The organism is Acutalibacter muris, assembly GCF_002201475.1.
GTDB lineage: Bacteria > Bacillota > Clostridia > Oscillospirales > Acutalibacteraceae > Acutalibacter > Acutalibacter muris.
The window spans coordinates 1017781-1129900 of sequence record NZ_CP021422.1 but is presented as its reverse complement, the minus strand read 5'-3'; the positions used below and the strand labels follow the sequence as shown (position 1 = coordinate 1129900).

The window sequence follows — 112120 nt, the reverse complement described above, 5'->3', positions numbered from 1 at the left end:
GGAAGCGGGTTAGGGCTTTATATTGTACAGAAAATATTACAGTACCATAATAGTGTTTGTGATGTTTGTAATACGGAAAAGGGCGTTTGTTTTTCCTTTGAGCTTTTATAAAATATAATATTATACTGGATGCGGCGGGATAATTTTATCCTGCCGTATTTGCTATCTACACACAAATCACAAATAAATCCCAAATCTATCACAAAGTCCTCTGCTATACTTCGGATATATTCAAAGAAAGGATGGTATAAAGAAATGAAAAAAAGAATAACAAATGTACTTCCCACATTATTTGCGGTTTGCTGCCTTGCTGGATGCGGCACGGTTATGGCAGAAGTACCGAAAACTTCTGTACCAAATGAAGCGGCTTATGAAAGCTCAGCCCAAGCCGTGGAAACAAATCAGGAGCTTTCAGATGAAGAACGGGCACAGGAAGAAAAGGTTCGGCGTGAGGAAATTGCAGAGCAGTATTCCATTTATAACGAGTTTGGGTTGAGTTACGACAAGGATAAAGACCGATTTCTCTATGATGGAAATATCGTCCGTTATTTTAACGACACTATCAGTGAAGACAGTACAAACGCCTTTGACGGTTCAAATGCTGTCGCATCGTGTCGAACGGCTATGTACTTCATGGCGGCTGCCTCCTGTCAGCCGCCGCACCTGCCAGCGTTACCGCGTCGCTCTCTATGAAGACAAAAAGAACGGCGGCTTTAATCTCTTAAAACCGCCGCATGAAATAAATAGGCATGGGAAATCGGTCTGCCCAGCAGCGGTTTTTTTCTTTTCTGCCGCTGGGCAGATTTCTTTTTATTGATCTCTATTCTAAATCACAAATATCACAAGAATGTCACCGCCTCAACCGACTTCGACAAGATAACAAGCGCAAATGTCACAAAACGGTGACATTTGAAAAACCGGGGAAATTTCCCCGGTTTTTCAAAACATAATATTTTTTTCCGATTTGTTTTGTGTACCCGCTGTGGTGTTATTTTGATTTATTAAATGGCGCAACAAATAGCACCATCATTACGATGATATATATTCCATAAAAAATATAGGTAATCGTGTTGCTCCATGGAAAACTTGCTTGCGGATTGTTCAAAGCAATGCCGATAAATATTACTGCAATCACCAGCATAATGACAGCAATAATTCTTGAATGTTTTTTAGTCATATCATTTTCTCCTTTGTTGATGGATTATCCTGCATAATTGTTTTGTATATCCAGCAGAATACTATGTTACTTTAATCGTTCCATAAGCGGATGCTGAATATCAGCTTTGTATGTCCATCTTGGCACCATAAAGCAGATAAGCAACACCATTCCAGCCACTAACACCAAGGGGATAACTGGATAGGAAAAAACAGCGTAAAAAGCCACCTGGCTAAATATCATAAACAGCACAGTATAGATAGCTGTTCCAACGGTTGCCACAAGGAAAATTGAAACACCCCAATAGTAGCAACCCTCCATAGATAACATCCGCTTGATTTGCCGCTTTGTCATTCCAACACTTTCAAGGATAGCTAATTCATAGCGCCGCGTGTTTACATTGACAACCATTGTATTGACGAAATTCATTACCCCAACCAGCAACAAGATTACGGACAGCCCTGTTCCTAAAACCTTTGCTGTAATAAGATAATCCCGCATTTCTTCTCGCCGTTCATATCGGGATATAACATCAATATTAGAGCGCGATGCGGTGATTAGCTTTAACTCTTGCAGTATACTTTCGTCCTGCTGCCCATCCGTATCAAAGGCAACCCGGAATACTCTATACTGTGGGAAAAGTTCTCGCAATGCCGTTTGGCTGATATACAAATCAGGAGCCGTCCCACGCTCTTGGCTACCACCTGCTCGGAAGCCGTCATTCAGAAAACCATTCGCTACAATAAAGGAATGTTGTCCGTCCTGCGTCTGGATTGTTATTTCCTGTCCCGGTTGAATAAGACCTTCTACCGTTTTGGACAGAAGCACAATATTCCCCTGTTCAAAGGCAGACATATCAACAGGCGAGTTTAAGGTTTTATTGATTTCCTCTAAATATGCGCTGTCAATTCCAAAAATCCCGCTGAAAAAGTTTTGCTGATAATTTTCTAACTTTGCCGGATCAGAAAAATCAATGTCGCTTACTCCGTCTAACGACATAAGGAAGTCATGAAATACGGTATCATCGTATAAAACTTCTGCCGTTACTTGAGGATAAGGCGCATAGGTCAGCCGCAAATTCTCAATGCCGTCAATCTGGCTTATCTCTGAAACCATTTCACTGGAAATTAAATCTTCATTTTCGTGGATACTGTATGTGAGTGCAAAATCGCTTACTCCCCATTGGCTCACGTAATTCTCCGGGCTTAAACCATGTAATAGCCCCGTGACGACCAGGAACAAAGAAAGTCCGAAAAATAGCGACGCAAAAACAAGGGTGGTACTCTTAACATTCCGAAAAACATTGTTCCACGCCATTCTGGATAACTTCATTTTGCCGCAGTTTTTGATGCTGGTCTTTGTGCTGGCTGCTGTATATCGAAGTGCTGCTATTGGTGAAACGCTCCCGGCAATTTTGGCAGGCTTCATGCTTGCAAACATAACTGTTATGAATGTAAATATGGCCGCTCCTATGAAAATAAACGGTGAAAAGGACACTTTTGTTCCCACATCGGAATTTGTCGAATACATCATATTCAGGAAATAAGGAACGACACCAAAAGAAACAATTGCACCGAGTAACAGGCCAGTCGGAATGCCAATACAAGAGATTTTGATTGCCTGCTTATAAATTATTCTCTTGATTTGCCTTTTGGTCGTTCCAATCGTTTTAAGGCGACCATAAAATTGCACATCTTTTACGACAGAGATATAGAGAATATTGTAAATCAGCAGGTAGCCGCTAAAAGATATAAAAACTGCTAAAACTATCACAGCTAAAATAATAGACCCACCATTTGCTTGTCCTAATGGTACAATTTCAAATGTTTGCTTTTCTGTAAAGTCAATCTTGCGCTGCAATCTCTCACAGTTTTTGTCAACATTATCGTTTCCTTGGAAACGGAGCATAGCGGTAACACTATTGTCCAGCGATACGTTTAGACTATCCTTAAAAGCGGCTGAAACATAAACATAGCCACGATTATTTGTGCGTGTTGAAATGTAGTCTGTATAATATCCTGACAGCGAAAAAGTATCGGTAATATAATCGTAGCTATTGCCGATTTGGTACGACAATGCAATTTCCATTCCTATTTGCGGATCAGAAATGCCCATCTGTCCAAGCGCCCATGTAGGCAGCATAACTTCGTTTTTGCTTGACGGGTAATTTCCTACAACACCTGATATAGTAGGCAGACGGTGGGCTTCCCACTCTGTATCATCTATCCATACCATACCTAATCTTGCGCTTTGCAGTTGTTGCGTGTCAATGCTGCCCAAACGTTGCTGTATGCCTACGTCAAGGACAATGCTTGCTCTTTCAATCTCAACCAACTGCTCGTCCGTTACATTTGTAATCCCAACATTTGCGGTAGTACCCATTAAACGAATTTGTTGCATTTGGTAGGTTTCAAAGTAACTAAAGCCGATGCTGAATGTTGTGGCTATCATAAATGAAGTTAAGGCCAAAGCGATGATGGCAAATAAATTTCGTTGCTGCTCGCGATGGAAGCTGCGTCGTGCCAGCTTATTAATGATGGCTCCATTGTTGTTGCCAAATAAAATATCATTCATCGTCTGCGCCCTCCTTATTTGGAAATTCTGCCGTCCTCAATGCGGATAATGCGGTCGGCAAGTTGGGCGACTTCGTTGTTGTGGGTAATCATCACCAGCGTTTGATGGAATTTGTTGCTGGTGACTTTCAAAAGCCCCAGTACATCGCTGCTCGTCCGGCTGTCCAGGTTGCCGGTCGGCTCGTCAGCCAAAACGATGGCGGGCTTGGAAACGAGAGCGCGGGCGATGGCGACACGCTGCTGCTGTCCGCCAGACAGATTGTTGGGCATACTGTTCAGCTTATCCCCCAGGGCCAGCAGGCGCACGACTTCATCCATGAATTTCTGATCTACGGTATCGCCGTCCAGCTCTACGGGCAGGACAATGTTTTCATAGACGTTCAGAACAGGGACGAGGTTGTAATTCTGGAAGATAAAGCCGATGTTGCGCCTGCGGAAAATGGTAAGCTGCTCGTCGTTCAGTTCAGCCAGCGCCTTGCCTTTCACCCTGACGCTACCGGAGGTCGGCACATCCAGACCGCCCATCATGTTCAGCAGAGTGGACTTCCCACTGCCAGATGTTCCGACAATGGCGACAAATTCTCCCTGCTCAACGGAGAGGGTCACGCCGTCCAGCGCCTTTGTGATGTTCGGTTCTGTGCCGTAATATTTTTTGAGATCAGTTGTTTGCAAAATGCTCATGGTAAGCACCATCCTCTCTGTGATGCCGCTATCATAACAGCCAATTGTCACAGAAATGTCACGACCCCTTAAGATTTCAGACTTTTTATCCGCGAGGCAAAAACACAGAAAATGTAGAACCGCTGCCTACTGTTGAAGTCACCTTGATATAGCCGCCCTGCATGGAGATAATCTCACGGGCCAGGTACAGCCCAATGCCGATGCCCTCAATGTCGTGTACTTCTTCCTCCCGATAGAAGCGTTTGAAAATCATCCCCTGTCTGCTCTCCGCTATACCCTTGCCGCTGTCTGCAATGTCAATTTTCACATACAGCTCCCAGCTTTGGACGGACACCCGAATAGTGCCGCCCTCTGGCGTGTACTTCACCGCATTGTCCAAAATATTAAACAGGGCTTCGCTTGTCCATTTCTTATCATGGGCCAGCAGTATATCGGATGGACAATCTACGCTGACATGAATTGTTTTCTTTTCGGCGTTCAGCAGAATACCGCCCAGCGCCGCCGCCAAGGTATCGTAGATCGGCTGCACCTTTCTGTCCAACGAGATCACGCCGGTTTCCAAGCGGGAGGTCTTTATCATGGCCTGCATAAGAAAGTCTAATTTGTCAAGCTGGCCGCTGGATGCCTGTAAAAACTCCTGACGTTTTTCTTCTGTCACAGACTGTTCAAGCAAAGTGGCATTTACCATCTGGAGATTTGCAATCGGTGTTTTTACTTGATGGGAAATGTCGGAGATCAATTCCTGCAAATCGGCCCGCTCTTTTGCTACACTCTCCCGGTTCTCCCGCATAACTTCATATAGGCGGACAAGCCGGTGATTGATTTTATAAAACAGGTTTTCTTCCTCATAGACCTGCGGAGGGGCCGATGCCCCGTCCAGCATACTGTCTATTGTTTCGCACAGCCTGTCCGAAAACAACACTAGCTTCCGGCGCAGAAAGGCCACGAAAAGGACTACACAGATGAACACCAGCAGGATAAACAGCAGGTCCAGCCACACGATAGCCGGATTTCTGGTAAAGAGGAAAGCCGCTGTAATGGTCATAATGGAGAGCAAAGCTAAAATGGCTGCCCCTACCGCACAGGCGCGGTTGATGGAAACATTCACTTCTTTATCCCCCCAATCCACATATAGCCCATGCCATAGACGGTCTTGATATATTGCAGACCGTCTATTTCAATTTTCCCCCGGATGCGGCTGATTGCAACAGTTAGGGCGTGTTCATCTACAAAGTTTTCGTCTGCGTCCCACAGCTTTTCAAGAAGTGCCTGCCGGGTTAGAACGATTTGCGGATTTCTTACCAGCACCTTTAGCAAGCGGTATTCCAACGGCGTAAAGATAACCGGCTCCCCTGCGAGGGTGGCGGTCAATTCCGAGAAATTGACGGATAGTGTACCGTCTGTGTAGCAATCGCCGCCTGTCTGCTTCTCGATGCGGCCCAGCAGGGCCGAAACCTTTTTTCGGAATACGCTGATCGGAAACGGCTTTGTCACATAATCGTCCGCTCCCAACTCAAAGCCTTTCAGCATATCGCTCTCCATGTCGTTTGCCGTCAGGAAAATCACGGCGGTATCTGGACGGCGCTCTTTGATTTCCATACAGAAATCAAACCCGTTTCCATCAGGCAAATTGACATCCAGCACGATCAGATCATAGTCCTGCACTTCACAGAAATTGACCGCCGCTGATTTTGACATAGCAGCGTCCACGGTGTAGCCCGCCGCTGAAAGATTGTAGCAAAGGGTATTGTTCAAAAGGCGGTCATCCTCAACGACTAAAAGCCTCATGGCCTCACTTCCTTTCCCTTATTAGGGTAACATGAAAATGTTACAGAAACCTCACAACAGTTTTCGTACTGCAATACACAGTCTAATTTTACGGAGATACGGCGAATAAATCAACACCCAGAATGTAAACAATAAAGATTAGAACCTGCTCTGTATACTTTGTTTCCAAGTCAAAAAGCAAAGTATACAATATAGATTGGTGATACAATATGGCTAACATTCAGGATTGTCCCGGTTTTGAACCCTTTGGGGAGGATGTCAAGGCGGCGAGGAAAAAGCGGCGGCTGTCCAGGCAAAAGGCCGCTGAAATGGCGGGTATCTCAACGGTCTATCTTATCAACATTGAGAATAACCACATCATACCGGCGCTACCAGTCATAATACAGCTCATTCAAATTTTCAATCTTCCCGCCGCAAAGTATTTCAACCAGCTTACCGCAGGGGAGGAACACGACCAGCGCCAGCGCATCAGCCGCAAGGTGATGATGTGTCCAGAAGAACATCTGCTGGTCATTGAGGGAGCATTAGACGGGGCTATCGAAAGCAAATAGAGGTCGCTTTGCGAGAACGCAGAGCGGCTTCTATTTTTTTGCGCTTTTTCGGAAATTTCCAGCCGTTGGCGCACAGTTTGGGTGTTCCAATTCGCTTTATTAGTACGGAGGACAGAGGAAGCGGAACGGGGGGAGGGGTAACGTAGCAAGCATAGGGAGTGTAGCCACACTCCCGGAAAACGGCCCGCCCCGGCCCCTGCCGGGCCGTGTCCGTTTTCGCTTGTTGGGATAATCCCAAACCCTTATGCAGAACGGAGGTGACGCATGGCGAACAGGAAGCGGAAGATCGTGCTGCGTGTCCCGGTGACGGCGGAGGAACAGGCGTTGATACAGCAGAAAATGGCCCTGCTCCATACGGCCAATTTTTCCGCCTATGCCCGGAAGATGCTGATTGACGGCTATATCGTCAACGTGGACACCAGCGACATCCGGGCGCAGACGGCGGAGATACAGAAGATCGGTGTCAATGTCAATCAGATCGCCCGCAGGGTGAACAGCACCGGCACAGTGTACGCGCAGGACATGGAGGACATCAAGGGGGCACTGGCGGAGATATGGCGGTTACAAAGATACATCCTATCAAGTCAACGCTGAAAAAGGCTCTTGACTACATCGAAAACCCGGAGAAAACCGAGAACAAAATGCTGGTGTCCTCCTTTGGCTGTTCCTATGAAACGGCGGATATAGAGTTTGAAATGCTGCTGGCCCAGGCGATGCAGAAAGGGAACAATCTGGCCCATCACCTGATACAGTCCTTTGCCCCCGGCGAGGCCACGCCGGAGCAGGCCCATGAGATCGGGCGGCGGCTGGCCGACGAGGTTTTGCAGGGGAAATATCCCTATGTGCTGACAACGCACATCGACAAGGGCCATGTCCATAATCACATCATTTTCTGTGCCGTGGACATGGTGAACTGCCGGAAGTACGTTTCCAACAAGCAAAGCTATTCGTTCATCCGGCGCACCAGCGACCGGCTGTGCCGGGAGCAGGGTCTATCCGTGGTGAAGCCGGGCCGGGACAGGGGCCAGTCCTATGCCGAGTGGGATGCCAAGCGGCAGGGCCGGAGCTGGAAAGCAAAGCTGAAAATCGCCATCGACGCCGCTATCCCCCAGGCCAAGGATTTTGACGATTTTCTGCGGCTCATGGAGAGGCAGGGCTATGAGATCAAGCGGGGGAAATTCGTGTCGTTTCGCGCCCCCGGCCAGGAGCGGTTTACCAGGTGCAAGACGCTGGGCGAAGCCTACACCGAGGAAGCAATCACCGAGCGCATCCAGGGCCGGGCCACGCAAGGCGTCCTCGCTCTCCGGCTCATAGTGCCTGCTCACCACCTTGCCATGCTCCGCCACCATCCCATAGATACCGTGATCGTACTGCTCATAGGAACAGCGGGTTTCGGTTCCGTCCTCAAATTTCAGGCTGACTTCCTGAATGGGAAGCGCCTGCTGTCCCAGCTTGGCGGCGTGCTGGCGGTAGTCCAGCTCATACAGATTGCCCATCACCTTGCCGTCCCGCAGGCCGGTGATCTCCACGGCGTAGGCCAAAATGTTGTCCCCCGTAGTAGCGTGGAACGCCCAGGTGTGGCTTGCCTGGCTCTCTTTCAGATAAACGTCACGCTCCCGGAAGCACTCGGTTCCACAGCGGCGGGACAGCCACAGCAGATGGGTATTTTCCTCGGTGGGATGCCGCGCCGCCTCCATGAACATTTCCATGTCATAGCGGAAGTCGCTCTTGTAATGCTCGGTGTTCAGCTCCATCACCGCCCCCAGGGAGGCGATGATGTCCACATCCTCATATTTTCGCAATCGTCACACCTCCAAATCCTGCGATTTATCCTTGGTGGGGGCTTTCGGCTGCTGGCCGTCCTTGGCCGCTTTCAACTGCGCCCGGATGGAGGGCTTTTCCTGCTGTGCTTGCCGGGCCTTGGCCTGCAATTCGCTGGGCTTCTCGCCGGAGAGGGGCCGCAGGAACGAAATGCGGTCAACCACCCAAAAGGTGTTATCGTTCAACTGCCGCTGCCACGCCCCGGCCTTGGGCGACCAACGGAAGCTGTTTTCTTTCAGGATGTTCCGGGTGGCCTCGTCGGGCTTGCCCTCAAAGAAGATTTGCAGGCGGTTGGCCTCCCGGTTGATCTCCACCGTGCCGCCGTCGAACTCCCAGCCCACAAAGACATTTTCCCGCTGGCGGGTCAACTGCTCGATGCGTGCTTTCAGGCGGCGGATTTCAGCGTTGTTATTGGACAACTGCCAAGGTAAAAAGGGGCTACCCCCGCCGCCCTCGGCCATGCCGGACTGAAACGCCTCAATGCTCTTTTGGGAGAGATGGGGACAGCCCTCCAGGGTCTTGTGCTTGCGGTAGTAGGCGTTCACCGCTTTCATCATTTCCTGTTGGGCTTCCAGCTTTTCCAGCTTGGCTTGCAGCTTCTCAATGGCGTTGGGGTCGTCGGCGCTGATGCCGCCCATGCCGATACTGCGGATTTTGTCAAGCAAGCCCTGAATGTGCCGCCATTCCTCCATATTTTTATCATCGGCGGCAAGCTGCTTCTGTTTTTTCTTCACAGGAAAATTGGCAGGCCCGGCGATCATCACGGAGGGGACGCGGGCGGCGATCTCATAGCCCCTGTTCATGTTCTGCGCCAGCAGGCGGGCGTAGGTGTCAAGAAGCTGGTCTATCTTATCGTGAAATTCCGGGTCAACCCGCTTCTTCTGCCGCTGGGCGATCTCCACTGCCTTGTCCACCATGCCGCGGTACTCCGCCGTGGCGCTGCCGGGCTGGTAGTCGTAAAAGCTGTTGGCTTCCTTGGCGCGGCGGGCCGCTCCCTCGTTGATGGTGTAATAATGAACGGGGGCCTGCTCCGTGGCCTCGGCCTGCGGCGGCTGTTCGGCAACCGGCTCCCCGGCTTCCTCCTTGGCCGCGACCTCACCGGGGGACGGGGCATTGTTCAGAACACCGTCGATCATGTTTTCGTTCTGCTCGGTGGACAGCTCGGCGGTACGCAGGGGATTTTCCCGCAAGAACTCCGGCACTTCCCGGAACCCCACATCATCGCAAAAATGGGCCTCCTGCCGGTCGCCGTGGCGAAGCACCACCACATCAGAAACGGAAAGGCTGTGTCCCGTGAAGTCGGCGGGGTGGTCGGTGTTGAATTGGCGGTAGATGCTTTCCAGGGTGTCGGTGTCCCGAAGCGGGGCGGTATATACCAGGTCATAATTCGCCGGGTCAACCGTCCGCCCGGTCGCCAGCAGGCGGTAGTACGGCTCAAAGCGGAAATCCCGTGTTTCCGGCCCGCCCCGTATCTGATAGATGGAAAAGGTGTTGTTCAGCTCCTTGTAGCGGTCGATGGCGTCCATCAGGGCGGCGGCACGTTCCCGGAGGGCGGCGGGGGCCTGTTCATCGTCCCGGATGCCCACGATCACCAGCTCAAAGGACGTGGGGCCAACCGCCTGCATTTCCCGTATCGTCCCGCCAATCTGATCTTCCCGGTTGGCGTAGTCTTTCATAAATTCCGGGTCATAGGCGCACATCAGGTCGTACAGCTCGGCGGAAATGCCCTCCGGCGTCGGCTCCACGGTGGGCGGGGCGGCTTGGGCCTCCCGTTCCGCCAGCGTCCGTTCCGCCCGCTCCCTCACATCGTCATTGAGGGGCAGGGAGTACAAATCGGAGGTAGAGGAAAAGCCCACATTGTTCATTACATAGTCAACCTGATCTTCTTTCAGCGTCCCAGCGGTAAAATAATCCTCCCTTGTGGGGGCATCGCTCACCTTGCCGCTGGCGATGTCGTGGGCCAGCCCCGTTTCCAGGTGGGTACAGATTTTCCCGTCAACGGCCAGGGTCACATAGTACCAGCCCATGTAGCCGCTCATATTGTCCGCGCCGTCGTGCAGCTCCACATACTGACTTTTTGAGGGGTATATTCTGCCAGTATATATTCATTCGGACTGCCCTTATGTCCCTTCCTGTACTTAATGAATCCAAGCTTGACCAGCTTATCCCTCGCCGCAATGGCTACCCTTTCCGTTCTGGTATCAACCATCCACATAAGGCGGTAGTTATCCAGCTGAATAGACTCAGGCCACTTGGCCTCATTAAATAACCCGAGGATTTCGTAATATAGCAGTTTCGCAGTCCCTGACACATAGTTCGTTTTCTGCCAGTTGTAAAAAGTGTTCAGATAGAAAAAGTACTTCCGCCCATTACTTTCCTTTGGCAAAGGCCTCACCTCCCCCTCTCCGCGTCCCCAAGGGGCTCTATGGCGTCCAGATAGTCCACGAACAGCTTTATGTATGTCATTGGCCTGTCACCCTCACTGCAAATCAAAATGGTAGATCCTCCTCTGAATCAAACCCCTCCATCTCCCCCGAAAGCGCCTGCTGCACCCACTGAGACTCCTTCTGAGGGGTCTCCTGCCGCTGTGGCGCGGCATATGTATCGCCTGACCCGCTCTCCCTTTTTGACCCGCAGAAGTGAACATTCTCCGCCACGACCTCCACCGCCATGCGCTTATTGCCCTGCTTGTCCTCATAGCTGCGGGTCTGGATGCGGCCCTGGAGGGCTATCATCTGGCCCTTCTGGAAGTATTTGCACACAAACTCAGCGGTACCTCTCCAGGCCACGATGTCAATAAAGTCCGCCTGGCGCTCGCCGCCCTCCCGGGGGCTGTAGGAGCGGTCTACGGCTATGCGGAAGCTGGTAACGCTTACACCGCTGGGGGTGGTCTTGAGCTCCGGGTCGGCTACCAGGCGGCCCATTAGTGCGACGGTGTTAAGCATTACCGCTCTCCTCCTCTATAACCAGCCGCCCCATCATTTTCCCTCTCCTGTTTCTGACAGTTCATACACAGCACGTGTCCGTAAGTTTTCCGCGAATAGTCCGCAGTCTGCTCCGGGGTACGGGTCCTGCCGTCCCTGCCTCTGACAGGCTGTAACCGTTTGCCGCAGCGGTTACAGATGGGGCCGGGCTTGTCCGGCTCAGATTGCGGGCGCTCTATATATTTGGTAGGGTCGTTCTGCCAATAGACGTCCCCCGCCATGCCCAGGGCCTTGCAGGCCACGGATATGGCGTCGGTAAGGGCCATCTTGTAGCACTCATCGCTGGTGTAAAGTCCGTTACGCTCCTTTGCCACAAACGAGCTGCCGCCGGTGCCAGGTATCGCTTCGCTCCATTTATCCTCGTATTTGACGTAAAGCAAAATATTACAAAAGGCCTTTATACTGCCCTCCGCGCCGGTTTCCAGCCACTGCCGGGTCATCTCATACTTCCACCCTATCCCACAGGGCCCAAAGCGCTCGGTAAGGGCTTTGATACGCCACATAGGCGAAATGTCAGATTTTCCCTTCATGCGCCCTTCCGTAATAGGCGTAAGCGCCTCTTTCGGCGGGGTACGCAGAGCGTTATATATACTCATATTGTCCATGCCTGTCACCTATCCTTCCTCCCATACCAGCCCGCCGCCGTCCATATCCACATCTATGGACAATCTCGGGTTATCAGGATCATACATTTTATAGTGCATTTTTTACGCTCCTTTATAGCGATTTTTGTCATTCAGCCTTGACTTACCACGGTCCCGGTGGTAAAATAAAGCTGAACATATTTCCTGCCGCTTTCCCGGTCCCCGCCGGGGGGCGGTTTCTTCTTTTTTATCCTGGCAGTCGCACCTCTCGCCGGGGTCCAAGTGTCCCCCACAGTGGGGGCAGGTTATATAAAAGCTCATTGTATTGGCCCCTTTCTCCTTTAGTCTATAATCAGTTCTCTGAGTATGGCAACCTGCTTTTTTCTAGTTGCGTCCCTGGCTGCGGCCCTGGCTGCGTCCCTGGCGGCCCAGGCTGCGGCCCTGGCTGCGTCCCTGGCGGCGTCCCAGACTGCGGCCCAGGCGGCGGCACTGGCGGCGGCCCTGGCGGCGGCCCTGGCGGCGGCCCAGGCTGCGTCCCTGGCGGCGTCCCAGGCTGCGTCCCAGGCGGTGTCCCTGGCTGCGGCACTGGCGGCGGCACTGGCGGCGGCCCAGGCTACGTCCCAGGCTGCGGCCCTGGCGGCGGCACTGGCGGCGGCACTGGCGGCGGCCCTGGCGGCGGCACTGGCTGCGGCACTGGCTGCGTCAAGCTCCTCATCACTGATCTCGCCCTTAAGCCATTTCCGCTTTGCTTCTATTGCCGCAACACTCCTTGGGTCAGGGTCCTCCACTAGCTTCAGCGCTTCCTCCGCGCACCGGCAAGCAAACTCATGCAGCTTTTGCTCCTCAATAAGCCCGGCCTTCGTTACTGCCCATATCTTATCCTCCGCGCTTACTTCGTCTTCCGGCAAGTCCAGGATATCCATAGCCGTCCACCGCTTCTTTCGGCTCCCTATCTCCTCCAGCCTCCTTGCTCCTTCAGCCGTCTCCAACCAGCACGGTCTAAAACCCTTGAATTCTTCTAAACTTATACTTTTCATGACTATTTTCAGCTCCTTTTCACCAGTTTTTCGGCAGATTAAATTCGCAGTGTCCCCCACAGTGGGGGCAGGTTATATAAAAGCTCATTGTATTGGCCCCTTTCTCCTTTAGTCTATAATCAGTTCTCTGAGTATGGCAACCTGCTTTTTTCTAGTTGCGTCCCTGGCTGCGTCACTGGCTGCGGCCCTGGCTGCGTCCCTGGCGGCGTCCCTGGCGGCGGCCCAGGCTACGTCCCAGGCTGCGGCCCTGGCTGCGTCCCTGGCGGCGTCCCTGGCGGCGGCCCAGGCTGCGTCAAGCTCCTCATCACTGATCTCGCCCTTAAGCCATTTCCGCTTTGCTTCTATTGCCGCAACACTCCTTGGGTCAGGGTCCTCCACTAGCTTCAGCGCTTCCTCCGCGCACCGGCAAGCAAACTCATGCAGCTTTTGCTCCTCAATAAGCCCGGCCTTCGTTACTGCCCATATCTTATCCTCCGCGCTTACTTCGTCTTCCGGCAAGTCCAGGATATCCATAGCCGTCCACCGCTTCTTTCGGCTCCCTATCTCCTCCAGCCTCCTTGCTCCCGCAGCCGTCTCCAGCCAGCACGGTCTAAAACCCTTGAATTCTTCTAAACTTATACTTTTCATGTTTTACTATCCTTTCAATTAAAACTTGATCACGCCAAAATAATCACATACGGTTGGTGTCATTAGTAATCCTCCTTCGCCGTTATGATATTATCCAGCTCATCATTGCAACATAAGCTTGAACCCCAGACCGTCTGAAACCGTACCCGACGCTTCTCCTTGGCCTTGCGGGCGGCGTAAAGGGCGCAGCATTTTTCTGCAAAATACCAGAGGAAGAAGAAAAGTGTCGCCACACGGAGACCGAGGATAAACAGGTTCAGCATATCCATGGTTATTCCTCCCCCGCCGCTTTTGCCTCTGGCAACTTGTCCAAGATATTGGCCAATGCTGTCGCCACCTCCTGCCGAGGGATAAAGCTCTGCGGCCGGAAATTGCCGTTTGCGTCGCCTAACATCACTTTCGCCGCCTTAACCTTCTCGATATTCCCCTCTGCCCACTTGCTTGCGGGCTTTTGGGCCTGCCGCTTCAGGTATCTCTCCATAAGCTCGGCAAATTTTTCGTCTGTCATTTCGTCGTCCTCCTTCTTATTGCTTGTCAGCGCCGGATAATTTTTATAAGCATAGTTCATATCAAACTCCTTGCCCTCGATAACGCCAGTATGACTGTACTGCCAAATGCCGTAGGGCTTCTTGTACTCGCAGACGTCATACACCTGGGCCACCCACTTGTCATATTTGTCAAGCCTGGGGCTGTCAAGTATGGTGTCCAGCCACACCACCATGGAGTAGATCCCGACATAAAGCCCTGCCGCTTCCATGGCCTTGCAGAAAACCTCGCATATGCTCACAAGGTCCGCACCGGCCTGCAGATCATCCTCCACGTCGTACCATACCCCATAGGCAGGCTTGCGGCCGGCCAGCAGCCGGAGCATATGCTGGGCTTCGCTCCTCGCCATATCAGTGTCCAGGGCGTAAGAGTAGAGGAAAGCGCCCCAGGGAATACCGGCAGCTTCGGCCTTGCGCACGTTCTCAAAGAACTGTTTATCATCTTGGTCGTGGGAATCGCTGCCGAAACCGCAGCGGATAAGTACAAACTGGACCCCCGCGCGCTTCAAAGCGCCGAAGTCAACAGCATTGTTCCATTCGGAGATGTCAACGCCGAATTTTTTTAGAGCCATTTTATCCTTCCTTTCTATTATAAGAGCTTGTCCCTCGCCCCGAAGGGCGTACATCAGTACGGCGGAGGGTCGCCGTGGGGTATGCCGTAGCCTTCTGGCTTTGTCTCATGGTACAACACTGTGCACTTGCGGGGACATCCCCAAAGCTGCGTATGTATGCGCGACAGCGTGTCACTGATCCCGAAACGGTTAATCGCCACAGTTTCCGGGGTTGCCTCGGCGTAACAAACAAGAGTCTTCGGCTCGCCGATGTCTCTACCGCGTTTATCTAACATTTTTATCACCTCGCAAAATGTATATTTCGGTCTGGGATTGTCCTATTACTTACCGCAGACGCAGGAACGAGAGCGCTTTTTCTTTCTCTCTTCGCCGGGCATAATATCGTTATCCGTGCCGACCGACGTAATAAACATGCCGCCGCCATGTATCCGTATGGTCTCCACCTTCGCATTCAGCGGCTTGCCATAGCCGTCCATCACAATGTTCACGATATAGGTATCTGCCGTATTCCTGGTAACGTCTAACATTTTCAGCAGCGTGTTGACCGTCATTTGCTTTTTCCCCCTTGCCTTTTCGTTCGTGTCGTGGTATGCTTTTAGTGAACGTGCTCACTTGCTGCCCGCCTGAGCTGGTGCAAACAGCAATCGCGGGTCATCATATTCGAATAAATCAAGAAGTTTTACAAGAACATCATACGAAGGTTTCCTTTGCCCAGTCTCAATCATTGAAACAGTTGGCTTTTTCACGCCTACCTGCTGAGCAACAAACTCTTGCGTCCACCCTCGCGCGATTCGCTCTTGTTTTATAACTAAATCCATGGAGCCTCCTTTCTCTTGATTTATTCACTCTCAGTGAACGGCTATATTATAGTACACTTATAGTGAACTGTCAAGGGGGATATTTTATGTTTGATTCTAAAATTTTTGGAGAACGCGTCAGAAAGCTGCGAAATGATGAAAAGATATCGCAAACGGCTTTGGGTAATAATCTTGGAATAGGAAAATCTGCTGTCAGTATGATAGAAAGCGGACAGCGCTCAGCTTCCATCGAGGTTGCAACTCAAATCGCAAATTATTTCGATGTTCCACTGGACTACCTTTTGGGCCGCGGTCCATTTGCCTGTTGGGACAAGGTGATGAAGCACCACGACTATATATGCAAACAAATCGTGAAAGAGGAGCCCTTTTGGAATGATTTTCCTGTCCCATTGGACAAGCTGTCCGAAAGGCAATTTATGGCGGTTGTCGGTGCTACATTGGATAACATTGAGTATAAGGAAAAGGACGGCCAGGAGCATTTTACGCTGACTTTCTTTCCGCTGTATGTGTGAGATGGTGTCGGTTTGTCCTATGTCACAATTGTACGAGCCCATAAAAGAATCCCATCATGAGCGCCACGGCCACTAGTCCCACGATGGCGTAGAACCTGCCGCCGTCCATGGGCTCCCATTCCAGCAGGAATGTGGTGCCTGTGTGAAAATTGATTCTCAGCTTCAAGAAAATTCCTCCTTTCGTCTTGCGGCCCGCAGGAGGAAGTGGTATTACCCCCGAACAAGAATATAGGAAATCTGATTATGTTGAAAGAAAGCGGAGACCTTATCAGGAGAATGTTGTAATGTTCGCATGAAGGAAGTAGTTTTATGGCGGATATCGTATATGGTCCGAGGTAAGTCGCCAGAATGGACCGAAAGTTTCAGCGCGTGATTGAGATATTCGTCCGGATTGCTCTCGGGAGCATAGGGCGGCAGAAAGAACAGCTCGATTTTATCCCGATGCTTGTCTAGCCAGGCTGCGGCTTTCTTCCCGTGGTGCACCTTTAAGTTGTCCAAAATCAGGAAAACCTTTTGGTTGGAGGTCCGAATCAACCGGTCCATAAATTGGATCAGGCGCTGCTGGTTCATGGAATCCTCGTACATCATAAAGCGAACGTCCCCCTGCCTGCTCAGGGCGGAAAGCATATTCAGCCTCTCTCTTTTCGTTTCCACCGACAGAACAGGAGGCTGTCCTTTGGGTGCAAACCCGCGCTCACAGTTCGAGCAGTTGTCGATTCCAGTCTCGTCTCCCCAGTAAATCACGGCATTTTCTGCCTTGGCCCGCTGGTCGATGGCCGGATATTCTTCCTCCCGCCACCTTTAGATACGGGAAGGATTCTGTTTCCGGGCACGCTTGACCGGACGCTGGCACGTCAAGCCCCAGCGCCGCATATAATCCGACACACTGCCGTCCGAGATCTTTTTCCGATACCTTTTCCAGACGTATGCACACACTTTCTTCAGCGTCCACAGACTCCCAGGAATGCCGAATTCCTCTGGGCGGCGGGTAACAATCGTTTCCCGTATTTCCGCCTGCTCCTCCGGTGTCAGAAGCAGATGCGTCCCCTTCTGGAATCCGTGTTTCTTCGGTTCCAGCGCTTTGTCTCCCTCTCGCTTATATGCCGTCCATATTTCGCTGGCGCGACTCTGCCGTACTCCGGTTAATTCCTCTATTTCTTTCCCGGTTTTCCCCATCTTTTTGAGGCGTACGACCTGCCGGCGTATCTGCTTGAGTTCTCCACTTTTCAGTTTTCGTAAATCTATGTATTCCATACTCTCTATTTTACCACTTTCTACTGCTTTTTTCTAGGTCGTTTTTCAGGAATAATATAATGTCCTCATGCAAGCTCGTTGAGTATGCAATGGGCTTTGCTAGTTTCCGCTTCCTGCTGGCATCAGGAAGCGGAAACGCTTTATAAAGTGGTAAAAGCTTCCGGGAAAAAGCGTGGGGCCTTACTCGTCCAACAGATCAGGCAGATAGTCAACTGCGTGCCCGGATTAAGGTAGCAGCCTATCACTAACAGGCAGGAAAGCCAGCAACACGCGTGCTGTTAGGGTCTGAAGGTGCAAGGCGTTCTGGTAAAAAAAGTCTAGAGTATGCGTGCTCACAAAGGCCTGTGGGCACGTTTGCTTTTCACCCCGCCCTGTCCTGGGGCCGAACGTCTACGCCCAGCAGGTAGTCGATAGTGCAGTCAAACATATATGCAAGCTTAATAAGCTTGCCACTAGGAATCTCAGTTCTGCCAGTTTGCCAATTTAGCAAAGTTTTACGGCTTACTCCCAAGCGTTCGGCCAGTTCGTCTTTCGTAAGGCCAAGACGAGCTCGTTCGGCTTCTATATTCGGGTAATCCATTTGTGTCGCTCCTTTCTCATACAGCGTTATAAAACGCTTGACAAGGGAAAAACATTTCACTATAATGCTATTGTCCCTTTTTAGGGGCAGAAAGGGGATGATGCCATGCGGAGAAATCGGCAAGGCACTCTTTTTGCCCAGACGTTCCAGACTGTGAAAGCGGCGTCATGCGTAAGGGGCAATAGCTGAACCGAAACTGCTAAAGTGAAACGGCGCGTCATAGAAGCATGTGGCTTTTGCATGTGAAGATTCATCGACACCGGCATATGTACTGGTTCCGCCCAGATCAAAAGGGGTATGCCACTGATGGCCAAACGAGTGTGCTCGGCAAAAACATACGCCATCAGGATGAAAGCCCTGCAACGTGTTCTGGTAACAAAATTCGGAGTAGTCGCATCTGTAAAAAGCCTACAGATGCGATTTGCTTTTCCCTTGTCAAAGCTGCTTGCAAATTGATTTGAGAATCTCAAATCTAAGTACATTATATTCAAGTATTTCAAATTTGTCAATACCTTTCCGAAAAGAAATTTGAGAAATTAGAATTTGCGCTCTTGACAAAAGAAAAAAATTTCGCTACTATAGAGAGGGTCAAGGTAACCGTGCAAAGGGGGGACTATATGGAATTTAACATTAAATTAGCGAGAGAACGTGCTGGTCTTACCCAAAAGGAGTTAGCTCAAAAAATTGGAGTCGCTCCAAGCACTTTAAATGGATATGAAAAAGGTAATCATGACCCCAAATCAGATTTAATTATTAAAATTGCTCTCATATGCGATGTTTCAGCTGATTATCTTCTTGGCCGCACAGATGACCCTACTCCAGAATACATCCGACAAAGTCAAGATACACCCAAGTTGTCTTTACACGAAAGAGACGTGGCACTCGCTTACCGCAAGGCCAATGATGACACGAAGCTAATCGTTGATACTGCGTTAAAGCCATTCTTTCATAAAGAATCTGAAAAGGGGATACGGGAAAAAGCTATTGGATAGAGTATACAAGCAAAGGTATTATCAAACATTTAATTATAGAAGAATATAAAAGGAAATGAGGAATGAAAATGACATGTCCAAGATGTGGCGGGAATGTTCCTTCCGGCGCAAAAAGTTGTGGCACCTGTGGAGCTATATTTACTTACAGACAGCAAGTACCTACTCAGTCCGCTTCGAGAGCCCAACAGCCTGCCGCTGCCGCTAAAACCGTGCAGCAGAAAAGCAAGCCGAAGGGCGCGTTTCGCTGGTGGCAGATTCCTCTTGCCTTGTTTATTTTCTTTTTAGGCTTTGGCTTCGGGCTTTCGGCCAATAGCGGTGCACCCACCACCGACAAAAAAGAGCCTGCTAAAACACAGCCATCCTCTGAATCACCAGAGACAAAAAAAGATGAATCGTCCCAAGTTGAGGAAAACAGCGCAGCCGGTGAACCATCCGAAAGTGATGAATTATATAAAATCACATACCAAACACATGACGTGTACGTAAACAGCATAGGAAACCTGTGTTGTGACGTAATAATTGAAATTGAAAACACAAGTAAGTACAATTTATTTTTAGATAGTCCTTCATATGATTTTGAAGATTCTGAGGGAAAATTGCTTGGAACGTCTAATATATTTTCTCTAGGTTCAGAAGACCCCGATATTATTGCTCCCGGCGAGAAAGGTTATTACTACGCCAATGGCGCACCAGTTGATGGCACCCTTACCGCTGATATGGATTATGTTTTTGTTCCACACCTTAACGTTCGCAAGTCAAAAAACGATATTGTACGATATGAAGTTAGCGACTTGTCTTTAACTGAGGGTGAGTTTGGCAATGGCACTATAACAGGAAGGATTACAAACAATACAGATGAAGATGACAAAATGGTATGGGCAAGCATTATGCTATACAACGCTGATGGGAACCCAATCGGGATTTTCGGGACAAACGTGCATGATGTAAATGCTGGGGCTACCGTGTCATTCAGTGCGAGTGCGCTTCCTGTTATGCATAATGTTAAATATGCCGATATAGCAGATTATAAAGTTATCGCTGCAAAAAAGCAGTATCAGTTTGATTAAGCAATAAAAAGCCCGCTCCCACCCAGGGGCGGGCCTTTCCATACCCAAAAATCCAAAGAGGTGACAAAAATGCGCTATGCTGAATACTTGAGGAAAAGCCGGGCGGATGATCCGAGCGAACCCATAGAGGTCACGCTGGCACGGCACCGGGAAGCTTTGCGGCAGTGTATGGCTAAACATGCCCTTGTCGTTGCGCCGGAGGACGTGTTCGAGGAGGTGGCCTCTGGGGACAGTCTCTATGCGCGGCCGCAAATGCTGAAGCTGCTGGAGGCTGTGGAGCAGGGTGTATATGACGGTGTGCTCTGTATGGATATCCAGCGCCTGGGGCGTGGGTCCATGAGCGACCAGGGGGCTATATTGGACGCTTTCAAACTGTCGGGGACGAAGATTATCACCCCTAACAAGGTGTACGACCTCTCAGATGAAAATGACGAAACCTATACCGAGTTTGAGACCTTCTTGGGGCGGCAGGAGTACAAGATGATAAAGCGCCGCCTGCGCCGGGGGATAAAGGCCACGGTGGAAAGCGGCGGGTATATTGCAAACGCGCCGTATGGGTATGAAAAGACCCGTATCGGCAAGACACCCTCTCTTAAGCCAAACCCCGAGGAGGCCCCCTTTGTTCGCATGATATTTGACCTATACCTCTCAGGTATGGGCTGCCAGCGCATCGCCGACCGCATAAACTCTCTGGGCGCAAAGCCCCGGCGAGACGTACAATTCAGCCGTACCACCATCAGGAATATTTTGCAGAACCCGGTATACACCGGCCATATAGTATGGGACCGCAAGACCCACATCCGCCCCAGCAGGCAGAGCGGCGGCAAGCACATAACTATATATAACCCCCAGGAAAGCTGGACCATAGTCGACGGTCTGCACCAGGGCATAGTACCTCAAGAGACCTTTGAGCAGGTACAGGGAATCTTTGCGAAGCGTCACCGCTCACCAAGCTTTACCGGCGTTATAGAAAACCCTCTGGCCGGCCTTATCGTCTGCGGCAACTGCGGACACAATATGCAGCGTCAGGCGGATAAAAGGGGCGGGCCCATGCTCCTTTGCCAGAAGCGGGGATGTATCGTCTCAAGCAAGCTGCATTTGGTGGAGGAAGCGCTTATCTCCCGGCTTCGGGAGGAGATGAACGAGCTTGTTCAAAACGCTGGCTCTGAAAGTCCCGGAGAGGATAACACCGCCCAGACCCTAAAGGCCATCGAGCGGCAGATAGCCACGGCCAAGGCCCAGGACAGCAGGCTGTACGATTTAGTGGAGCAGGGAGTATACGACACAGATACTTTTCTTCAGCGCCACGCTGCCCTCTCACAACGTATTGCTGACCTGGAGAAGGCCCGGACAGACATACGCCCCAGGGAACAGCTGAACGTGCCAAAAATGGCGGAACGCATACAAGAGGTACTCGATTCCTACTTTGATATGGATTCCCAGCAGCGCAACGAACTGCTTAAAAGCGTGCTGGAGAAGGTCATATACAAAAAGGAACCCGGCGCAAAGCCCGCCGAGTTCCACTTGACGCTGTTTCTTTTGCCCATTTACCTATAGAGCGGTTAATGTTTCTCATAGACCGGTGTGTTTGCAGCAAGATATAGCGTTACAGAGCTGTTTGCCGGGAAATGTTTTCGGTTTGCTGGTAACTGAATAATACCCTCCTCAATTTCAAGCAACAGATATTTTGGGCGCTTGCGGATTCCTGTTGTGATAATTTCTTTGACCATGCCGGTGATACAAAGGGAATTGCGATATACGAGCAGACCGCCGCTGACCAACAGATACGCCCCAAGCGCTGCACAGGGAATTGCCAGGGTGATGTTGCCTGTAATAGCCCACATTATAATAGAAAGCACGAGCGCCGCGCCGCCAACTATCATCCGCAAACCGATTACTCTCCGCAACGGCTCCGGCAGTTTTTTGAATTTCTCCCAGGTCGATTTCACAGCAGCACCAGCCTCTTTTTTCTGAGCAGCGACAACAGGTCAGCCACCACCTCGTCCCGGCAGCCAGTCGACTCCATCTGCTGCTCCAAGAGGTTATCCGCGATGTTGTGGGGGTTGTAGATTTTCTCTACCAGCGCCTGCCGGTTTCTTGCTCGGAGTAGCTTGCGGGTGGGGTGGATGTTCCTGCTCCGTAGGTAGACCAGTTCGGCAACGGTCATGCGAAGCCCTGCCTTCTTCAGCCAGCAGAGGAGTTCCTTTTCCTTGGCACTCAGCCCGATGCCAGGACGCCGGGTGGGACAAAGGACACAACTGGTCAGTGTATAGTAGCGAAAGGCGGCAGTGTTCTCCTGCTGGATTTCAGCAAGCCCGGCTCGGGAGAGGTTGGCCAGAGCCAGCTCCTCGGCCTTGGTCTGAGCGGCCGCGAACTCGTACCGGCCCTTGCGCCAAAGCTCGGCCTGGAGGCCGGAGAGCTGGATGGTCTTGCCGCAATGAGTCACTTTTAAGGGTTTATGCAGGCTGGATTTTGAGCTGCCTTTGGATATGTAAATCATGGTTTTTGCTCCTTTTCAGAGATTTTATCATACTACACGAACAGCGAAAGCGCTTTACAACTTAAATCACATACAAAATTGCAACACAAGCCCCAATCACCACCAGCAGGCACAGTATCAGCGCTGCTACCTTTTTGATGATGCCCTTGTCCAGGCCGTTCCGGTGGTGGCCTTCGTCTATGGGGAGGCGGTCGTCGTAGTAGCCGTCGTAACCGTCCTCAACAGGTGGCTCGGTTTTTTCAGGCCGGGTTTTGGTTTTTACAGGATTTTCTTTCTTCTTTTTCTCTTTGGGGGGCTTCTCCACAGTGCTTTTCGGCAGGGATTTCCCACATTCCGGGCAAAAAGATACGGCGCTGTCCGGGAGGGACGCGCCGCAATAAGGGCAATATTTCATTTTTCAACAGCCTTTCCACAATAATATTTAAAAAGCCGGCCCGGGGTATCGGCCAGCTTTCCACGCTAATATTATAGCAGATTCTCATTTCCGTGTCATCGGCTTGACATAGGCAAAATATAGGCAAACGCAACTTTTTACGCGGAAATCGCTCAGTTTTTCAAATATTTCTTGAGTTCATCGTCAAAATTTTCATGCGTAACAGTCAAAATAGCAATGCCACCCAACGTGGTCACTCTATCAAAGTCCACTCAAAATTTTCCCACAACAGCCTGCTGCCAATGTCCGTCCCCTCCGGCAGAAGAAACATGGCAACCTGATTCTCCACACCGTCATCGCTGGTCATGTAGGCGTAATCACCGTTTATCGAATCGACTGTATAGTAAACTGGCTCCACCATATCCACTCCTTTTGGGGATATTATACCAGATTCAACTGCATTTAGCAACAAAAAAACGGCGAAGCCCAAAGGCCACGCCGTTAATATGCACTTTAGAACATCGCCACCGCCCCATACCCCGGTTCAACAGAGTATACCGGCTCGGGGACGCTCTCTTTCGGTTGTGCCGGAATCCGCTCCAATTTGTGAGGGGGCTCCCTTTTCACTGCCGTCTGCCTGAAATACCAAGCCGCCAGCCACGCCTCATAGTGGGCTTTAGTCGTCAGCATCAGTCCGCTGAAACTTTCGTAGGTCATGCTCACTGAGACATGGTTTTCAGGCTTGTTCCCAAACCGCGGCACGATAAGCCCGGTCTTCTTGGTCTCGCCGGGGCCGCTGCTGGCTACGAACAGAAAATTTCCGTTCTTGCCGCATACCAGCTCAGCTGTGCGGGACAGGCTCATGCCATCGGGCCGGGAGCGGTTGATTTTCGCAAGCTTCTCAGCCGAAGTACCGCCCAGGCATTTGTAAAGCGGTTCCTTGTTGCTCTCTTTCAGGCGCTGGGCCATCATATGCCGTAGCTCGCCGGAGCAAAGCTTGCGGCAGAGCTCCAAAAACTCGTCAATCGCCATATAGATATGCACGGAATTTGTCTGCCGCTGGCCTGCCGGGAGCTTCATGTCGTAGGTTGCAAAACAAAAATGCACCTTACCGAACTCGAAGGAATCGTTCAGGGTCTCCACGAAACAGGCGCGGGCGTCTTTGCGGATGATTTGGTGTTCGTTGCGGTCAGTGTCCATTATATACCTCCATATCTGAATCGGGATAGTCCAGTATAACGACATTCCCGGCAGTTCTTGGCGTGTCATTCACCATCTTTTCCAGCCTTTGCATCACATGTCCCCTGTAAAGGACAGTGCCGCAATCCACGCATTTATAGCATGGGACGCCGCAAATGACAATGAACTGGCCATTCCGGGGTGTAACATTGTTTGTGATGTCCTTTTTTAGCAAGCCTCCACAGTGAGGACATATCATGTTGATACCTCCTGCATTTCTTTCAGCGCTGCTACCAGCTTGATGGTATTCTGCCTGTACTGCTCCACCAGCGGCCTGTCCAGGTCGAAGTCAGAGAATCTATACCAGAGGTACTGCATGATCGCACGTTTCTGCTCCAAGGCCGGGACCTTCCGCATAAGCAGGGCAATCACCGGCGCGGAACCTATGTCGATCCGCATAAACTCTCTATCCTCCGGGGAGAAGTATTTCTTCATCCACCGCCCGGCTTGGACTTGTCCTCCTTTGAAATGGTGGTTCTGCTCCATACTCAGCAGAAATTTGCAGCCCCCATCCGGCGTTGGCTCTGCCACAAAGGGATAGAGCCGACAGGCGGTCGGCTTGGCCTGCTGGATGGTACAGCGGTTGTCCTTGAGGAAGATACAGGCGTCGTCCGGGCCAGTGGTCTTGAGCATATATACCGTGTACCCCGATTTGTCCAGGGGCACCGGCTCGGCATAACGGACAAAGATTTCGTCCAAGCAGGTGACCGACTGCCCACGGCCGCGGAGATATTTTGCCAGACGATATGCGTCCAGCGTGTTCAGACAAGTGCTCCTTTTTATCGTAAACACCTACCAGCCACAGGCCCTCCGGGGCAATGATCTGCCGCATCCAGGCAAAGCCCAGGCCCTTACGGAGCAGATGCTCGCTGAGTTCCATACCAAAACCGTTCACCGTATTTCCTCCCTCGTCCGGGAGAGTGTCCTGCCAGTCCTCGGCAGGGAAGCCGCTGAGCTGCATGATTTGGCAGGCCTCGTGGAGGGGCAAAACAGGTTGGTCCGTGCACCAAAAGCTTTCGTCCTCGTATTTTGCCCAGCATGGGACATGGCGGACGAGATGCTTTTCGACCTCGTTAGTCAGTATTTCCGATACCTCCGGCCAGGGCAGAAGATAGCAACTTTTTTCAAACGCTTTCATGTGATTTGCTCCTTTGTTATTCTATTTGCAGGGGATATTTTTAGGACATACTGTGTGTTCCTGGTCTCGAAGCGAATCTCACTGGGCGAAACACGCCGCAGATTCAAGACCGGGGTAGTCCTTCTCAGGCCGTTACCCTCGTGGATCAGCGCCGGTTCGCCCACAGTGATGGGACGCATCGGGCTGCCGGAGATGATACGGCTGATTTTTGTTGCTGTCATGTTTTCACCACCTCTATATAATAGAAAGCGCGGGACAGTCGCCTGCCCCGCCACTTTCTTCCGGCTCATTTTAGCCAGCCATATCCTCAAATTCCTGCTCCGTTAGGGTGGTAACACCCAGAGCCTGGGCCTTCGCCAGCTTACTGCCGGCCTTCTCGCCCACGATCAGGAAGTCAGTATTTTTGCTTACCGAGGAAGCCGGGTGCGCGCCCAGCTCCAAAAGGCGGGTCTGGATGCCGTCGCGGGTGTAATTCACCAGCTTGCCGGTGGCCACCACGGTTTTGCCTGCAAAGGGGTTGTTTGTGTTGTTCATAGTCGATGTCTCCTTTATGAATGTAATATGGTCGAGCAGAGGACGCCTCAGCTTGGCCTCCTCCGCGTCGTTGTACCATTTGTAGATGTTGTCGCGCATTGTCGTGCCGAAGTTGGATAGCATTGTGAAATCAAATCCATTCTGAATTGCCTCCTCGAACAGTTTCCAAGAACCGCCGCAAGCCTTATCAATTATTCTCCCGGCATGGCGGCCCACCATGGGGATACCCAGACCGGCGATGAACTTCGCCAAAGTGCAGGTGCGGCTCTTGCCGATGGACGCTTGCAGCCGCTCATAGGATTTTACGCCAAAGCCCTCTGTGTTGATGATCTCCTCCTTGTGCCGCTCCAGCTCATACAGGTCGCCAAAGTTGCGTATCCAGCCGTGACCGATGAACTTCTCCAGGGTCGTGGCGGACAGGCCCTCAATGTTCATGCGGGTCTTTTCGCAAAAATGGGCGAACTTCTGTACCAGCTTGGCGGCACAGTGGGGATTGTCGCAGAAAAGCTGGGATGTGCCGCCGGAGGTCTGCTGAATGGACAGCGCTCCTCCGCAGCAGGGACACTTTTCGGGCAGCTTATATGTGCCGCTTTTGGTGAGGTTTTCCGCGATTTGCGGGATAATCATGTTGGCCTTGTAGACCTGGATGGTGTCACCCACGCCGAACCGAAACTGCTCAAAGATATTGTAGTTGTGCAGATAGGCCCGCTAAACACTGTACGGTGTGCAGCGTTGAATATGTCCCTGGCTCTGGCATATCGAAGTATTGTCCTGCTTGTGCCAAGAAGATACAGAGGGAGCGTGGGATTGAGGGAAAACGCAGGAGCAGGGAGAGAAAAAGGCAGGCATGTATTGAACTGTCCGCAAAAAATGACCGACTGAAGCTGGCCGCCGTCGTAGCGGAGCACCAGGGTCAGGCCGTCCAGCTTCCAGGACAGTACCACGTCCCGGCCTCCGGCAAAACGTACCAAATCGTCTACTGATTTGGTCTTATCCGCCGAAAGCATAGGGCGGGTATGGCGCACCTCGGTCAGGCTCTCCAGTATCTCGCCCGGAACCTTCTGGGTGGGGGAGTCGGAGAGGGTAATGCCGTTTTTCTGCTCCAGCTTTTTCAGCAGGTCAACTGCCACATCGTAGTCCCGGTCGGACATGATGGGGCGGTCGTCTCGGAAGTAGGCGATGTCGGCCTCTTTGATGGTGGCGATAAGGCCGCGCATCCGCTCGATTTTGGATTGAATGTCGTCCATGTGGACACTCTCCTTTACAAGTTGATTATGTGATGGGGATTACTCCCCGGATGAAAGTTGGCAGGAGTGAAATCTGAACACTCCAATCTATAGTGAAAAAAGCGCACACGGTTTTACCATGCACGCTTTTGTTGCCCCTCCGGGGAGCACTATTAACTTTTGCGCCGGATTTCCTCGGCTAAAGCGCAAATTGCGCTCTGTAACTCGGATTACTGTGTTTGATTGAAACCCAAACTTGATACTGTATGTCTATTATATCAGAGTTCATTTCAAAATCAACTACAAAAATCCAGCCGGTTTATGTCATGTTGATAAATTCGGCCGGTGATAGAATTTTGGGGGTTTCCAAACCTGATTCCAAAAAAATCCTTATCGCCAGTAAGAAGAACATCAGCCTTTGCCTCAATCGCCGCTCTTAAAATAGGGCGGTCATCCGCATCTCTGACTTGTGATTCTGATATGCTTTCGTCTGTTGGGATGGGTACAAGCTCAAGTGTCAGCAAAGCGGTTGAAAGGAATTTATTGAGGGCCGCCAAGCGTTTAGGGAATTTCTTGTTGAATATCCTTCTCATTTCATCAACATTTTGCTCACAAATTAACCCGCGGTTAGGATAGGTGGCCGCCTTTACGTAAGCCTGGTAGGGAACTCCGTTTGCGCTCAGAGCCGCAGATATGAGGACATTTGTGTCAATTAGAACCCTCATACATCTTCATCCTCATTTCGCAATTCTTTTACAAGCGCCATAACATCCTCGTCTGATATAATGCCAGCCTGCTCTGCTTCGCCTGCCATTTCATTCTGAAGCATCTGCATGGCATATACAGCCGAGTTGACAATACGGACAGCCCCATCTTCCACAATAAAAGAAATGCGGTCTCCGCTTGCCACACCAAGGGCTTCACGAACGCCCTTTGGGATTGCGACCATCCCTTTTGCCATGATTTTTGCATTGTCAACGAAAGTGTTTGATAACATATCTTCCACCTCCCAAAATATAGAAGAAGCATGGGTTTGCTCAAACTATAGCCTCTTGCTGTTTTGGAGCGCATCCACGTCCATCCATCTATTCTTATTTTATCAGATTTTCACTGGGTATGCAATCAATTTTTTGATCTAATCCGGCCTTACATGAATACTATTTGCATCAGCTTGCCATCCTCTCCGCGCTTCTCCACCGCATGGCCGCCCAATAGTTATCACTTCTCAAATATTGAGCAGTGATAACTATACAAACCCTTCCACGAACCCCCGCACTTCCTTCGGCGCGGAACAGTCGCTGAAGCCATAGAGCTGCTTGATCCTCCCTGCATCCATATCGATTTCAGTGGTGAAGAAGGGCTTCTCCGGCTGCCCTGCCCGGCGGATAAAGAACACCATGCTCCGGCCAAGAACGTGCCGGTCATAGTAGCCGGCGTTCCCAACACAGTGGTGCAGACTACGGCCCTCGTTGATAAAGTCGTTCTTGGTTTGGGGGTACACAATGCAATAATCCTTGCTTGCGTACTCCTGTGCCCACTCGTACAGGCCGTTCTCAATAGCGCGGGACAGCAGCAAGTTCTCTTTCTCTGTCTTTTGCGCGGCAAGCTGCTCTGACAAGAGGTCATGCTGGGTCTTCAGGTCGCGGGGCTCCAGAACAGCCTTTTTCTTCAGGTTGCAGCCCATGTTCCTGGCCGTGTCCAAGTAATCGCGGTACAACCCAAGCAAATTCGCATATGATTTCGTGATTTTCTTCTGGCCCTGCAAGTACCTCAAAACCCGTCCCAGGCTGTTGTACTCCATGATGCCTTGCATGGTGGTCAGGCTGGTTATGTCCAAATTCAAAGCACACAACTCACGGAATACCTCGAAGGGCACCCATTTTGGGGATACTGCAAGGAGATTTATCTCGTTTTCGACCGCCTGGGTCTCACGAAGAACCGGGAGATACTGTTTGCTTACGCCGGTCAGCTCCGAAAAGCTGACGGCGCCAGATTTCTTTGGCGACAGGCCCGCCGCCAGACCCGGAAGGCCCAGTTTGAACAGGTACTCCGCCTGTGGGATAATTTGCAGATTCCATAGAAGCCCGGCAAAGTTGATGGGCCGGAGCAAGTCCTTCAAACCAGCCTGCAGGTCAACATGACAGTATCGCTCGCCAAACACCTCCGGCAGATTTTCCGTGTACACATAGGTATCGCTGTAGCACACCGAGCCGTTTTTAAGCCTGCTCCATACGCTCCAGTAGTACGGATAACTTCTCCACCAGTAGGCGTAGGCTTTCTGCCGGCCAGCCTTTTCAACAACGATGTTGAGAAAGAAGTCTGAATAGTCAAACTCCGGCTCCCTCTCGTCAGGAGAGATAATGCGCCGCACATCGCTGTACCGAAGGAACAGCTGCCATCCACCCGGGAGGGAATACAGATTTTTGCTTTCTCTACAATGGGCTTAGCAGCCCATTCTCCCCGGAACCTGACGGGAAAACCGCACTTTGGGCAAACACCCTCGCTGCCCGGTTTCACCGAACGGTCGAGGAGGAACTCCCTGCCACAGTGCATACACCGTCCCCAGCGCTTGCTTTTTTCCAGCTTAGTCAGGTAGACGATAGACTTATGGAACACATGGCTCTCGCAAAACTCGTCCAAGTCGTCGGGGTAGGCGGGGAACATATCCAGATGCTGCTCCATGAGCCGGTATTTTGCATCCCTGGCCTTCTCTTTTTTCTGCTTATGGAAGCGCTCGATAAACTCTCCTACGCACTCCTCCGTCTGATGCAGGACGTTCAGTGAGGAATGCCGAATTCCTCTGGGCGGCGGGTAACAATCGTTTCCCGTATTTCCGCCTGCTCCTCCGGTGTCAGAAGCAGATGCGTCCCCTTCTGGAATCCGTGTTTCTTCGGTTCCAGCGCTTTGTCTCCCTCTCGCTTATATGCCGTCCATATTTCGCTGGCGCGACTCTGCCGCACTCCGGTTAATTCCTCTATTTCTTTCCCGGTTTTCCCCATCTTTTTGAGGCGTACGACCTGCCGGCGTATCTGCTTGAGTTCTCCACTTTTCAGTTTTCGTAAATCTATGTATTCCATACTCTCTATTTTACCACTTTCTACTGCTTTTTTCTAGGTCGTTTTTCAGGAATAATAGTATGCGAATCTGAAAAGCCGGCCTGATTGCTGCAGTCCATGAACAGGCAGCCGGAGCTGTTCCACTCCCCGGTGAACAGGTGGTGAAGATAATAGTCGTTGTCGCTGTGCTGGGCAACTGGGTAGTCGATATTGGTACCGCCGATGGTAAGCCACGCCACGATTTCCGGGTTGACTGCCCGAAGGGACTCGAAGTCCACTTGCGGAGATGGAGGGGAAGTCAGTTCTGACTCAGAGGATTGGGGAGGAGGAAGTTCTGGCGAGCTCGATGTGTCCGGCCGGATTGTGGGGTCAGGCGTAGGAACTCGCACGAACTGCCGCAAATCATCATAGGCGTGGACGCTCACGTTGTCCTCATGGACTGGCACATAAACCTGCCAAGCAGCTACACCAGAAACCGCAAGGAGGATGAGCGCCGCCACAATAAAAATCAGTTTCTTCATGCGCACCCCCTTACAGCTTGTTAGCCTTGTCCTTCATGGCCTGGGCGGTTGGGTTGGTGTAGAGCATGGTTACTTGAATAGAGCTGTGTCCAGCTAAATTACTGACCTCGTGAATTGAGAATCCGCTTTCCAAAGCATGAGAACAGAAAAAATATCTCAAAGTTTTTGGAGAAATATCATTTGAATATTTGTTAAATATCTGGTTGATTCTGGATGGGGTCAGCTTCTCACTTTGCCTGCTGACAAAGAAGTATGGACTGTCGGAGTTACGCTCCTTCAGATATTCACGCATGGCATGAACGATCTTGTCGTTAATGTATACCACCCGCTGCTTGTCGCCCTTGCCGATGACGCGGATTTCCCTGGCAGTCAAATCAACCTGGTCCAGCTTGAGGTCAGCGCACTCACTCCGCCGTATGCCGGAGTAGGCGAACAGGGTCACGATGGCGTAGTCGCGTTTGCTGCCGCTCTCCAAAAGTCGTTGCCGGAACGCCTCCTCATCCTTCTTGGTAACATTGCTGGGGCTGGCGTACTGAAGCTGGATTTTCATGAAATCGTTCTTCAGTATGACGGTGTCCATCTGCTGACAGGATTCTATGAGCCAATCGTTGTAGCTCCGTAGGGAAGACAGGTGGTGGTTGACGGTCTTGGGATTGTAGCCCTTGATGTTGCGCATATAGGAGATGTATTCCAGTACGTTGGCCCGGTAAAGTTGACTTGGCCGCTCGCCAAATGTCTCCTCGCACCGCCGAAAATATTGCGAGATATTTTGGCAGTAAACTGAAACTGTTCCGGGGGATTTCCCCATAGCGTGTAGGTAGAGAGAAAATAATTTTAACATAGTATCGCCTCCAAACTATATCACACAGTTTGGAGGCGATTCTTGCAACCGAAATATTTGCTCAGGCTTACCAATTATATATTTTTTAGGCAGATATCGCCTCTTGAGGAGGAAATATTATTTTGAATAACTCGTTTCGGGCCTGCCTCCCTACAATTTGGTAAAACTCAGAGGGGGATAAGGGGCCATTTGAATGGCTGGGCTAAATAAAAATGATATTGAACAAACCTCACTGTTGCAGAATGTTATCCCTCCGACATTATACACCACACACTACACCTTTACCGCGACGACCGGCAGAGCGGAAAATGGTATAGAAATTGTCTGCAAATGGCGTTTTTTGAGCATCTATCAAATGGAACCGGTCATCCGCTAACCGAATCATGGTCCGGCAGCGGTGCATCAAAGTCGGGCGCATCTCCAAAATAGTAGAAAAAGTAACGCATCTCCTGTTCCGCCATGCGGCCGGCTTTCAGTTGGCGGAAAGTCTCTTTCAGCAGCGGCTCCCTCGGGTAGGGCAGGGAGCGCATCTTGATGCTGCCGTCGGTAATGACCATATAGCGGGCGTCTTTGTCCGGATCATCCAGGCGATGGTATGAAACACTGCCGGGGTTGAGCCACTCCATCCCGTCACCAAGGATATGGACGCACTGGCGGTGGGTGTGGCCGAAAACCATGCGCCGTCGGGGAGCGACCCAATATTCTTTTGGAGTATGCCGTCTCCAATGCTCCTCAAATACATGGCGGCATTCGATCACCTCATAGCTTCCCGGCCGGTACTGGTGCTGCACCAGATAGACCCACCCGTCCGCCTGAAACACGGCGCTTTCAGGGAGAGAATCTATATAGGCTGCCTGTTCGCCGGTCATCCGCTCCAGATTATGGTGGACCCATTTGTACTGCCCCGCGGGTGCATGACGGAAGTCCTCCGTATGAAAAACCCGGACCGCATTGCCATCGTGATTCCCCTTTACCAAAACAGCTCTGGAACAACTTTGGAACCGCTCGATCACTTCGGCGGGGTCGGTGCCATAGTCTATCATATCCCCCGCGAAGCAGAGAAGGTCATATTCCCTCTCCTGCTCCAAAACCGCGTCCAGCGCCCAGATATTGGCGTGGACATCTGACAGTACTATAACTTTCACAGGCACATCTCCAGAATTTTCCGGACGTCCTCCGGTGTTAGCGCTTTGTACCCCTTTAGCACTTCCCCATGGCAGGATTTGCCTGCCATTATATCAAAATTTCTGCTGTCAATCCCAATCTCCGTCAAGGTGGACTGCAATCCCAGCTTATTAAAGAGGAAGTCCTCAGTCAGCTCTATGCTCCTTCGGGCAATATCCATAGTCGGCAGAGACGGGTCGATGCCAAACACGTTCACTCCATACTCCCGGAAGCGGCCCACCGTAGTATCGTCCAGCACATATTTCATCCAGCGGGGAGTGAGGATAGCAAGGCCCAGGCCGTGGGTGATGTCGTAAATGGCTGAGAGCTCATGCTCGATGGGATGACAGGTCCAGCCACAGTTCTGCAGCGCTCCGGCCATCCCGTTTATTGCCCAGGAGCTGGTCCACATGAGATTGGCCCTGGCCTCATAGCTGTCGGGCTGCTCAAGGGCAACAGGGGCATACTTTATCACCGTCTTTATCATGCCCTCCATAAATCGGTCCAGCATATACATACTGCCGCCCTCCGGCACAAAGTATATCTCCAACAGGTGGGACAGGATATCCGCACAGCCACAGGCTGTCTGGTATCTGCCCACAGAATAGGTCTCTGTGGGGTCCAGGAAGGACACCTTGGGCTGCATACAGGGATAACCCCTGCCTATCTTATCTTTGGTCTCAATGTTTGTGATAACGCCGCCGTTGTCCATCTCGGAGCCGGTGGCCGCCAGGGTCAGCACCGTTATAAGGGGCAGGGCCCTTTCGGGAGCGGCGGCGCCCGATGAAAAGTCCCAGGGGTCCCCGTCATAGCAGGCCCCGGCGGCAATATACTTGCTGCAATCCAGCACCGAGCCGCCGCCAACGGCTAAAACCACATCCACCCCCTCCCTCTTGCAGATATCGGCCCCCGCCCGGACGGATGTGACCCGGGGATTGGGGTCTATCCCGGAAAGCTCGAACAGCTCCAGCCCGGCCTCCTTCACCTGGGCCGCCACCCGGGCATACAGGCCGCTCTTTTTTATAGAACCCCCGCCGTAGCAGAGCAGGACCTTTTTCCCATAGGCCGCAAGCTCTTTCCCCAGATTACCCAGCTGGTTGGGGCCGAAATAAACTTTGGTGGGTATGTCATAAATAAATGAGTTCATAATTTGTATTCCTTTCGTGATTTATATTGTAGTTCTTATTTGCATAAATTATGCTCAAAATTATACCAGCGGGCGAAGTGCGGCGTACAGCTGCCGGTAGCGCTCATAAATTTCCATGTACCGCTCGTGCTGCCGCGGGTCCGGGTAGTAGGTCTCTTTTTCTCTCACCATTTGCGCGGCGGCCTCCTGCAGGCTCCCGAAGCAGCCGATAGCCGCCCCGGTTATCATGGCGCTGCCCACCGTACCGGAGTCCGCCGTGTGGAGCGCGGTCATCGGTATATTCAGCACGTCCGCCTTCATCTGCATCCACAGGCTGGACGCCGCCCCGCCCCCGGACGCCTGCAGCTTTTTGAAGCGCACGCCGGTATCGCGTAGATATTCCATGTTCAGGAGCATCTCATAGGCGATGCCCTCCATGCAGCCCCTGTATATCTCCGCCACTGTGGTGGCCGTGGTCATGCCGATTATGGCGCCTTTGGACCCGGTATCCATATATGGCGTAGCCGCTCCGGCGAAGTGGGGCAGCACTAAAAGGCCGGTGGGCTCCGCCGCCTGGCGCTCAAGATAGGCGTGAACAGATAGCCCTTCCCGGGCGGCCAGCTCCTTTTCACCCTTTGCCAGGGTGTCCGCGCACCACTGTATCAGCGCGCCCCCGGTATAGGAAAAGCAGTAGGTCACGTACTTCCCGGGCACCACATACGGGACGACCGCGTAATTGCCCCGGTGCATTGCCTCCAAGGGGGGCATACCGTCATATACCGGGGTCAGGCACTCCACCGTACCCGCACATTCCAGAGCCTTCCCGGAGTCGAACACTCCCGCTCCGACGGCTCCTGCCACCTGGTCCTGGCTGACGCTGACCACCTGTAACCGGGTGGAAAGGCCCGTCCTTTTAGCCGCCTCCGGCAGCAGGGTCCCGGCCGCGGTCCCCGATGGGACCGGCCTTGAGAGCAGCCTCTCATCCACTCCCGCGGCGGAGAGTATTTTCCTGTTCCAGGTAAGGGTGTTGATGTCAAAGGCCATAGTCCTGGTAGCCAGGGAATAGTCTATCTGGGCCGTGCCGGTCAGCCGGAACACCACAAAGTCTTCCATGAGCAGAATGTGCTCGGCCCTTCGGTACACCTCCGGCCAGTGGTCCTTTATCCACATGATTTTTGGCAGGCTGTACATGCCGTGAGGCTTCAGCCCCGTGACGGCCGCTATTTCGGCGCTGCCCAGCTCCTCCTCCAGGGCCCTGCACTCATCAGCGCCCCGGGGGTCGGTGTACAGCATGGCGGTATGCAGCGGGCATCCGGCTTTGTCGGTCAAAACGAAGGTTTCTCCGAAGCTGGTCACCCCGATCCCGGCGATGTCCGGGTGCCGGCGGCCCATCTCCTCCATGACCTCAAAGACGCTGTCAATTATATCCTGTACCTCAACCTCGTGTGCGGTCTTCGTGCGCTTCACCGGGTAGTCACGGTAAGCCTTGCCAAGGCAGCTGCCGTCCGAATCAAAAACCGTCAGCTTACAGCCGGTTGAGCCAATATCCAGTCCCGCGATCTTCATAAGGGCCCCTCTCACTGCATTGCGAAAATGCGCATGGCCTCTTTCACGTTCTCCTTCATCGCCCCACGGGCGGCGGAGGCCATGTCCGAGAAAAACAGGGGCTTTCCCTTCTGCCTCTCTATATGGGCCGAAACTGCCGACCCTCCCGCCTTGTCCATATATGTGAAATAGTTTATCTTCCGCACGCCTGCCCGGATAGCTTTGGCAAAATCCTCACGGGAAACGCCGGAGCCGCCATGCATCACCACCGGGATGCCCCCTGTGGCGGAGCGCACCCTGCTGACCGCCGAAAAGTCCAGCCTTGGCTCTGTAAGATAGATGCCGTGGGTGGTCCCGAAGGAGCAGGCCAGCGCGTCTATGCCGGAGGCGGCCGCAAATTCCCCGGCAAGCTCCGGGTCGGTGTATATCTTGGTCTCATCCTCCCCGGCGGTATCCCCTGAACCGGTCTCCCGCCTGCCCATGGAGCCCAGCTCCGCCTCTACAGATGCCCCGGCCTTTCCGGCCATCTCCACCGCCAGCCGGGTGTTCTTCAGGTTCTCGTCATAGGGCAGCACAGAGCCGTCGTACATGATAGAGGTAAACCCTATATCCAGGGCTTTTTTCAGATAGTCCAGGGTCTCGCCGTGGTCCAGGTGCACGCACACCGGCACCGCCGCCCGCTTCGCCATATAGACCATGGCCGGGCCTATTACCTCCAGGGGCGTCAGATTTTCGTGGCACTGGGCAAACTGGGCTATCACCGGCAGTCCCAGCTCTTCCGCGGCCCCAAGTATAGCCTCCAGGCCCTCAAGATTCGCCGCGTTAAAGGCTCCCACAGCTATTTTCTTTTCCTCTGCAATCTGCAGAATATCCTTCAAGTTAAGCAGCATAGTGACCGTTCCTTCCCGTTTACGGCTTTTTTATCTGGCTGAACATCACCTCAAAAGCCCCGTCTGAGCAAAACAGTATCTTCTCCGCCTCCAGCGGCGTGTATATCAGCGAACTCATGACCCGCTCCCCATCGTTTGCGAACACCTCTACCGTATACTTGTCCATCAGTATTCTCAGCTTTACCCTGCCCTCATGCCCGGTAAGGGGCATAGTCCTCACAGCCAGCAGGTCTCTGGCACTGCCCGAATAGGTGCGGTCGGTGGTGAAGGTATGCTTTGCGCCGTCATATACCAGCGAGGTGTAGAAGCGCCCGTCGGCGGCCACCCGGAGCTCCAGGCTTTTGCACTTCTCCGTGTCCAGCTCGACAGTCATGTCAAAGACCCTGCCGCCCACTCCCGGCAGCTCCTTAAATTCCTCGGAGGCCTCCACCCGGAGTTTTAGCTCATCGGTGCGGTACTTCTCCAACTCCCTCACCGGGTTCTGGCACAGCCGCCCGTCCCGGAGGGTAAGCTCTCTGGGCACGGTCATGGGGCCGGACCACTTGAAATCGTTTGGTGTAAGGTAATTCTCCCAGTTGTTCATCCAGGCTATCAGCACCCGACGGCCGTCCGGGGTTTCGGTGGTCTGTCCGGCATAGAAGTCCATGCCGTAGTCAATGGCCTGGACTGCCTCCCGGGTGAAGGTATGGGAGCCCTTGTCGTAGCTCCCTATAAGGCAGAGACTTCCGTTGCCGTTATGGTGCTCAAGGCCCTCGGCAAGCATCTCCTGGGGGGAGACTATGAGCACCTGCTTCCCGTCCAAGGGGAAGAAATCCGGGCACTCCCACATTTTGCCGTACTCGTTATTGCAGCGGTCCAGTATGCTCACAAAGCGCCAGCTTCTCAGGTCCCGTGAGCTGTATAGGGCTATCTGTCCGCTGCCGTCGGGGCTCCTACTGCCTATGACCGCGTAGAAGCCGTCGTCCTCCCGCCAAAACTTAGGGTCCCGGAAGTCCGAAAGGGAGCTGCCCTCTGGGAGAGTGTCGGCGGTTATCACCGGGTTCTCCGGGAATTTCTCATAGTCCCTGCCGTTGCCCACAGCCATGGACTGGGTCTGGCGTATCTGCAAAGTGCCGTCCGGGAGCTTATCCTCCCGGTTGCTGGTGTACATCAGGTAGTGTTTCCCCTGCCACTCTATGGCACTGCCCGAAAAACAGCCGTCCTTATCGTAGGGCATATCCGGCGCAAGGGCACTGGGCACATACTCCCAGCTTATCAGGTCGCGGCTCTTATAGTGCCCCCAGTGGATGTTTCCCCAGCGGGTACCATATGGGTTGTTCTGGTAGAACAGGTGGTACTCGCCCTTATACACTGAAAAGCCGTTGGGGTCGTTGGCCCAGCCCACGGCGGGACTCATGTGGAACACCGGCCTCTGCTCTGCCGGTATCTCCGATGATTTGACGGCCTCGTATTCCCGGGTCTTTAATAGTTTTTCACTCATATTCTCTTTCCCTCATTTCTATCTGGGAGAATTCCGCCTTCCCAAAGGAAAACAGCCCCAAATTTCTATTTTGATAGTCGTACATACGAAAGCTCATGGCGGCCTCGCTGTTTACATATACCAGCCCTACCGTTCCCTCTGTGACTACTTCCATGTGGTATACGCCGTCCCCGGGCCTTCTCAGGGGCACTTCCAGCTCTATGTCATAGGGGAAGGTCTTGCCGCCCTCCTCGTACATCCTGAGCCATGAACGGAACACCAGCCTGTTCATCTCAGGCTCTACATAGATATAGTAGCCCTCTCTCATCTCCTCGCTGGCCTGAAGTATCACCCCGGCCTGGTGTGCACCGTCGGAACGTATCTTCACGTGGATATAGCAAGTTTCCGGCATCTGTTGCATTAAAAGCATCTGCTGGGAGGAGGCGGTTTTGGCGGTCCAGCACCCACCGCTCTCCTGCCAGCCCTCAGTGACCGGTGAAAAGCTGTTGGGAACACTATGGGTAAACAGCGCCTTTTTACTCTCCGGAAGGGCAAGCCCCAGATCGCCGTCAGGCTGCTGGATTAGCCGATGAACCACCATGCCGCCGCCCCAGTCCCAGGTTCGGTAGTCCCGGCCCTTGAATTTATCCGGCCAGAAGCCGAAGATATTCTCGTCCTTTGTGGGATTCCAGCCGCAAATGTAACGCTCCATGTCATGGCCGGCCGTCTTCGCGGCGTAGAAAGCCCGGGCGTCCAGCCTGTGGTTTTTGGGTATCTGCCACTGGGTCTCACCCACATGGCATTTCACATAGTAGGTGCCGAACAGATTGGTGTAGGAGGAGAACACAAGATAATACCAGTCCCCCATCCTGAAAACATCTGGGCACTCGCACGCGCCGTTAAACCTTTCGGGGAAATACACCGGCTCCCTGTACTCCCAGGTTTTCAGGTCCTTTGACACGCACAGCCCCACGCACCCTGTCTGGCTATGGGGCCTGTTGGCCCGGGCGGCCAGGAACATCCAGTATTCCCCCAGCTCCTCCCTATAGACTATCCTGGGATCGCGCCAATCGGAGCAGTGGTAGATGTCCCCGTCCGGCCCGAAGGTATCAGCCTCCTGGTACTCCCAGTTGTCGAGACTGCCGTCTTTGCTGATATAGTGGGTCACATACTGCTTACCCTCCGGGAAAATGCAGGCAAACAGGTGCCACTGCCCGTTGCGGCAGACTATGTCCCCGGTGCCGCCTCTGACATGGATGGGCGTCTCCGGACCCATATGCACCAAATCCTTGCTCTCCATCCTGTGCCAGCCCGGCACAAAATCCGGGGCGTCCCTGTCCAGCCAGTGCTTGAGATAGAAAAGCTGGTATTTTCCGTCTATATACTTCGGTATGATATCCCCGCACTTGGCGTTCGGTGCGGTATAAAACAGCTTTGGCTTCACTCTGCATCACCCTTCTCCGATATATTTTTCTTATCCTGCTGTCGGGCCAGCCAGTTCTCCCTTTGCAGTGCCCTATACTTCTTCCCGGCATGATCCGTCACATAGAAGCTGTCCGCGCGAAGGACGTTCTCAAGCTCACCTATGAACCGCTCCCGCTCCGCGCTCTCCGGCGGTATATCGTTGACACCCGCTATAAGCGGCGTGCGGATGTACACCGGCTTTTTAAGCTCCGACAGCCGCCTCAGATTCTCAAAGGTACGGCCACAGCCTGCCCCGGTATATTTCAGGGCCAGTTTCTCACTCATAAATTTTATGTCTACCAAAAATAGATCTGTAAGGGCCAGCACGCTCTCTATCACGCTCCACTCTACGTTCAGTGTGGTGTCTATGCACGTGCCTATGTCCTCCCGCCTGCACAGCCTGAAGAGCTCCCTCACAAAGCCCGCCTGCAAGAGCGGCTCACCGCCTGAGCAGGTGACTCCACCCTCAGCGCCGTAGATGCTCCTGTCCCGCAAGAGCCCCCTGAGGACTTCCTCTGTGGTCCTCCTGCTCCCGCACACCCTCAGCGCCTCTGCCGGACAGGCTTCGGCGCACTCCCGCTTCTGCCCACAGTCCCTGCAAATATGCACGTCTATGCCGCCCTCTCCGGCAGCGCCTTTTGTGCAGCGCCCAAGGCAGCCGCCACAGCCAACGCAAAGCTCCGGGTAGTACATCATCTCCTGCCCCGGGTACTGGGACTCCGGGTTATGGCACCAGAGGCAGGACATATGGCAGCCCTTCAGGAACACCGTGGAGCGTATCCCCGGGCCGTCGTGGAGGGAGTACCGCTGTATGTCCATTATCATTGCGCTCTCCATAGTACCTCCTAGCATATCCTCCTGATAATGTGCTCCTGCAGCTCCTCGTCCAGCTCCACAAACCTGGCGTTGAAGCCCCAGACCCGGACTATCAGGTCCTTATAGCGCTCCGGCTCCTGCTGGGCCCGGCGGAGCTCGGAAGCGTCGTACATGGAGATATTCAGCACCGGCACCCCGGCCTCGTCACAGGCCTCAATAAGCCTCGCGACGATCCCTTCCCTGTCCGCTCCCATCACAAAGTCGCTCTTATTTAGGGTGATATGCAAAGGCGAGGAGGCGTAGCCCTCCCGCATGGGCAGTCTTGAGGCCGACTCTATGATGGCGGTGGGCCCCTTCTTGGCCGCTCCGGGAGTGGGCGAGCAGTGCTCGGCTATGGGGTCGCGGAACCTTCTGCCGTCGGGGGTAGCACCGGTGATATTGGCAAAAATCTTGAAGTCGATATTGTAGAGTCCGGGCCATACCCGCTTGCCGCTTTCGGTACGGTAAGCGTCCACCCTGTCGATGAAGAGCCGGGATATCCAGGCCGCAAGCTCATCCACACGCTCCTCGCCACAACCATACTTTGGGGCATGCAGAAGCCTTTGGCGCAAGGGCTCACGGCCCTTAAAGTCCACCGCCATGGCCTCCCGGAGCTCGTTGAGGGTGCAGTACTTTTTCTCGAACACACAGTATTCTATGGCCCTAAGGCTGTCGGCGGCGGTGGTGACCGTGCCGGAGAGGAGCTGGTAGTCGTACACCGAGAAGCCGCCCCCGCGAAGGGGGTCCCGCCCGGTTATCAGGCAGTCCTCGAAGGTGCCCGCCAGGAAGGGCGAGGTCATGGTCACGGTCTCGTCCTCGTGTATCTTCCTGCCGATAGTCTCAAGCTCCCGGTCCAGCTGGAACCAGAGCTGTGCCTTAAAAGCACTCAGGAAGTCGTCAAATATGTCCATGTTCTCTATCTCCCCGGAGCGAAATCCCGTCAAAAGCCCGGTCTCCGGGGTGAACTCCGGCATATCCTTGCTGTTTTTCCTCATGCTCACCGGGTAGATAAATGGGTTCTCCTCGCCGTTGAACATGGTCAGTTCCACAGTCTTTACCATCTCGTGTTGCCAGAAGGCAATATGGCTCCTGCCGTCTATCACCGTCTCGGTACAGCCGTCGTTGGCGTACCGGCAGGCATCCGTATGTGCTATCCCGGCCCTCTCCATGGCGGGCATTATCCAGCGGTCGAAATAGAGGGTAGGCTGGCCCTTGCCCTCTGAGAGCATCCGCACGCAGGTCTTTTTCAATTCCTCCGGCGAGCCCGGGTGCAGACGCACGTTCAGGTGCGGCTCTGCGTCCCCCGTGCGCTCATAGGCCTCCAAAAACACCCAGGTGAGCTCGTTTGTCAGGTCGCGGCCCCCCTCATCCTGGCCAGAGAGCATCAGGTTTCTGAGTGTGTCCCCGGTGCGTATCTCGTTGAGATACCCATAGAACTGCATGACAGCTTCCATGGCCTCCTCCCGATTCCACGCGCCGCGCTCCATATCGCTCTTGCAGAAGGTGTACAGCTTCTGGTCAAGCCTGCCGATGCAACCGCCGCCGAAGGGGCGGCGGAGAAGATACATAAACCAGAAAAGCTGCAGGGCCTGGATAAAGTTCCCGGGCCTGCCCTGGGCCAGCGCCTGGCAGTTGTCCGCTATTTTCTGCAGCCGCCCGGCGTCCTCCGGGCGCTCCTTCTTCATTTCAAGGGCCCTGTCCATATGCTTCAGTATGAACTCCCGCACTCCAATGTACACGCCATGCACCGCCTGCCTGTACACGGCGGTCTCCTCCGTGTCCTCTGCCGTCCTCTTGGCGGTCAGTTCCAGAACTCCCTGGACGCCGTATTTCAGCACCGCGTCACCCATGGGGAAGTGGACGTTGTCCTCACCGAAGGCGTTCTTAAAAAGGTTCTTGCTGAAAACCGGCTTGTGCAGCCCGGCCAAAAGGCCGCTTTGGGGGATGTGTATATCGTAGGACTGGAAAACCTCCTGCTGGGACTGGACGCACTGAAAAATTTCTTGCTCGTTCAAATTATGATCTCTCCCTTCAGGTATTTCCTCTGCTTCCCTATCTCACCGTTATCTCCGCCACTGAGCACCCCGGCAACATAAACCTCACTCTGCCGCCCGCCGTCGCTATATCCTCCAGCACGGCCGGTTCAAGATTCTTGGGATGGTCAAAGTCGTTAAACGCCCCCATATTCCCGGCCAGTATTCGGCCCGCGGCGCTGTTTACCCTCATGCCCGAAGCCTCAAGCTCTATCTCAAGCCGCCTGTCCGCGTCCAGGTTCGCCGCCGTAACGTGTACTGTCCCCTCGCTGTCCATCGAGGCGGATATACTCAGGTCTGCCACGCCTCCGACGTCCTCTGTTTCAGCAAAGCTTCCCAGAAGCCTTGCGTCCTGATGACACTTATACAAATCGAACACGTGATATGTGGGAGTGAGCACCATTTTATCCCCCTCGGTGAGGATAACCGCCTGGAGTACATTTACCATCTGGGCTATATTGGCCATAACCACACGGTCGCAATGGCTGTTAAAGATATTCAGGGTCAGCGCGGCAGCCATGGCGTCCCTCATGGTGTTCTGCTGATAGAGGAACCCCGGGTTAGTCCCCGGCTCCACATCGTACCAGGTCCCCCACTCGTCCACAATGAGCCCCACCTTATGCTCGGGGTCGTACTTATCCATTATTTGGCCGTGCTTTGTCACCAGCTCCTCCATATAGGCCGCGGCCTGCAGGGTGGCGTAGTACGCCTCCCTGGTGAAGCCTGTGGCCGGGCCCTTCTGGTCCCACTTCCCCTTTGGCACGGCGTAGTAGTGCATGGTGATGGCGTCGGCGAAGTCCTTCACCATAGGCATAATCTTCTCCGTCCAATCGTAGTCATCCGTATAAGGGCCGCAGGCTATCCTGTAGAGCTTATTCTCCCCATAGTCCCGGCAGTAGGTCTGGTAGCGCCGGTACTCATGGGCGTAGTACTCAGCCTGCATATTCCCCCCACACCCCCAGCTCTCGTTGCCGACCCCAAAATATTTTATCCGCCAGGGCTCCTTTCGCCCGTTCTCCTCCCTGAGCCTGGCCATTGGGGACTCGCCGCCGAAGGTCATATACTCCACCCATTCGCTCATCTCCTGCACGGTTCCACTTCCAAGGTTACCGTTTATGTACGGCTCACAGCCCACCTGACGGCAAAACTCCAAAAACTCGTGGGTGCCAAAGGAATTATCCTCTATGACCCCGCCCCAGTGGGTATTGACCATGCGCTTACGCCCCGCCTTCGGTCCTATGCCGTCCTTCCAGTGGTACTCATCGGCAAAACAGCCCCCGGGCCATCGGAGCACGGGCAATTTAATGTGCTTGAGCGCCTCCACTACATCCGTGCGCATACCGTTGATGTTCGGGATTGATGACCCCTCCCCGACGTACAGGCCGTTATATATGCATCGGCCCAGATGTTCTGAGAAGTTGCCATAGATGTTCCTGTTAATCCTGCTTCTTTTGTCCAGTGCGTTTACGATTATTTTTCTCAAGGTACTTCCCCCCCTAATAGTTAAATTGGGCAGGCGAACCTGCCGCCTGCCCAATTTCTTCCGGCTTTATTCGTCTTACTTAAGAGCCTCCGCATAGCGGTCATATGCCGACTGCCAAGCGCCCACAACGTCCTGCAGGCCCATGCTGTCCAGATCCTTCAGGTACTGGTCCCACTCGGCCTCAATGCCGCCGTCCCGGAGCCAGTGGGAGGCCCTCTCCTCGGTGAAGGACTTCAGGTCGCTGAGGCGGTCGTTGATAACATCTATCTCCTCCTCGGTGTAGACGACGTTGGGATAGGACTCGGTGCTGTCCACATAGTTGAACCAGAAGTCCCTCAGGTCGTCCAGCCTCTGCTGGGCGCGTGCCTCCATGTAGAAGTACTTGCCGTAGTCCTCAGTGAGCTGGCGGGTGGGTCCAAGGAGCTCGCTCTTGCTCTTGAGCTCGCCCTCGGTCTCGCCCTCCTTGAGCTCGATGGTGTTGTACACACCCTTTTCGTCGGGAGTCTCGTCAAAGAACACGCCGATGGGGCCATAGTTGCACTGCATACTTATCATTGGGTCGTACATCTGGTCAACCCAGTTGAGAAGGGTCTTGGGATCCTTGCAGGCGCTGGTGACCGCAAACTGGTCGCGGGAAACAGTAGAGGTCTGGTTGAGGTTTACGTGATGGGTGCCGTCGGGGCCGTCCAGCACGGGCAGGTAGGCGTAGTCTTCGGCGCGGTCATAGCCCACGACCTCGGGGATCTCCCACCATACGAAGGTGCCAAGGCGGGCGTCCTCGCCGTTGCCCTTTGCGATGTACTGGCTACTGTCCTGGGAGAAGACCTCGATGTCTATGAGCCCCTCCTCGAACCAGCCGTGGAAGTAGGCGAGGGCGTTCTTATACTCCTCAGAGGCCGCCTGATAGTAGACCTTGCCGTCCTTAATGGCCCTGTGGTCTTCGTTATAGTCGGTGCACCCGAAGGGGGCCCAGAGGGTGGTCATATTTGCGCACCATGCGCCGTTGTCCCAGGGGAATATGAAGGACAAGGGGATCTCGTCATTGGGGTCGCCATTGCCGTTTACGTCCTGGTTCTTGAACTCCACCAGCACGTCATGGAGCTCGTCTATGGTCTTGGGCATCTCCTTGTTCACAGCCTTGAGCCACTTGGTGTTGATGCAGGTGAACTGGGGGATGGAGCCTATCTCGTAGGTATTGCCGTCCTTGTACTCAAAGCCCATCTCGCCAAAGTTCGGCAGGGTGTAGATATGCCCGTCGGGCATGGTGCAGGCGGCCAATGCGTCCGGGCGCACCTCCAGCACGGACATGAGGTTGGGCATGGTCTCCTCGTTGATGTAGTCCTCAAGGGGTATAAAGAGGCCCCTGGTGCCGCAGGTCATTATCTCAGCGTCCTTGAGCTGTGCCGCCATAAAGGCGTCGGGCATACTGTCAGAGCCTGCGTTGAGCATCAGGTTCTTCTTCTCGGTCAGGGTGTCGCCGGAAACGCAGTTCCACTCGATGGTGACGCCCTTGGCCTCGTTCATCTGCTGTACGATGGGCTTCTCGCTGTTGTCAGGGGACAGCTCGCTGACCCCCGCGAAGATCTTGAAGCTGGTCTGCTTCTCGCCGTCGTCGGGTGTTGATGCAGTGCTGCTGTCGGCAGCACTGCCCTCGGAGCTCGAGCTCCCGCCTTGGCTGCTTGAGCCTGAGCTGGAGTTGTCGCCCCCTGTGCACGCCGCCAGGCCGGCCACAAGGGCCAGGACCATCGCCAACGCCGCAAGTCTTTTCCAAATGCCTTTCATGATTTTTCCTCCGTTTATAAAATATTTGTTTTAGAAAGCCGTCAGCCTTTTACAGCCCCGACTGTAAAACCTTTTTCAAAATACTTCTGCACGAACGGGTACGCAATGAGCATGGGCACCGAGCCCACAACTATCGACGCGAACTTTATAAGCTCCTTTATCTTGTTGGCCTCGGCATAACCGCCGTCCATGTTGCCCATCATTGAGGTCATGGCCTGACTCTGTATGAGTATCTGCCGTAGGGCCAGCTGAAGGGGATACTTGGCCTTGTCGTTCATGTAGATGAGCGCCTGATACCAGTCGTTCCAGTAGCCCACCATGGTGAATATCACCATGACGGCGATTATAGGCTTTGCAAGGGGCAGGGCTATCTTGAAATATGTTCCAAGGTTGCCGCTGCCGTCTATGGAGGCCGCTTCGTAAATCTCGCCAGGGACGCTGGTCTCAAAGAAGGTGCGGGTGACTATCACGTTGTACACCGAGATGCCGCCGGGCAGGATGAGGGCCCAGACGCTGTCCAGCAGCTGAAGCTTTGACACCACCAGATAGGTGGGGATGAGCCCGCCGTTAAAGTACATGGTAAAGACGAAGAAGAGCATTATCGCCCGCCTGAAGGGTAAGGTCTTCTTTGACATACAGTAGCCGGTGGTGATGGTCATGGCCACTGTCACCACAGTGCCCAGCACTGTATACCAGATGCTGTTAAGGTAGCCCATGGCGATGGCGGGCTCCTTGAAAACCCTGGCATAACCCTCGAAGGTTATGTCCGCCGGGAGCAGGAAGGTATGTCCCGCATAGACCTCGTAGGGGTTCGATATGGAGGCGATAAGCACATAATACAGGGGGTATGCCACCACTATCATTATCACTGCCATAAGGGCATAGTTGAAAATGTCGAAGATCCTGTCGGAGGATAAGCCCCGCTTTTTAGCCGTAGTCTCTTTCATACTGCCGCCTCCTTATATAAAGCTCACATCCGAGAGCCGCTTGCACACCCAATTCACCACAGCAAGAAGCACGATGTTCACTGCCGTATTGAAGAGGTTCACCGCCGTTGAGAAGCTATACATGGCCTTCAAGAGACCCTGCTCGTACACGTAGGTAGAGATTATCTCAGAGGTCTCCTTGTTAAGGGGAGTCTGTAACAGGAAGGCCTTTTCAAAGCCCACGTTCATCAGGCTGCCGAAGGACATGATGAGCTGTATGACTATAATGGGCACCAGCACCGGGATATCTATATGCAGTATCCTCTGCCAGGTGTTCGCCCCGTCTACCTTCGCCGCCTCGTGGAGGGAGACGTCAACGCTTGAGAGGGTAGCGAGATAAATTATGGTGCCCCAGCCCGCGTCCTGCCAGATGCTGGAGGATATGTATATGGTGCGGAAGGCCGAGGAGGAGTCGATGAAGTTCAAATTTGCCGGGGTCCCGAGGAACTGGGCAAGGGTGCTTATTAGTCCACCTGTGGGCGAGAGGAATATCCTCAGCATACCGCAGAGTACCATCACAGAGATAAAATGGGGAGCGTATATCACCGTCTGGGTCACACGCTGGAATTTTTTGTTCTTCAGCTGGTTTATAAAGAGGGACAGCACTATGGGTATTGGGAAAGTCCACAGGATGCTGTAGAGGCTCAGCAGTACGGTGTTTGTGATCATACGGGTGCTGTTATAGTTGCTGAAAAAGCGTTCGAACCATTTGAGCCCCACCCACTCGCTGCCGAAGAAGCCGTCCACGGGGTTGAAGTCCCGGAAGGCTATCTGTACGCCGTAAATGGGCGCGTACTTGAAGACGGCGGTAATGACTATAGGGATGAGCAGCAGCAGATAGTATTCCCAGTGCTTTGCTATCCGCCTGCCCAGGCTGTGCCCCGCCTGGACGGCGGTAGCGGACTTTAGCTTTGACATAATACCCCTCCTAATGGATATCTTGCGCTTCAACAACTTGAAACGTATCACGTTGTTATTGTACACCCTATCAGTCCATATGTCAATAGTTATTTACAAAATAATATGAATTTTTTTGTGTCTTAATTGCATAGTGCCGAATACACCATTGTAGTCGCCACAAAAAATTTGAATCGTTATGAGAAATAAAAAATTTCGTTGCAAAGCAGCGCCGTTTTCTATATAATATAATTTAGAAACATATCCAAGGAGTGAACCACGGAATGGCAAAAAAAAATGCCCCCACCATAAAGGACGTGGCCCGGGCGGCAGGAGTTTCAGTTGGAACAGTCTCAAAGGTGATAAACGGCATCGCGGTGCGCAAGGAGTCCCAAAGGAAGGTGCAGGAGGCCATAGAGGCCCTGCACTATGAGGTGAACACCTACGCCCGGGGGCTGAAGATATCAAAAAGTGGCCTGGTGGCCCTTATCGTCCCCAACACGATGAACCCCTTTTACGCAACTTTTGCAGATCATATCGAGGCCGCGCTGTATGAGCACAGCTTGAAACTGATACTCTGCTGTTCTGACGAGATCCCCGAGAAGGAGCTGGAGTACCTTAACTCCGCCAAGCAGAACAAGGTGGACGGTATAATAGCCCTCACCTACTCAGATATCGGAAGCCATATCACCGACGGCACGCCCATCGTGGTCTTTGACCGCTTCTTCGAAAACAGAAGCATCCCCCGGGTGGGCTCGGACAACTTTACCGGGGCCTGCATGGCAGTTGAGAAACTGTTGGAGCTGGGATGCCGGCACCCGGTGTATATCCGCTTCCACTCTAAATTCCCCGGCGAGGCCGACAAGCGCCGGGATGGCTACCTTTACGCCTGCCAGCGCCATAATCTCGAGCCGGACTACCTCGACATGGTAGACGACGGTACATGGCGTGAGGCATTAGGGGAGTTCTTGGAGAGACACAAGCGCCCGGACGGCTCCCTCACCTTCGACGGGGTCTTCGCCCACACGGACTTCCATGGCTACCACTTCATGAAAATGCTGACGGAAAACGGCTACAGAGTTCCGGAAGACGTGCAGCTGATTGGCTTCGACGGCATCGAACGCTTTGGCACCCCCGGGGATTACGTCATCTCCACCATGTGCCAGCCCGTGCGGCAGTTGGCCCAGAAGTGCGTGGAGATTATTCTCTTGGAGGACAGGAGCACTGTGCCCAGCTTGACGCTATTGCCAGTCACTTACTGCTATGGCGGGACTACACGGGAGCCAGGAAGGTAGACAGGGCGGCTTCATACAGCGCCGCTCTCCACCCTCGCTCTCCTAATAATTGTCTGAAAATTAGACCCGGGAGGAAAATATTATGACGGTTCAAATTACAGCACGATATCTCTATTTGCCCGTAGACAAGAACAGCCCTGTGGTAAAACTGCATTTCTTTTATCATAGAGAGAAATTTCAAGAGATCGATATCAGTCCTGGCGCGGACGCTGTGGATTTCTACAGCGCTATGGACGTGGAGAGATACATAGGCAAAGCCATAGAAATTGCCGGGGACCTCCCGATGGGCGCGCAGGAGAAGATCCACTGCGAAGACAAAAGACCTTCCGCCAAATATGCTTTTCGCCCTCAGATACATTTTACCGCGGAAACCGGCTGGCTCAATGACCCTAACGGCCTTATCTATGCGGACGGCGTGTACCACCTTTACCATCAGTGGAACCCCTTCGGAACAGAATGGGGAAATATGCACTGGGGACACGCGGTAAGCAAAGATATGATAACCTGGGAGCATAGGCCCGTGGCCCTGGAGCCGGACGAATATGGCACGGTCTTCTCTGGGTGCGCATGGCGGGATAGTGATAATACGGCGGGATTTGGAAAGAATGCGCTTCTTTTTTTCTATACAGCTTCAGGGGGATGCAATCAATGGTCGGTCGATGCCGTAAACCCGCACACCCAAAGGCTTGCAGTGTCCCTGGACGGCGGCGGAACGCTGGAAAAGCGCGGCATGATTTTGGGCCATATTAAGGGCGATAATCGGGATCCCAAGGTGTTCTACCACAAGGAGAGCGCCGCCTATATTATGACGCTGTTCCTGGACGGTAACGAGTTTGCTATTTTCCGCTCCCAAGATTTACTCCACTGGACGGAGAGCCAGCGGCTTATTGCGGAAAATATGCAAGAGTGTCCCGATCTGTTCCGGCTGGAGGTGGACAATGTCCCCGGGGAGAAGAAGTGGGTGTTCTGGTCTGCCGATGGATATTACATGGTGGGCGAATTTGACGGCTGCAGGTTCACGCCGGAGACAGAGGTACTGGCGGCTTACAGCACAAGCCTGGGCTACGCGGCTCAGACCTTCGCGGGCATGGAGGGCCGCACGGTGAGCGTGGCCTGGCTCCGCACAAAGAGCGACCGGGGGAATTTCAGAGGAATGATGTCCATTCCCACAGAGTTGTCCCTGGTGAAGCAGGGAAACAGCTGGAAAATGTGTTTCCGCCCGGTAAGGGAGCTTTGGAGGCGCTTTTCGGAAGGCCGGGAGTTTACGGCCGAGAATGGGAAAGTCGCGGTTCCCATGGGAGGCAAGCCGGTAATCGCGGTGATAAGCTGGAAACCGGGTGAGAAGCATATTGTAAAGGTCGGCGCGACGGAAATTGAGGCCGGAGCCTCCGCCCAGCCGCTTACCTTGATAGCAGACCACGGCATTGTGGAATATTTTGGTGACGGCGGCAGGGTATACGGCGCGATAGAGGTCGAGGAAAATATCCTGGACAGGGACATTGCAGTTAATTCCGGCGCAGAAAGTGTCCGTGTCTTTGAAATGCTTGATGCCTAGTTGGAGAAGATCCTTGCATGAGCTTATCATTGCCAGCAACGCGCTGAAAAAGCTGTCGTCGGAGCCGGTGGTATCCTGGATCTCGGTGTTATATGTGTTTCTGTGCAGAGAGAAAGCTGGGGTGTATGCGGCACAGCCCCTGGCCCCAAGGGTCGACACCACCAGCTTAACACCCTGCCCCGGCAGCTCTGCAGCGCCATCGGCCATGTCATCTTTCTCGGAGAGAAGTGTCAGTTCCGCCTCGGAAACTTTCATTATATCAGCCTTTCCCACGAGGCTCCTCATGGCAGCTATACCTTCGGCCCGGGAGCCCCAGAGGGGCGGCCGCCAGTTGGGGTCATAGGCTGTGATCTTCCCGTTTTCCCTTGCATAATCCGCTAAAGCAGGAAACCCGCGCTGACCACTGCTCAAAATATCCGCTATATCATATACCTCCAGTTTTAAGATTTACCAGATTTATCTCATTACCATCTCCTGATCCCCAGGCAACTTAACGGGCACGGGGGCGGGCTCGCTCAAGTACCAGTAGGCGGTGGTGGTATAGTCGTCGTACCGGGGCCCGGTCCAGCCCAGGTTGTCCATCACCATGCGGAAGTCATGCTCAAAATACACCGGGTCCTTCACGTGCCAGCGGTACAAAAGGAACCGCTGTTGCTGGTTATAGAGCTCCGAATCACTGCCAAGAATGGCGTACATGCCCACATAGAGCCCGGAGAAGGTCTGGTACCTGTGCTGGTACACGTCGTTGCCGAAGGCATAGGCCCCGCAAAAATAGTCCTCTGTGCCGGTATAGTTCAGGCTGGGGCGCTTGTCGCCGTCAATATACATCTTGGCCTCCCCCTCCACCCAGCAGGTATTGTGGCCGTTCACCCCACAGGCCAGGGTCATGCCCGCAAAGCTTCCCTTTCCCCTGATGCCGTCGATAACAGTATAGCTCCTGCCCCGCTCCACCGGGTGCTCCTGACGGTATGCCGCGTGGAAATAGCCGCTGCTCTCAGGCACCGCCCCGTGCCAGCCGGAAATCATATAGAAGAGAGTCTGCTTCTCTGCCCCACGGTTCTCCATGGTGATGCGGCAGCGCTTCTTGAAGGGCATCTCCCAGTAGCAGTTATAACCCCTGCCCGGCGCCACCAGCACCATGGCCGAGTTCAGCACCGGGTAGTTCCCGTCCCTGTCGGCGAAATTCTCGTCGTAGGCGCACCCAAAAAATGCTGAAATTGGGGCCTCCACCGAGGGCCGCTCCATATCGTCCCAGTAGATGCGTAGGATAAACGAGTGGCCGATATAGCCCGTGAACCAGATATGGGTTATCATGCCGGGACCCTGGGTGTCACAGAGGGTGGCGGTCTCCCCGGGCTGGATGTCGATGCAGGGGCGAAGCTTCTCACAGTCGCCGCCCCTAGTACCGCCGCCCTTGGCTCCGGTGGGGTTTTCGGCGGAGAAGGCGAAGGTCGTTCGGTCTTGCATGGTGTAGATGGGCATTTTAGACACTCCCTTGCAAAAAAAATTTGACTTGAATCGTTTTAACTATAGTATCACAAATAAATCTGAAAAACAAGAGGGAGACGGTCCTGTTGTTTTTCTCCAGTTCATTCCGCAAACCCCGGGTCAGCCCTGAACCTGTTGACGGTTTTGTCCAGTATCACCTGGCTCTCTGTCCCGGAGTCCATGACTGTATTTTCCACCGCACCGGGTTCCGCCAGCACCGTGGTGACCTCCAGGGACTCTGATTCTTTCGCGCCCAGCAGTGCCCCCACCTGCATGGAAAAGCAGGAATCCCCCGCCGCGCCGGTATCCTCAGGGGCAGTGGCGACAACGTGATTATTGGAGATAAAATTGCCCCTGCCGGAGGCAACGCGGATAATCACCGGCCTCACTCCTTCCGGCTTGAGGTGCTTTGTTTCAATGACTTCTGAAATATGGTTGCCTGTCACGGTATTGTTGTAACCGTTTATGCACACCAGGCCGAACCGATCGTCAAGCCCGTTGTCGTGCATCTGCATGGGGGGGCCAGGGCTCGTGGTCGCGGAGGATATGGTTGGATGAGATCAGGTTTTCCGAGCAGACGCCCCGCATTTCTATCACGCCGGGGTAGAAGGAGTGCAGGCGGTTCCCGGTCACCAGGGAGCGGGTCACGCCGTCAAGGCAGATGCTGCTGGAGCCCCTGGGGAACACATTGTTGGAGGATATCAGCAGCCCGCCGAAATTCTCGGCGTAGATAGAGTACCCCTTGTACCCCGCGCCAATCAGATTGTCTGTGACCTTTGACGCCTGCCCCCAGCCCCGCAATTCGATACAGCTTCCGCACTCCGCAATGAAATTATCATGGATGCTCAGAGCGTCTGCCTGGCAAAGGTCAGCCCGTGCTCCAGATAGACCAGCCCCATGCCGTTGATGCGGAAAGAATCGTGGGGGCTGGCAAAGTATATACCGGTTTTCCCATTCACATAGGTGTTCTCGGGGTTGGGGGCCCCAGTATTTGACTTTGTCTTCCAGCGCGATCTCCTTAGCAACTGTAGCCTCTTTCTTGCCGTCGATGGTGGCGGTGGTCTTCAGCTTGGGCTGGCGGATGACTACAGTCTGGTCGTCATCGTCGATGTCGGCGTGAACGGCAACCTCGATGCCATCATGGTAAAGAGTCTCGAAGGCCACGACTGACTTCCCAGCCAAGCCGCTGGCGTTGAGGGTGAAGGAGAGGTCAACTGTTCCGTCGGCCTTATCGGGTGTGAATTCGGTTTCGGCGGTGACTTCCTTGCTGTCTATCAGCAGCTTTTCTCCAGTTGATTTGTCCATGAGCACGCCTTTGACAATGTAGGTCTTGCCCGGGGTGAGGTTGGAGTAAGCCACGGTGTCTATCAGAGTGATTTCCTCCAGAGGAGGTACCAATTTGTTGCCGTCCACGGTAGCGGTGGTCTTGATTTCGGGCTTGTCAGGCGTGGTGAACTCCACGGTCTGGCCCTCATCGGTGATGTAGGCATGAACGGCCACTTCCTTGCCCTCATGGTACAGCGTTTCAAAGACTACCACGGACTTGCCCGCAAAATCAGAGGCGTCAAAGGTAAAGGGAATGTCAATGGTCCCCTCGGCCTTGCTTGCCCGGAAGGTGGCCTCGGCAGTGATTTCCTTGTCATTCACCATCAGCGGTTTGCCGGTAGCCTTGTCCATAAGCACACCCTTCACGGTGTATTCTTTGCCCGGAATCAGGCCAGAGTATTTCACCGTGTCGATAATGGTAATCTCGCCAACCGGCTCTGCGCTATGCTCCCCATTGGCGGTAGCAGTGGTGCCGATCTTCGGCTCGGTAAACTCTACGGTCTGGCCCTCGTCCTCTATGTCCGCATCGTACTCAAACCGGCCTATCCCATAAGAGCGGGTCTCAGGAAGAAACAGTGCATCGAGAATACGTTCTTTCCAGTTGGGAGCGGTCAAAATGCGCATTTGCCGCACCCCCATCTCGTTCAGCGGCACAAAATGAATATACTGGTATGCTGCGTCCGACCGCATGGTTTTTCGCTGCCCGGCACTTTTCTCTGAGAATGACTGCAAAGCAATTTCCTCAGAGGCCCCTAAAAGGATCGCGGAGTCCACCGTCTGCACCCCGGCGTTCAGGCGGGCAAGCTCCGTCAGATAGTAGACGGTCTTGACCTCGCCCATGCCGTTCCACTTCATTGCCGCCTTACGGGTGTTGTATACCCCGTAACATGAGCCGGGACAGAAAGCCGCACCCACCATCCGGGTGAATGAAGTTTTGTTCAGCTCAACGCTGGAAACCTTTTTCACATCTCGGGAAAGGTACAGGGCGGGCCCGTCGGGAACGGTCTGGAGCCGTTCCTCGTTTTGCAGCTTTGGCAAGACATATGGACGAATCTCCATCCCTGCCCGCATACAGACTGCCGTCGCCTCTGCCACCCGGTGATGGCGGTCCAGGTGTAGGTCATCTCCGGGAAAATGATGGTCCCAGAAAGAGCCCATATAGTACCGGTAAGCATCCGGGTGGACCCAATCCAAGATATGTAATGCCCCCCGGTACAGCCTGACAGTTTTGGCACGCCCGCCGCCTGTAAGTGTAAACAGCCTGCACACCATCTCCTCGCCGGTCTGGGAGTTGCGGATACGCTCGGGAGATGTGAGTTTGACGATAAGGGCCTTATAGACCCGCTCACTCCCCAGCAGGTGGAGGGATTGAAAGGGGAACTCCCCCAGAAAAGACAGCAATGTACCCATTTCCAGCACATGACTGCCGGGCCGGAATTGAATCAAAATATCACCCCATTTTTTGAATGAACCTCCGACATTGTAATCACTCTCTCGGTCGAAATAAGGGCGTGTTTTAGCCCTGAAAATCCGCAAAACAGCCGGATTTGTTCCTGTTGTTGAATTATGTAAAATTCCAGGGCCCATCTGACGCCATTTTTTACATATGTTTTTCGGCCTCTTTTCCCGAATATTCGGACAAGGGCAGGCCTGTTTCCGGCATATTTTCCTCGACATCCAGCCAGGTTGGAAAATCCTCCAGGGGAACCACATACACCTCGGTGCGCTCAGCCTTTGCCGCGGCACTGCAGTAGAAGTGATTGCACACCCCCGGGCCGTCGTCGGGCAGGGTATACAGGGCCACAATGTCGCTGACGATGTTGACTTCAATGTTGTCGTGGTCCCTTCGCTCCCGCTCCGGCCTGTCCTTATTATAGACATGTCGGAATATCAGCGCACACTCGGGATAGCGAATGGGCGGCTTGTCTTGAAAGAACCTCTGCATGGCGGGGTAGAGGCAGCCGCGAATATAATCAGCGGAGCCGCTTGCCTTTTTGGGTAGCAGCAGGGGCATACGCAAACAGAACCACCCCTGCTCCGTGTATCCAACCTCCACCGGAACGGCCTCCCTTATGGCCTTCTCAACATGCACCTTCGCAAGCGGGTTCCCTGTGTACCCCGGCAGCGCCCGGGTCAGAAGCGTCAGCCGCTCAGAGTTATACTCCAGCCGTAAGGCGTGCTCCAAAGCCGCGTCATACCTGCCGTTCTCGGCCATCCAGCGAATATTATCCACCTGCTGGGACATCTGTTTCAGCTTGGAATCGGCCTGCCCAAGCACTTCAAGAAATATGCTCATTATTTACCTCCTGATAAAATTTGACCTCTGGTTCATCTCGCCCCTGGAACTCCACCGTAGCGAACAGGCACGGCGCTCTGGGGAGCCGCAAGCCCTCTGCCATGGAGATGTGGGGCAGGACTATGATGTATTTCAAGTCCTCCTGGGGCTGCAAAAGCCGTAATTGGCTATGCTCGCCCTCGTACAGCACCACAATTTCGTACCCAATATCCTCTTTCAGAAAGAATAATTGTGACGGATATACCGCCGGGTAGTGATCCAGCGGCCCTACCTGGTCAAAGAACCTCAGCAGCACCCATACCGCCAGGATCGTCCGCTGATCTGGCTTGCACATGGGGTCGAGGCCAACATAGTAGCCGCCGGAGATATCTTCTATCTGTCCCCGGCGGCGTAGGTTTTTCAGTATCTTTTCAGCAGTGCCCGGTGGTTTCTTTAACATCCGGGTCACTTGCGACCGGGGCAGGGCTCCATATTGGCTCAGCCATTGTACCACATACTGCTCGTCGGCAAGCAGCATGGGCATCACCTCCTTGTAATATGCGCATTTTCAGGCGAATACTCATTTGCCCTGAAATGCGTTTTTTGTAGTTTTTCTTACGATTTCACCCCCCAAATAGCCTGTTTTAGCATGAAAAAAGGCCATTTTCGAGGCTTTATACGCATTTTCAGTATCAATACATATTTCCTCAAAAATGCGTTTTGCGTATTACTCATTCCCGGAATAATGCGCATTTCGCTGTTTTTCCCTCAATATTGCCTCCAATTCCGCCCGGTCGGTGGTGATCATCTCCTGTTCCTCCCGGGACGCCTTGATGACCACCGGCACCCTATTGTTGTTGGAATGGACCAGCGCTTCACCCCTCTCGAACCGGGTAATAGAGCGGGTCTCGGTCTTGGTGAGCTTCAGCACCTCCTGGACATACCGGGCCTCGTCCGGCTCCAGATTCAGAATGATCTTGTTCTTGGAGTTGTTGATGATAGCCCGTCCATACTTACCATCCTCCAACCCAAAGAAGTCCGAGAGGTCTTGAGTAGCTGAGATAGCCGCGCCGCCGAAGCCTCTTATCGTCTTGAAGATAGTCAGGCAGAAGTCGGCAGCTTGTTTATTGGAGGACGCGCCAACTAACTGCCATATCTCATCAATCATGATGGCTTTCTTCTTGGTGCGGTCAGCCTTCACGTTGTCCCAGACATAGTCCAGGGCAATCATCATGCCCACCGGCAGCAGCTTGCCCTTGAGCTCCGAGAGGTCGAGAACGATGTACTTGTTGCTCAAGTCCACATTGGTCTGCTGGTTAAAGCTCTGAGCAGAGCCGGTCACAAACCGGCTGACAATGATGGCAACCCTCTTGGTCAGGGGATTCTCCAGCAGATTCTTATGCAGGTCGCCCAGAATGGGCATTTTCTTCATCTGGGGCGGGGCGGCACGGGAATCCAAGTACAGCGAATCGTTATCGTGGGTAATACCGAAGTCTGCGTAGGTCTTGATAAGCGCCTCGTCCAGCATCTGCTCCTCCTCGTTGCTCATATCGGGTATGAGCAGAGAGAAGAAAATCATGAGCTGCTGGATCTTCCGGGCCAGCATGGAGTCTTCCTCACCGCTGTCGCCGTCTATTAGCTCCATCTCAGGCGAGACCGTGTGCCGAATCTCCATCACGTTGATACAGTGGGGAGAGCCCGGCGCGATCTTGATGTACTGCCCGCCAATCCTGTTACACGCCCGCCGGAACTCATGGCCCTTGATTGGAGCCAAAATGTAGCACTGGATACCCCGCATCCTCATTCTGAGGGCCAGTAGCTGCAAGGTAAAGGTCTTACCCGCGCCGCTGGTACCCAGGAGGTTCAGGTTGGCATTTTTGTTTTTACGGGTGTCGAACAGGTCAACGATGCACAGCGAGTTGTTGTGCCGGTTTACCCCCAGCAACACGCCGGTGTCGTCGGACATTTCAAAGCTGGTGAACATATAAGTAGAGGCGGCTCCACTGGTCAGGACGTTCCTCTGGGACTTGCGCTCCAGAGAGCTGTCCAGCTTGAGGAACGGCATGACAGAGTTAAGCGCTGCCTCCTGCTGAAATCTACAGTCGCTGACCTGCATATCCATTGACTTAAGCATATCCACCATCTGCTGCTTGCGCCAAACAAGCTCCTCATATGTCCGGGCTGAAACCGTGATAAATGCGGACATATAAAACAAGTCCTCGTTGTTGTTGGCAATTCCTTGCTTGATGAAGTACCCTGCCCGGATGGAGTTTGTCAGTTCCTCATAGTCGGTGCTGGTGTCCTGCATACTCCGTAGTTTGGTGCGGTTCAGGCGTATGCGCTGGGCTACCTTGTCGATGGTACGGCTCCGATTTTCCCGGCGAAGATGCACGTCCACGTCGATGCCCTCACCAGCATTGATCAGCGACGACATCCACCCCGCTCGCACCATACCGGGGTAGCCGTTGCCCCTTATATATAGAAAGGCGTAGTACAGACCGTCCATGACGATATAGTTGAAGTGGGTCAGGTCAATGCCCCGCGGAGCCAGGAAGTGTGCCACATTGATTTTGGGTACCGGGTCAATACCAATCACCTTGCCCCGCGCCGCCATGGTGTCCAGCACCACGCGATTGACCCGGGCACTGAAAGGCTCGTCCACACAGCTCTGCCGGTTGAAGAACATATACAAGATTTCCGCCGCAGCCTCGTCCGGGTCAGCGGGCTGGACAATGGAGTTGCCGCACTGCAAGAAGTATGCCCGGGCGTTCTGCTCGGCGGTCTGCAAGGCGCTATACACCTGCCCCACGTCCTCCGAATCGCCCCGATGAAGCTCCTCATATTGGAAAATCAGGAAGAACCGCCGGGTCAGGGCCTCCCGGCTGCCCACGTCCTTGATGAGCCGGATATAACCTTCCCCAAGGGACTTGCATTGGTCGTTTTCCTCATGCTCCAGTTCTTTCCGAACCATAGCGACGTGCTTATCTGAATCAGCTTTCCGGGTTATACTCTTAAATTGCAGCCGCATGGGAGATATCTTCAGCCAGCTTGCGAAGGTGGAAATGATATTGAATTGCTCCTCGTCCGAGCGGAGCATAAAGTTGATAGGCTCAATCTCCAGTATCTTCAGGTAGCGCCCGTCTGTGGTCTCCACTACGCCGTGCTCGATTTTCCTTACCGGCAGGAACCCCTGCGCGGTGAGCTTTCTTTGCTTTTCTCGTTTTCTTTGGGTCACGGTGGCCAACTCTTTTCATGTGAATTTTTCTTCTGCTCCCAGAGAACTTTATGACGTGCCCCAGGTATTGAAACAGGGAATCGCCGTCAATGCCCATGACCGCAAGCACTCCCAGCGGGAGCAGGGTCACGGTCATGATAACGATTTTTATGGTGCCGGTCACCGGGAGCCACATAAGTTCCGGGTAACCTGCCAAAATGAGCAGAAACCCAGCTTCGATGGCATTTCTCAGCTCCAGCATACCGCCCAGTATCTTGCCGGAATCGGTGTAGTTCGCCGGGATGGCGAACACGTTATTGTAAGGTTTTTCGTCCATTTTCATCGTCCTAATCTGTAAATTTGCGCCGTGGTCTTGAACCGGCCCAGCCGCAGGGCTTCATTGTGGTCGGGGACATAAATATCCACTCTGTGAATATCGTTCTCGATCCCAGACCCGCCCCGGTCTTCCACAGTGTACATCACGCCGTTTATCTTGATCTGCGTGCCAAAGGGGTAGTGGCTGGACATGGCGACCATGGCCGCTGCTGTGACCGCCACGATGGTGCTGATGGTAACGAGCTGGCCGTACACGTCCTTCATGATGGTGGAGAAGCGGGTCCAGATGGTGTCTGCAAACAACGGCTGCATAGATAACAGCATGGCAGACCCGGCTCCTACCAGCGACCAGTAGGCGGTTGCAAGCCGCTGGCCTTTTTTCTTTGGTTTTGTCATTTATTTCCTCCTTGAAAATATTTTGGGGCAGCAAAAAGCCGCTCTGAACTTTCGCTCAGAACGGCTGCTCCATTTTGCTCTTTAGGGCTACCCCCAATTTGGTACGATACAACTATACCACATTTTCATTCGCGTGTCTACGGCATAAGTGGGCCAATTTTGCGCCATTTTTGTGCCATTTCCGATTTTGGCCGGATTTAGCTCAAATCAGTTCCGAAAAATCACGCCTGCTGTACAAGATTCTCCGCACCTGCATCACATTTCCAATCACCACATAGAAAATCGTAAAGTTTCTCACATAAATCCGATAATACGGATTCTGGCGGCTCCGTGCGGACGGAAACGGCTCAAATGCTTCCGGGCAAGTCAAGCGCTCCCGGATTGCGGCCTGTACATCATCTACCAGACGGTATGCGGCTGTGGGGTTATTCAGCCGAATGGAAATATAGTCAACGATCTCGTTCAGATCCTCCTCAAAGAGCGGGAGAAACTCTAAACTATACTGTTTCCCGTCCATGGATACGCTCCCTCACCCGCTCAAAAAGTTCCTTCTCGGAAAGCCTACGGCTGTCTGTTGCGGCAGCCCTGTCGGCCTCGTCCAGCTTCAGTTCCACATCGTCTGTCAAGGCGGCATACTGCTCCAAACTAAGCACTACCATGGAACCGTAGCCGTTTTTCGTCAGATACACCGGCTCACCTTTTTTCACAGTCTGCTCTATCTCGGTGAATTTGTTCCGCAGATCGGACACAGGACGAATATTTATCATAAGACCGCCTCCTTGCTTTTGGCTTTATTTTATCATAATTGCGCCACGCTGTCAATGATTTGCAAGACTCATTCCAGCCCTTCCAGAAACTCCAGCATATCCAGCCACAAGTCAACCTCCGCTGAAGGTACAGACCACAATCGAATGGAAAGAATTGTGATTGCCTGTTGACGAAGCCGGTAGTAGTGCCGAGAGGACATATCCAGCCGGTAGAGCAGTTCCGTGTGGCTAAGCTGCTCTGGCGCTATGTAGGTCAGATAGATAAGCCGGTACAGCTTTTTGCCGTTGTTGGGCTTGTGCTTCAGGACGGTCAGAGCGTCGTTGACCCTGTCCAACAGCAGCCGGGACTTCTTGGCCCCTTCCAGCTGGTTCTCCAGTTTTCTATTGCCCATAGCAAGTTGTAAGTCCATCTGCTCCAGCAACTCGTCCACATCGGAGAATGGCCTGTCCAGTTCCTCGGCGACGGTCTCAGGGAAACACTCCATCACCCAGACCAGCGTGCGGTAGTTCTGCAGGAGCAGAAGGGTGTTGTGGTAGCTGTCCCGGTCTTTCTTCTGCCGGGCAGCGCGAATCTTCTCGTTAGTGACCTTGGGATTAGCCAAAATCCCACGCTGGGTCAAAAGGTTGATAAATGCCTGGGATTTCTCCGCGATTTGGGCTTCTTGCTGCTCGTATGTCATCTTTTCGTTTGGGTTCTGCATAGTCAAAATACTCCTTTGGCGATTTTGAGAGATCAATGGGCGCAGTATGTCCATGACTCCCGTGGTTCTCTATAACTGTAGGATTCTTTGTACAAGAACATTCCTTGCAGTCATAAGTACAGTTCTTCCAACTCTTAGGTGAAGAAATATACGCGCGTATTATAGGGGCTGAAACTGCAACGCGATTCTTTGAGCGAGTGCTCCTGGCAGGGAAATGAAGTTTCCTGCTGAACCAGGCCACCAGCTTACCAAAACGCGACTGCCCCACGTTCCCTTTGTGCGTATTTGCGCCGAGAAAACGTATTTCCTCGAAAATGCGCACGACTTCTTCCTGAGCCGGTAGTGAAACCTCTGTACCCGCGGGGTACAGTTTATTAAAAATGAGACAACCATACGAGCCGGGCAGACGGTACAGAGGAAAGGCATCCCCATGCTTCTTTAGAAATCTCCATACCTTGGTCTTCTCCCAGCCCCAGCGCTGTCCCAGGGTTTCCAATGTGAGATTAGCGCCATATTTGCCGTACTGAATCATGGGCGCTAAAAAGGAGAACCCGTTGCCCGAGTCCTCCCATACTGTGTGACACCATAAATCTAACCAGGCGTCCGTTTCTTCAAATTTGTGGTGCTGCTGTACAAGTCGTTCTGTGATGTTCCGTCGGAGGCAGAGAAAGCCGTAGCCATCGGTGGTGTATACCGCTCCATCTGAGCACTCCTTACCGGAGCACTTCACCACCCAGTCGGTGATTTGATAGGTCAGCTTCTTGGTTTCTTTGTCCAGTTCGTAGGTCAGGTAGCCGAGCTGGGCTAACTTATCCAGTGTCTCCAGGGCCTTGGCGCGGCTCCTGACGCCCAGAATACTCTTGAGGCCCACCACACCACCTGCCCACATACCGGGCTCCACGGCGTTCTCGTAGCCGCAATAGGAGGCCACACCCTTGCGGAACGCCGCGCGGCTGGCGAGGCGCATCCAGGCGCCCATGAGGCCCTTGCCGCTGGGCAGGGCGTTTCTGGGCAGTTTGACCCAGCTATACTTTTCCAGGCATCTCACGCACTCTCTCCCCTCTCCCATATTCAAATTCCCTTGCTCAGCAAAAAGTCAGACATATGGACTATCTTGACCCCCTCAACATTCCCGGCCGCCAGCCCATCCAGCGTGACCACATACTTGGGATAATGGTCTCTGAGCTCAAGCAGATTGCCAACCTCCCTGTCCGAATCCTCCGGCAGGCTACGGCAGACCTGGACATATACCCGCTCGTCCCGGCGCACGGCCACAAAGTCTATCTCCTTGGTCTCACGCTTACCAATGTATACCTCATAGCCCCGGCGGCGCAACTCAAAATAGACGATATTTTCCAGCATGGCCGCGATGGATTTCAGGCTGAATCCCATCCTGCAATACTTGAGAGACGGGTCTGCCAGGTAGAATTTTTCCTGAGTCTTCAGCACCGACTTGCCCTGCAGGTCATATCTTTGGCAGCGGTATATCACGAACGCTTTTTCCAGCCACTCAAGATAGTTGTAGACCGCCTCCACGGAAAGCGAGCGCCCCTCGCCTTTCAGGAACTTCACGATGGCGTTAGCCGAGAAGGTCTTGCCCACGTTTTCCGCCACGAATTTCACTACCCGGTTGAACAGGTCGTAGTTCGTGATATTGTGCCGTTTTGTGATGTCGTTGGTGACGACAGAATGATAAATGCCCTCAACTATCTGATAGGAGGCCCGCTGGTCAAAGCGTCCCAGTGCCACGATGGGAAACCCGCCCAGCCGGATATACTCATTGAGAAGCTCCCTCTGCTCCAGGCCGCTGCCTCTCCGGAAATCCAGATACTCCGCGAAGGATAGTGTGTAAACCGGTATGGAGACATACCGCCCGCTGAGATAAGTAGATATCTCCCCCGCCATCAGCTTTGAGTTGGAGCCGGTCACATAGATATCCGTATTGGCGCTCTCCAAAAGGCTGTTCACCGCCTTTTCCCAGCCGTCTATCTCCTGCACCTCGTCCAGCAGAAGGTAATATCGGGCATTGTCAGTCATGCGCTCCCTGATACCGCGGTACATGTCTTTATCCGTCATGCCCTCGTCCAGGTCCTCGGAGGTATAGCGCATGTTGATGATATGGTCGCCGGGGACGCCGTCCTTTTGCAGCTCCTCCCCCAGCATATCCAAAAGCGTGGACTTGCCGCACCGCCGTATGCCCGCCAATATCTTCACCAGCGGCGCGTCCCGGTACACTCTCAGTGCGTCCATATAGTGTGGTCTGTAGATCATCTGCTCGCCCTCCTTTTGCTATAGTATACCCAAAAACTTATGATTATTCAAGAGTTTTTATCTGAAATCTGTAAAAACTTTTATATTTTATCTAAAGCGAAGCCGCCATCCAACCGGACAGCGGCTATGTAGCTTATTACTTCGTGGGCGGTCCATAATTTTTTAAGATGCTCCGGGTACATCAACCTCGGACGCGGCCTGCATCTTAAACTGCTCCATGGCTTCCTTGGCCTCGGGGACCATTACAGAATTGCTTTTCATGATTCTCGTCTCCTTAAAAAGTGTTTTTTCGCGTTTGCATTAGGTATTGTGACACCCGGGCCGAAGTTTATGATTGTCAATTTTTGCAAGCCGCGCGTCAGTTGTAAATTTTACAATGCCAGTTTGCCGAGTACCTGTTCCTGGCGCCCCAGACCGTGTCCCGGTGGGAGTCCGGTGGCGGAACACCTGATATCGCCCTGCTGCCGAAAATCGCCGCGTTTTTCGGCATAAGCATAGATGAGCTTTTTGGGGCGACCTCCCTGGGGCGCACGGCCCTGGAGATGGAGCTGCTAATGTGCCTTTTGAAGGTGTATGACGGAGAAAAGCTCGCGGCCCTAAAGGAGCGGCTGCTGTCCCTTCTCCCGCAGGCCGGCCTTGACCCATATTTTGAGGAGAAGGCTAGAGAAAAGATAAATTTGGAGTAAGAGATTTTAGAGCTGTCCGGCTTGACTTCGGGCAGCTTTAAAACATTTTTGTGTTCTCCCTTTAAATGTGCCCGAGAATATGCTATAATAAAAATATATTGTGACTTTTAGGGGGAAGCTTATGGACTACCGTCTGGATATCGGTATGTGGAACCAGGTGTTCGCCGTGCCCTGCGCCCTGGTGGACAGGCACCTGAAGCTGGCCGGGAAGGAGCAGCTTCAGGTCCTGCTCTATGCCCTGCGCCACGCGGGGGAGGGCTTCACGCCGGAGGGGCTGGCCGGGGATCTGGGCATGACCGCCGAGGAAGCCCTGGACGGCCTGGAATACTGGTGTGACCGGGGGCTCATGAGCCAGTCGGGAGGTACTCTTCTGCCTGTGCCCCAGGACGGGGAGGTCTCCCAGCCCTCGGCCCTCCAGGAGGAGCCCCCCGAAGAAAAGCCCAGCCTCCCCCCCAAAAAGCGGCTCCTCCGACCCGACGGGGAGCACCTTACCGCAAGGCTCGCCGAGTCGGAAAATATCAGGTATCTTATGCAGGAGGCCGAGGCCACCCTGGGCAAGACCCTCTCCCCGGCTATGAGCGCCCTGCTGCTGACCATTACCGACGACTACGGCCTGCCGGTGGAGGTCACCATAATGCTCCTGCACTACGCCCAGGAGGTGGGCCGCACCGGCACCAGCTACATAGATTCCGTGGCCAGGGACTGGGCCGAGAGCGGAATATTCTCTCTGGAGGCCGCCGAGGAAAAGCTTCGGCAGCTTACAAACGCCCGGCTGGCTTGGGGGAAGGTGTCGGCGGCGGCGGGGCTTACAAAGCGCTCCCCCACCAAGTCCGAGGAGGAGAAGGCCTGCCGCTGGGTCTATGAGTGGGGCTTCTCCCAGGAGATGCTGGAGGCAGCCTATGAGGCCTGCGCGGACCACACAGGGAAGTTCAGCGCCAGTTATATGGATAAGGTGCTGGGCGGCTGGCAGACGCTGGGCATCTTCAACAGGGCCGACCTTGAAAAGCACAAACAGGCAGCCCCGGCTAAGCAGAAGGCCGAGGGCACCGCAGAAAAGAGCTATGACATAGCAGAGCTTATGGAGCTTGCGGACTTCCGTCTGCCAGACAAGCTGTAAATATATTTTGTATCCCCATATGATAGTTAGGAGATTAGTATGAGCTATGACAAGACAATAGCCCAGGCCGCCAGAACTGAGCTGGAGCGCCGCAGGAGCCAGGCCGAGAAGACTGCCCGCCAAAACCTTGAGGGTTTCCTGTCCAACTGCCCCCGAGCCAAAGAGATAAGCCGCGAGCTTGCGAAAAATTCCGCTGGGGCCGCCCGGGCGGTGCTCTCCGGCGGCAATGTGCATGAGGAGCTGGAGCAGCGCAAAAAGCTGGGCCTAGCCCTGCGCGAGGAGTATGAGGAGCTCCTGAAGGCCCACGGCCTTACCCGCCATGACATAGAGCCCCGGTACTCCTGCTCTGAGTGCAGGGACACAGGCTTTGTTGACGGCCGCATGTGCGGCTGTCACCGGGCACTGCGGCGCAGTATAGCCTACAGGCAGCTGAGTGCCGGGCTGCCACTTGAGCAGTGCACCTTCCAAAGCTTTCTCCTCGACTACTATGAGGGCGATCCGGCGGCAAAAAAGCGGATGAAGGAAATCCTTGACACCTGCCGCAAGTACGCCGAAAATCTGCGCCCCCGCTCGTCCAACCTGCTGTTCTGGGGGGGCACCGGCCTTGGCAAGACCCACCTGTCCCTCGCCATTGCCAACGCCGCCATAGAGAAGGGCTTCGGGGTGGTGTACGGCTCGGCCCAAAAGTTCGCGTTGGCCATTGAAAAGGAGCGCTTCTCGCGGGAGGACAGCGTGGGCACCGCCAACAGCCTTAAAGAATGTGACCTGCTGATACTGGATGACCTGGGCGTTGAGTTCTCCTCCCCATACTCCGATGCGGCCATATACGACGTGGTAAATGAACGGCTTATGGCAGAGCGCCCCACCATCATAAGCACGAACCTGGACCCTTCCGGCCTTGAAAAGCGCTATGGCGAACGGTTCGCCTCCCGCATAGTTGGCGGCTATGCTTTGATGCGCTTTAAGGGCAGGGACGTGCGGGTGCAGAAACTTAATCGCTGAATATCCGTGCGCATAAAAAGCCTCGCCGCAGTCACTTGAACTTGACCTGCGGCGGGCTTTATACTGTCAATAGATGCCGCCCACTCGCGGGCAAAAAACATCGCGCACCCACAAACGTGAGTGCGCGTTAAAGTCCAGCGCTGTGCACAAAAGATACGCCGCAGTCCAAAAGGACTGCGGCGTATCCTTGGCGGAGAAGATGGGATTTGAACCCATGCACCGGTTTCCCGACCTACTCCCTTAGCAGGGGAGCCCCTTCACCACTTGGGTACTTCTCCAGGGGTGGTATTATATAAGCAAGCTGGCTTGCGCCTTGCAAAGCTGTCAGGTGGCGGAGAGGAAGAGATTCGAACTCTTGGTCCCTTGCGGGATCACTAGTTTTCAAGACTAGCTCCTTAAACCACTCGGACACCTCTCCAACTCGCTCGAATATAATACCATATTTCAGCGCTCCTGTCAATGCTTTTGCGCAAATTTTTTCCTTTTCCCCGGACTTACCCCTGGCTTTTGTGCCGCCTATAGTAGATAAAGGAGTAGACTATGGGCACGGCTATTCCCGCCGTCACCAGTATAAGCATAAGCCACAGGCTCATAAGCAAGGACGTGGCCAGTATCAGCATGCCGCTTATCACACAGCTCCACCCCGCCACATGGTGGGTGTGATACCAGTTCTCCGGGTCCGCAAGGGTCCAGGAGGTCTTTATGCCCACGGTGTAGTTGTGCCGGAGCTTTGGCATGAGGTTGCCAAGGACTATCTGTATAATGCCGATAAGAGTTATATAGATAAAGCTAATGTTTATCTGCATGTTGAGTGCGTACATATATATGCAGATACTGGCGACAAGGGAAGTCACCGGCAGGAACCACAGCAGTATGCTGACGATTTTACCGCCCACACTCTCGTTTTTGGGGTCGTGGAGTATGACGAACACACAGATAAGCTGGCAGACGAAGAAGAACCCCGGCAGGGCAAACACCGCGAAGGGCTTGCTGCTCCAGTCGTCGGCCACGCCCTGGAAGTTGAAGTGGGTGGGTATCAGCTCCGGCAGCCTGTTCCAGAGAATAAGCCCTATAAGGCAGGGCACCAGCGTCACCAGGGAAGTGACGGTAATTTTCACCCTATTTTGCCTCCACATACTCCGTATCCTCCCCTCTCAGCTCCACGAGCCAAAGCATTACCTCCTCCAGCACCGAGGTGTTCAGCTCGTAGTAGATGAACTTGCCCTCCCGCTGGTCCCGGACAAGCCCCGCCTCCCGGAGCACTGCCAGGTGCCTTGACACCGCCGCACCGGTCACGGGGAAGGCCTCGCCTATCTCCCCGGCGGAGAGCCGTCCTTTTTTCAGCATAGCGAGTATTTCCCGGCGGATAGGGTCCGCCAGGGCCCGCAGGGTGGCCTGCATGTTGCTCATGCTGTACCTCCTTTAACATTTAAGCTATTTGTTAAATATAGTATAACACACCCGCAGTGAGAAGTCAACACCTTTTGTGGGGAAATTTTATGCGGTCAAGGGGCCGGGGTCTTGCCCTAAATGCGCGACCTGTGCGCATAAAGGCTTTATACTACACAAAAAAGCCGGTCCAGGAAACCCGGACCGGCCATACCTCACGCAGTCACTTACTTATTAAGCCCCTCATAAACCGCCACGGCGCAGGCCACGGTCGCGCCCACCATGGGGTTGTTGCCCATGCCCATGAGGCCCATCATCTCAACGTGGGCAGGCACGGAGGAGGAACCGGCGAACTGGGCATCGCCGTGCATACGGCCCATGGAGTCGGTCAGGCCGTAGGAAGCGGGGCCAGCCGCCATGTTGTCCGGGTGCAGGGTGCGGCCGGTGCCGCCGCCGGAGGCCACGGAGAAATACTTCTTGTCATTCTCCAGGGCCCACTTCTTGTAGGTGCCCGCCACCAGGTGCTGGAAGCGGGTGGGGTTGGTGGAGTTGCCGGTGATGGACACGTCAACGCCCTCGTGCTTCATGATGGCCACGCCCTCCAGCACGTCGTTGGCGCCGTAGCACTTCACTGCGGCGCGCTCGCCGTCGGAGAAGGGCCGGGTCTCCTCTATCTTCAGCTCGCCGGTAAAGAAGTCATAGTCGGTCTTTACATAGGTGAAGCCGTTGATGCGGGAGATTATGTAGGCCGCGTCCTTGCCAAGGCCGTTGAGGATAATGCGCAGGGGCTCCTTGCGGGCCCTATTGGCGGTCTTCGCGATGCCGATAGCACCCTCGGCGGCGGCGAAGGACTCGTGGCCCGCCAGGAACGCGAAGCACTTGGTCTCGTCCCGAAGAAGCATGGCGCCCAGGTTGCCGTGGCCCAGGCCCACGTTGCGCTGCTCGGCCACAGAGCCGGGAATGCAGAAGGCCTCAAGGCCGATGCCGATGGCCTCGGCCGCGTCGGCGGCGGTCTTAACGCCCTTCTTTATAGCTACGGCGCAACCCAGGGTATAGGCCCAGCCGGCGTTCTCAAATGCGATGGGCTGCACGCCCTTTACGATATCATAGGGGTCGAAGCCCTTCTCATTACAGAGCTCGCGAGCCTCCTCCAGGCTGCCCAGGCCGTACTCGGCGAGACATTTCTCAATTTTGGGCATCCTTCTCTCTTTGCCTTCAAACATGACTTCGTTAGCCATTTAGTTGTCCTCCTAATTAAGTATTGTCTCCCGATTATTCTTCCCTGGGGTCGATGTATTTGGCGGCGCCGTCGAAGCGGCCATACTGGCCGATATTATTCTTATAGGCCTCGTCGGGGGATACGCCGTGGCGGATATCCTCCAGCATCTTGCCCAGCTTTACAAACTGATAGCCGATAACCTCGTTGTTCTCGTCCAGGGCCATCTTGATGACATAGCCCTCGGCCATCTCCATATAGCGAACGCCCTTGGCGCCGGTGGAGAACATGGTGCCCACCTGGGAGCGCAGGCCCTTGCCCAGGTCTTCAAGCCCCGCGCCGATGGGCAGGCCGTCCTCGGAGAAGGCGGTCTGGCTGCGGCCATAGGCCAGCTGCTTGAAGATCTCGCGCATAGCCACGTTGATGGCGTCGCACACAAGGTCGGTGTTAAGGCACTCTAAAAGGGTCTTGCCGGGAAGTATCTCGGCGGCCATAGCCGCGGAGTGGGTCATGCCGGAGCAGCCCAAGGTCTCCACCAGGGCCTCCTGAACGATGCCGTCCTTCACATTGAGGGTCAGCTTACAGGCGCCCTGCTGGGGGGCGCACCAGCCGATGCCGTGGGACAGGCCGGAGATATCCTTGATCTCATAGGCCTTGACCCATTTGCCCTCCTCGGGGATGGGAGCCGGTCCGTGATGGGGACCCTTTGTCACGGTGCACATATTTTCCACTTCATGGGAATAGTTCATATTGGTACTCCTTTCGGTTTCATAATGTTTCGGGCCGCAGTATTTCCTCTCTGCCGCCCAAAATACCAATCTGTATTAATTATAATCGGAAACGCGGAGATATTCAAGAGTTTCGGCAAAATTTTCCCTTATATTTTGTACCAAGGCCATTTCCTGCCCCTAAAGAAAGCGCCGCAGGGTCTCACGGGCCTCTGGGGAGGCCATCAGGTCACCCTTAATACTGACCCTGCCGAACTTTCGGGCGGCGAGGAAGAGTGCCTCCGGCTCCGTACCCTCAGGCACGTGGTAGCGGAAGGCGGCGGTGAAATTCTCCCGGCCGGTGTTGCTCACCACAATGAATTTCTTTCTGACAGCCAGATATTTCTCCAGCAGCTCGTGGTGCCGCTGGAAATAGCACTGGCCGCGCTCGTTGAAGATAAAGAAGTTTGCCGGGGGATAGTCGCAGTAGTTGGGCACCACAAAGTATGTAATATCGCTGTCGGTTATAGCTTCACAGATAGCAAACTCAGGGTCGCTGAAATGCGGACAGCCCTTCTGCCCACCGAAGCACTCATACTCACAGCGCCCGCAGGGGGTTATCTCAAGGGCGGAGAAGTCGAAGGTCTTTACCTCTCCCCTGCCCTGCCAATATTTTTGTATCTCACCGGCTATGCTCCCGCAGTTCCCGCCGGGGCGGCCGCTGAAGGAGATCGTGCAGATCTTTTTCATGGGAAAAACCTCTCTTTCACGCAAAAGTCCCCGGAGTTTTGCCGGCTCCGGGGTTGCTCCATATTACCCTCTTCCAGCCAGCAGCTTCTCCGCCGCCGCCAGCTTTATGGCCACACACAGAAGCTCCATAGCGTCCCGCAGCTCCTCCTGGGGCGGGAAGGAGGGCGCTATGCGGATATTGCTGTCGTGGGGGTCGTTTCCATACGGATATGTGGCCCCCGCGTCGGTCAGGGTGACCCCGGCCTCTCTGCACAGGCCCACCACCCGCTTGGCGCAGCCCTCCAACACGTCCAGGCACACGAAGTACCCGCCCTTGGGATTGCTCCACCTGGCAATGCCCAGGCCGCCCAACTCCCGCTCCAAGGCGTCCAGCACAATGCGGAACTTGGGGGCCAGTATCTGGCGGTGGCCCTTCATCAGGCTCTTTACACCGTCCGCATCGTGCAGGAACAGCACGTGCCGCAGCTGGTTGAGCTTATCCGACCCGATGGTCTGCACTGTGGTGCGGCCCTTCAGACTTGCTATGGTCTTTGCACTTGAGGCTAAGGCCGCCACCCCAGCGCCGGGGAAGGATATCTTGGAGGTGGACGCGAAGATTATCACCTGATCCTCGGTGCCCTCCTTAACGCATTCGTCGTAGATGTTAAGAAGCTCTGCCGGCTCGTCGGTAAGGTCGTGGACACAGTAGGCGTTGTCCCACATGATACGGAAGTCCGGGGCGGCAGGGTGAAGCCTTGCGAAGCGCCTTACCGTCTCGTCGGAGTAGGTGACGCCGGTGGGGTTTGAATACTTCGGCACGCACCAGCAGCCCTTCACACTGGGGTCCTTGCAGAGCTCCTCTATCATGTCCATGTCCGGGCCCGTGGGCAGCATGGGCACTGGCAGCATCTTTATGCCGAAGTATTCCGTCACGGCGAAGTGCCTGTCATAGCCCGGGGAGGGGCACAAAAACTTCACCTCTCCCTGCCTGCACCAGGGGGTATGCCCCCCGCAGCCGTGGGTAAAGCCCTGGGAGATGGTGTCGAACATCATTTGTAAGCTTGAGTTGTTCCCAAGGATTATCTGGTCCGCCGGAACCCCCAGAAGCTCTGAGAAGATCTCCCGCATCTCAAGTAAGCCGTTCCAAACCCCGTAGTTGCGGCAGTCATCACCGTTGGAGTTTGCGAACTCGCTTCTGGCGTGGAGGGCCTCCAGCACTCCCAGCGCCAGGTCCAGCTGCTCTACGCAGGGAATGCCCCGGGACATATTAAGACTCATGCCCCGGGACTTTATCTCCTCATAATCCCTTAGGGCCTCCTGCTCTATGGCCTCCAGCTCCCCAGCGCTCATTGTCTTCATCTTTCTGGTGCTTACTGCGGTTGCTTTCATTGAAATATCCCCCCATGAATAATTCATTGATATGTGTTTTCATTTTTCGCCTTCAAACTCTATATATTCTAATATGTTCCCCGCAAAAATGCAAGTCAATTTCTGGAATCCTGCATTTTTTATGTTTTGCACCGATTTCTCCTTTTGTGCCCCCATTTTATGTGCAACCTTATCCGCGTTTTTTTCTCGTTTGGTACTGGCATATATCCGCAAAGCATGTTATAATGTCCCCATAAACCATAGAGGCATCTATTATGCGGAAGGACGGCTGATATATGAGCGGTTTTTTTGGCGTCGCGTCAAAAGAGGATTGTGTTTTTGACCTTTTCTTCGGCACGGACTACCACTCCCACCTGGGCACCCGCCGGGCGGGAATGGCGGTGTACGACCGGGGGAAAGGCTTTGACAGGTCCATCCACAACATTGAGAACTCACCCTTTAGGACCAAGTTCGACAGCGAGGTGTCTGAGATGCGCGGGCAGTACGGTATTGGCTGCATATCAGACTATGAGCCCCAGCCCCTGATCGTGCGCTCCCATCACGGCACCTATGCCATCGTCACCGTGGGCAAAATAAACAATACCGGGGAGCTGGTGGATCGGATATTTGCCGGGGGACACTCCCATTTTATGGAAATGAGCGGCGGCGATATCAACCAGACGGAGTTGGTGGCCACCCTCATAAACCAGAAGGAGAACCTCCTCGAAGGCATACGCTATGCCCAGGAGTCCATCGACGGCTCCATGAGCCTGCTGCTTCTGACCCCCCGGGGCATACTGGCCGCCCGGGACAGGCTTGGCAGGACCCCGGTGGCAGTCGGTAAAAAGCCGGAGGCCCGCTGCGTCTCCTTCGAGAGCTTTGCCTATCTCAACCTGGGCTATGCCGGCGAGCGGGAGCTGGGTCCCGGCGAGATAGCCGCCGTCACGCCCGAGGGAGTGGAGACCCTCTCGGCTCCCGGCGGTGATATGAAGATATGCACCTTCCTCTGGGTATATTACGGCTACCCCACCTCCTCTTACGAGGGAGTCAACGTGGAGGAGATGCGCTACAACTGCGGCGCCCTTTTGGCAAAGCGGGACAGTTTCCCCGGGGCACGGCCAGACAACGTGGCCGGCGTGCCCGACTCCGGCACCGCCCACGCCGTGGGCTATGCCAACGCCTCGGGCATACCCTTCTCCCGGCCCCTTATAAAGTATACCCCCACCTGGCCCCGGTCCTTTATGCCCACCCTCCAGAGCCAAAGGGACCTTATCGCGCATATGAAGCTCATCCCCGTCCACGAGCTGATAAAGGGGCGCAGCCTGCTGCTTATCGACGACTCCATTGTCAGAGGCACCCAGCTGAGGGAGACCACGGACTTCCTCTACAAGCACGGCGCCCGGGAGGTCCATGCCCGGCCCGCCTGCCCGCCGCCCATGTTCGGGTGCAAGTACCTGAACTTCTCCCGGTCGGCCTCCCTTGACGACCTTATCTCCCGGCGGGTCATCAAGGAGCTGGAGGGGACAAGCACCCCGGAGAATCTTGACAGCTACTCTGACCCGGATACCGCCGAGTATCAGACCATGGTGGACACCATCTGTAAGAAGATGAACTTCACGTCCCTTCGCTACCACAGGCTGGACGATATGGTGGAGTCCGTGGGCTTGCCCAAGTGCAGGCTCTGCACCTACTGCTGGAACGGCGAGGAGTAAGACAGGACATAAAGAGAGCCGCCTTTAATGGCGGTAGTCCATAAGGAAATATTGCAAAATTTGTGACGAATGCCAGGTAAACGGAAAAAGAATAACTGCTATGCAAAAGGGTTATCCGATTGCATAGCAGTTTTCTTTTGTCTTTCTATTTAGTTTTTGATTTTCAGCGTTCCAACGGAACGCGCAGCCATCACCGCAGGTGATGATCTCAGGGGTTGGGGGACATGTCACCAACAAGCATTTAGCAGAAATTCCGGGGACGGGATTTCTGCTAAATACGCAATCTTACGGAAGATTGCATTGCTTGCGAACTGTATCGTGAATTCCTGTTAACCGCTAATTGTAAAATCTATTGCTATTATTCATTTAAATGTCTATAATAAGAAAATCGAAAAATCTAATCAAAAACTAATCAAGCCTTAGTATAATCAGATTGGAGGTTTCAGATATGGCAAAGACAATACTGATTATTGAAGATGAAATCGCAATACAAAACATCTTAGCCGAGCCACTTAGGGCATGCGGCTATGAAGTTGTAACCGCTTTGGATGGTCTGGAGGGTATCAATGCTTTTCATTCCCACCACATAGACCTTATCCTTTTGGATATTATGCTACCGAAAATCAATGGATATGCTGTTTGCGAAATGATACGACAAGAAGCCCAGACCCCTATTATCCTTTTGACTGCCCTTGACACAGAGGACGACCAGATAAAGGGATTTGATTTGTTGGCAGATGACTATATCACGAAGCCATTTTCGATTAAATTGGTATTAAAGCGTGTGGAAGCATTATTTAGAAGAACGGAAGCAGCGGATATGGATACAGACACCCTTCGATACAAAGAGCTTCAGATAAGTGCAAAGCAAAGACAAGTCATTGTATCAGGTGCGGAGGTCATTCTCACGCAATCCGAGTTTGATATTTTACTGTTGTTCCTTAAAAATCAAGGGCGAGTATTCACAAGGGATGAGCTGCTCAACCTTGTGTGGGGATATGAATTTATCGGCGAGGAAAAAAGTGTCAACTTCCACATTATGAATTTGCGAAAAAAGTTAGGCGTGGATTACATAGAAACTGTCAGAGGGGTGGGATACAAAATTGCGAAAGAAAATCAGTAACTCACTAAGTGCAAAAGTGTTCCTGTGGGTCTTTACCGCATTGACCTTGTGTAGCATTTTGATATACGGCATTGTCCTTATATTCGTGCCACAAAGCTATCAACTCACAGGCAGCAAACAGTTTGAGAACAATGCAGGAGCGTTATTCTCTGCTCTGGAAAACAAAAGCTATGAGGAAGGGACGACGCTGATTACAAATTTCTGCATTGAGAATAACGCCGTGGCGATGTTAGGAAACGAAAAGAACAGCGTTACTTTCGGGGACTTTGAAACCATTGCTGATGACCTGTCAACGGCACAAACCTATACAACCAATGTGACCTTTTCTGAAGATAAGGCAAGCTATACGCTTTCTGTTATTTCTCTTACCAAAACGGCAAGCGAACTGTTCAGTCTGCTGCTCCGCTTTATTCCGTTGGTATTGACGGTCATTCTGCTTCTATCTGCCCTAAGTGCTTTGATTTGCAGCCGAGTGATTGTTGCACCGATTGCAAAAATCAGTCAGATTTCCAAGCGAATGACCGAGCTTGATATGACTTGGAGATGTGATACAGACCGCAAGGACGAAATCGGTGTACTTTCTTCCAGTCTGGATACAATGGCGGCAAGGCTGCAAAGTACAATGGAAGAATTGGAAACGGCAAATCAGCAGCTAACCAAAGATGTTAAGAAATTTCAAAGGTTGGAGGAACAGCACAGGAATTTCTTTGCGGCTGTTTCCCACGAGCTGAAAACACCGTTGACTATTCTGAAAGGTCAGCTTGAGAATATGATATTAGGTTTTGGAGATTACCAGAACCACGACAAATATCTGCCGCAGGCACTAAAATCCGCCGAGGACATTGAATACTTAGTTAAAGAGATACTATCTATTACCAAAATGGAAACAATGAACATCGGCAGCTCTTTGGAAACACTTTCTTTAACTGATATGGTAAGTAAAGTAGTTATAGAGTTGCAGCCTTTGGCGACTGAAAAAGACATTGCTATTTTTCAGAATATCTCCGAAGATATAAGTGTGTCAGTCAACCGCAACCTGTTCGGTAAGGCGTTATCCAACATCATTGGTAACGCCATCCGTCACTCTAAAGCAGATGCTAAGGTTTATGCAGATTGTGACACGGATACGCACATTTTGGTTGTAGAAAATACAGGCGTATTTTTGGATGAGGATAACTTGGAAAATATGTTTACGCCGTTTTACAGGGCGGACAAATCCCGAAGCAAAGCCACAGGCGGAAGCGGTCTGGGATTATACATTGTAAAGACTATCCTTGACCTGCACCAAATGGAATACCAAATCACGAATACCGACAAGGGTGTTGCGTTCTATCTGAAATTAAATTAAAATCATCTTCTAAGGAAGCCGTCAGTTATCTGGCGGTTTCTTTGCGTTTGGAAAAACGAACGAAACGCATATCAAATGCTAACCAAAAACTAATCAACAAAAGATATGATTGTCAGCAGAAAGGAGATGACGCCTAAATGGATTGTAAAAAGCGGGCAGGTCTGTATCTGCTCCGTAAAAAAGGAAAAGCCATAAGTATCTTTCTGCTCATTATGGTCGTGTCGACCTTTCTCATTTCCTGTTTTTCACTCCTTACCGCATCCGAGAAGTTAGCGAGTGACATCCGAGGAGCTTTAGGAGCTGCCTTTTATCTAAGGGCGAGTACAGGCGTTGTATCAGACGAGAATGGCGAAATGACTGTTACGGAAAATCATATCCGTATTACTGACAATGAGATAAAGCGGATACAAAACTGCGGCAATATTGCGTACCACAATCCTATCAATTATGGATATGCCAAAGGCGAACAGCTTACCAAAGGCAATCCCATTGCCTTTATCCACGGAGAGAAACACACCGAGGATAACAATATGGGGGCTGTTACAGCACTTCGCTATTCCGCTTTGGAAACAGATTTTGTAGACGAGGTACTGGCTCTTGCCGCAGGCAGACACATTACTGAAGCAGATACAAACGCCGTTTTGATAAGCTCTGAGGTGGCGGCTGTAAATGGCTTGTCTGTTGGGGATAAGATTGTCCTGTCATCGTCCGAGCTTGGAGAAGCTGACGGCGAGTACATTGATGTGTGGTCTGGGGAAAGAAAAGAGACAGTTGTAACGATTGTCGGAATATACGATATTCTGGAAGCGGATGCGAATGTAACAGCAACCGCTGGCAGACAAGAAAATCGTATTTACGCAAGTATGGACGTTTTGACACAGCTTGCTGCAAGCGAACCGTCTGTTTATACAGGCGAGGTCGGCTTTTATGTGACTGACCCAAAGACGCTTGATGAGATTGTATCTAAGGTGCAGCAGATAGAAGAAATTGATTGGAAAACGCATTTTATCCGCACGAATGATTTTCAGTATTCCAAAATTTCCGATAGTCTTACTTCTTTAGGGGATTTAATAAAAATCCTGTTGGCGTGTGTTTCCATAGTGAGTGCCGCTGTTTTGACCTTGATTTTAACTTTGCGTATCAGAGGTCGCATACCAGAAGCGGGCATCCTTTTAGGAGCAGGTATCCCGAAAGGAGAAATCATAAAACAGTTTCTGTTAGAAGTATTGAGTGTCGCTGCCATCGCATTTCTGTTTTCTTATGCTGCGAGCTTTGGAATAAGTCATAACTTAGGTAATCATCTGTTTGCGGATTTTCAGCCTAATCTTATCAACGCTGCGGCATTACAGAATGGAATGAGTGATGCAGTGAGTATTGACAGCTATCTCACTCTGGGTATTGGAAAAACCCTGCTGATATATGGATGCCAGCTTATCGTAGTTGTGCTTTCCGTACTGCTCTCATCGGCTTCTATCTTGAAGCTGAAACCAAGAGAGATACTGACAAAAATGAGCTAAGGAGGATATGCGTAATGAATTTTGTAAAGAGAGCTTTTCTTTACTGCTTTCGACAGAAAGTAAAGACATCGATTTTGTTTTTGATATTAGCGATTATTTCGACCTTTCTTCTGACAGGTCTGGCAATCCGTGATGCCTCCGAGGGAGCGACTGAGGAGGTGCAGACAGCTATCGGCGGTAAATTATTTTTGGAGATTGACCCTACCAACCAATACGATTCGAGCCAAGACGGATACGGTATGACCTATACCTATAATGGCAATTACATTACCCCAGAGATTTTAGATGCCATTTCAAAGGTGGACGGCGTTGTAGATTATAACTCTGACAATCCGAGAGGATTTTGGGGAGCAGGTGTGGACTTTAAATATTTACCTGCGGCGTTTAATTTGAGCTACACTCCTTATGGAGAGTCGTCTGCTTATACGGCAGCTCTTTCCTCTGAAAAAAGTTCTGATTTTGAAAGCGGAAAATATAGCCTTGTGGAGGGCAGGCACATCACTCCCGAAGATAAGTATGTTGTGATGATTTCAAAAGAGCTTGCGGATTACAATAAGCTGTCTGTGGGCGATATAATGACAATGTACTGTCTTGACTCTGACAGCAATGTGAAGCTTGAAATCATTGGTATTTTTGACGGTACGGAGGGTACTTCTGGGAACGGAGGTTTTTCTGTATCGGATATACCCGCAAACTGCGGCTATGTGGACTACACGACAATGTTTGAAAACTTTGGTCGTAAGATAGATGGTTATACACAGATTGATATTTATGTGGAAGACCCTGTAAGCCTCCAAAATGTCTATGATAAAGTAAAGAACTTGTCAGAGCTTCGTGGGAAATCCTTGAAACTCAGCATTGATACGGAGGAATATGAGGTCGTACAAGCACCGCTTGAAACCTTGCAGAGCTTGGTAAACACTATCCTCGTGATTATCGTGGTTGTAAGCTCTCTTGTGCTGACATTTCTTTTAACTCTTTGGATTAGAGGGCGTAAAAAAGAGATTGGCGTTTACCTGTCTATCGGCAAGAGCAAGACGGGCATTGTCGGACAATTTTTTGTGGAAACGGTGGCTGTAGCGATTGTCGCCTTTGCAACTTCTGTTTTCTTTGGCGGTCTGATTGCAGGAAAAGCAAGTGAATTTCTGGTGTCCAGAGTAACAACCGGTGCAGCAACGCTTAATGTTGAAATTTCAGCGGCATATTTATTGCCTCTATACCTTATCGGTATTGCCATTATTGCCGCCTCGGTGGTACTTGCATCGTGGACGGTGTTCCGTTTGAAGCCGAGAGATATTCTTTCAAAGATGAGCTAAGGAGGTAGAAAGCGATGAATATTATGGAGATAAAAGGAGTTCGCTACTCCTATGATAACAAGCGAAATGTGTTAAAAGGCGTGAGTGCTGAATTGGACGCAGGGAAAATGTACGCCATACTTGGACCGAGTGGGTGCGGAAAGACAACCCTGCTCTCCCTGCTTGGTGGGTTAGACAGTCCCCTTGAGGGTCAAATCCTTTTTGATGGACAAGACATTGAAATCACAGGTCTTGCGGCACATCGTAAAAATAATGTAGCCTTTATCTTTCAGAGCTATAATCTGATTGACTATCTAACACCAAAAGAAAATGTAGCTCTCACTTCTAAACTGCCGCCACAGCCTATTTTAGAGCGTGTCGGACTGACCGAAGAAGAAAGCAAACGAAATGTTTTGAAACTCTCTGGCGGTCAGCAGCAGCGTGTAGCGATTGCCCGTGCATTAGCTTCTGATGCAAAGGTCATCCTTGCCGACGAGCCGACAGGCAACCTTGATGAAGATACTGCGGCAGAAATCACGAAGATTTTGAAAGAATGTGCTCACCAGATGAATAAATGCGTGGTTATCGTTACGCACTCCAATGAGCTTGCAAAGCAGGCAGATGTTATCTTTCGATTGAAGAAAGGTGACTTGCAGGTCGCAGGAAATTAGAGGGTAAGCAACGAAATATTCAGAATGAACAGGAGGGGGGTAACATGGGAAATTAGTTGTATTAGATATATCCGAATCCGGCAGACAGATTGGTGAGAAGTTATTTGCGGTTCTTAATGCTGGAAGAAAAAAAGAACTGACTGAATTTGTCCGGGAATATGAGGGAAACTGTGTTCCACGTTTTCCTTCATACCTTCGTAGCAACAATCCATCATTAACTGAATTTCAGGAGGGCAACCTGTACGTATGCCTGGAGCAAAGGCTTGTACGGGTTCAGGATCAGACTGTCAATCTGACAGCTAAGGAGTTTGATATACTGGCATTGCTGATTCGAAATCCAAAGCGGGTGTTCACCTATGAGATGATTATTGATTTTGTGTGGAATGAGGATTATTCTTACTACTCACGAAAAGCTGTCAACAACCATATCAGCAATATGCGGAAGAAACTGAAAATCTCGCCGGATGTGTCCGATTATATCAAAAGCGTTGCTGGTGTCGGATATAAATTTGAATATTACCCCCGAACAAGAATATAGGAAATCTGATTATGTTGAAAGAAAGCGGAGACCTTATCAGGAGAATGTTGTAATGTTCGCATGAAGGAAGTAGTTTTATGGCGGATATCGTATATGGTCCGAGGTAAGTCGCCAGAATGGACCGAAAGTTTCAGCGCGTGATTGAGATATTCGTCCGGATTGCTCTCGGGAGCATAGGGCGGCAGAAAGAACAGCTCGATTTTATCCCGATGCTTGTCCAGCCAGGCTGCGGCTTTCTTCCCGTGGTGCACCTTTAAGTTGTCCAAAATCAGGAAAACCTTTTGGTTGGAGGTCCGAATCAACCGGTCCATAAATTGGATCAGGCGCTGCTGGTTCATGGAATCCTCGTACATCATAAAGCGAACGTCCCCCTGCCTGCTCAGGGCGGAAAGCATATTCAGCCTCTCTCTTTTCGTTTCCACCGACAGAACAGGAGGCTGTCCTTTGGGTGCAAACCCGCGCTCACAGTTCGAGCAGTTGTCGATTCCAGTCTCGTCTCCCCAGTAAATCACGGCATTTTCTGCCTTGGCCCGCTGGTCGATGGCCGGATATTCTTCCTCCCGCCACCTTTAGATACGGGAAGGATTCTGTTTCCGGGCACGCTTGACCGGACGCTGGCACGTCAAGCCCCAGCGCCGCATATAATCCGACACACTGCCGTCCGAGATCTTTTTCCGATACCTTTTCCAGACGTATGCACACACTTTCTTCAGCGTCCACAGACTCCCAGGAATGCCGAATTCCTCTGGGCGGCGGGTAACAATCGTTTCCCGTATTTCCGCCTGCTCCTCCGGTGTCAGAAGCAGATGCGTCCCCTTCTGGAATCCGTGTTTCTTCGGTTCCAGCGCTTTGTCTCCCTCTCGCTTATATGCCGTCCATATTTCGCTGGCGCGACTCTGCCGCACTCCGGTTAATTCCTCAATTTCTTTCCCGGCTTTTCCCATCTGTTTGAGGCGTACGACCTGACGGCGTACCTGCTTGAGCTCTCCACTTTTCAGTTTTCGTAAATCTATGTATTCCATACTCTCTATTTTACCACTTTCTACTGCTTTTTTCTAGGTCGTTTTTCAGGAATAATACCAGCCAAGTCCATAAAATCCGTTGCAGGAAAACCTGCGGCGGATTTTTTGTAAATAACTAAACACAGACGGCAATTTTTGAGGAGAAAATGAACGGATATATAGAGGGAATTTTGTTCTATAGGGAGTGTTCATATGCTTCAAATGTGAATTTTTTGTGAATTTTTCAAGCTGCCCCCCACAATTTGCCCTAAAAATGTACTGAATAGTAGAGGGATATTTTTTCGTATGGAAGGAGGTGTTACTATCCATAAAAAGATTCCGGTCATGGACTATCGACAGTACCGTCGGATGCGGAAACTGGTGCATGAATGCTGTAACTATGACAACGGTAACTGTATCGCATTGGATAATGGTGAGGAATGTGTATGTGTCCAGAGTATATCCTATTCGCTTCTCTGCAAATGGTTCCGCTCTGCTGTCCTGCCGCTGGACAAGTCCCTGGAAACGGTGCTCTTATTCCGGGATGAGTTAAAACGCTGTTCCGTCTGCGGGCAGCCGTTCCGCCCCGGTTCTAACCGGGCCAAATACTGCAAGTCCTGTGCGACGAAGGTTCACCGCCGGCAGAAAACGGACAGCGACCGGAAAAGGCGGCTGGCATGCGGACAATTAGAGTCGAAAAAGCATTGAATTTACTGCTGTTTTACGCTGCTGTCAATGGGCGTGAGGGATAAATCTCCTGCGCCCCTCATAAACCTGCTTTTAACCGTCCGCAGAAGGATTTTCACCTAAATTGGAAAATCCCATTTAGGTGCGGTTTCTATTCTGCCGGTTTATCGGTTTATTACATATCCTGCCTGTATGGGATTTGCCAATACTGGATTTTCAGAGACTGGAAAACCTGACGTTCCAGACACCCCTGTCCCTCTCTTTCAGACGCTGGATTTCCAGACCTTTCTGGCAGCCCATATTTAGACGGAAATAAAAGAAAAGAAGTTAATAACAAAATAGTCAATATCAATCAAATCAATCTAAGGGGATGGATTGATGGAAGGGAGTGTGCTATGCAAAAACATTTTTTGATACCTTACAAGGAGGACAGCGGCGTACCGCCCTATCTGCCCTTTCCACGTTTTCTGATACCATTGGATTTATCCAATGATGCAAAGGTTCTGTACGCCCTGCTCTTTGACCGGGCAGGCATTTCCAGGGAGAACGGCTACATAGACCCGAACGGCCGGATCCGTCTTTATTTTACGGTGGAAGAAGCAAAGGAAAAACTGCACCGTAGCCGCCAGGTGGTGACAAGGGCTTTTCAGGAACTGGAGCGCAGCGGCCTGATTGTCCGCTGGAAACAAGGGCTTGGCCGTCCGGCGGTCATTACGCTGAATATTTTGCCTGCAAGGAAGGAGGGAGATGCGATTGTGTAAACCTGCAGATATGAACGAACTTCCTAAATATTTGAAGCCGGAAATTGCCGAGCGGGTGGCGGAGCATTTCAAGAACGGCATCTTTGAGTTTGAATTCAGCAGGGAAGAACTAATTGAAATTGAAGGAAACACCGTCTACCATACGATTCCCCATTATGCGGAGGAAGGGGCGGAAAGCGTGCTGGATAAGCTGCGCCGCATCATGGCCGGGAATTTGGAGGAAACAGAATGAAACCTGCTGAAAAAAGAGAAACAACGCGATATAATATAGGCAACCGTTTTGCTGATTTATATGGATTGATAATACTGATAGATAACTATAATGTCCCGGAGGAGGGCCTATGCTTTTTTTAATTGATATATCTCATAGCTATTACAAATGAATATTGCAGACATGGCGGTATCCTCCTATATACCGCCCCTGCTGATTGCCGAGGGTCATCTGGAGGTCTGCTTTTTAGCAAAAAGAAATGGCGGCCTTGATTACTCAAAACCGCCGAAGAAATCAGCTGTGCAGGAAAGCGCACGAAATCCTCTGCCCGTCAGCGGTTTTTTTCTTTTCCCCGCTGTGGAGGCAGATGTTTGAATATGTAAGCTCACTTCATTCCACAAAGAACAGAACCCGCCGGATCAGCTCCGGGATATTTACCGGGGAGGTGATATAGTCGTTCACGCCCTCATGCCGGTATTCATATTCCGTGAAAAGGTCGCTGTTCTCGGTGAGGATAAAGAACGGCAGAAACCGGACAGGGGGATTCTTCATTTGGAACATCCCCACCACAAAGGAATCTCCTTGTACGGCCCGTACCTCGTCCAGAAAATCCATGCCGGAACCGTCCGGTAGGTCGAGGTTACAGCAAATTACCAGCGGCATTTCCTCCTGAATGACAGTTCGTGCTTCCTGCAGAGTGGATGCCGTTTTAGCCGGGTAGCCTCGCCGTTGTAAATATTTTTGCAGACACCATATATAAGGTGTCGCTGTCGTCGGGAATTGTCAATATTCTTGCTTTGTAAAATCCTCTGGTAAAAAATCGCACTGTTCATCTGGTACTCCCAATGATTTTGCATATTGTATCATATCATCCCACCTTTGTTTATCTTTCGCATGAGAGGTATCAATACGTTTTTTATATACCGGAACAATCCCCTTGCAGGACATAACAAAAATCTTTTCTCTAAAAACTACAATTGCATTTTCTGATGTATGAAATGTAATATACCATTCTTTCTTCAAAGCTGTACTCATGTTTTTTTGAAATGCTTTTACTTCATCTTCAATATCTTTTTCAGGTATTGAAATTGTATATATTTTGCATAGACCCAAAAAACGACTTTGACATTTGAGAACAGGAAATTTTTTTATCATCTTTTTGTCTTTCAAGCTCAAATTAATTACTTCTGCATGATAGCTTCTCGTTTTTATGTTCCTCCCAACTCTATTTGTTGCTCTATACAGCTCCTTAATAAATTTAGATTTATAGTATTCGTTCCTATTTCTCAAAAACTACAAAAGCACATTCGTAAGGATGGGCGCAATACAAACTTTCTCGCTTATCAGTTAATATACTTCTCAGTATAAGTTGAAAATCTCCGCCACCTGATAAAATCATGTATTCTGCCGCAAAAAACAGCAGTAACTGATTTGTCATCACCGCAGCCGCTGCACCTCCACCTCCTAAAACCAATGTAGGCATAGCAGTTCCTAACAGATATTGCCACTTTTTCAACGGTTCGAAGCAAGTGCAATATGGAGATAAAGTACTCCTAACGATTCCGAAATCAATCGCATGAAAATGATTTTTTGCAAAAATCCCCCAGGTAATTCCATGTATCAGCTCATGCACGATAATCAGGCATAAAATAAGCAAAGGCAACGCCACAGCATATCCCCAGGAAATACCATCTAAATTAAAACTATTCACATTATTGTAGAGCCAAAATGTTAAAGCCATAAACGGTAACATGACTAAAAGAGCTAAATACTTTGCTTTTTGTGTATTGATAACCACATTTTTCATTTTATATCCTTTTTGTTGCATTTCAGAGCTTATTTTTTCAAAGTCATTTTTACGGTTCAATTCTTTTTCTGTTAATTTTCTTTTATCGTTATCCATAGATAAGTCCTCCAAATTTTATACGCTTATTCCATAGCCCGCATTTGTTCAATCAGGGATTGCTTTTTCTGTCTGCGGATTGTCCATACAGACAAGATTAGCTCCATTCCGAACAATACCAGAATGAATAGACCCATTTCCAAAACCGGGAATTGATAAGGCACTACTTTTCCGTGTAGGGTAGCTATACTTATTTCTCTGCTTGCAACAACAGAGATAGGAAGCCCAACAATCAGGATTGCCAATGTTGCAAAGAACGCATAGCATAGACCCTCGCAGATATTCATTTTGCATAGCTGCTTTTGGGTCAGGCCAATGGAACGCAAAACACTGTTTTCCTGTTTAAAACTATTCACATTATTGTAGAGCCAAAATGTTAAAGCCATATACGGTAACATGACTAAAAGAGCTAAATACTTTGCTTTTTGTGTATTGATAACCACATTTTTCATTTTATATCCTTTTTGTTGCATTTCAGAGCTTATTTTTTCAAACTATAAATGAGCAAATTTCTATATTTGCTCATTTATAGTTTTAAAGTAATTGTAAATACTGTTGGAATGATGTATACTGTTTGCAACGGACACCCCCTTGTTGTTTGAGTATGTTGTTTGTTGGTGCTTCAATGATACATCATTCAGCAGCGGGTGTCTTTATTTTGTGCAATATTTGGTATTTACTCATTTATAGTTATGAAGATTTCTCGCTTTGCTCTATCTGTAATTCACCCTTTTTCAGCCGGAACACCACATCCGCCTGTTTTGCCAGCTCACCTGAGTGGGTAACAACTATCACGCATTTCTTCATCTGATGGGCGCTTTCTTTCAAGATTTCCGTAATATCCCCAGCCGTATCCTCGTCCAGATTGCCGGTAGGCTCGTCCGCCAGAATCACCGGAGCTTCGCTTGCGAGCGCCCTTGCAATGGCTACCCGCTGCTGCTGGCCGCCGGAGAGTTTCAGCACGTTCCGTTTGGATTCCTCCCTCGTCAGCCCCAGCCGCTCCAGAAACGGGAGTGCCGGTTTCTTTGAAGTCAGCCGGACATTCTCCTGCGGGGTCATATAGTCAATCAGGTTGTAGCTCTGAAAGATAAAAGAAACATTCTTTTTCCGATGGCCTGCCAATCCGGCCTGTGCAATGCCTTTCCCTTCAAACAGGATATTCCCGCTTGTGGGGCTGTCCAGACCGCCCAGCAGGGATAGAAGGGTTGTCTTGCCGCACCCGGACGGGCCGAGAATGGCATACATTTTTCCCGCCTCCATCTGCGCATTGATCCCTCTCAGCACCTTCCTCTTTTTGTCATAAGAGTATGTTAGATTTTGCAGTTCCAAAATTCCCATAGAGGCACCTCCTATTCACCTTCGGGCACAAATTCATAGTCAAAATCATAGTCCTTTACTTTATCCGGCACCTCGTAATCTATGATGGGCGAGCCGGATTGCTCCTGCGTTTCGTCTGATTTATTCTCCTTGGGGGTACACCCTGTGAACAGCAATCCCACAAAAAGGAGGACAGAAAACATTTTCCATACTTTTTTCATATCGTTACCGCCTTTCTCAGCTCATTTTCGATAGAATTTCCCGCGGTTTCAGCCGCATGACGGAAATTGAGGATATTCCAGCGGATACCGTTACAATCCCGATCCCCAACAGGAATAGGAGGCCCATTTCCTCAAGCTGTACACGAACCTGTAATTCCGGGGTTTCGATTTCCGGCTCACCGGTATCTGTTCCGGCCTCCCCACGGGTTCCGGCAGATAAGCCGTCTTCCTGCTGCGCCTCCGTTACCGCCTGCCCGGATTGCAATACGTTTCCCATCTGGCCCGCAATGGCGCTGGCGGAGAAATAAGAGAGGGAAAATGCTAATATCGCAATCAGCAAAACCTCGGCAATATACTGCCCTAAGATGGACAGCTTGCTGATCCCAACCGAGAGCAGGACGCCGGTTTCATGGATGCGGGTTCTGGCCCACATGGTTAGAATGAGCGAGAGGATGGCGATGCTTACAATCAGCGCGATCATCAAAATGGTGGATACCAGCTCCGATAACTGTTCCAAAGAGGACGCGGCGTTTTCATAGTCCTCGTTGTCAACCAGAAAAGAAAAGCCTTTCCAGTCCACGCCGCTGATTTCCTTTACTTTAGAAATGATTTCCTCCATGTTCTGCGGGTCGTTCACCGATACCGTCAGCTCGTTAAAGCCCTGTATTGCGGGGCCGTTTTCGTAAGCCACCAAAGTGGCAAGGTCGGTGATGATAAGGTTTTGTATTTTATCGTAGGTTGTCACCTGATCGTTGATGCCTTCGATTTCTTTTGGAGAGAACAGGCCCACAATCTCAATCTCCACGCCTTTGTCCGTCTGGATTTTGTCACCAATTTTCAGGCCGTTTTTCTCAGCCAAATCCTTGCTGATCAGCCCCTTGTTTTTGTCGTCCGGCAGGATATGCCGCCCCTGCGTCAGCGTAAGCTGCCCGGAAGTAAACCGGGTAAGCTCCTCGCTTTTCCATGTGCTTAAAATCTTTGAGGATGCGCGAAATTCTTCCTCAATGGGGATATTGCCGGTAAATAGTTCCAGAGAGGGGAACGCCGCCAGCCCCTCCACGGTGGCGCTGCACTCCTTGATCCCCTCAATTTCCCGGATTTGCTCTACCAGCTCCGGGCTGATCTGCTGGGTGGAATACATCAGGGTTCCGCCCTCCACGCTTTCCACCTTCAAATAGGGGTTGTTTTCCGTGTAGTCAAAGCTAATGAGAAAACTCCCGCCAAGGCTTTGCCGCAGCTCCTGCTGGGCGGCTTTCGAAGCGTTCCCCAGTGCCAGAGCGGTCAATACAAAGGTTGCCATCACCAGCAAGATGACAAAAAGAAGGATACTCTTGCCCCTCTTGCGGACGATATACAGCCACGCTCGATTCATAAAGTTCATAGAATGACCTCCGTTTCATATAGGATAAGTGTTGCAACGCTGACAGCATAGCACCCCAATATGGAACCAGTATGAAACGGATAAAAAAAGCCATCGCTTTATGGGAGATAAAGGGTAAAGCACATTCCCGGCGGGTTTTTGGTCGCCTCAAATTGATAGGGCATCCCAAGGGCCTTTGAAAGCGTATCTACAATATATAATCCCAGCCCATTCCCTCCATCTTTGCGATCTCTGGCAAAGTCTGGGCGGTAGAACGGCTCAAATACATGGGCCAGCTTATCCGGCGGGATGGGCGTACACTCATTTTCTATTTTTATCTGTCGGGCGTTCAATATAACGGTGATCTTGCATCCCGGCTTTGTGTAAGCGACCGCATTGGAGAGCAGGTTAGACAGGATCTTTTCAAGGCTTTTCTTTGACGTGTGGACAGGGCACTTTCCCTGTATGCTGAAAGAAAAGTCGAGTCCCTTTGCCTTCGCAATCAACTGATAGGGCTCGCAGATTGCCGGAAGACGCTCAGACAGGTCAAAGGTTCCCGCGTCCTGTTTCTCCTGTGTAAAATCCAGCCGGGAGGTATCCAAAATTTCTTTAATCATAAAGGATAGCTGCCCGGTAATCTCCTTACATTCCAACAGACAGCGATCCCGGTCTTTGTATTTTCCAATGCCTAAGATCATGTTTTCCAAAATCGCGTTCAGGGCAGTCACCGGCGTTTTCAGCTCATGGGAGGCGGCCCGCAGGAAATCAATTTTCAACCGTTCCGCCTCACGGACGTTTTGCTTTTCTTCCTCCAGATTTTCAATGGTGGAAAGCAGGCTGGCATACAGCTTATTGACGCGGGCGGCCAGCTCGCCAATCTCGTCCTTCGTATGCACCACGCAGGCTGCAGCCTTATCCAGCTTTTCCATCTTTTCCGTTGTAACCGCAATCTGCTTGATCGGCCTCGTCATGGCTCTGGAAAACAACAGGGAACACCCAGCGGAAATGATGGCGCAGCAAAGCAGGGATACCGGCAGTGCTTTTCCGATAGCGGATTTTATCAAAATACCAGTATTCACATCACTCTCAATAATGGCTCCTTCCACAAAACGGTTGGTGCTTACGGTCATTTGCGGCGCAAGCACATAGAGAAAAACATGAGCCATCACGGTGACAAACAGCATTACCAGAAAGGTGTATAAGAAGATTTTAGTAAAGAGCTTTAAATTTCTCATGGGTGTTCCTCATACTTGTAGCCAACGCCTTTTACCGTTACAATCCGGTTAAGACTCAGCTTTTTCCGTAAATTTTTAATGTAGGTATCAATCGTGCGGTCAATGATGGGGTAATCATATCCCCACAACTCGTCCAAGATCTGCGACCGTGTAAGCACCAGACCTTTATGCTCTATCAGCAATTTCAGCAGGTCGATCTCCTTTGGTGTCAGGTCAATAGGGCCGCCCGGCCCGGAAGCAGTATAGCCGCCAAAATCCACCGTAATATCGCCCATCTGAATTTGTTTCAGTTCCGGACTTTTCCCACACCGCCGCAGCAGGGCCGTCACCCGTTTTCCCAGCAAAAGCATGGAAAAGGGCTTTGTGATATAGTCGTCCGCCTGTTCATCAAAGCTGGCCGCCTGAGTAGGCTCATCGTCAAGGGCGGTAAGCATTAAGATAGGAATGTTGCTTGTTTGGCGCAATTCTTTTAATACCTCCAAACCGGTTCGCTTCGGCAGCATAATATCCAGAACCACTAAATCAACCGATTTCTCCCTTGCAATCTGCAAACCCTGTTCACCATCAAGGGCCGACAAGGTAATATGCCCTGCGGATCTCATATATTCACAGATTGCCACGTTGGTGGCAGTATCATCTTCCACAATCAATAAAACAGCCATTTTTACACCTCCTCACATTATTATACCAAAGCAATATGGAAACAGTATGAAATGCTTTGTGTCAGATTGACAGTGTACTGAACTTAATGGGAAAAAGCAAGCCTTTCATAACGGATCAATCCACACAAGGCAGACTGGCTCATGTTGACAGGAAACTGGCCCGCCTTGCTGTAAGTGAAATACTTTCCCTATTTACTATTTCTATTAGATTCAGAACTATAAATGAGTAAATACCAAATATTGCACAAAATAAAGACACCCGCTGCTGAATGATGTATCATTGAAGTACCAACAAACAACATAACTCGATATAATTTTTTCGTCATATATTTTCCCTTTCTTTGTGATTTAACCCTATCAGTAACAAAATTTGATAAGGCTATTGTAAAACCCAAATGTCCGCGAAATGTTATAGCGGACAGATTTTTTCAAAAAAATATCCACCTCTATTATAATTTGATTTGGTTAGTGATACAAGGATAGCGTTTATATCTCACTAAAAAAACAGCATAATCATACCTGTTAGTCGGCATAATAAGGTTATTCCTTTGTGTAAATCGGCACGATAGAATATATTCGAGGTGAATGATTATGCCGATTGATGATTTAACCGCTTTAGGGCAAAAAATGCGGGAAGCCCGAAAAGGAAAAAGCCTGACACAGCAGGAGCTTTCTGATTTGAGCCATGTATCTGTAAAGCAGATTGCCAAGATTGAAAAAGGGCAGATGAATCCGTCCTTTTTGATTTTGAAGGCACTGGCAAAGGTACTGCCGATTTCTCTGGATTACCAGCGACACCTCCATGCCGGACAGCTGAATATCCGCCGGCATCAGGTCCACGCCCTCCGGGTGGCGCAGAATCCCCTCGCCGGGGCGGACCGGCTGATCGGTCAGGATGCGGCCCATTGCGTCAGAGAGGGTAAAGGGCAGCTTATCCGGCTGGGGATTGCCCAGGCTGATGGTCAGGCTCCCCTGCGGGTCCCCGTCAATGAGAAGCACTTTCTTTCCGGCCTGTGCCAGTCCAATCCCTAAGTTGGCACAGGTTGTGGTCTTGCCCACACCTCCCTTTTGGTTGGCGATGGCGATGATTTGCGTGTTCAAGATAATCACCTCGTTTCTTGGTATGAAAAAAGGGAGAATGTGACCGGAATCAACATTCTCCCTTAGAAACGATATGTGATTGTGCAATAATCTGTCTTTTGTGAGGTTAGCTTTTGAGAGCCATCTCGCCGCAAACCCGCATGAATACTGGATTTTTGCCTGTTTGCTTTCCCTTTCCCCAATAACCTGTGTTCAACGATTATTACGCAAAGGACATCAGCAAGAAAATCCGTGCCGTTGTGAAAATACGCGGGGAGGCCGGGGAACATATTGCCAGCAACCCGCCTTATGGATATGTGAAAGACCCACAGAATAAAAAGAAATGGATTGTGGACGAAGAAGCGGCAAAGGTGGTACGGCGTATCTTTGACCTGTGCATTGCGGGGAAAGGCCCCATGCAGATTGCAAAAATCCTGACAGCGAGCAAGGTGCTGACGGTTACGGCTTATAACGCAAAACAAAAGGGATGGGCAATGCCGGATAACCTGTACCAGTGGTGTTCCAAATCTGTCACCACAATATTGGAGAGAACGGAATGCACTGGCTGTACCGTCAACTTCAAGACCTATACCAAATCCTTGAAATTCAAAAAGCGTATGGTGAATCCGAAAGAAAAACAGCGGATATTTGAGGACACACAGCCGGCAATCATTGAACGCGGGCAGCGGGAACGGGTGCAGGAATTACGGACAAACAAACGCCGACCGACAAAGACAGGGAAAACAAGTATTTTTTCCGGCCTTGTCTATTGTGCCGACTGCGGTGCAAAACTCTATTACTGCACCTGCAATACCTACAAAGATGATTCACAGAATCATTTTGTATGTTCCAATTACAAGAGCAACACAGGTTCCTGCCAGATTCATTATATCCGGGAGGTCACGCTTTATAAGAGGGTTCTGGAATGTATTCAGGGAACGCTGTCCTATGTACAGCTGTTCCGGGATGATTTCACTCAGGAAATGCTGGCGCAGGACGAAGCCAGCCGGAAAGCGGAGCTGACGCAGAAGCGAAAAGCCCTCTCCGGGGCACAGAAGCGTATGGAAGATTTGGACAAGATTATCCAAAGACTTTATGAGGATTCCGTTCTGGGTAAGTTGAGTGACCTCCGTTTTCAAAAACTTTCGGCGCAGTATGAAACGGAACAGGCGGAGATTCAGAGACTTGCTTCCTCATTGGAACAAGAAATTGAAAATGAGACGGAACAGATTGCCGATGTGGGGCGCTTTCTCCAGCTTGCAGACCGGTATTCCGACTTGCAGGAACTTGATGCTTCCACCGTAAATGAGCTGATTGACAGGATCGTAATTCACAGCCCGGAGAGAATCGGCGGGAGAAAGCATGTCACCATTGAAATTTATTTTACTTATGTGGGGAAAATCCGTATTCCGCTTTATAAACCGGATATACCTGCAGGTACAGAAAAACCGGCGTAACCTTTCGCTACGCCGGTTTTACCGGAAAATTCATTTACTTCCTTATGGGTGTCCGCCTAATGGCGGCTCTCTTTTATTTCTCTGCCCGTACCAGGAGCATCATCGGCCTGCGCAGTTCGTCCCTCATGCCCGGCTCGGAGAGCATTTCCTCCGGGGGCTTTGCCTCCTCCACAGCGGTTATACGAAACCCGCGGCCTATAAGGCAGTTCAGTATCTGAGTCAGGGTGTGGTGCTGCTTCTTCACCTTGCAGCCCAGGAAATTCGTCACCCGCTCCCCCGGTGTGAAATAGCCGTCCACCGGCCAGTACAGCGGCTCGCCCTTTGGGGAGTATATCCAGTCCTGGCCCACTCCGGCGGTGAACACCGGGTGCTCGATATTGAAGAGAAACACCCCTTTTGGCCGCAGGGTCCTGTACACCTTCTCATACACAGTATCAAGGTCGCCGATATAATGCAGCGCCAGGTTAGACACAGCTAAGTCCCACTCCTCTTGCGGGTACTCATAGTCCTCTATGCCGCAGAGCCGGTACTCTATGCCCTCTCCTCCGCGTTTTCCAGCCTCGTCCAGCATATTCTCGCTAATATCAAGGCCCAGCACCCGGGCCGCGCCCTGCTCCAAGGCATACCGGCAGTGCCAGCCGTAGCCGCAGCCCAGGTCCAGCACGGACCTGCCGCGCATATCCGGGAACAGCCCTTTAAGCTGGCTCCACTCTCCTGCGGCGGAAAGCCCCTGCCTGCTTCTGGGCATTTGGGCGTACTGACCGAAAAACTTGGGGTCGTCGTATTCGTTATACATCAATATATTTCCCTTCTATGTCTTCTCTGTTTTTTTCAGTTATAGCGCCGCCCCTTTGTCAGCCTGGGACGGTTCGCGTTCCACAGGGCCACGTATTCCGCCAAGGCGATGACCCCGCCCAGCAGCGCCCCCAACACGGCGTACAGCACTGGACGGACCAGCACGTCGTTCTTCGCCATTATGATGGCCTGTCCCGCCTCTGACTCCGGCAGGGCCGCCGACAGCCCTCCGGCGGCCTCGGCCTGGGGAGCAAACCCCTTGAGCGCCCCAAAGAACTGGTCCATGGCCCCGGCGATAGCCCCGAAGTCGGTTATCCGCTCCCGAGGAAGCAAGGACGAGGGCAGGTCTATGGAATCCAGCACCAGGGGCACGCATATGAGAAGCGCAAGCCCCAATGCCAGGTTCACTATCAGCGCCCAGCGGTTGCGCCTGGCCTTTCTTGAGAACACGCAGGAGCATATCCACAGCACCAGCACCAGCGTCAGTATCCCCAGCAGCAGCCCGAAGGCCGTGAAGTTGTCCAGAAGCTGGTACATATCGTTAAAGCTGTACACCGTGGCCCCGGCAAGATTTGGCACCCGGCTTTTGGCCCGGCCCTGCATAAAGGGGGCCAGGTCGTCGTCTATATGCAGCTGCACGGCGTTCTGGTTCCACTCCTCAACGCTTACGCCCTTGGGCAGCTCGGCCCCGTCCCAGTTGAGCTCCAGCTCCAGGCCCTCGGGGAACACCGCCAGCCACCGGTCCTCCACCTTGTCTCCGCCCCGGAGGACCTCCAGCAGCTCCCCCTCTCTGAGGGGCTTCGAGCTGTACTGGACAAAGTCGCCCCAGGAGTTGCTGAGCATTATCTTGTCCTCCATCTGAAACCAGCCGCTGACCTCTGCCGCCCGGGTCCCGGCCTCCCAGCCGGTGCCCTCGTATATGCTGTAGACGTGCTGGCCGTTTTCGTCCTCAATAATGCAGTCTGCGGGCAGGGTGGGGTCCTTGTCCCAGCCCACACCACGGTCCGGCTCTACCGCGGTCACCTGGGGTATCATCTCCTGCTCCACCTTCATGGACAAAAAGGTGCAGGCCGCCACCATCCAGAATATCAGCGTGAATATAAGCAGCGCTTTCTTTTTCATTTATTTCACCTCCGCCAATACAATGCCCTCAACCAGCTCCCGGTTGAAGTAGGTAAACAGGAACAGCGGCGGCAGCACCACCATTATGCAGCAGACCAGCTGTAAGGTGGAGTCCGCCGGCGGCACGTATGCCAGGGCCACCGAGATGGGATAGCGCAGGAAGTCCTTTATGTATGCTATGGGCTGCTCCACCATGTTCCAGCCATCCAGGAAAGAGAGCAATGTGACGCACACAAGGCCGCTGGTGTTCATGGGCAGGAGGATTTTTGTCAGCAGACGGAACAGCCCGCAGCCATCCAGCTTTGCCGCGTCGATAATGTCGTCGCTTACAGACTTGAAGCTCTGGGTCAATATAAAGGTGCCCAGGGGGATGAAGATGGACGGCAGTATCAGCGCCGAGTAGGTGTCCAAAAGCCCCAGCTTGTCCAGCATTATATAGTTTGGGGCCAGGGTCACCTGCAGGGGCAGCACCATCAGTATCATCAGCACGAACAGCAGGACATTCTTGCCGGGGAAGTCGCATTTCGCGAAGCCGTACCCCGCCAGCACCGAGACTATCAGCTGCCCCGCCACGATGGCAAGGCATATGAGCAGGCTTTTCCAGAAGCGCAGAAGGTACTGGGAGGTGCCCAAAAACACGTCGTAATAGTACCCGAAGGTGACCCCCTTCGGGGTCAAAAAGCTCAGCGCCAGCACGTACACAAAAGGCGCGATGGAGATAAAGGCGAATATCCACGCGAAGATATTGCCCCCAAGGGAAGTTTTTGTCCTCATGCCCTAAACGCCTCCTTTTTGCGGACGAAGATGTAGAACGCGGCGAATACGATAAGCACCACGATAAGCAGCAGCACCGAAGCTACCGAGAGCTTCGCGTAGTTCAGGTTCTCGAAGCTGTTATTTAAGAAGTGCTGGAGCATGTAGATGTTCTCGTTGGGGTGGGTGCCGCCGATGAGGAAAATCTCCCGGAAACACTTGAAAGCGTTTATCAGCGAGAAGATAATGGCGAAGAAAACCGAGTACCACATTTGAGGGGTGGTGATATAGTAGAACTTCTGCCAGCCGGACGCACCATCCAGGTCGGCGGCTGAGTATTGCTCCTCTGGTATGGTCACAAGCCCCGCCAGCAGCAGTATCACGCTGTAGCCGGTGTTCTTCCAGAGGTACAATAAGAGCACCACCCCGAAGGCCGCCGGCCCGCCAAGCCAGTCCACCATGGGCAGACCGATGGCGTTTGCTATGCCCGGCACCAGGCCGGTCTCGGCAAAGAGCAGCTCCACCAGTATCACCGCACCCACCACCGGCATGATGTAGGGGAACAGGAACACGGACTTTAGAAGCTTGTGCTTGTTGGCGTGCTTCTGCATGAGCAGCGCGATGGCGTAGGCCAGCACCATGATGAGGGGCAGCGCCGCCGCCAAAAAGCGCATGGTGTTGCCGAAGGCAAGGGTGAACATATGGTTCGCGGTCACGTCCTGGTAGTTGTAGGTGCCGATGAAGTACAGCGCGTCCCCGCTGCCGGTGGAGAGGGAATACTGCACCACCAGCACAAAGGGTATGGCGTAGAACAGCAGGCACCCGATCATCAGGGGGGCTATCAGCAGGTAGCCTTGCAAAGCCGTTTTCGAGCGTTTCATCTCTCATCACTCCTATTAAGAATTTTTCTAGCTTTCGGCCAGCATCATCTGAATGGCCCTGTACGCCTCTCTCGCCGCCTTCTCCACGTCCTCCTGAGTGGAGCCCGGCCTTTCGCAGACCAACTTTACAGAGCGCACCATCTCGTTATCCAGCATCTCCCGCAGGGTCCTTGGCCGCTCCCGGGGCAGGACGTAGGAGGAGTGCACATAGGCCGTCACATAGAAGTCAAAGGTCAGCGGGAGTATCTGCTGGCCCTCATCATTGCGGCTCCAGCTGGCCGAAGTCCGTGCACTGGGCGTTCTCTATTTACTTGTCTGAGAGCAGCTCCTTTTTGCTCTCGTCCCCTATGATGAAGGTGGTGGCGGGCTTGCTTCTGCACCCTGGCAGAAGGGCAGTCAGACAAGGACCAGTAATAGGGCAAGCTTTCTTTTCATCATGGGTCCTCCTTAAATAGCATAAAAGTTTTTATTATTATAGCAATACACATAATAGTTGTCAACTTTCCGCCAGTTCCATTTCCATCACCCGATAAGCGTCGGAGATTATCTCCTCCGCAGTCTCGCCCTCCGAGGAATCCCGGCTCTCCTCGCTCTGAAGGTCCGGGCCCGTTCGGGAGCTCTCTCTCCCACCTCTTTGGCAGCCGGGTAGAATTACGACGAGCAGGCACAGCAGTGTGAGCAATAAAGCGAACTTTCTTTTCATGGCGCTTCCCCCCTTTTTTAAATAGTTTCTTATTATTTATGATTCCGCCAGCAGCATCTCAATAAGTGTATACTGCTCATGTACGCTCTTTTCAAGGCCCTTCTGGTCAAAGATCTCGATATCCCACAGCGCCTTGTCCGCAGGGCCGATGAACTTGGCCTCGGTTATCTCAGCCCGGGCGGCGCAGAACTCCTCGAAGTTCCCGGCGCTCATGTACCAGTTCTTGTCCCGAAGGGGGTACTCCTCGCTGCCCAGGTCCATGTGCACCGGCATACCCAGCAGCACCCTCGAGTGGTAAAAGCTGCTGTCCTGCTGCACCTTCGTACTCATCAGGTAGTCTATTATCTTAAAGGCCAGGTCCGGGTAGCGGGCGTTTCGGTTGACGGCGGCGAACTCGTTTATAACGGCGGTCACGCCGCCCCTGGCGTTCTTTGCGGGGATTATGCGGTAGGCGGGGCTGCCCTTGCCCAGGACGAACTTGTCCGAGATAGGCGAGATCAGACCCGGCTCCGGCAGAAACACGCGCATTATCGCACCATTATAGACCTTTTCCTCCTCAAGGTCCTGGTAGTCCCTGAGGTCCCCCGGCACGCGCATACTGTAGTCCCGGATATACCCCAGAAGCTCCTCCTCGGTGAACATGGGCTTGTCCTCTCCGGGCTTGGTTATCCGTCCCACCATGAACGGCGCGCTGTTGTAGGAGGCATAGCGAAGGGCGGGGTTCTCGCTCTGCTTCATCTCAGAGAGGGTCATGGAGCGGTCGAAGTCCTCAAGGCCGTACTTCTCCCTGTCAGCGTAGAGGGCCGAAAAGGTGTAGCTTATGGGGATTATCTGCTGGCCCTCTTTATTGCGGCCAGCCTCCATAATCACCGGCAGAAACTTGTCCCACTCCATATACTCAGCTTTCTCGATGTATTCGTCCAATGGCAGGAACAGCCGGTTCTCCATGGCCCGCTCAGGGAAGGTGAAGAAGGGATCTGTATAGCCGGAGGTGCCGTAGAGCGCCCCGCATATTCCATAGGTGTCCTGCCCGCAGAGGAACAGGTCGGGTCCCTTGCCCGCCATCATCTCGGTCTTAATGCGGGTTATGTCAATACTCCGCTCCTCCCCCTCCCTTGGCAGGGTCTCAACAAGCAGCATGAACTCCTTATTGTACCCGGGCAGGCGCGAAAGGGTGTCCGAAAGCTGGCCGTCCTTCCACCCGGCGTCGTAGTTTGGCAGGTCCGTCACCACCCGCACCACCGGCACGCCGAACTTCTCCTCCATCTGCTCAGCGGTGACCTTTTCTTGGTCGGTCACCGTGGAGCTGTTCTGTACGGCGCTTTGGCAGGCGGGCATAAGCACTGCAAACAGGCACAGAAAAGTCAGCAATAAGGCAATCTTTCTTTTCATGTCACTTCCCCCCAAGAATAGTATTTTACGACTCAGCCAGCATCATCTGCATCTTCATATAGTGCTCGTGCACGATATCCTCAATTTCCCCCTCCTCCGCGGCGTTGACCTCCCTGGTCAGCCGGTCGAACTCCTGCTCCACCGGGGTGTGGAAGACGGCGTCGTTTATCTGCCCCAAAAGGGCTGAAAACTGGCTATAGTTTTCCTCGGTGTTGGTCCACCCGGCGCAGGGCACGCCCATATGCACCGGCTGGCCGTTGAGCTGCTTTAAGAGCTCGCCGTTCTGGCCGTTTGACGTCTGCCAAATTCCATTAGAGAACATATCAAAGAACGCCCCCATACCCGAAGATACAAGCCTGTCCCACTCCAAACGCTCCGATTCCTCTATGTACTGGTCCAGGGGCAGCAGCAGGTGGCTGTCCATGGCCTGCCGGGGGAACTCGAACACTGCCCCGCCCATATTGCCGTTCTCCATTATGGGGTTCTCGCAGAGAAACACCTCCGGGCCCTTACCGGCCAGTATCTCCGTCTTTAGCTGGGTCAGGGCCGCCTCCCGCCGCTGGCCACTGGTCCAGAAATCTGGCAGCGTCTCACTGGCTATCATGAACTCCTCCCCATAGCCGGGGGTGGAGTTCAGCAGGTCGCTGACCGCCGTGGCCGTAAGGTCCGACTGGCACAGGTCCACCAGCACTGTCACCATCGGCAGCTCCTTTACCCCCTCTTTTGTCGCGGCCTTCATGGTAGTGGCGGAGCTCTCCTCTCCACCCCTTTTGCAGCCTGTGAACAGCGCGCACAGCAGGACGACGGCCAGCAGGACAGCAATATGCTTTCTACAGTTTGTGTTTTCCACAGCTTTACCCTCCTAGTTTTTGGCCATAGAATGGCCCTTAAAAACAGTTATATATATTAAGAAGTCATGTTTTTCGATTTTGGTTGCATAAAAAAGCAAAAAAAATAAAAAATTTTTCCCGCCCCAAAAACGCGCAAAAAGGCCCCGCACCCGGCAAGGGGTACGGAGCCTTACTATAATGAGCTGTTACAGCATTGGCAGCGCCACACGCATGGTGAATATACCGTTTTCCGCCTTGAACTCGCAGAGCCCGTGACAGCGCTGAGAGATGGTGTGGATGCTTTGGCAGCCGTAGCCGTGGTTTAGTTTACTGGCAGTGGGCACTCCCTCCCGAAAAGCCACACGGCCTGAATAGGGATTCTTTATCTCTATCAGGAGCTTATCCAGATGCACGCCGCAGTATAGCTCCACCCAGCGCCGCTCCTCCTCCAGGCTCTTGACGGCGTTAAGCGCGTTCTCAAGGCCGTTTGACAGCAGGGCGCAGAGCTCCGTGTCGGATATAGCCAGCTTGCCGGGCAGGGACGTTTCCAGGTTCAGCCGCACGCCCATGCGTCCCGCCTTGCCGGAGAAGGACGAGCACAAGAGGTTCACCAGCTCGTTTTCACAAAAGCGCTTTGGGGTGATGGCCTCAATGTCGTCCTGCACCTGGCGGATATACTCCTGGGCCTGTTCGGGCTTGCCGATGGCCAAAAAGCCGTCGATAACGGCCAAATGGTGGCGCATATCGTGTTGATAGGCGGCGGACTGGGCCTCGGCCTGGTGCAGGGACACCATATCGTTCTCGGCCTGCTTAAGCTGTCCGCCCATCAGGGAGTTCAAAAGCTCCGCCTGGGTGCGCCGCTGGAGCTGCTGGCGGTAGGCGGTGGTATATATCATATAAAACAACCCCGCTACAATAGGAAGCATTTCCGCTACCACATAGCTGTCGAAGTGGAAGAAGTCGGTGTAAATATATGCGGCAAAGGAAAAAATGTAGAAGGTAACCGGCAGACTGCCGAAAAGGAGCAGCGCCTTTCTGGACTCGCCTATGGCCTCCCTGGCAGAGGGAGCAAAATACCTGTACAGAAGCAGGAATATTGGGAATATTATCACAGTGTAAAATATCTCCCCCATAAGCTCCGAGCCCGTGACCGCAATCATGGCCATCTCGCCGCAGCGCGGCAGCTGACAGCAGAGATAGGCGGTACAGACGCTGACCAGCGATATCCCCACCGGCTTTTTAAAGGCGAAAGCCAGCAGCCCGATGGTGGGAAGGTGCACCAAAACAGGATAAAGCTGCTTTGTGGCTTTCAGTCCGAGAGTCAGCCAGGAACCCCCCAACAGCAGCAAAAGCACCGAGCCGGCTACATAAAGCAGCACCCGTTCCCGGCGGGCCTTGCACCCTCCGGCTATGGACGCGCTCAAAAACAAACCGTACACAAAAACCAGCCCATAGTTGACTATATCCAGAACGTCCACAGGGCTCATTTTCCTCCCCCCTTCCGTTCAAAAAGCAAGGCCATATAATCCTTCTGTATCTGCGGATAAAACAGCCTTGACACCGGCAGGCTGTCCCCCTGAAAGGTCCGAAGCCCAGAGGAGCTGAGCTCCTCCACCTGGAACATATTGACAATATACGAGCGGTGCACCCGCATAAACTCCGGGCGGGGCAGCAGTATGGCCTCAAAATTCTTCAGCGCACCGGCCACCTCCCGGATATTGCCGTCGGTCAGATGGAAATAGAGGTGCTTCCCGATTACCTCCACAAAGCTTATCTGGGCGTATGGCACCCGGACAATGGTCGTGCTGGTCTTCAAGGTCAGGGCCTCGGGGTTCTGCTGTTCCCGAAGGTACAGCTGGCCCAGCAGCCCGAAGAGCGCCCTCTGCTCCACGGGCTTTAACAGATAATTCAGCGCCCGCACCCTATAGCTCTCATAGGCAAAGCCCGGAGAGGTGGAGAAAAAGACGATCTCCGCCGCGTCGTCAAAGCGCCGTATCTCCCGGGCTGTCTCAAGCCCGTCCATCCCGGGCATCATCACATCCAGCATATAGACGGTAAAACGCTCCTGGCGGGCGGACTCAAGCAGCTCCACCGTGCTCTGGAAGGCCCGGCGGGAAAGGGTGGCGCCGTGTTCAACCTGCCACATGTCCACCAGGCTGATAATAGAGTTTAAATCTTCCTTATTATCGTCACATACTGCCAGGTACACGCCCGCACTTCCTTTTGCCAATAGTAAAACCATTATGTTTGAGAATCGGTGTCTACCGATTCTCAAACAGGCGGCCCGGCCGCCTGTAATCCAGCTATCATTTTATATTATTTATAGTATACCACAAAAACCGCAGGAGTTTAAAGCCGTCCGCCCTGCATTCCAGGCAGAATATCCTGCATTTCGCGCCCCGGAGGCCAAATAGGGCCGGTCAGCGTGGGTTTTTGCCGGCGCTTCAAAAAGCTCTTGACAAACGTATGAAATCGTGCTAAAATTATTATATAGAAAAAATTAACCAATAAAGATGGGGTGATGTCTAAAACTCATATTGGTAAATATCGTTCGTAAGAAGCGCAAATGTTCGTCATGACTTTTCTCAAAAATGTTGAAGGGAGTTTTTTTAATGAAAAAGTTTATTGCTGTTCTACTATGTGCGCTTTTTGTAGTTGGCCTTACACAAATACCTGTATGTGCGAGTGACGACAGCACGGAGCCCCTCCCCGCCTCCCTTGAACTCCAAGTTGAAAAAACGGAAACGGCTGCTTAACGATAGCTTTGTAATGACCGGAGGACCTGAATCTCGCTGCCGGAAAGACAGGCTGGAATCTTTGGACTATGTATCAAACGACCGGGTATATTCAGAGAGACAGGTCAAGATTCCTGGATTTGGTGGAAACCGATATTGACGTATATAAAGGACAAAGCGGCTCGCCGGTTTACTCATACCGAATGGGCTACGGATATTGTGTTGAAGGCATGATAGTGGCCACGAGCGTGAAAAATGACGGTGAGCCAAGAAATTTTATTATTTTGATGAACAACTTTTTAACCGGCTTCATTAACAATCTGCCATAGAGGAGTCAATATGACAAAAATAAAGAAGCGATGGGCCGCTATAATAGTTGTTGGCACTTTACTCCTACTGTTCTTTGTGATAGCCGTCATATCAGCCTGGGAGGACCGCATTGAGGAACAATTTCCAAAATGGGAGGACGTAAATCCAGCGGCCAGGACCGATGTGGACCCGAATGTTGAACTTCAGTTTACCGGAATAGATTTTGACTACCCGTATCCTAACGGAAACATATATGACGTTGTCCTTATAAAGATGACGTTCAGTTTTCCCGGCGGCGGATATACTCAGGGAGACGATTTCTATGTGGACTATTTTTATGAGGACAGTTGGCATGAGATATATAGCCGTCGCTACGGTATGGCTGTAGCAACTCATCATCATGACGGCACTTGGGGTTTTGAGGTGCCTCCCGGACTTTTCGCAAGGGACGGAAAATACCGTATGTTTCTGGTTGGTCTAGGGTACTGTGACATTGATATTATGGGTATTGAAGACGTCAACTGGGAGGACTATATCTCACAATAATATATAAAAAAGAGGGCGCGTTCCAAAATGGAAGGCGCTCTCTTTTTATATATACCACAAAAACTGCCGGTGCTTCAAAAAGCTCTTGACAAATGTACGAAACCGTACTATAATAGAATTAACGTCCGATATCGTACAAAAGGAGTGATGCTATATGCTTGAAGCCATACACGAACAACTGATACGCTTAGACCTTATCGTCGGCGAGACAGAGGCCGTCTACCATGAGGCCACATTAAAGCTGGGTCTGACAGACAGCGCTATGAATGTGTTATACACCATATGTATGTTCGACGGAGTGTGCCCGCTTAAAAATATTGCCGCCCTTTCCGGCCTTCCCAAGCAGACGGTAAACTCTGCCCTGCGGAAGCTGGAGCGGGAGGCGGTGCTGTATCTTGAGTCTGTGGACGGGCGTAAGAAGCGGGCCTGCCTGACGGAGAAGGGCAGAGAGCTCTGCGACGGCACAGTTATGCTGCTCATGCGTATTGAGGATGAGATCATCGGCTCCTGGCTGCCGGAGGAGCGTGAGCTTTACCTGTCCCTTACCCGCCGGTACCTTGACGCGCTTCGGGAAAAAATCAAGGAGCTTTAGCTTTTATATACGCATTTTTCACACGTTTTTGGGAGGTAATTTATGAAGATCCAACTGTCCGACCGTTTCACATATTCAAAGCTCTTCCGTTTCACCCTGCCCTCTGTTATAATGATGGTGTTTACCTCAATCTACGGCGTGGTGGACGGCTTTTTCGTGTCTAACTTTGTGGGCAAGACCCCCTTTGCCGCCGTAAACTTTATCATGCCCGTACTGATGATACTGGGCACTGTGGGATTTATGTTCGGCGCCGGCGGCAGTGCCCTTATCGCCCGAACCATGGGCGAGGGGGACAGCGAACGGGCACGACGGTTGTTCTCCCTTTTCGTGTATGTGACCGTTGCTTTGGGCGTTGTCCTTGGAGCCTTCGGCTTCATTTTTATCCGCCCCATTGCCGTCTGGCTGGGGGCCAAGGGGGAAATGCTGGAAAACTGCGTGCTGTATGCCCGCATTATACTGCCGGCGCTGCCCGCTTTAATGCTGCAGTACGAGTTCCAGAGCTTTTTCATCACCGCCGAGCGGCCCCAGCTAGGACTTATGGTGACGGTAATAGCGGGGATGGCCAACATGGTGCTGGACGCGCTTTTTACCGCCGTGCTGCCCTTCGGCCTTGCGGGCGCGGCCTCGGCCACGGCTATAAGCCAATCGCTGGGGGGCATAATCCCGCTGTTCTACTTCGGCCGGAGGAACTCCAGCCGCCTGCGCCTTTGCAGGACCGTCCTTGACTGGAAAGCTCTTTTAAAGGCCTGTACCAACGGTTCTTCGGAGCTGATGAGCAATATCTCCATGTCCATCGTCGGTATGCTCTATAACGCCCAGCTCCTCCATTACGCCGGGGAGGACGGTGTGGCGGCCTATGGGGTGCTGATGTACGTCAGCATGATCTTCATGGCGATATTTATCGGCTATTCCACCGGGGTGGCCCCGGTAGTGAGCTTTCACTTCGGCGCGGACGGCAGGGAGGAACTAAGAAGCCTGTACCGCAAGAGTATAGTTATAATACTTTCCGCCTCCGCCGCCATGCTGGGCCTTGCCGAGGCGCTGGCCCGGCCTCTATCAGCTGTATTCGTGGGCTATGACCCGGACCTGTTCCGCATGACCGTGGGGGCCTTTGGCATATATTCCTTCTCCTTCCTGTTCTCCGGCATAGCCATATTCGGCTCGGCCTTCTTCACAGCCCTGAACGACGGCCTCACCTCGGCGCTTATCTCCTTCCTGCGGACCCTGGTGTTCCAGGTGGCGGCGGTGCTGATATTCCCCCTTATCTGGGGCATAGACGGCATATGGCTGTCCATCGTGGCCGCCGAGGTCATGGCGGCGGTGGTGACGCTGGCATTTTTGGGCGGGAAACGGAGGAGGTTTCACTACTGAGTCCCGGTACTATAAAAGGAGCGGGGGGTTACCCCCGCTCCTTCAATTATATCCTATATTTCCTCCGAAGCTCTGTAGAGCCCGGCGTACACGCCGCCCAGCTCCATCAGCTCCTCGTGGGTCCCCTGTTCACAAACCCCGTTTTCGTCCAGCACCACTATGCGCCCGGCATTGCGCACCGTAGAAAGCCTGTGGGCAATGACCAGCGTGGTTCTCTGTCCGGCTATGCGCTCCAGGCTCTGCTGGATAGCTTTCTCGCTGTGGTTATCAAGGGCGCTGGTGGCCTCGTCCAGTATGAGCACCGGCGGATCCTTAAGGAACACCCTGGCTATGGACAGGCGCTGCTGCTGGCCGCCGGACAGCCTTACCCCGTGGGGGCCAATGTCCGCGTCATATCCGCCGGGCAGCTCGCGGATGAACCCGTCGGCCCCGGCAAGCTTTGCGGCCTCTATTATCTCCTTCCGCCCGGCGCCGGGACGGCCGTAGGCTATGTTCTCCGCTATGGTGCCGGTAAAAAGGTACACGTCCTGCTGTACTACTCCAATACTCCTGCGCAGGACTTCAACAGGTATGTCCCGCACGTCTTTGCCGTCCAGGAGCACAGCGCCCTCCCTTGGCTCGTAGAACCTTGGGAGCAGTGCGCAGAGAGTGGTCTTCCCCACCCCCGAAGCGCCTACCAGGGCCACATATTCCCCGGCCCTGACGGTCAGGTTCAGGTCCCGGAAGACCTCCTCCCCCTGGCCGTAGCGGAAACTTACGCCGCGAAACTCCAGGTCTCCTCTTACGCTTGCAGGGGCCTGCGCCTCCGGCTTATCTTTTACGGCAGGCGGCGTGTCCATAAGCTCCCGGTAGCGCCGGAAGCTGGTGCGGCCCTCCTGGAGCAGACGGCTGGTGTTTACAAGGCTCTGTACCGGCCCGGTGAAATACCCGGTATACAAGAGGAACAGCAGCAAGTCGGAGATCGCCATGCTTCCCCGCAGGAGAGCAAGCCCCCCCAAACACCACTACCGCTATTGGTATCGCCGCCGCGAAAACCTCCATGCCGGTATACAGCCGGCTCTCGCTCTGATATCCCGCCCGGCGGTCCTCCAGGAACCGTCGGTTCAGCCTTGAAAATTTCTCCTTCTCGATCCTCTCGCCCGCGAAGGACTGTACCACCCGGATACCCGAAAGAGAATCCTCGGCCTGAGAATTTATGTGGCCCATGCTCTCCCGGGCATTTGTCATGGCTATGTTCATCTTTTTGTTAAAATGTATGGTGAACAGCGTCATAAACGGCAGGAAAGCCAATATGATACAGGCGGTCTGCCAGTGCACCGCAAGCAGTATCAGCGCCGCCCCTGCCAGCTTGACGGAATTTATCAGCAGGTCCTCGGGCACATGGTGAAAAAACTCCGCCAGAGACAGGGTGTCGTTGCTTATGCGGGACATCAGGTCCCCCACCGTATGGCTGTCATAATAGGAAAAAGGCAGCCGCTGGCAGTGGCAGAACATCCGGGCGCGCATATCGCGCTCTATCTTTGCGCCCAGATAGTGCCCCTGATAGTCATAGAAGTATGTGCACAGCGCCTGGACCGCCACCAGCGCCGCCAGCGCCAGCCCAGCCCGGAGCACAAGGGAAAAGTCCCCCGCGTCCAGCAGCGTGTCGGCTATGTAACGCACCCCCAGCGGTACGGCCAGCGCTATGCCGGCCGCCGCCAGGGAGCAGATAAGGTCTGCGGCGAAAAGGCCGCGATAGGGCCTGTAAAAGGAGAGCAGCAGTTTTAAATTTTTCTTGTTCAATGAAGATTCCTCCTGAGTTTGCGGGAGGAAGACTTAGAGCTTTATAACCCTCCCGATGATGAGTACGGTTCCAGCTTTGCAGACTTTCATATCTTACCCTTCCTTTCCAAATTATAATAATCCCTGAGGGTTTCCCGATGATTGTACCATATGCGGGCGCAGGGTGTCAAGGCCGGAAAATCCTGATATTCCCGTTGAAAATTCTTGCAATTTTGACGTTTTTACTGTATAGTAGATACATTAAAAAACTTGCAAAAAGGAGGGCCCAAAGGATAATGAAAGTCTATAAGCAGTTTTTGGCCTCGTATCTGTGCGTTTGTCTTGTGCCGCTGCTGCTCTCCTTTTTCACCATCGGGCAGCTTGAGAGCCGGGTGCAGGCCTCCATAATGGCGGACCAGGAGAGCTCCATGCAGTCCGTGGGCCAGGAGATCGACCAGACCCTGGGTCACGCGGCGAACCTGGTGTCAATATTCTCCGAGGACGCCCTGGCCTCACGCCTTTCCCAAAAGGAGGCCATAACCCCTCAGGAGCTCTTCAGCCTTTGCGACCTCAGCGAGTCCCTTTCCCGGGCCATCGGCCAGAACGCCGCCTTTTTCCGGGGGTTCTGCTACTTTGCCAACAGCGGCTTCCTTGTGACCGACCGGCGCACCTACCACCCGGAGTCGGCGGAGCTGTTCTCCTGGGACTTACAGCTGCCCTGGAGCAGCTTTTATTCCCTTTTGGACAGCAGCAGCACATCAGAGCATATCACCACCGTGTATAAAAACGGCGGCGGCGGATGGATAATGGTGCTTCGCAGCCAGTACGACTCCGGCCGCCGGGAGCTTCTGTCCTGTGTGGGGATAGTCATACAGCTGGACAAGAGCCTCTCCCGCTGGAACTCCGAGGACTTCGAGGCCTTTGTCACCGACGAGGCCTATAAGTTCATCTGCGGCGGCGAGCGGGCTCCCGAGGCCTGCGGGCTCATGGCCCGGAGCGAGGACAGCTCCGGCGAGATGGACCTTGAGGGCCAGCGGTATGTATACTCCCAGTACCAGTCCGGCCTCAGCGGCGTGCGCTATGGCTTTCTCACCCGTCGGGACGCATACTATCAGGAGCTGCGCATAGTCTGGACGGATATAATCCTTGAGATAGCCGTCATACTGGTGGTCAGCGTCCTGCTGGCCGTGCTGTGGAGCAGGCGCACCTACCGGCCCATAAAGAGCCTCCTCCCCTATGTGGGGACCGACGGCCCGAAGCCGGGATACCGCTCCATCTCAGAGCTGGACTCCGCCCTTGTGAGCTTTGCCCAGGAAAAGGAGAGCCTTGCCACTCAGGTGGTTCAGTCGGAGCTCAGCCAGTATTTGCAGGGGCTCTCCGACAGCCCCTCGGCCCTTTCCCAGTTTTTGGAGGAGGGCCAGCCATACCAGCTGCTGGCCTTTGTCCCGGCCGCGGATTCGGACATAACCGAGGTCCTGCTCCAGCGGCTTAGGGAGGGCCTTGACAACATACTTTTGGATAAGAACGGCGGGGTAAGCCTACAGCTCAGGTCCTGTGCGGCGGTACTGGTGCAGAAGGAGCTGAGCTATGACGAAGCCGCCGAGGTACATTTTGCCGCCGAGCGCTCCCTCTCAATTCCCCTTTGCTGCTACATAAGCGGGACCCACACCCGCCTTGAGGACGCGCCTGTGGCCTGGTCGGCAGTCTATAGGACCCTGTGCCACGACAGCTTCTGGGGTCTTCAGCGCAGGCGCGGCGTCTGGCCCGCCAAAGGCCCCTCTGAGGACGGAGGCGCACAGTCCTATAAGAACTTCTTATCACACCAGCGGGCCCTCACCGAGTGCCTCTCCGCCAAAAAGGAGCGGCGCGCCGCCGGGGGCCTCAATAAGATACTGAAGGAAGACCTGTCGGACAGGGACCTGCCCGTGGAGAATATCCGCCGGCGCTATGCCGACGTGGTGGAGCTGCTGCTGCCCTATGTACCCGAGGAGAGGGCTAAGTCCGCCATGGGCCGCTTTAGGCAGTGCCGGGGAGCGGCGGAGCTGGAGCAGGAGCTTCTGTCCCTGTTCGGGGCGGTGTTCTGGGGACCGGGACCCGACCAGGTAAAGCAGGAGCTGACAAAAAATGTCCGGGAGTTCATCCGGGAGAATTTTACAGATCAGTCTTTAAACGCCAGCATGATAGCCGGATATCTCAATATGAACCTCTCCACCCTCAGCCACCAGTATAAGGCCGCCGCCGGCTGTGGGCTTCTGGACGAGCTGCACAAGGTAAGGCTTGAGAACGCCAAGACGCTGCTCTCAGAGGGGGCCAGCGTCCGGGAGGCCGCGGAGCGCTCCGGCTATGCGGACCAGAGGGCGCTTATCCGGGCCTTCAAGCGATATGAAGGCATTACGCCCGGGCAGTATGCCAAGGGCGGGTCTCAATAGCCGGCATTTTTGAAACCTTCCGGTCACGATTATGCATATCAGCTCTTCACTTGGGGCCAAGAGGGCGAGCTTTTAAAGGTCGGGTTTTATGGAGCGGCAGTAAAATGCCGTTCCATTTTTTGCGCAAAAAGAGCTTATATTCCACAAAAAACGGCACACCGGCAAAATTAGTACCAGATTTTGCGTCCCCGCTCATATAAAATTCTGGCGCTTTACACCTTTGAAACAGTTTGTTAATATATATGTAAATATTCCCGCCCGGCATTATTACTGCAAGTTTTTCCCGCTACGCAGTCAGGGCGGCAGGAAAGGAACGATGTTATGAGAAACTCTGCGCCAGCGCTGGAAGCAGCGCCACGCCGGCCGCGAAAATTCACGTGGCTGAACATTAAAAAGGATTTCATAAAGAACTGGCCGCTGTTCATTATGGTCCTGCCCGCCATTGCCTTTTATATCATCTTCCACTACATCCCAATGGGCGGCCTTCTTATGGCTTTCGAGAACTATAAGCCGAAGCTGGGATTCTTCGGGTCCCCCTTTGTGGGCCTTAAGAACTTCGCGGACTTCTTCGGCTCCGCCTACAGCTGGCGGGTCATCCGCAACACCATCGTCCTAAGCCTTTTGCAGATAGGCATAGAGTTTCCCTTGACTATTCTCTTTGCCCTGCTTTTAAACGAGCTTCGCAGCAAGCGCTACCGCAAGACCATACAGACGGTCTCCTATATGCCCTACTTCATCTCCATGGTGGTGGTGGCCGGTATCATTATCGACTTCTGCTCCACCGAGGGGGCCATTACGGCCATAGTGGGGGCCGTTACCGGGAATTATGACAACCTCTTGGGCAGCCCGGACAACTGGCGGACCATCTATGTAGTGTCGGACCTCTGGAAAAATCTAGGCTTTGACTCCATCATATATGTGGCGGCGCTGTCAAGCATAGACCAGACCCTCTATGAGGCCGCCGAGATAGACGGGGCCAACCGCTTCCAGCGGATACTGCGGGTGACTATCCCGGGCATTATCGACACCATCATGATAATGCTGATACTGCGGGTAGGCCAGATGCTCTCCGTGGGCTATGAGAAGACCATACTGCTCTATAACCCCCAGGTGTACGAAACGGCGGACATTCTCTCAAGCTTTGTGTACCGCAAGGGCCTGCAGGAGGCCAACTACGGCTATTCCACCGCTGTGTCCCTTTTTAACTCTGTCATAAACTTCGTGCTGCTGATATTCGCCAACACCTTCAGCAAGAAGTACACTGAATCCGGTCTGTTCTAAGAAAAATCACGAAAGGAGAACTCCCAAATGGCAATGGTAAGAAACAGATCAGTGGGAAGCAGGATATTCAACGGTATAAATGTCGTATTCTTCGCGCTGGTCATCGTCGTGTGCATACTTCCCGTGTGGCACGTCATATGCGCGTCCTTCTCCGACGCTGGCTGGGTCATGAACCAGACGGGCCTTATCTGGAGGATAGAAAAGTTTAACGTAAACGGCTATAAGCTGGTCTTCGCCGACAGCAGGATATGGACCGGCTATCTCAACACCCTTATCTATGTGTTCGGCACCACCGCCCTTGGAATGTTCCTGACGGTCATGGCGGCCTATGCTCTGTCCCGCAAGGACTTCCTCTGGGCCAGCCCCATCATGTTCCTGATATCCTTTACAATGCTGTTTTCCGGCGGCATAGTGCCCCTTTACATCCTGGTGACCCAGAACCTGGGGCTGTTTGACAACCGCCTGGCCCTGATACTGCCAGGCTGCATGAGCGCCTTCTACCTGATACTGGTGCGCACGGCTTTGCAAAACGTGCCCGACAGCCTTGAGGAGTCTGCCATGCTGGACGGCGCGGGAAGATTTACTATACTGTTCCAGATAATGCTGCCCCTTATAAAGGCCACAATGGCCACGGTGATACTCTACTACATAATCGGCAACTGGAATTCATGGTTTTCCGCAATGATATACCTGCGCTCAAAAGACAAGTACCCCTTGCAGCTGGTGCTCAAGGAGATACTTGTCACCACCAGCAACAGCAACACCAATGTGGATATAAGCGTTTTAGGCTCCGGGGACTCCGCCGACGCGATACTCTATAAGCAGCTGGTAAAATACTGCACCATCGTGGTGTCCACCGTGCCCATGTTCATCTTCTACCCCTTCGTTCAAAAATACTTTGAGTCCGGCGTTATGATAGGCGCTATCAAGGGGTAAAGCCCAAAAGCTGCATACAGCGCCAAAGCTTTATAAGAGACGGCGCTTTTGCATACATAAATCTGTTTAGGAGGAAACCAAAATGAAAAGCTTAAAAAAGACTATTGCTGTTCTTCTGTGCCTTGCGATGGTGCTGTCCCTGGCCGCCTGCGGCGGGGAATCCGGCTCCAGCACGGCCGGCAATAGCAGCAGCGAGAGCTCCGAGAGCACCGGCTCCACCGAGGGCGAGAGCAGTTCCGAGGCCGAGGGCGGCGACACCGCCGCCAGCGATTTCCAGCTGCCCATCGTCACAGAGCCCACAGAGCTGGATTATTTCGTGTCCGCCAGCACCAACGCCGCCATAGTCACCACCGACTATAACGACAACGAGTTCTATCAGGAGATGGAGCGCCGCACCGGCGTGCATCTCAACTTCGAGATGGTCTCTTCCGCCGACTATCAGACCAACTTCAACCTGATGATAGCCTCCGGCACACTGCCCGACCTTATCTGCTACGGCGCGTCCTACTACTCCGAGGGCGTTGACGCGGCCATTGACGACGGCTACTTCATGGATCTTACCGACAAGGTGGACGAGTATATGCCCAACTATCAGAAGATCCGTATGTCCGATATCAACTACCAGCTGCTGTCCACCACCGACTCCGGCCGCCTGGGCGCGGTGTATGAGCTGCGCCAGCAGAAGCAGGGTCCCTGGCTGGGCCTGTGGATCCGCCAGGACTGGCTGGACGATTTAAAGCTGGAGACCCCCGAGACCTACGACCAGTGGCATGACGTGTTAAAGGCCTTCAAGGACGAGAAGGGCGCTACCGCTCCCCTCATCCTGAACTTCTCCGGCAGCGACGGCGAGTTCGGCATGATGTCCGCCGGTTTGGGCGTGCTCAACGGCTGGCAGCTGACTCCCGAAGGCAAGGTCACCTACGGCCCCTATAACGAAGCCTGGAAGGAATACGTGACCATCATGCACCAGTGGTATCAGGAGGGCCTTATCGACCCCGACTTCATGTCCACCGACGAGCGCACCGCCGACATGGCCACCGTTGTCACCGGCAAGACCGGCGCTATCCCCGCCGTGTACACCATGCCCGCAGTTTATGAGAGCTCCTCCGAGGACAAGAACATGAACTGGGCCCCCATCAATCCCCCTGTGAAGAACGCGGGCGACGAGCTGCATATCCGCCTTCGTGACTCCTACACCTCCGGCAACACCGCCATCTCCGCCGACTGCGAGAACTGGGAGGTGGCCATGAAGTGGCTGGACTACCTGTTCACCGAGGAGGGCGCTCTGCTTGCCAACTACGGCGTTGAGGGCGACACCTTCACCTTCGAGGGCGACAAGCCCGTCTACACCGAGAAGATCACCAACAATGAGAACGGCTGGACCCTGGCCCAGACCATGGACAGCTATCTGTGCCCCTCCGCCGGCGTTGCCAACTGGTCCGACTGGACCCGTGAGCTGGGCGGCGTGCCCGAGAAGGACCAGACCTGCTACACCGTCTGGACCACCAACGCCAAGGACGACTGGCGTCTGCCCACCGTCACCCTGACTCAGGAGGAGTCCACCGAGCGCGCGGCACTGTATGCCGACATGAGCACCTGCGTCAAGGAGAACACCGCCAAGTTCATCAGCGGCGCTCTGGATATCGAGGAGAACTGGGATTCCTTCATCTCTGAGCTGGAGCAGCACGGCGTGGCCCGGGCCATCGAGATAACCCAGGCCGCCTATGACAGGTATCAGGCCCGTAAGTAAGTTACGATAAAAACTGAGGACCCGCGCCAAAAGCGCGGGTCCTTTTCTTATTCTCTCAGTTCTTTATGAGCCGCACCACGCCGTTTATACCCGAGGGGCATGTGGGCTTTTCCGCCCTGCCCGGTATCATCTGGGGCTGGTCGTCTCTTGCGGCCATCTCCCTCTCAAGAGTGGTGGCAACCTCAATGCGGACTAAGTTCTCCCCCTCCCTTACTTTCGGGGCAATATCATAGATAAAGGGCGGCGCTATCTGTATGCCGAGGCTTTCTCCGTTTATGAACAGCTCCACACCCTCATGCGCGTCCGTTATCTCCAGGACCAGCTGCTCCCCTGCCCGGCTCTCAAAGCCGTTCTCATACCGCACAAAGCCCGAGAACTCCGGCTGCTCCCCGGCCAAGTCGTCCGGCAGGGCCACCTCCTTTTCTCCCTCAAAGCTCGGATAGGCAAGGCTCTGGCAGGTGCTGCGCCTCCAGGCCTTGGCAAAGTGTATCTCCGTGCCCTCTGTGCTGACCCTTGGCGGGGCGCCTGCGGGCGCGTCCACGCTGTCAAGGATAATAAGCGTACTCTTTAAGGGTACAAGCTCGGCCTTTACAGTAAGCCTGTCCCCCGCCCGCTCACATTCCATGGGGCGAATCACGTTCTCCCACGCGTCGTACTCATAGGCGTTCCTGCTGTCAGAAAGGCTCACACTGCCAAAATAGGGCTTATCCCCCTCATTTACCAGCATAAGCGCCGCCGAGCCG

122 protein-coding genes, 2 tRNA genes and 8 pseudogenes (2 of these 132 running past the window's edge) are annotated in these 112120 nt (G+C 52.7%); 35 read left to right on the top strand and 97 right to left on the bottom strand.

The window, feature by feature from the left end:
• On the top strand, nucleotides 1–111 hold the 3' portion of the coding sequence (locus ADH66_RS05735) for a sensor histidine kinase (RefSeq protein WP_066534535.1). Its footprint begins 1113 nt before the window's first position; the window shows 111 of its 1224 coding nt (coding positions 1114–1224); the start codon falls outside the window, past its left edge; its stop codon occupies nucleotides 109–111.
• A gap of 144 nt (nucleotides 112–255) precedes the next feature.
• Nucleotides 256–693 (top strand): hypothetical protein, encoded by a 438-nt coding sequence (locus ADH66_RS19905; protein WP_157130583.1) that lies wholly within the window; start codon nucleotides 256–258, stop codon nucleotides 691–693.
• 295 nt (nucleotides 694–988) lie between these two features.
• Here ADH66_RS19905 and ADH66_RS05725 read toward each other — a convergent pair whose 3' ends face one another.
• From ADH66_RS05725 to ADH66_RS05705, 5 genes are all read right to left on the bottom strand, one after another.
• A complete protein-coding gene (locus tag ADH66_RS05725) occupies nucleotides 989–1177 on the bottom strand; it encodes a hypothetical protein (RefSeq protein WP_066534543.1) in 189 nt (62 codons plus the stop codon).
• Between the two features lie 66 nt (nucleotides 1178–1243).
• A complete protein-coding gene (locus ADH66_RS05720) occupies nucleotides 1244–3730 on the bottom strand; it encodes an ABC transporter permease (protein ID WP_066534545.1) in 2487 nt (828 codons plus the stop codon).
• A gap of 14 nt (nucleotides 3731–3744) precedes the next feature.
• Nucleotides 3745–4410, bottom strand: coding sequence for an ABC transporter ATP-binding protein (locus tag ADH66_RS05715; protein ID WP_066534547.1), 666 nt, complete (start codon nucleotides 4408–4410; stop codon nucleotides 3745–3747).
• Nucleotides 4411–4495: 85 nt separating this feature from the next.
• Entirely contained in the window at nucleotides 4496–5455 is a 960-nt protein-coding gene (locus ADH66_RS05710; RefSeq protein WP_236757233.1) for a sensor histidine kinase, read from the bottom strand.
• Between the two features lie 59 nt (nucleotides 5456–5514).
• A complete protein-coding gene (locus ADH66_RS05705) occupies nucleotides 5515–6198 on the bottom strand; it encodes a response regulator transcription factor (RefSeq protein WP_066534556.1) in 684 nt (227 codons plus the stop codon).
• 209 nt (nucleotides 6199–6407) lie between these two features.
• On the opposite strand from ADH66_RS05705, the gene ADH66_RS05700 reads away from it, so the two are divergent.
• The 3 genes and pseudogenes from ADH66_RS05700 to ADH66_RS05690 form a co-directional block, all read left to right on the top strand.
• The gene (locus ADH66_RS05700) at nucleotides 6408–6749 is read left to right on the top strand and encodes a helix-turn-helix domain-containing protein (RefSeq protein ID WP_066534557.1); all 342 of its coding nucleotides are present in this window, start codon (nucleotides 6408–6410) and stop codon (nucleotides 6747–6749) included.
• Between the two features lie 264 nt (nucleotides 6750–7013).
• Nucleotides 7014–7343 (top strand): plasmid mobilization protein, encoded by a 330-nt coding sequence (locus ADH66_RS05695; protein ID WP_066534560.1) that lies wholly within the window; start codon nucleotides 7014–7016, stop codon nucleotides 7341–7343.
• Nucleotides 7304–8032: pseudogene (locus ADH66_RS05690) on the top strand (relaxase/mobilization nuclease domain-containing protein); the annotation flags it as partial. The gene ADH66_RS05695 and the pseudogene ADH66_RS05690, both read left to right, overlap by 40 nt.
• 522 nt (nucleotides 8033–8554) lie before the next feature.
• Here the strand turns inward: ADH66_RS05690 and ADH66_RS05685 are convergent.
• The 11 genes from ADH66_RS05685 to ADH66_RS05630 all read right to left on the bottom strand — a co-directional run bounded on the left by ADH66_RS05685 (nucleotide 8555) and on the right by ADH66_RS05630 (nucleotide 15737).
• Complete coding sequence (locus ADH66_RS05685) at nucleotides 8555–10636, bottom strand: YodL domain-containing protein (RefSeq protein WP_236757198.1); 2082 nt, start codon at nucleotides 10634–10636, stop codon at nucleotides 8555–8557.
• Nucleotides 10606–10956, bottom strand: coding sequence for a hypothetical protein (locus ADH66_RS05680; protein WP_066534570.1), 351 nt, complete (start codon nucleotides 10954–10956; stop codon nucleotides 10606–10608). The genes ADH66_RS05685 and ADH66_RS05680 overlap by 31 nt, the downstream gene beginning before the upstream one ends.
• Before the next feature lie 103 nt (nucleotides 10957–11059).
• On the bottom strand, nucleotides 11060–11515 hold the full coding sequence (locus ADH66_RS05675) for a single-stranded DNA-binding protein (protein ID WP_066534575.1): 456 nt from the start codon (nucleotides 11513–11515) through the stop codon (nucleotides 11060–11062).
• A complete protein-coding gene (locus ADH66_RS05670) occupies nucleotides 11515–12159 on the bottom strand; it encodes a hypothetical protein (protein WP_066541601.1) in 645 nt (214 codons plus the stop codon). The genes ADH66_RS05675 and ADH66_RS05670 overlap by 1 nt, the downstream gene beginning before the upstream one ends.
• A 320-nt stretch (nucleotides 12160–12479) precedes the next feature.
• Nucleotides 12480–13175: a putative immunity protein gene (locus ADH66_RS19900; protein ID WP_066534579.1), complete on the bottom strand. Its 696-nt coding sequence runs from the start codon at nucleotides 13173–13175 to the stop codon at nucleotides 12480–12482.
• A gap of 108 nt (nucleotides 13176–13283) precedes the next feature.
• Nucleotides 13284–13802, bottom strand: coding sequence for a hypothetical protein (locus tag ADH66_RS19895; protein ID WP_157130584.1), 519 nt, complete (start codon nucleotides 13800–13802; stop codon nucleotides 13284–13286).
• A 62-nt stretch (nucleotides 13803–13864) separates the two neighbouring features.
• Nucleotides 13865–14071 (bottom strand): hypothetical protein, encoded by a 207-nt coding sequence (locus ADH66_RS05650; RefSeq protein ID WP_066534582.1) that lies wholly within the window; start codon nucleotides 14069–14071, stop codon nucleotides 13865–13867.
• 2 nt (nucleotides 14072–14073) lie between these two features.
• The gene (locus ADH66_RS05645) at nucleotides 14074–14919 is read right to left on the bottom strand and encodes a GH25 family lysozyme (RefSeq protein WP_066534584.1); all 846 of its coding nucleotides are present in this window, start codon (nucleotides 14917–14919) and stop codon (nucleotides 14074–14076) included.
• Nucleotides 14920–14972: 53 nt separating this feature from the next.
• Nucleotides 14973–15194 (bottom strand): hypothetical protein, encoded by a 222-nt coding sequence (locus ADH66_RS20585; RefSeq protein WP_088364379.1) that lies wholly within the window; start codon nucleotides 15192–15194, stop codon nucleotides 14973–14975.
• Between the two features lie 45 nt (nucleotides 15195–15239).
• Nucleotides 15240–15470, bottom strand: coding sequence for a hypothetical protein (locus tag ADH66_RS05635; RefSeq protein WP_066534589.1), 231 nt, complete (start codon nucleotides 15468–15470; stop codon nucleotides 15240–15242).
• Between the two features lie 57 nt (nucleotides 15471–15527).
• Complete coding sequence (locus ADH66_RS05630) at nucleotides 15528–15737, bottom strand: helix-turn-helix domain-containing protein (protein ID WP_066534591.1); 210 nt, start codon at nucleotides 15735–15737, stop codon at nucleotides 15528–15530.
• Nucleotides 15738–15823: 86 nt separating this feature from the next.
• On the opposite strand from ADH66_RS05630, the gene ADH66_RS05625 reads away from it, so the two are divergent.
• A complete protein-coding gene (locus ADH66_RS05625; RefSeq protein WP_066534593.1) occupies nucleotides 15824–16249 on the top strand; it encodes a helix-turn-helix domain-containing protein in 426 nt (141 codons plus the stop codon).
• A gap of 22 nt (nucleotides 16250–16271) precedes the next feature.
• Here the strand turns inward: ADH66_RS05625 and ADH66_RS19890 are convergent, their stop codons facing one another.
• From ADH66_RS19890 to ADH66_RS05610, 4 genes and pseudogenes are all read right to left on the bottom strand, one after another.
• Complete coding sequence (locus tag ADH66_RS19890) at nucleotides 16272–16415, bottom strand: hypothetical protein (RefSeq protein WP_157130585.1); 144 nt, start codon at nucleotides 16413–16415, stop codon at nucleotides 16272–16274.
• Nucleotides 16416–16459: 44 nt separating this feature from the next.
• A pseudogene (locus ADH66_RS05620) lies at nucleotides 16460–17029 on the bottom strand (IS630 family transposase); the annotation flags it as partial.
• A gap of 21 nt (nucleotides 17030–17050) precedes the next feature.
• Nucleotides 17051–17503, bottom strand: coding sequence for a winged helix-turn-helix domain-containing protein (locus ADH66_RS05615; protein WP_084384191.1), 453 nt, complete (start codon nucleotides 17501–17503; stop codon nucleotides 17051–17053).
• A 361-nt stretch (nucleotides 17504–17864) separates the two neighbouring features.
• Nucleotides 17865–18083, bottom strand: a complete 219-nt coding sequence (locus tag ADH66_RS05610) for a helix-turn-helix transcriptional regulator (protein WP_066534596.1) — start codon at nucleotides 18081–18083, stop codon at nucleotides 17865–17867.
• Nucleotides 18084–18700: 617 nt separating this feature from the next.
• Here ADH66_RS05610 and ADH66_RS05605 point away from each other — a divergent pair.
• The 3 genes from ADH66_RS05605 to ADH66_RS05595 all read left to right on the top strand — a co-directional run bounded on the left by ADH66_RS05605 (nucleotide 18701) and on the right by ADH66_RS05595 (nucleotide 21699).
• A complete protein-coding gene (locus ADH66_RS05605; RefSeq protein WP_066534599.1) occupies nucleotides 18701–19075 on the top strand; it encodes a helix-turn-helix domain-containing protein in 375 nt (124 codons plus the stop codon).
• A gap of 62 nt (nucleotides 19076–19137) precedes the next feature.
• Complete coding sequence (locus ADH66_RS05600; protein WP_066534603.1) at nucleotides 19138–20142, top strand: FxLYD domain-containing protein; 1005 nt, start codon at nucleotides 19138–19140, stop codon at nucleotides 20140–20142.
• Between the two features lie 69 nt (nucleotides 20143–20211).
• Nucleotides 20212–21699: a recombinase family protein gene (locus ADH66_RS05595; protein ID WP_084384218.1), complete on the top strand. Its 1488-nt coding sequence runs from the start codon at nucleotides 20212–20214 to the stop codon at nucleotides 21697–21699.
• Between the two features lie 5 nt (nucleotides 21700–21704).
• On the opposite strand, the gene ADH66_RS05590 is transcribed toward ADH66_RS05595, so the two are convergent.
• The 16 genes and pseudogenes from ADH66_RS05590 to ADH66_RS05515 all read right to left on the bottom strand — a co-directional run bounded on the left by ADH66_RS05590 (nucleotide 21705) and on the right by ADH66_RS05515 (nucleotide 31570).
• Complete coding sequence (locus ADH66_RS05590; protein WP_066534606.1) at nucleotides 21705–22091, bottom strand: hypothetical protein; 387 nt, start codon at nucleotides 22089–22091, stop codon at nucleotides 21705–21707.
• Nucleotides 22088–22642, bottom strand: a complete 555-nt coding sequence (locus ADH66_RS05585) for a hypothetical protein (protein ID WP_066534609.1) — start codon at nucleotides 22640–22642, stop codon at nucleotides 22088–22090. The genes ADH66_RS05590 and ADH66_RS05585 overlap by 4 nt, the downstream gene beginning before the upstream one ends.
• 61 nt (nucleotides 22643–22703) lie before the next feature.
• Complete coding sequence (locus ADH66_RS05580; RefSeq protein ID WP_066534613.1) at nucleotides 22704–23036, bottom strand: zinc ribbon domain-containing protein; 333 nt, start codon at nucleotides 23034–23036, stop codon at nucleotides 22704–22706.
• A 232-nt stretch (nucleotides 23037–23268) separates the two neighbouring features.
• The gene (locus ADH66_RS19885; protein WP_157130586.1) at nucleotides 23269–23436 is read right to left on the bottom strand and encodes a hypothetical protein; all 168 of its coding nucleotides are present in this window, start codon (nucleotides 23434–23436) and stop codon (nucleotides 23269–23271) included.
• 92 nt (nucleotides 23437–23528) lie between these two features.
• Nucleotides 23529–24215, bottom strand: coding sequence for a hypothetical protein (locus ADH66_RS05575; protein WP_066534616.1), 687 nt, complete (start codon nucleotides 24213–24215; stop codon nucleotides 23529–23531).
• Nucleotides 24216–24333: 118 nt separating this feature from the next.
• Nucleotides 24334–24453 (bottom strand): annotated as a pseudogene (locus ADH66_RS21635) (YgiT-type zinc finger protein); the annotation flags it as partial.
• On the bottom strand, nucleotides 24450–25046 hold the full coding sequence (locus ADH66_RS05565) for a YkgJ family cysteine cluster protein (protein WP_157130587.1): 597 nt from the start codon (nucleotides 25044–25046) through the stop codon (nucleotides 24450–24452). The gene ADH66_RS05565 and the pseudogene ADH66_RS21635, both read right to left, overlap by 4 nt.
• Nucleotides 25047–25388: 342 nt before the next feature.
• On the bottom strand, nucleotides 25389–25613 hold the full coding sequence (locus tag ADH66_RS19880; protein WP_157130588.1) for a hypothetical protein: 225 nt from the start codon (nucleotides 25611–25613) through the stop codon (nucleotides 25389–25391).
• 70 nt (nucleotides 25614–25683) lie between these two features.
• Nucleotides 25684–26586 (bottom strand): BRCT domain-containing protein, encoded by a 903-nt coding sequence (locus ADH66_RS05555; RefSeq protein ID WP_236757197.1) that lies wholly within the window; start codon nucleotides 26584–26586, stop codon nucleotides 25684–25686.
• Complete coding sequence (locus tag ADH66_RS21950) at nucleotides 26550–27173, bottom strand: hypothetical protein (RefSeq protein WP_066534630.1); 624 nt, start codon at nucleotides 27171–27173, stop codon at nucleotides 26550–26552. The genes ADH66_RS05555 and ADH66_RS21950 overlap by 37 nt, the downstream gene beginning before the upstream one ends.
• 275 nt (nucleotides 27174–27448) lie before the next feature.
• Complete coding sequence (locus tag ADH66_RS05545) at nucleotides 27449–27877, bottom strand: putative toxin-antitoxin system toxin component, PIN family (protein ID WP_236757196.1); 429 nt, start codon at nucleotides 27875–27877, stop codon at nucleotides 27449–27451.
• Nucleotides 27874–28149, bottom strand: a complete 276-nt coding sequence (locus ADH66_RS05540; RefSeq protein WP_066534635.1) for an AbrB/MazE/SpoVT family DNA-binding domain-containing protein — start codon at nucleotides 28147–28149, stop codon at nucleotides 27874–27876. The genes ADH66_RS05545 and ADH66_RS05540 overlap by 4 nt, the downstream gene beginning before the upstream one ends.
• A 249-nt stretch (nucleotides 28150–28398) precedes the next feature.
• Nucleotides 28399–29523: a PcfJ domain-containing protein gene (locus tag ADH66_RS05535; RefSeq protein ID WP_066534638.1), complete on the bottom strand. Its 1125-nt coding sequence runs from the start codon at nucleotides 29521–29523 to the stop codon at nucleotides 28399–28401.
• 406 nt (nucleotides 29524–29929) lie between these two features.
• Nucleotides 29930–30229, bottom strand: coding sequence for a COG3415 family protein (locus tag ADH66_RS05525; protein WP_066534644.1), 300 nt, complete (start codon nucleotides 30227–30229; stop codon nucleotides 29930–29932).
• A gap of 20 nt (nucleotides 30230–30249) precedes the next feature.
• Nucleotides 30250–30729 (bottom strand): class B sortase, encoded by a 480-nt coding sequence (locus ADH66_RS05520; RefSeq protein WP_066534647.1) that lies wholly within the window; start codon nucleotides 30727–30729, stop codon nucleotides 30250–30252.
• Nucleotides 30730–30739: 10 nt separating this feature from the next.
• Nucleotides 30740–31570: a tyrosine-type recombinase/integrase gene (locus tag ADH66_RS05515; RefSeq protein ID WP_066534657.1), complete on the bottom strand. Its 831-nt coding sequence runs from the start codon at nucleotides 31568–31570 to the stop codon at nucleotides 30740–30742.
• 193 nt (nucleotides 31571–31763) lie between these two features.
• On the opposite strand from ADH66_RS05515, the gene ADH66_RS05510 reads away from it, so the two are divergent.
• Nucleotides 31764–31946 carry a hypothetical protein gene (locus ADH66_RS05510; protein ID WP_066534659.1) on the top strand — a complete coding sequence of 61 codons (183 nt, stop codon included), beginning with the start codon at nucleotides 31764–31766 and terminating at the stop codon, nucleotides 31944–31946.
• Here ADH66_RS05510 and ADH66_RS05505 read toward each other — a convergent pair.
• From ADH66_RS05505 to ADH66_RS05450, 12 genes are all read right to left on the bottom strand, one after another.
• A complete protein-coding gene (locus ADH66_RS05505; RefSeq protein ID WP_066534661.1) occupies nucleotides 31936–32715 on the bottom strand; it encodes a metallophosphoesterase family protein in 780 nt (259 codons plus the stop codon). The genes ADH66_RS05510 and ADH66_RS05505 overlap by 11 nt on opposite strands.
• The gene (locus ADH66_RS05500) at nucleotides 32712–33881 is read right to left on the bottom strand and encodes an iron-containing alcohol dehydrogenase (protein ID WP_066534664.1); all 1170 of its coding nucleotides are present in this window, start codon (nucleotides 33879–33881) and stop codon (nucleotides 32712–32714) included. The genes ADH66_RS05505 and ADH66_RS05500 overlap by 4 nt, the downstream gene beginning before the upstream one ends.
• Nucleotides 33882–33941: 60 nt before the next feature.
• Nucleotides 33942–35426 carry an FGGY-family carbohydrate kinase gene (locus ADH66_RS05495; RefSeq protein WP_066534667.1) on the bottom strand — a complete coding sequence of 495 codons (1485 nt, stop codon included), beginning with the start codon at nucleotides 35424–35426 and terminating at the stop codon, nucleotides 33942–33944.
• An 11-nt stretch (nucleotides 35427–35437) separates the two neighbouring features.
• Complete coding sequence (locus tag ADH66_RS05490; protein WP_066534672.1) at nucleotides 35438–36295, bottom strand: class II fructose-bisphosphate aldolase; 858 nt, start codon at nucleotides 36293–36295, stop codon at nucleotides 35438–35440.
• 19 nt (nucleotides 36296–36314) lie between these two features.
• Complete coding sequence (locus ADH66_RS05485; protein WP_066534675.1) at nucleotides 36315–37775, bottom strand: glycoside hydrolase family 32 protein; 1461 nt, start codon at nucleotides 37773–37775, stop codon at nucleotides 36315–36317.
• The gene (locus ADH66_RS05480) at nucleotides 37768–39198 is read right to left on the bottom strand and encodes a glycoside hydrolase family 32 protein (protein WP_066534678.1); all 1431 of its coding nucleotides are present in this window, start codon (nucleotides 39196–39198) and stop codon (nucleotides 37768–37770) included. The genes ADH66_RS05485 and ADH66_RS05480 overlap by 8 nt, the downstream gene beginning before the upstream one ends.
• Nucleotides 39195–40055, bottom strand: coding sequence for a glycyl-radical enzyme activating protein (locus ADH66_RS05475; RefSeq protein ID WP_066534679.1), 861 nt, complete (start codon nucleotides 40053–40055; stop codon nucleotides 39195–39197). The genes ADH66_RS05480 and ADH66_RS05475 overlap by 4 nt, the downstream gene beginning before the upstream one ends.
• A gap of 8 nt (nucleotides 40056–40063) precedes the next feature.
• The gene (locus ADH66_RS05470) at nucleotides 40064–42088 is read right to left on the bottom strand and encodes a pyruvate formate lyase family protein (RefSeq protein ID WP_066534681.1); all 2025 of its coding nucleotides are present in this window, start codon (nucleotides 42086–42088) and stop codon (nucleotides 40064–40066) included.
• A gap of 37 nt (nucleotides 42089–42125) precedes the next feature.
• Nucleotides 42126–43589, bottom strand: a complete 1464-nt coding sequence (locus ADH66_RS05465; RefSeq protein WP_066534684.1) for an alpha-N-arabinofuranosidase — start codon at nucleotides 43587–43589, stop codon at nucleotides 42126–42128.
• A 75-nt stretch (nucleotides 43590–43664) separates the two neighbouring features.
• Nucleotides 43665–45371 (bottom strand): extracellular solute-binding protein, encoded by a 1707-nt coding sequence (locus ADH66_RS05460; protein ID WP_066534687.1) that lies wholly within the window; start codon nucleotides 45369–45371, stop codon nucleotides 43665–43667.
• Between the two features lie 41 nt (nucleotides 45372–45412).
• Entirely contained in the window at nucleotides 45413–46318 is a 906-nt protein-coding gene (locus ADH66_RS05455; RefSeq protein WP_066534689.1) for a carbohydrate ABC transporter permease, read from the bottom strand.
• A gap of 12 nt (nucleotides 46319–46330) precedes the next feature.
• Nucleotides 46331–47275 carry an ABC transporter permease gene (locus ADH66_RS05450; RefSeq protein ID WP_066534692.1) on the bottom strand — a complete coding sequence of 315 codons (945 nt, stop codon included), beginning with the start codon at nucleotides 47273–47275 and terminating at the stop codon, nucleotides 46331–46333.
• 263 nt (nucleotides 47276–47538) lie between these two features.
• Here ADH66_RS05450 and ADH66_RS05445 point away from each other — a divergent pair, with 263 nt between their 5' ends.
• Together ADH66_RS05445 and ADH66_RS05440 are read left to right on the top strand one after the other, a co-directional pair.
• Nucleotides 47539–48549 carry a LacI family DNA-binding transcriptional regulator gene (locus tag ADH66_RS05445; protein ID WP_066534695.1) on the top strand — a complete coding sequence of 337 codons (1011 nt, stop codon included), beginning with the start codon at nucleotides 47539–47541 and terminating at the stop codon, nucleotides 48547–48549.
• 82 nt (nucleotides 48550–48631) lie between these two features.
• Nucleotides 48632–50104: a glycoside hydrolase family 32 protein gene (locus tag ADH66_RS05440; protein WP_066534698.1), complete on the top strand. Its 1473-nt coding sequence runs from the start codon at nucleotides 48632–48634 to the stop codon at nucleotides 50102–50104.
• Between the two features lie 18 nt (nucleotides 50105–50122).
• Here ADH66_RS05440 and ADH66_RS21625 read toward each other — a convergent pair.
• From ADH66_RS21625 to ADH66_RS05370, 15 genes and pseudogenes are all read right to left on the bottom strand, one after another.
• Nucleotides 50123–50515 (bottom strand): annotated as a pseudogene (locus tag ADH66_RS21625) (PfkB family carbohydrate kinase); the annotation flags it as partial.
• Between the two features lie 45 nt (nucleotides 50516–50560).
• Nucleotides 50561–51586 (bottom strand): glycoside hydrolase family 172 protein, encoded by a 1026-nt coding sequence (locus ADH66_RS05430; protein ID WP_066534702.1) that lies wholly within the window; start codon nucleotides 51584–51586, stop codon nucleotides 50561–50563.
• A gap of 107 nt (nucleotides 51587–51693) precedes the next feature.
• Nucleotides 51694–52107, bottom strand: coding sequence for a hypothetical protein (locus ADH66_RS05425; protein ID WP_066534704.1), 414 nt, complete (start codon nucleotides 52105–52107; stop codon nucleotides 51694–51696).
• Nucleotides 52082–54364 carry a VaFE repeat-containing surface-anchored protein gene (locus ADH66_RS05420; RefSeq protein ID WP_088364378.1) on the bottom strand — a complete coding sequence of 761 codons (2283 nt, stop codon included), beginning with the start codon at nucleotides 54362–54364 and terminating at the stop codon, nucleotides 52082–52084. The genes ADH66_RS05425 and ADH66_RS05420 overlap by 26 nt, the downstream gene beginning before the upstream one ends.
• A gap of 154 nt (nucleotides 54365–54518) precedes the next feature.
• On the bottom strand, nucleotides 54519–55214 hold the full coding sequence (locus tag ADH66_RS05415; protein WP_066534709.1) for a DUF6100 family protein: 696 nt from the start codon (nucleotides 55212–55214) through the stop codon (nucleotides 54519–54521).
• Nucleotides 55198–55731 carry a DUF5697 family protein gene (locus tag ADH66_RS05410; RefSeq protein ID WP_066534712.1) on the bottom strand — a complete coding sequence of 178 codons (534 nt, stop codon included), beginning with the start codon at nucleotides 55729–55731 and terminating at the stop codon, nucleotides 55198–55200. The genes ADH66_RS05415 and ADH66_RS05410 overlap by 17 nt, the downstream gene beginning before the upstream one ends.
• A 189-nt stretch (nucleotides 55732–55920) precedes the next feature.
• Entirely contained in the window at nucleotides 55921–58347 is a 2427-nt protein-coding gene (locus tag ADH66_RS05405; RefSeq protein ID WP_236757195.1) for a VirB4 family type IV secretion system protein, read from the bottom strand.
• Nucleotides 58304–58744 (bottom strand): hypothetical protein, encoded by a 441-nt coding sequence (locus ADH66_RS20875; RefSeq protein WP_236757194.1) that lies wholly within the window; start codon nucleotides 58742–58744, stop codon nucleotides 58304–58306. The genes ADH66_RS05405 and ADH66_RS20875 overlap by 44 nt, the downstream gene beginning before the upstream one ends.
• A 2-nt stretch (nucleotides 58745–58746) precedes the next feature.
• The gene (locus ADH66_RS20580) at nucleotides 58747–59139 is read right to left on the bottom strand and encodes a 3D domain-containing protein (RefSeq protein ID WP_207653062.1); all 393 of its coding nucleotides are present in this window, start codon (nucleotides 59137–59139) and stop codon (nucleotides 58747–58749) included.
• 202 nt (nucleotides 59140–59341) lie between these two features.
• Complete coding sequence (locus tag ADH66_RS05395; RefSeq protein ID WP_066534716.1) at nucleotides 59342–59656, bottom strand: type II toxin-antitoxin system RelE/ParE family toxin; 315 nt, start codon at nucleotides 59654–59656, stop codon at nucleotides 59342–59344.
• Entirely contained in the window at nucleotides 59637–59906 is a 270-nt protein-coding gene (locus ADH66_RS05390; protein WP_066534433.1) for a type II toxin-antitoxin system Phd/YefM family antitoxin, read from the bottom strand. Before ADH66_RS05390 ends, ADH66_RS05395 begins: the two co-directional genes overlap by 20 nt.
• A gap of 68 nt (nucleotides 59907–59974) precedes the next feature.
• A complete protein-coding gene (locus tag ADH66_RS05385) occupies nucleotides 59975–60586 on the bottom strand; it encodes a hypothetical protein (protein ID WP_236757193.1) in 612 nt (203 codons plus the stop codon).
• Nucleotides 60501–61676 carry a hypothetical protein gene (locus ADH66_RS05380; protein WP_066534719.1) on the bottom strand — a complete coding sequence of 392 codons (1176 nt, stop codon included), beginning with the start codon at nucleotides 61674–61676 and terminating at the stop codon, nucleotides 60501–60503. Before ADH66_RS05380 ends, ADH66_RS05385 begins: the two co-directional genes overlap by 86 nt.
• A gap of 2 nt (nucleotides 61677–61678) precedes the next feature.
• Complete coding sequence (locus ADH66_RS05375; protein WP_066534722.1) at nucleotides 61679–62878, bottom strand: ATP-binding protein; 1200 nt, start codon at nucleotides 62876–62878, stop codon at nucleotides 61679–61681.
• Between the two features lie 162 nt (nucleotides 62879–63040).
• Nucleotides 63041–63139, bottom strand: a complete 99-nt coding sequence (locus ADH66_RS05370; RefSeq protein WP_084384221.1) for a small, acid-soluble spore protein, alpha/beta type — start codon at nucleotides 63137–63139, stop codon at nucleotides 63041–63043.
• Nucleotides 63140–63246: 107 nt separating this feature from the next.
• On the opposite strand from ADH66_RS05370, the gene ADH66_RS05365 reads away from it, so the two are divergent.
• The 3 genes from ADH66_RS05365 to ADH66_RS05355 all read left to right on the top strand — a co-directional run bounded on the left by ADH66_RS05365 (nucleotide 63247) and on the right by ADH66_RS05355 (nucleotide 65683).
• Nucleotides 63247–63564 carry a helix-turn-helix domain-containing protein gene (locus tag ADH66_RS05365; protein ID WP_084384222.1) on the top strand — a complete coding sequence of 106 codons (318 nt, stop codon included), beginning with the start codon at nucleotides 63247–63249 and terminating at the stop codon, nucleotides 63562–63564.
• Nucleotides 63565–63685: 121 nt separating this feature from the next.
• Entirely contained in the window at nucleotides 63686–64681 is a 996-nt protein-coding gene (locus ADH66_RS05360) for a DnaD domain-containing protein (protein WP_066534724.1), read from the top strand.
• Between the two features lie 39 nt (nucleotides 64682–64720).
• Nucleotides 64721–65683 carry an ATP-binding protein gene (locus ADH66_RS05355; protein ID WP_066534727.1) on the top strand — a complete coding sequence of 321 codons (963 nt, stop codon included), beginning with the start codon at nucleotides 64721–64723 and terminating at the stop codon, nucleotides 65681–65683.
• Nucleotides 65684–65871: 188 nt separating this feature from the next.
• Here ADH66_RS05355 and ADH66_RS05350 read toward each other — a convergent pair.
• The 8 genes from ADH66_RS05350 to ADH66_RS05315 form a co-directional block, all read right to left on the bottom strand.
• Nucleotides 65872–65961: transfer RNA gene (locus ADH66_RS05350), tRNA-Ser, on the bottom strand.
• Between the two features lie 51 nt (nucleotides 65962–66012).
• Nucleotides 66013–66101 (bottom strand) — tRNA-Ser (locus ADH66_RS05345).
• A 76-nt stretch (nucleotides 66102–66177) separates the two neighbouring features.
• Nucleotides 66178–66819, bottom strand: coding sequence for an SdpI family protein (locus ADH66_RS05340; RefSeq protein WP_066534729.1), 642 nt, complete (start codon nucleotides 66817–66819; stop codon nucleotides 66178–66180).
• Complete coding sequence (locus tag ADH66_RS05335; protein WP_066534732.1) at nucleotides 66803–67093, bottom strand: autorepressor SdpR family transcription factor; 291 nt, start codon at nucleotides 67091–67093, stop codon at nucleotides 66803–66805. Before ADH66_RS05335 ends, ADH66_RS05340 begins: the two co-directional genes overlap by 17 nt.
• A 206-nt stretch (nucleotides 67094–67299) precedes the next feature.
• The gene (locus tag ADH66_RS05330; RefSeq protein WP_066534735.1) at nucleotides 67300–68310 is read right to left on the bottom strand and encodes a GGGtGRT protein; all 1011 of its coding nucleotides are present in this window, start codon (nucleotides 68308–68310) and stop codon (nucleotides 67300–67302) included.
• 34 nt (nucleotides 68311–68344) lie between these two features.
• Complete coding sequence (locus ADH66_RS05325; RefSeq protein ID WP_066534738.1) at nucleotides 68345–69037, bottom strand: iron-sulfur cluster assembly scaffold protein; 693 nt, start codon at nucleotides 69035–69037, stop codon at nucleotides 68345–68347.
• A 159-nt stretch (nucleotides 69038–69196) separates the two neighbouring features.
• The gene (locus ADH66_RS05320) at nucleotides 69197–69745 is read right to left on the bottom strand and encodes a hypothetical protein (protein ID WP_066534741.1); all 549 of its coding nucleotides are present in this window, start codon (nucleotides 69743–69745) and stop codon (nucleotides 69197–69199) included.
• A 63-nt stretch (nucleotides 69746–69808) separates the two neighbouring features.
• Entirely contained in the window at nucleotides 69809–71113 is a 1305-nt protein-coding gene (locus tag ADH66_RS05315; protein WP_084384223.1) for an aminotransferase class I/II-fold pyridoxal phosphate-dependent enzyme, read from the bottom strand.
• A 275-nt stretch (nucleotides 71114–71388) separates the two neighbouring features.
• On the opposite strand from ADH66_RS05315, the gene ADH66_RS05310 reads away from it, so the two are divergent.
• The 7 genes from ADH66_RS05310 (at nucleotide 71389) to ADH66_RS05280 (ending at nucleotide 79296) form a co-directional block, all read left to right on the top strand.
• The gene (locus tag ADH66_RS05310; protein WP_066534743.1) at nucleotides 71389–72804 is read left to right on the top strand and encodes an amidophosphoribosyltransferase; all 1416 of its coding nucleotides are present in this window, start codon (nucleotides 71389–71391) and stop codon (nucleotides 72802–72804) included.
• Between the two features lie 448 nt (nucleotides 72805–73252).
• Nucleotides 73253–73927, top strand: a complete 675-nt coding sequence (locus ADH66_RS05305; protein ID WP_066534752.1) for a response regulator transcription factor — start codon at nucleotides 73253–73255, stop codon at nucleotides 73925–73927.
• Entirely contained in the window at nucleotides 73908–75275 is a 1368-nt protein-coding gene (locus tag ADH66_RS05300; protein WP_066534755.1) for a sensor histidine kinase, read from the top strand. The genes ADH66_RS05305 and ADH66_RS05300 overlap by 20 nt, the downstream gene beginning before the upstream one ends.
• 137 nt (nucleotides 75276–75412) lie before the next feature.
• On the top strand, nucleotides 75413–76792 hold the full coding sequence (locus ADH66_RS05295) for an ABC transporter permease (protein ID WP_066534758.1): 1380 nt from the start codon (nucleotides 75413–75415) through the stop codon (nucleotides 76790–76792).
• Between the two features lie 14 nt (nucleotides 76793–76806).
• Nucleotides 76807–78108: an ABC transporter permease gene (locus ADH66_RS05290; RefSeq protein WP_066534760.1), complete on the top strand. Its 1302-nt coding sequence runs from the start codon at nucleotides 76807–76809 to the stop codon at nucleotides 78106–78108.
• A 14-nt stretch (nucleotides 78109–78122) separates the two neighbouring features.
• Complete coding sequence (locus ADH66_RS05285) at nucleotides 78123–78758, top strand: ABC transporter ATP-binding protein (RefSeq protein ID WP_066534762.1); 636 nt, start codon at nucleotides 78123–78125, stop codon at nucleotides 78756–78758.
• Between the two features lie 67 nt (nucleotides 78759–78825).
• Nucleotides 78826–79296 carry a winged helix-turn-helix domain-containing protein gene (locus ADH66_RS05280; RefSeq protein WP_236757232.1) on the top strand — a complete coding sequence of 157 codons (471 nt, stop codon included), beginning with the start codon at nucleotides 78826–78828 and terminating at the stop codon, nucleotides 79294–79296.
• Here the strand turns inward: ADH66_RS05280 and ADH66_RS05275 are convergent.
• Nucleotides 79275–79844: pseudogene (locus ADH66_RS05275) on the bottom strand (IS630 family transposase); the annotation flags it as partial. The gene ADH66_RS05280 and the pseudogene ADH66_RS05275 overlap by 22 nt on opposite strands.
• 21 nt (nucleotides 79845–79865) lie before the next feature.
• Nucleotides 79866–80318, bottom strand: a complete 453-nt coding sequence (locus ADH66_RS05270; RefSeq protein ID WP_084384226.1) for a winged helix-turn-helix domain-containing protein — start codon at nucleotides 80316–80318, stop codon at nucleotides 79866–79868.
• Nucleotides 80319–80642: 324 nt separating this feature from the next.
• Here ADH66_RS05270 and ADH66_RS05265 point away from each other — a divergent pair, with 324 nt between their 5' ends.
• From ADH66_RS05265 to ADH66_RS05255, 3 genes are all read left to right on the top strand, one after another.
• The gene (locus ADH66_RS05265; RefSeq protein WP_201448067.1) at nucleotides 80643–81005 is read left to right on the top strand and encodes a cysteine-rich VLP domain-containing protein; all 363 of its coding nucleotides are present in this window, start codon (nucleotides 80643–80645) and stop codon (nucleotides 81003–81005) included.
• A gap of 374 nt (nucleotides 81006–81379) precedes the next feature.
• Complete coding sequence (locus ADH66_RS05260; RefSeq protein WP_066534764.1) at nucleotides 81380–81745, top strand: replication initiator protein A; 366 nt, start codon at nucleotides 81380–81382, stop codon at nucleotides 81743–81745.
• Nucleotides 81746–81755: 10 nt separating this feature from the next.
• Nucleotides 81756–81977, top strand: a complete 222-nt coding sequence (locus tag ADH66_RS05255; protein WP_236757192.1) for a hypothetical protein — start codon at nucleotides 81756–81758, stop codon at nucleotides 81975–81977.
• Between the two features lie 369 nt (nucleotides 81978–82346).
• On the opposite strand, the pseudogene ADH66_RS05245 reads toward ADH66_RS05255, so the two are convergent.
• The 9 genes and pseudogenes from ADH66_RS05245 to ADH66_RS05210 all read right to left on the bottom strand — a co-directional run bounded on the left by ADH66_RS05245 (nucleotide 82347) and on the right by ADH66_RS05210 (nucleotide 88654).
• A pseudogene (locus tag ADH66_RS05245) lies at nucleotides 82347–82782 on the bottom strand (response regulator).
• Nucleotides 82740–83126: a hypothetical protein gene (locus ADH66_RS19875; RefSeq protein WP_207653035.1), complete on the bottom strand. Its 387-nt coding sequence runs from the start codon at nucleotides 83124–83126 to the stop codon at nucleotides 82740–82742. Before ADH66_RS19875 ends, ADH66_RS05245 begins: the two are co-directional and overlap by 43 nt.
• Nucleotides 83127–83235: 109 nt before the next feature.
• A complete protein-coding gene (locus tag ADH66_RS05240; RefSeq protein ID WP_066534779.1) occupies nucleotides 83236–83859 on the bottom strand; it encodes a DUF3267 domain-containing protein in 624 nt (207 codons plus the stop codon).
• A 26-nt stretch (nucleotides 83860–83885) separates the two neighbouring features.
• Nucleotides 83886–84332, bottom strand: a complete 447-nt coding sequence (locus tag ADH66_RS05235) for an ABC transporter permease (RefSeq protein WP_084384228.1) — start codon at nucleotides 84330–84332, stop codon at nucleotides 83886–83888.
• Between the two features lie 217 nt (nucleotides 84333–84549).
• Entirely contained in the window at nucleotides 84550–85197 is a 648-nt protein-coding gene (locus ADH66_RS05230; protein ID WP_066534785.1) for an ATP-binding cassette domain-containing protein, read from the bottom strand.
• An 11-nt stretch (nucleotides 85198–85208) separates the two neighbouring features.
• Nucleotides 85209–85397: a hypothetical protein gene (locus ADH66_RS05225; RefSeq protein ID WP_016215690.1), complete on the bottom strand. Its 189-nt coding sequence runs from the start codon at nucleotides 85395–85397 to the stop codon at nucleotides 85209–85211.
• 16 nt (nucleotides 85398–85413) lie between these two features.
• Nucleotides 85414–86778, bottom strand: a complete 1365-nt coding sequence (locus tag ADH66_RS05220; RefSeq protein WP_066534787.1) for an ABC transporter permease — start codon at nucleotides 86776–86778, stop codon at nucleotides 85414–85416.
• Between the two features lie 98 nt (nucleotides 86779–86876).
• A complete protein-coding gene (locus tag ADH66_RS05215) occupies nucleotides 86877–87992 on the bottom strand; it encodes a sensor histidine kinase (protein WP_066534789.1) in 1116 nt (371 codons plus the stop codon).
• The gene (locus tag ADH66_RS05210; protein WP_066534794.1) at nucleotides 87989–88654 is read right to left on the bottom strand and encodes a response regulator transcription factor; all 666 of its coding nucleotides are present in this window, start codon (nucleotides 88652–88654) and stop codon (nucleotides 87989–87991) included. The genes ADH66_RS05215 and ADH66_RS05210 overlap by 4 nt, the downstream gene beginning before the upstream one ends.
• Nucleotides 88655–89245: 591 nt before the next feature.
• On the opposite strand from ADH66_RS05210, the pseudogene ADH66_RS05205 reads away from it, so the two are divergent.
• Nucleotides 89246–89440: pseudogene (locus tag ADH66_RS05205) on the top strand (helix-turn-helix domain-containing protein); the annotation flags it as partial.
• Here the strand turns inward: ADH66_RS05205 and ADH66_RS05200 are convergent.
• A pseudogene (locus ADH66_RS05200) lies at nucleotides 89387–89755 on the bottom strand (ParA family protein); the annotation flags it as partial. The pseudogenes ADH66_RS05205 and ADH66_RS05200 overlap by 54 nt on opposite strands.
• Before the next feature lie 188 nt (nucleotides 89756–89943).
• Here ADH66_RS05200 and ADH66_RS05195 point away from each other — a divergent pair.
• Nucleotides 89944–91191 (top strand): DUF4368 domain-containing protein, encoded by a 1248-nt coding sequence (locus ADH66_RS05195; protein WP_236757191.1) that lies wholly within the window; start codon nucleotides 89944–89946, stop codon nucleotides 91189–91191.
• A gap of 73 nt (nucleotides 91192–91264) precedes the next feature.
• On the opposite strand, the gene ADH66_RS05190 is transcribed toward ADH66_RS05195, so the two are convergent.
• From ADH66_RS05190 to ADH66_RS05145, 10 genes are all read right to left on the bottom strand, one after another.
• Nucleotides 91265–91987: a class I SAM-dependent methyltransferase gene (locus ADH66_RS05190; RefSeq protein ID WP_066534797.1), complete on the bottom strand. Its 723-nt coding sequence runs from the start codon at nucleotides 91985–91987 to the stop codon at nucleotides 91265–91267.
• Nucleotides 91988–92022: 35 nt separating this feature from the next.
• Entirely contained in the window at nucleotides 92023–93108 is a 1086-nt protein-coding gene (locus ADH66_RS05185; RefSeq protein WP_066534800.1) for a hypothetical protein, read from the bottom strand.
• Nucleotides 93109–93882, bottom strand: coding sequence for a carbohydrate ABC transporter permease (locus ADH66_RS05180; RefSeq protein WP_066534802.1), 774 nt, complete (start codon nucleotides 93880–93882; stop codon nucleotides 93109–93111).
• A complete protein-coding gene (locus tag ADH66_RS05175; protein WP_066534804.1) occupies nucleotides 93879–94742 on the bottom strand; it encodes a carbohydrate ABC transporter permease in 864 nt (287 codons plus the stop codon). Before ADH66_RS05175 ends, ADH66_RS05180 begins: the two co-directional genes overlap by 4 nt.
• A 27-nt stretch (nucleotides 94743–94769) precedes the next feature.
• Nucleotides 94770–94961 (bottom strand): hypothetical protein, encoded by a 192-nt coding sequence (locus ADH66_RS05170; protein ID WP_066534810.1) that lies wholly within the window; start codon nucleotides 94959–94961, stop codon nucleotides 94770–94772.
• 277 nt (nucleotides 94962–95238) lie between these two features.
• A complete protein-coding gene (locus ADH66_RS05165) occupies nucleotides 95239–95445 on the bottom strand; it encodes a hypothetical protein (RefSeq protein WP_066534813.1) in 207 nt (68 codons plus the stop codon).
• Nucleotides 95446–95481: 36 nt separating this feature from the next.
• Complete coding sequence (locus ADH66_RS05160) at nucleotides 95482–96837, bottom strand: type 2 periplasmic-binding domain-containing protein (protein WP_066534817.1); 1356 nt, start codon at nucleotides 96835–96837, stop codon at nucleotides 95482–95484.
• Nucleotides 96838–96862: 25 nt separating this feature from the next.
• Nucleotides 96863–97687, bottom strand: coding sequence for a hypothetical protein (locus ADH66_RS05155; RefSeq protein ID WP_066534818.1), 825 nt, complete (start codon nucleotides 97685–97687; stop codon nucleotides 96863–96865).
• A gap of 186 nt (nucleotides 97688–97873) precedes the next feature.
• The gene (locus ADH66_RS05150; protein WP_066534820.1) at nucleotides 97874–99154 is read right to left on the bottom strand and encodes a sensor histidine kinase; all 1281 of its coding nucleotides are present in this window, start codon (nucleotides 99152–99154) and stop codon (nucleotides 97874–97876) included.
• Nucleotides 99151–99876, bottom strand: coding sequence for a LytR/AlgR family response regulator transcription factor (locus tag ADH66_RS05145; protein WP_066534822.1), 726 nt, complete (start codon nucleotides 99874–99876; stop codon nucleotides 99151–99153). The genes ADH66_RS05150 and ADH66_RS05145 overlap by 4 nt, the downstream gene beginning before the upstream one ends.
• A gap of 403 nt (nucleotides 99877–100279) precedes the next feature.
• Here ADH66_RS05145 and ADH66_RS19865 point away from each other — a divergent pair, with 403 nt between their 5' ends.
• The 4 genes from ADH66_RS19865 (at nucleotide 100280) to ADH66_RS05130 (ending at nucleotide 103220) form a co-directional block, all read left to right on the top strand.
• Nucleotides 100280–100423 (top strand): hypothetical protein, encoded by a 144-nt coding sequence (locus ADH66_RS19865; protein ID WP_157130592.1) that lies wholly within the window; start codon nucleotides 100280–100282, stop codon nucleotides 100421–100423.
• A gap of 318 nt (nucleotides 100424–100741) precedes the next feature.
• Nucleotides 100742–101257: a hypothetical protein gene (locus ADH66_RS05140; RefSeq protein ID WP_066534825.1), complete on the top strand. Its 516-nt coding sequence runs from the start codon at nucleotides 100742–100744 to the stop codon at nucleotides 101255–101257.
• A gap of 154 nt (nucleotides 101258–101411) precedes the next feature.
• Nucleotides 101412–101849, top strand: a complete 438-nt coding sequence (locus ADH66_RS05135) for a MarR family winged helix-turn-helix transcriptional regulator (RefSeq protein ID WP_066534827.1) — start codon at nucleotides 101412–101414, stop codon at nucleotides 101847–101849.
• A 42-nt stretch (nucleotides 101850–101891) separates the two neighbouring features.
• Complete coding sequence (locus ADH66_RS05130) at nucleotides 101892–103220, top strand: MATE family efflux transporter (protein ID WP_066534832.1); 1329 nt, start codon at nucleotides 101892–101894, stop codon at nucleotides 103218–103220.
• A gap of 53 nt (nucleotides 103221–103273) precedes the next feature.
• Here the strand turns inward: ADH66_RS05130 and ADH66_RS20870 are convergent, their stop codons facing one another.
• Both ADH66_RS20870 and ADH66_RS20865 read right to left on the bottom strand, forming a co-directional pair.
• The gene (locus tag ADH66_RS20870) at nucleotides 103274–104059 is read right to left on the bottom strand and encodes an ABC transporter ATP-binding protein (RefSeq protein ID WP_236757190.1); all 786 of its coding nucleotides are present in this window, start codon (nucleotides 104057–104059) and stop codon (nucleotides 103274–103276) included.
• Entirely contained in the window at nucleotides 104031–105002 is a 972-nt protein-coding gene (locus ADH66_RS20865; protein WP_236757189.1) for an ABC transporter ATP-binding protein, read from the bottom strand. The genes ADH66_RS20870 and ADH66_RS20865 overlap by 29 nt, the downstream gene beginning before the upstream one ends.
• 275 nt (nucleotides 105003–105277) lie before the next feature.
• Between ADH66_RS20865 and ADH66_RS05120 the strand changes: the two genes are divergently transcribed.
• Entirely contained in the window at nucleotides 105278–107410 is a 2133-nt protein-coding gene (locus tag ADH66_RS05120; RefSeq protein WP_066534835.1) for a helix-turn-helix transcriptional regulator, read from the top strand.
• 46 nt (nucleotides 107411–107456) lie between these two features.
• Here the strand turns inward: ADH66_RS05120 and ADH66_RS20575 are convergent, their stop codons facing one another.
• A complete protein-coding gene (locus ADH66_RS20575; protein WP_207653034.1) occupies nucleotides 107457–107606 on the bottom strand; it encodes a hypothetical protein in 150 nt (49 codons plus the stop codon).
• 125 nt (nucleotides 107607–107731) lie between these two features.
• On the opposite strand from ADH66_RS20575, the gene ADH66_RS05115 reads away from it, so the two are divergent.
• The 3 genes from ADH66_RS05115 to ADH66_RS05105 all read left to right on the top strand — a co-directional run bounded on the left by ADH66_RS05115 (nucleotide 107732) and on the right by ADH66_RS05105 (nucleotide 111377).
• The gene (locus ADH66_RS05115; RefSeq protein WP_066534838.1) at nucleotides 107732–108691 is read left to right on the top strand and encodes an ABC transporter permease; all 960 of its coding nucleotides are present in this window, start codon (nucleotides 107732–107734) and stop codon (nucleotides 108689–108691) included.
• A gap of 27 nt (nucleotides 108692–108718) precedes the next feature.
• Complete coding sequence (locus ADH66_RS05110; RefSeq protein ID WP_201448066.1) at nucleotides 108719–109627, top strand: carbohydrate ABC transporter permease; 909 nt, start codon at nucleotides 108719–108721, stop codon at nucleotides 109625–109627.
• A gap of 82 nt (nucleotides 109628–109709) precedes the next feature.
• Nucleotides 109710–111377: an extracellular solute-binding protein gene (locus ADH66_RS05105; RefSeq protein ID WP_066534841.1), complete on the top strand. Its 1668-nt coding sequence runs from the start codon at nucleotides 109710–109712 to the stop codon at nucleotides 111375–111377.
• A gap of 55 nt (nucleotides 111378–111432) precedes the next feature.
• On the opposite strand, the gene ADH66_RS05100 is transcribed toward ADH66_RS05105, so the two are convergent.
• Nucleotides 111433–112120: the final stretch of a glycosyl hydrolase family 2 protein gene (locus ADH66_RS05100; RefSeq protein ID WP_066534843.1), read on the bottom strand. 1925 nt of this gene lie beyond the right edge of the window; only the last 688 of its 2613 coding nucleotides appear in the window; its start codon lies beyond the right edge, outside the window; the stop codon is at nucleotides 111433–111435.

Coding starts and splice junctions, on each gene's coding strand:
- ADH66_RS19905 (WP_157130583.1), top strand. CDS start 256: ATGAAAAAAAGAATAACAAATGTACTTCCCACATTATTTGCGGTTTGC.
- ADH66_RS05725 (WP_066534543.1), bottom strand. CDS start 1,177: ATGACTAAAAAACATTCAAGAATTATTGCTGTCATTATGCTGGTGATT.
- ADH66_RS05720 (WP_066534545.1), bottom strand. CDS start 3,730: ATGAATGATATTTTATTTGGCAACAACAATGGAGCCATCATTAATAAG.
- ADH66_RS05715 (WP_066534547.1), bottom strand. CDS start 4,410: ATGAGCATTTTGCAAACAACTGATCTCAAAAAATATTACGGCACAGAA.
- ADH66_RS05710 (WP_236757233.1), bottom strand. CDS start 5,455: ATGACCATTACAGCGGCTTTCCTCTTTACCAGAAATCCGGCTATCGTG.
- ADH66_RS05705 (WP_066534556.1), bottom strand. CDS start 6,198: ATGAGGCTTTTAGTCGTTGAGGATGACCGCCTTTTGAACAATACCCTT.
- ADH66_RS05700 (WP_066534557.1), top strand. CDS start 6,408: ATGGCTAACATTCAGGATTGTCCCGGTTTTGAACCCTTTGGGGAGGAT.
- ADH66_RS05695 (WP_066534560.1), top strand. CDS start 7,014: ATGGCGAACAGGAAGCGGAAGATCGTGCTGCGTGTCCCGGTGACGGCG.
- ADH66_RS05675 (WP_066534575.1), bottom strand. CDS start 11,515: ATGCTTAACACCGTCGCACTAATGGGCCGCCTGGTAGCCGACCCGGAG.
- ADH66_RS05670 (WP_066541601.1), bottom strand. CDS start 12,159: ATGGACAATATGAGTATATATAACGCTCTGCGTACCCCGCCGAAAGAG.
- ADH66_RS19900 (WP_066534579.1), bottom strand. CDS start 13,175: ATGAAAAGTATAAGTTTAGAAGAATTCAAGGGTTTTAGACCGTGCTGG.
- ADH66_RS19895 (WP_157130584.1), bottom strand. CDS start 13,802: ATGAAAAGTATAAGTTTAGAAGAATTCAAGGGTTTTAGACCGTGCTGG.
- ADH66_RS05650 (WP_066534582.1), bottom strand. CDS start 14,071: ATGGATATGCTGAACCTGTTTATCCTCGGTCTCCGTGTGGCGACACTT.
- ADH66_RS05645 (WP_066534584.1), bottom strand. CDS start 14,919: ATGGCTCTAAAAAAATTCGGCGTTGACATCTCCGAATGGAACAATGCT.
- ADH66_RS20585 (WP_088364379.1), bottom strand. CDS start 15,194: ATGTTAGATAAACGCGGTAGAGACATCGGCGAGCCGAAGACTCTTGTT.
- ADH66_RS05635 (WP_066534589.1), bottom strand. CDS start 15,470: ATGACGGTCAACACGCTGCTGAAAATGTTAGACGTTACCAGGAATACG.
- ADH66_RS05630 (WP_066534591.1), bottom strand. CDS start 15,737: ATGGATTTAGTTATAAAACAAGAGCGAATCGCGCGAGGGTGGACGCAA.
- ADH66_RS05625 (WP_066534593.1), top strand. CDS start 15,824: ATGTTTGATTCTAAAATTTTTGGAGAACGCGTCAGAAAGCTGCGAAAT.
- ADH66_RS05615 (WP_084384191.1), bottom strand. CDS start 17,503: ATGGAATACATAGATTTACGAAAACTGAAAAGTGGAGAACTCAAGCAG.
- ADH66_RS05610 (WP_066534596.1), bottom strand. CDS start 18,083: ATGGATTACCCGAATATAGAAGCCGAACGAGCTCGTCTTGGCCTTACG.
- ADH66_RS05605 (WP_066534599.1), top strand. CDS start 18,701: ATGGAATTTAACATTAAATTAGCGAGAGAACGTGCTGGTCTTACCCAA.
- ADH66_RS05600 (WP_066534603.1), top strand. CDS start 19,138: ATGAAAATGACATGTCCAAGATGTGGCGGGAATGTTCCTTCCGGCGCA.
- ADH66_RS05595 (WP_084384218.1), top strand. CDS start 20,212: ATGCGCTATGCTGAATACTTGAGGAAAAGCCGGGCGGATGATCCGAGC.
- ADH66_RS05585 (WP_066534609.1), bottom strand. CDS start 22,642: ATGATTTACATATCCAAAGGCAGCTCAAAATCCAGCCTGCATAAACCC.
- ADH66_RS05580 (WP_066534613.1), bottom strand. CDS start 23,036: ATGAAATATTGCCCTTATTGCGGCGCGTCCCTCCCGGACAGCGCCGTA.
- ADH66_RS19885 (WP_157130586.1), bottom strand. CDS start 23,436: ATGGTGGAGCCAGTTTACTATACAGTCGATTCGATAAACGGTGATTAC.
- ADH66_RS05575 (WP_066534616.1), bottom strand. CDS start 24,215: ATGGACACTGACCGCAACGAACACCAAATCATCCGCAAAGACGCCCGC.
- ADH66_RS19880 (WP_157130588.1), bottom strand. CDS start 25,613: ATGACAGCAACAAAAATCAGCCGTATCATCTCCGGCAGCCCGATGCGT.
- ADH66_RS21950 (WP_066534630.1), bottom strand. CDS start 27,173: ATGGACGACATTCAATCCAAAATCGAGCGGATGCGCGGCCTTATCGCC.
- ADH66_RS05545 (WP_236757196.1), bottom strand. CDS start 27,877: ATGAGGGTTCTAATTGACACAAATGTCCTCATATCTGCGGCTCTGAGC.
- ADH66_RS05540 (WP_066534635.1), bottom strand. CDS start 28,149: ATGTTATCAAACACTTTCGTTGACAATGCAAAAATCATGGCAAAAGGG.
- ADH66_RS05525 (WP_066534644.1), bottom strand. CDS start 30,229: ATGGAATACATAGATTTACGAAAACTGAAAAGTGGAGAACTCAAGCAG.
- ADH66_RS05520 (WP_066534647.1), bottom strand. CDS start 30,729: ATGAAGAAACTGATTTTTATTGTGGCGGCGCTCATCCTCCTTGCGGTT.
- ADH66_RS05515 (WP_066534657.1), bottom strand. CDS start 31,570: ATGTTAAAATTATTTTCTCTCTACCTACACGCTATGGGGAAATCCCCC.
- ADH66_RS05510 (WP_066534659.1), top strand. CDS start 31,764: ATGGCTGGGCTAAATAAAAATGATATTGAACAAACCTCACTGTTGCAG.
- ADH66_RS05500 (WP_066534664.1), bottom strand. CDS start 33,881: ATGAACTCATTTATTTATGACATACCCACCAAAGTTTATTTCGGCCCC.
- ADH66_RS05495 (WP_066534667.1), bottom strand. CDS start 35,426: ATGAAGATCGCGGGACTGGATATTGGCTCAACCGGCTGTAAGCTGACG.
- ADH66_RS05490 (WP_066534672.1), bottom strand. CDS start 36,295: ATGCTGCTTAACTTGAAGGATATTCTGCAGATTGCAGAGGAAAAGAAA.
- ADH66_RS05485 (WP_066534675.1), bottom strand. CDS start 37,775: ATGAGTGAAAAACTATTAAAGACCCGGGAATACGAGGCCGTCAAATCA.
- ADH66_RS05475 (WP_066534679.1), bottom strand. CDS start 40,055: ATGGAGAGCGCAATGATAATGGACATACAGCGGTACTCCCTCCACGAC.
- ADH66_RS05460 (WP_066534687.1), bottom strand. CDS start 45,371: ATGAAAGGCATTTGGAAAAGACTTGCGGCGTTGGCGATGGTCCTGGCC.
- ADH66_RS05455 (WP_066534689.1), bottom strand. CDS start 46,318: ATGAAAGAGACTACGGCTAAAAAGCGGGGCTTATCCTCCGACAGGATC.
- ADH66_RS05450 (WP_066534692.1), bottom strand. CDS start 47,275: ATGTCAAAGCTAAAGTCCGCTACCGCCGTCCAGGCGGGGCACAGCCTG.
- ADH66_RS05445 (WP_066534695.1), top strand. CDS start 47,539: ATGGCAAAAAAAAATGCCCCCACCATAAAGGACGTGGCCCGGGCGGCA.
- ADH66_RS05440 (WP_066534698.1), top strand. CDS start 48,632: ATGACGGTTCAAATTACAGCACGATATCTCTATTTGCCCGTAGACAAG.
- ADH66_RS05430 (WP_066534702.1), bottom strand. CDS start 51,586: ATGCCCATCTACACCATGCAAGACCGAACGACCTTCGCCTTCTCCGCC.
- ADH66_RS05425 (WP_066534704.1), bottom strand. CDS start 52,107: ATGCAGATGCACGACAACGGGCTTGACGATCGGTTCGGCCTGGTGTGC.
- ADH66_RS05415 (WP_066534709.1), bottom strand. CDS start 55,214: ATGAGCATATTTCTTGAAGTGCTTGGGCAGGCCGATTCCAAGCTGAAA.
- ADH66_RS05410 (WP_066534712.1), bottom strand. CDS start 55,731: ATGCTGCTTGCCGACGAGCAGTATGTGGTACAATGGCTGAGCCAATAT.
- ADH66_RS20875 (WP_236757194.1), bottom strand. CDS start 58,744: ATGGACGAAAAACCTTACAATAACGTGTTCGCCATCCCGGCGAACTAC.
- ADH66_RS20580 (WP_207653062.1), bottom strand. CDS start 59,139: ATGACAAAACCAAAGAAAAAAGGCCAGCGGCTTGCAACCGCCTACTGG.
- ADH66_RS05395 (WP_066534716.1), bottom strand. CDS start 59,656: ATGGACGGGAAACAGTATAGTTTAGAGTTTCTCCCGCTCTTTGAGGAG.
- ADH66_RS05390 (WP_066534433.1), bottom strand. CDS start 59,906: ATGATAAATATTCGTCCTGTGTCCGATCTGCGGAACAAATTCACCGAG.
- ADH66_RS05385 (WP_236757193.1), bottom strand. CDS start 60,586: ATGACATACGAGCAGCAAGAAGCCCAAATCGCGGAGAAATCCCAGGCA.
- ADH66_RS05380 (WP_066534719.1), bottom strand. CDS start 61,676: ATGGGAGAGGGGAGAGAGTGCGTGAGATGCCTGGAAAAGTATAGCTGG.
- ADH66_RS05375 (WP_066534722.1), bottom strand. CDS start 62,878: ATGATCTACAGACCACACTATATGGACGCACTGAGAGTGTACCGGGAC.
- ADH66_RS05370 (WP_084384221.1), bottom strand. CDS start 63,139: ATGAAAAGCAATTCTGTAATGGTCCCCGAGGCCAAGGAAGCCATGGAG.
- ADH66_RS05360 (WP_066534724.1), top strand. CDS start 63,686: ATGGACTACCGTCTGGATATCGGTATGTGGAACCAGGTGTTCGCCGTG.
- ADH66_RS05355 (WP_066534727.1), top strand. CDS start 64,721: ATGAGCTATGACAAGACAATAGCCCAGGCCGCCAGAACTGAGCTGGAG.
- ADH66_RS05340 (WP_066534729.1), bottom strand. CDS start 66,819: ATGTGGAGGCAAAATAGGGTGAAAATTACCGTCACTTCCCTGGTGACG.
- ADH66_RS05335 (WP_066534732.1), bottom strand. CDS start 67,093: ATGAGCAACATGCAGGCCACCCTGCGGGCCCTGGCGGACCCTATCCGC.
- ADH66_RS05330 (WP_066534735.1), bottom strand. CDS start 68,310: ATGGCTAACGAAGTCATGTTTGAAGGCAAAGAGAGAAGGATGCCCAAA.
- ADH66_RS05325 (WP_066534738.1), bottom strand. CDS start 69,037: ATGAACTATTCCCATGAAGTGGAAAATATGTGCACCGTGACAAAGGGT.
- ADH66_RS05320 (WP_066534741.1), bottom strand. CDS start 69,745: ATGAAAAAGATCTGCACGATCTCCTTCAGCGGCCGCCCCGGCGGGAAC.
- ADH66_RS05315 (WP_084384223.1), bottom strand. CDS start 71,113: ATGAAAGCAACCGCAGTAAGCACCAGAAAGATGAAGACAATGAGCGCT.
- ADH66_RS05310 (WP_066534743.1), top strand. CDS start 71,389: ATGAGCGGTTTTTTTGGCGTCGCGTCAAAAGAGGATTGTGTTTTTGAC.
- ADH66_RS05305 (WP_066534752.1), top strand. CDS start 73,253: ATGGCAAAGACAATACTGATTATTGAAGATGAAATCGCAATACAAAAC.
- ADH66_RS05295 (WP_066534758.1), top strand. CDS start 75,413: ATGGATTGTAAAAAGCGGGCAGGTCTGTATCTGCTCCGTAAAAAAGGA.
- ADH66_RS05290 (WP_066534760.1), top strand. CDS start 76,807: ATGAATTTTGTAAAGAGAGCTTTTCTTTACTGCTTTCGACAGAAAGTA.
- ADH66_RS05285 (WP_066534762.1), top strand. CDS start 78,123: ATGAATATTATGGAGATAAAAGGAGTTCGCTACTCCTATGATAACAAG.
- ADH66_RS05270 (WP_084384226.1), bottom strand. CDS start 80,318: ATGGAATACATAGATTTACGAAAACTGAAAAGTGGAGAGCTCAAGCAG.
- ADH66_RS05265 (WP_201448067.1), top strand. CDS start 80,643: ATGGACTATCGACAGTACCGTCGGATGCGGAAACTGGTGCATGAATGC.
- ADH66_RS05260 (WP_066534764.1), top strand. CDS start 81,380: ATGCAAAAACATTTTTTGATACCTTACAAGGAGGACAGCGGCGTACCG.
- ADH66_RS05255 (WP_236757192.1), top strand. CDS start 81,756: ATGAACGAACTTCCTAAATATTTGAAGCCGGAAATTGCCGAGCGGGTG.
- ADH66_RS05240 (WP_066534779.1), bottom strand. CDS start 83,859: ATGGATAACGATAAAAGAAAATTAACAGAAAAAGAATTGAACCGTAAA.
- ADH66_RS05235 (WP_084384228.1), bottom strand. CDS start 84,332: ATGCAACAAAAAGGATATAAAATGAAAAATGTGGTTATCAATACACAA.
- ADH66_RS05230 (WP_066534785.1), bottom strand. CDS start 85,197: ATGGGAATTTTGGAACTGCAAAATCTAACATACTCTTATGACAAAAAG.
- ADH66_RS05225 (WP_016215690.1), bottom strand. CDS start 85,397: ATGAAAAAAGTATGGAAAATGTTTTCTGTCCTCCTTTTTGTGGGATTG.
- ADH66_RS05220 (WP_066534787.1), bottom strand. CDS start 86,778: ATGAACTTTATGAATCGAGCGTGGCTGTATATCGTCCGCAAGAGGGGC.
- ADH66_RS05215 (WP_066534789.1), bottom strand. CDS start 87,992: ATGAGAAATTTAAAGCTCTTTACTAAAATCTTCTTATACACCTTTCTG.
- ADH66_RS05210 (WP_066534794.1), bottom strand. CDS start 88,654: ATGGCTGTTTTATTGATTGTGGAAGATGATACTGCCACCAACGTGGCA.
- ADH66_RS05190 (WP_066534797.1), bottom strand. CDS start 91,987: ATGTATAACGAATACGACGACCCCAAGTTTTTCGGTCAGTACGCCCAA.
- ADH66_RS05185 (WP_066534800.1), bottom strand. CDS start 93,108: ATGAAAAAGAAAGCGCTGCTTATATTCACGCTGATATTCTGGATGGTG.
- ADH66_RS05180 (WP_066534802.1), bottom strand. CDS start 93,882: ATGAGGACAAAAACTTCCCTTGGGGGCAATATCTTCGCGTGGATATTC.
- ADH66_RS05175 (WP_066534804.1), bottom strand. CDS start 94,742: ATGAAACGCTCGAAAACGGCTTTGCAAGGCTACCTGCTGATAGCCCCC.
- ADH66_RS05165 (WP_066534813.1), bottom strand. CDS start 95,445: ATGAAAAGAAAGTTCGCTTTATTGCTCACACTGCTGTGCCTGCTCGTC.
- ADH66_RS05160 (WP_066534817.1), bottom strand. CDS start 96,837: ATGAAAAGAAAGATTGCCTTATTGCTGACTTTTCTGTGCCTGTTTGCA.
- ADH66_RS05150 (WP_066534820.1), bottom strand. CDS start 99,154: ATGAGCCCTGTGGACGTTCTGGATATAGTCAACTATGGGCTGGTTTTT.
- ADH66_RS19865 (WP_157130592.1), top strand. CDS start 100,280: ATGAAAAAGTTTATTGCTGTTCTACTATGTGCGCTTTTTGTAGTTGGC.
- ADH66_RS05140 (WP_066534825.1), top strand. CDS start 100,742: ATGACAAAAATAAAGAAGCGATGGGCCGCTATAATAGTTGTTGGCACT.
- ADH66_RS05135 (WP_066534827.1), top strand. CDS start 101,412: ATGCTTGAAGCCATACACGAACAACTGATACGCTTAGACCTTATCGTC.
- ADH66_RS05130 (WP_066534832.1), top strand. CDS start 101,892: ATGAAGATCCAACTGTCCGACCGTTTCACATATTCAAAGCTCTTCCGT.
- ADH66_RS20870 (WP_236757190.1), bottom strand. CDS start 104,059: ATGGACACGCCGCCTGCCGTAAAAGATAAGCCGGAGGCGCAGGCCCCT.
- ADH66_RS05120 (WP_066534835.1), top strand. CDS start 105,278: ATGAAAGTCTATAAGCAGTTTTTGGCCTCGTATCTGTGCGTTTGTCTT.
- ADH66_RS20575 (WP_207653034.1), bottom strand. CDS start 107,606: ATGAGCGGGGACGCAAAATCTGGTACTAATTTTGCCGGTGTGCCGTTT.
- ADH66_RS05115 (WP_066534838.1), top strand. CDS start 107,732: ATGAGAAACTCTGCGCCAGCGCTGGAAGCAGCGCCACGCCGGCCGCGA.
- ADH66_RS05110 (WP_201448066.1), top strand. CDS start 108,719: ATGGCAATGGTAAGAAACAGATCAGTGGGAAGCAGGATATTCAACGGT.
- ADH66_RS05105 (WP_066534841.1), top strand. CDS start 109,710: ATGAAAAGCTTAAAAAAGACTATTGCTGTTCTTCTGTGCCTTGCGATG.